The organism is Pseudomonas pudica, assembly GCF_015680405.1.
Taxonomy (GTDB): domain Bacteria; phylum Pseudomonadota; class Gammaproteobacteria; order Pseudomonadales; family Pseudomonadaceae; genus Aquipseudomonas; species Aquipseudomonas pudica.
This window is the reverse complement of record NZ_JADLJS010000005.1, coordinates 57282-171685: the sequence shown is the minus strand read 5'-3', so window position 1 is coordinate 171685 and position 114404 is coordinate 57282. Positions and strand designations below refer to the sequence as shown.

Annotated in this window: 102 protein-coding genes, 5 tRNA genes and 1 pseudogene (2 of these 108 cut by a window edge); 35 read left to right on the top strand and 73 right to left on the bottom strand. The window is 62.4% G+C overall.

Annotated elements, in window-relative coordinates; translation table 11 throughout:
* From fleQ to IRZ77_RS05965, 29 genes are all read right to left on the bottom strand, one after another.
* Nucleotides 1–272, bottom strand: partial view of a transcriptional regulator FleQ gene (fleQ, locus tag IRZ77_RS06105; RefSeq protein ID WP_046614590.1) — the start only. The gene continues 1204 nt to the left of window position 1, outside the view; only the first 272 of its 1476 coding nucleotides appear in the window; the start codon lies at nucleotides 270–272; its stop codon lies beyond the left edge, outside the window.
* A 166-nt stretch (nucleotides 273–438) separates the two neighbouring features.
* Nucleotides 439–735: a hypothetical protein gene (locus tag IRZ77_RS06100; RefSeq protein WP_003257286.1), complete on the bottom strand. Its 297-nt coding sequence runs from the start codon at nucleotides 733–735 to the stop codon at nucleotides 439–441.
* 14 nt (nucleotides 736–749) lie between these two features.
* Complete coding sequence (gene fliS, locus IRZ77_RS06095) at nucleotides 750–1145, bottom strand: flagellar export chaperone FliS (protein WP_085601617.1); 396 nt, start codon at nucleotides 1143–1145, stop codon at nucleotides 750–752.
* 134 nt (nucleotides 1146–1279) lie between these two features.
* On the bottom strand, nucleotides 1280–2698 hold the full coding sequence (gene fliD / locus IRZ77_RS06090; RefSeq protein ID WP_046614592.1) for a flagellar filament capping protein FliD: 1419 nt from the start codon (nucleotides 2696–2698) through the stop codon (nucleotides 1280–1282).
* Nucleotides 2699–2776: 78 nt separating this feature from the next.
* On the bottom strand, nucleotides 2777–3136 hold the full coding sequence (locus IRZ77_RS06085) for a flagellar protein FlaG (protein ID WP_015271224.1): 360 nt from the start codon (nucleotides 3134–3136) through the stop codon (nucleotides 2777–2779).
* Between the two features lie 69 nt (nucleotides 3137–3205).
* On the bottom strand, nucleotides 3206–4054 hold the full coding sequence (locus IRZ77_RS06080) for a flagellin domain-containing protein (protein ID WP_046614593.1): 849 nt from the start codon (nucleotides 4052–4054) through the stop codon (nucleotides 3206–3208).
* A gap of 252 nt (nucleotides 4055–4306) precedes the next feature.
* Nucleotides 4307–5242 (bottom strand): ketoacyl-ACP synthase III, encoded by a 936-nt coding sequence (locus tag IRZ77_RS06075; protein ID WP_108480451.1) that lies wholly within the window; start codon nucleotides 5240–5242, stop codon nucleotides 4307–4309.
* Between the two features lie 248 nt (nucleotides 5243–5490).
* A complete protein-coding gene (locus tag IRZ77_RS06070; protein WP_196173096.1) occupies nucleotides 5491–9033 on the bottom strand; it encodes a glycosyltransferase in 3543 nt (1180 codons plus the stop codon).
* 42 nt (nucleotides 9034–9075) lie between these two features.
* Nucleotides 9076–10230: a dTDP-4-amino-4,6-dideoxygalactose transaminase gene (gene rffA, locus IRZ77_RS06065; RefSeq protein WP_178081806.1), complete on the bottom strand. Its 1155-nt coding sequence runs from the start codon at nucleotides 10228–10230 to the stop codon at nucleotides 9076–9078.
* 23 nt (nucleotides 10231–10253) lie between these two features.
* Nucleotides 10254–11633, bottom strand: coding sequence for an NAD(P)/FAD-dependent oxidoreductase (locus tag IRZ77_RS06060; RefSeq protein ID WP_196173095.1), 1380 nt, complete (start codon nucleotides 11631–11633; stop codon nucleotides 10254–10256).
* A gap of 11 nt (nucleotides 11634–11644) precedes the next feature.
* Nucleotides 11645–12412 carry a class I SAM-dependent methyltransferase gene (locus tag IRZ77_RS06055; protein ID WP_046614598.1) on the bottom strand — a complete coding sequence of 256 codons (768 nt, stop codon included), beginning with the start codon at nucleotides 12410–12412 and terminating at the stop codon, nucleotides 11645–11647.
* A gap of 36 nt (nucleotides 12413–12448) precedes the next feature.
* Entirely contained in the window at nucleotides 12449–13084 is a 636-nt protein-coding gene (locus IRZ77_RS06050; protein WP_046614599.1) for a class I SAM-dependent methyltransferase, read from the bottom strand.
* A complete protein-coding gene (locus IRZ77_RS06045; protein WP_046614600.1) occupies nucleotides 13081–13779 on the bottom strand; it encodes a WbqC family protein in 699 nt (232 codons plus the stop codon). Before IRZ77_RS06045 ends, IRZ77_RS06050 begins: the two co-directional genes overlap by 4 nt.
* A gap of 109 nt (nucleotides 13780–13888) precedes the next feature.
* Nucleotides 13889–16636, bottom strand: a complete 2748-nt coding sequence (locus IRZ77_RS06040; RefSeq protein WP_230386475.1) for a glycosyltransferase — start codon at nucleotides 16634–16636, stop codon at nucleotides 13889–13891.
* Nucleotides 16637–16690: 54 nt separating this feature from the next.
* Nucleotides 16691–20266: a glycosyltransferase gene (locus tag IRZ77_RS06035; protein WP_196173093.1), complete on the bottom strand. Its 3576-nt coding sequence runs from the start codon at nucleotides 20264–20266 to the stop codon at nucleotides 16691–16693.
* Between the two features lie 76 nt (nucleotides 20267–20342).
* The gene (locus IRZ77_RS06030; RefSeq protein ID WP_046614603.1) at nucleotides 20343–21926 is read right to left on the bottom strand and encodes a flagellar hook-associated protein 3; all 1584 of its coding nucleotides are present in this window, start codon (nucleotides 21924–21926) and stop codon (nucleotides 20343–20345) included.
* A 13-nt stretch (nucleotides 21927–21939) separates the two neighbouring features.
* On the bottom strand, nucleotides 21940–23973 hold the full coding sequence (gene flgK, locus IRZ77_RS06025) for a flagellar hook-associated protein FlgK (RefSeq protein ID WP_085601610.1): 2034 nt from the start codon (nucleotides 23971–23973) through the stop codon (nucleotides 21940–21942).
* Between the two features lie 12 nt (nucleotides 23974–23985).
* Nucleotides 23986–25140 (bottom strand): flagellar assembly peptidoglycan hydrolase FlgJ, encoded by a 1155-nt coding sequence (gene flgJ, locus IRZ77_RS06020; RefSeq protein ID WP_046614605.1) that lies wholly within the window; start codon nucleotides 25138–25140, stop codon nucleotides 23986–23988.
* Between the two features lie 11 nt (nucleotides 25141–25151).
* The gene (locus IRZ77_RS06015) at nucleotides 25152–26261 is read right to left on the bottom strand and encodes a flagellar basal body P-ring protein FlgI (protein WP_015271237.1); all 1110 of its coding nucleotides are present in this window, start codon (nucleotides 26259–26261) and stop codon (nucleotides 25152–25154) included.
* A 12-nt stretch (nucleotides 26262–26273) separates the two neighbouring features.
* Nucleotides 26274–26969 carry a flagellar basal body L-ring protein FlgH gene (gene flgH / locus IRZ77_RS06010; RefSeq protein ID WP_015271238.1) on the bottom strand — a complete coding sequence of 232 codons (696 nt, stop codon included), beginning with the start codon at nucleotides 26967–26969 and terminating at the stop codon, nucleotides 26274–26276.
* 50 nt (nucleotides 26970–27019) lie between these two features.
* The gene (flgG, locus tag IRZ77_RS06005; RefSeq protein WP_015271239.1) at nucleotides 27020–27805 is read right to left on the bottom strand and encodes a flagellar basal-body rod protein FlgG; all 786 of its coding nucleotides are present in this window, start codon (nucleotides 27803–27805) and stop codon (nucleotides 27020–27022) included.
* 47 nt (nucleotides 27806–27852) lie between these two features.
* Nucleotides 27853–28593, bottom strand: coding sequence for a flagellar basal body rod protein FlgF (locus IRZ77_RS06000; protein WP_015271240.1), 741 nt, complete (start codon nucleotides 28591–28593; stop codon nucleotides 27853–27855).
* 230 nt (nucleotides 28594–28823) lie between these two features.
* Entirely contained in the window at nucleotides 28824–29009 is a 186-nt protein-coding gene (locus IRZ77_RS05995) for a hypothetical protein (protein WP_108480459.1), read from the bottom strand.
* A 72-nt stretch (nucleotides 29010–29081) separates the two neighbouring features.
* Complete coding sequence (gene flgE / locus IRZ77_RS05990; protein ID WP_046614607.1) at nucleotides 29082–30437, bottom strand: flagellar hook protein FlgE; 1356 nt, start codon at nucleotides 30435–30437, stop codon at nucleotides 29082–29084.
* 31 nt (nucleotides 30438–30468) lie between these two features.
* Nucleotides 30469–31173, bottom strand: a complete 705-nt coding sequence (gene flgD, locus IRZ77_RS05985) for a flagellar hook assembly protein FlgD (RefSeq protein ID WP_085601608.1) — start codon at nucleotides 31171–31173, stop codon at nucleotides 30469–30471.
* 15 nt (nucleotides 31174–31188) lie between these two features.
* Nucleotides 31189–31632 carry a flagellar basal body rod protein FlgC gene (flgC, locus tag IRZ77_RS05980; protein ID WP_003257260.1) on the bottom strand — a complete coding sequence of 148 codons (444 nt, stop codon included), beginning with the start codon at nucleotides 31630–31632 and terminating at the stop codon, nucleotides 31189–31191.
* 2 nt (nucleotides 31633–31634) lie between these two features.
* On the bottom strand, nucleotides 31635–32045 hold the full coding sequence (gene flgB, locus IRZ77_RS05975; protein WP_015271243.1) for a flagellar basal body rod protein FlgB: 411 nt from the start codon (nucleotides 32043–32045) through the stop codon (nucleotides 31635–31637).
* A gap of 368 nt (nucleotides 32046–32413) precedes the next feature.
* Nucleotides 32414–33241 (bottom strand): protein-glutamate O-methyltransferase CheR, encoded by an 828-nt coding sequence (gene cheR, locus IRZ77_RS05970; RefSeq protein WP_015271244.1) that lies wholly within the window; start codon nucleotides 33239–33241, stop codon nucleotides 32414–32416.
* Between the two features lie 51 nt (nucleotides 33242–33292).
* Complete coding sequence (locus IRZ77_RS05965; RefSeq protein WP_013973629.1) at nucleotides 33293–34222, bottom strand: chemotaxis protein CheV; 930 nt, start codon at nucleotides 34220–34222, stop codon at nucleotides 33293–33295.
* A 77-nt stretch (nucleotides 34223–34299) separates the two neighbouring features.
* Here IRZ77_RS05965 and flgA point away from each other — a divergent pair, with 77 nt between their 5' ends.
* The 5 genes from flgA (at nucleotide 34300) to IRZ77_RS05940 (ending at nucleotide 37612) form a co-directional block, all read left to right on the top strand.
* Entirely contained in the window at nucleotides 34300–35052 is a 753-nt protein-coding gene (gene flgA / locus IRZ77_RS05960) for a flagellar basal body P-ring formation chaperone FlgA (protein ID WP_046614610.1), read from the top strand.
* Nucleotides 35053–35216: 164 nt separating this feature from the next.
* Nucleotides 35217–35531 (top strand): flagellar biosynthesis anti-sigma factor FlgM, encoded by a 315-nt coding sequence (gene flgM, locus IRZ77_RS05955; RefSeq protein ID WP_015271247.1) that lies wholly within the window; start codon nucleotides 35217–35219, stop codon nucleotides 35529–35531.
* A 49-nt stretch (nucleotides 35532–35580) separates the two neighbouring features.
* Nucleotides 35581–36048: a flagella synthesis protein FlgN gene (locus IRZ77_RS05950; RefSeq protein WP_085601607.1), complete on the top strand. Its 468-nt coding sequence runs from the start codon at nucleotides 35581–35583 to the stop codon at nucleotides 36046–36048.
* Between the two features lie 80 nt (nucleotides 36049–36128).
* Nucleotides 36129–36872, top strand: a complete 744-nt coding sequence (locus IRZ77_RS05945) for a flagellar brake protein (RefSeq protein WP_046614612.1) — start codon at nucleotides 36129–36131, stop codon at nucleotides 36870–36872.
* Between the two features lie 170 nt (nucleotides 36873–37042).
* Complete coding sequence (locus IRZ77_RS05940) at nucleotides 37043–37612, top strand: hypothetical protein (RefSeq protein WP_108481245.1); 570 nt, start codon at nucleotides 37043–37045, stop codon at nucleotides 37610–37612.
* 96 nt (nucleotides 37613–37708) lie between these two features.
* On the opposite strand, the gene IRZ77_RS05935 is transcribed toward IRZ77_RS05940, so the two are convergent.
* Nucleotides 37709–39049: an MFS transporter gene (locus tag IRZ77_RS05935; RefSeq protein WP_108481246.1), complete on the bottom strand. Its 1341-nt coding sequence runs from the start codon at nucleotides 39047–39049 to the stop codon at nucleotides 37709–37711.
* Nucleotides 39050–39297: 248 nt separating this feature from the next.
* Between IRZ77_RS05935 and IRZ77_RS05930 the strand changes: the two genes are divergently transcribed.
* The gene (locus IRZ77_RS05930) at nucleotides 39298–39879 is read left to right on the top strand and encodes a hypothetical protein (protein WP_108481248.1); all 582 of its coding nucleotides are present in this window, start codon (nucleotides 39298–39300) and stop codon (nucleotides 39877–39879) included.
* A 96-nt stretch (nucleotides 39880–39975) separates the two neighbouring features.
* Here the strand turns inward: IRZ77_RS05930 and bkdR are convergent, their stop codons facing one another.
* On the bottom strand, nucleotides 39976–40461 hold the full coding sequence (gene bkdR / locus IRZ77_RS05925) for a Bkd operon transcriptional regulator BkdR (RefSeq protein WP_012273540.1): 486 nt from the start codon (nucleotides 40459–40461) through the stop codon (nucleotides 39976–39978).
* 198 nt (nucleotides 40462–40659) lie between these two features.
* On the opposite strand from bkdR, the gene IRZ77_RS05920 reads away from it, so the two are divergent.
* Genes IRZ77_RS05920 through lpdA form a run of 4 tightly spaced genes read left to right on the top strand, consistent with a single transcriptional unit; the run spans nucleotide 40660 to nucleotide 45621 of the window.
* A complete protein-coding gene (locus tag IRZ77_RS05920) occupies nucleotides 40660–41892 on the top strand; it encodes a 3-methyl-2-oxobutanoate dehydrogenase (2-methylpropanoyl-transferring) subunit alpha (RefSeq protein WP_013973636.1) in 1233 nt (410 codons plus the stop codon).
* Nucleotide 41893: 1 nt separating this feature from the next.
* Nucleotides 41894–42952: an alpha-ketoacid dehydrogenase subunit beta gene (locus tag IRZ77_RS05915; protein WP_108481249.1), complete on the top strand. Its 1059-nt coding sequence runs from the start codon at nucleotides 41894–41896 to the stop codon at nucleotides 42950–42952.
* The gene (locus tag IRZ77_RS05910; protein ID WP_046614615.1) at nucleotides 42953–44239 is read left to right on the top strand and encodes a dihydrolipoamide acetyltransferase family protein; all 1287 of its coding nucleotides are present in this window, start codon (nucleotides 42953–42955) and stop codon (nucleotides 44237–44239) included.
* Between the two features lie 2 nt (nucleotides 44240–44241).
* Nucleotides 44242–45621 carry a dihydrolipoyl dehydrogenase gene (lpdA, locus tag IRZ77_RS05905; protein WP_196173091.1) on the top strand — a complete coding sequence of 460 codons (1380 nt, stop codon included), beginning with the start codon at nucleotides 44242–44244 and terminating at the stop codon, nucleotides 45619–45621.
* A 129-nt stretch (nucleotides 45622–45750) separates the two neighbouring features.
* Here lpdA and IRZ77_RS05900 read toward each other — a convergent pair.
* Together IRZ77_RS05900 and IRZ77_RS05895 are read right to left on the bottom strand one after the other, a co-directional pair.
* Nucleotides 45751–46454 (bottom strand): annotated as a pseudogene (locus tag IRZ77_RS05900) (diguanylate cyclase).
* 90 nt (nucleotides 46455–46544) lie between these two features.
* Nucleotides 46545–47423, bottom strand: coding sequence for a LysR family transcriptional regulator (locus tag IRZ77_RS05895; protein ID WP_085601605.1), 879 nt, complete (start codon nucleotides 47421–47423; stop codon nucleotides 46545–46547).
* A 121-nt stretch (nucleotides 47424–47544) separates the two neighbouring features.
* Between IRZ77_RS05895 and IRZ77_RS05890 the strand changes: the two genes are divergently transcribed.
* Together IRZ77_RS05890 and IRZ77_RS05885 are read left to right on the top strand one after the other, a co-directional pair.
* Nucleotides 47545–48279 carry an AzlC family ABC transporter permease gene (locus IRZ77_RS05890; protein WP_196173089.1) on the top strand — a complete coding sequence of 245 codons (735 nt, stop codon included), beginning with the start codon at nucleotides 47545–47547 and terminating at the stop codon, nucleotides 48277–48279.
* Nucleotides 48276–48602 (top strand): AzlD domain-containing protein, encoded by a 327-nt coding sequence (locus IRZ77_RS05885; RefSeq protein WP_196173087.1) that lies wholly within the window; start codon nucleotides 48276–48278, stop codon nucleotides 48600–48602. Before IRZ77_RS05890 ends, IRZ77_RS05885 begins: the two co-directional genes overlap by 4 nt.
* A 74-nt stretch (nucleotides 48603–48676) precedes the next feature.
* Here the strand turns inward: IRZ77_RS05885 and IRZ77_RS05880 are convergent.
* Nucleotides 48677–48753: transfer RNA gene (locus IRZ77_RS05880), tRNA-Arg, on the bottom strand.
* A gap of 111 nt (nucleotides 48754–48864) precedes the next feature.
* Nucleotides 48865–49458, bottom strand: coding sequence for a phosphonate metabolism protein/1,5-bisphosphokinase (PRPP-forming) PhnN (gene phnN, locus IRZ77_RS05875; protein ID WP_046614620.1), 594 nt, complete (start codon nucleotides 49456–49458; stop codon nucleotides 48865–48867).
* 345 nt (nucleotides 49459–49803) lie between these two features.
* Between phnN and IRZ77_RS05870 the strand changes: the two genes are divergently transcribed.
* Entirely contained in the window at nucleotides 49804–50130 is a 327-nt protein-coding gene (locus tag IRZ77_RS05870) for an Arc family DNA-binding protein (RefSeq protein ID WP_012273554.1), read from the top strand.
* A gap of 208 nt (nucleotides 50131–50338) precedes the next feature.
* Here IRZ77_RS05870 and mgtE read toward each other — a convergent pair whose 3' ends face one another.
* The 8 genes from mgtE to alaS form a co-directional block, all read right to left on the bottom strand.
* Nucleotides 50339–51781, bottom strand: a complete 1443-nt coding sequence (mgtE, locus tag IRZ77_RS05865; RefSeq protein ID WP_046614621.1) for a magnesium transporter — start codon at nucleotides 51779–51781, stop codon at nucleotides 50339–50341.
* Nucleotides 51782–52311: 530 nt separating this feature from the next.
* Nucleotides 52312–52388, bottom strand: a tRNA-Arg gene (locus tag IRZ77_RS05860).
* A 73-nt stretch (nucleotides 52389–52461) separates the two neighbouring features.
* Nucleotides 52462–52538: transfer RNA gene (locus IRZ77_RS05855), tRNA-Arg, on the bottom strand.
* Nucleotides 52539–52609: 71 nt separating this feature from the next.
* Nucleotides 52610–52686, bottom strand: a tRNA-Arg gene (locus IRZ77_RS05850).
* 106 nt (nucleotides 52687–52792) lie between these two features.
* A tRNA-Ser gene (locus IRZ77_RS05845) sits at nucleotides 52793–52883 on the bottom strand.
* Between the two features lie 72 nt (nucleotides 52884–52955).
* Complete coding sequence (gene csrA / locus IRZ77_RS05840; RefSeq protein ID WP_003254503.1) at nucleotides 52956–53144, bottom strand: carbon storage regulator CsrA; 189 nt, start codon at nucleotides 53142–53144, stop codon at nucleotides 52956–52958.
* 165 nt (nucleotides 53145–53309) lie between these two features.
* Complete coding sequence (locus IRZ77_RS05835; RefSeq protein WP_013973645.1) at nucleotides 53310–54545, bottom strand: aspartate kinase; 1236 nt, start codon at nucleotides 54543–54545, stop codon at nucleotides 53310–53312.
* Nucleotides 54546–54628: 83 nt separating this feature from the next.
* Nucleotides 54629–57253: an alanine--tRNA ligase gene (gene alaS / locus IRZ77_RS05830; protein ID WP_046614622.1), complete on the bottom strand. Its 2625-nt coding sequence runs from the start codon at nucleotides 57251–57253 to the stop codon at nucleotides 54629–54631.
* Between the two features lie 265 nt (nucleotides 57254–57518).
* Here alaS and IRZ77_RS05825 point away from each other — a divergent pair, with 265 nt between their 5' ends.
* Entirely contained in the window at nucleotides 57519–58796 is a 1278-nt protein-coding gene (locus IRZ77_RS05825; protein WP_108481254.1) for a M91 family zinc metallopeptidase, read from the top strand.
* 21 nt (nucleotides 58797–58817) lie between these two features.
* Here IRZ77_RS05825 and astE read toward each other — a convergent pair whose 3' ends face one another.
* From astE to acs, 13 genes are all read right to left on the bottom strand, one after another.
* On the bottom strand, nucleotides 58818–59825 hold the full coding sequence (gene astE / locus IRZ77_RS05820) for a succinylglutamate desuccinylase (RefSeq protein ID WP_046614624.1): 1008 nt from the start codon (nucleotides 59823–59825) through the stop codon (nucleotides 58818–58820).
* 10 nt (nucleotides 59826–59835) lie between these two features.
* Entirely contained in the window at nucleotides 59836–60126 is a 291-nt protein-coding gene (locus tag IRZ77_RS05815; RefSeq protein ID WP_003256592.1) for a topoisomerase II, read from the bottom strand.
* 14 nt (nucleotides 60127–60140) lie between these two features.
* A complete protein-coding gene (astB, locus tag IRZ77_RS05810; RefSeq protein WP_046614625.1) occupies nucleotides 60141–61490 on the bottom strand; it encodes an N-succinylarginine dihydrolase in 1350 nt (449 codons plus the stop codon).
* A gap of 23 nt (nucleotides 61491–61513) precedes the next feature.
* Nucleotides 61514–62977: a succinylglutamate-semialdehyde dehydrogenase gene (gene astD / locus IRZ77_RS05805; protein ID WP_046614626.1), complete on the bottom strand. Its 1464-nt coding sequence runs from the start codon at nucleotides 62975–62977 to the stop codon at nucleotides 61514–61516.
* Nucleotides 62978–64006, bottom strand: coding sequence for an arginine N-succinyltransferase (gene astA / locus IRZ77_RS05800; protein ID WP_013973651.1), 1029 nt, complete (start codon nucleotides 64004–64006; stop codon nucleotides 62978–62980). It lies immediately after the preceding gene.
* Between the two features lie 78 nt (nucleotides 64007–64084).
* The gene (gene aruF, locus IRZ77_RS05795) at nucleotides 64085–65104 is read right to left on the bottom strand and encodes an arginine/ornithine succinyltransferase subunit alpha (RefSeq protein WP_085601600.1); all 1020 of its coding nucleotides are present in this window, start codon (nucleotides 65102–65104) and stop codon (nucleotides 64085–64087) included.
* Between the two features lie 147 nt (nucleotides 65105–65251).
* On the bottom strand, nucleotides 65252–66472 hold the full coding sequence (locus IRZ77_RS05790) for an aspartate aminotransferase family protein (protein ID WP_046614628.1): 1221 nt from the start codon (nucleotides 66470–66472) through the stop codon (nucleotides 65252–65254).
* Between the two features lie 342 nt (nucleotides 66473–66814).
* Nucleotides 66815–67795, bottom strand: coding sequence for a transcriptional regulator ArgR (gene argR / locus IRZ77_RS05785; RefSeq protein WP_108481255.1), 981 nt, complete (start codon nucleotides 67793–67795; stop codon nucleotides 66815–66817).
* Nucleotides 67796–67893: 98 nt separating this feature from the next.
* Nucleotides 67894–68658 carry an ABC transporter ATP-binding protein gene (locus IRZ77_RS05780; RefSeq protein ID WP_025340127.1) on the bottom strand — a complete coding sequence of 255 codons (765 nt, stop codon included), beginning with the start codon at nucleotides 68656–68658 and terminating at the stop codon, nucleotides 67894–67896.
* Nucleotides 68659–68680: 22 nt separating this feature from the next.
* Nucleotides 68681–69379: an ABC transporter permease gene (locus tag IRZ77_RS05775; RefSeq protein ID WP_046614630.1), complete on the bottom strand. Its 699-nt coding sequence runs from the start codon at nucleotides 69377–69379 to the stop codon at nucleotides 68681–68683.
* Entirely contained in the window at nucleotides 69376–70065 is a 690-nt protein-coding gene (locus IRZ77_RS05770) for an ABC transporter permease (RefSeq protein ID WP_003260113.1), read from the bottom strand. Before IRZ77_RS05770 ends, IRZ77_RS05775 begins: the two co-directional genes overlap by 4 nt.
* 88 nt (nucleotides 70066–70153) lie before the next feature.
* Nucleotides 70154–70939, bottom strand: a complete 786-nt coding sequence (locus tag IRZ77_RS05765; RefSeq protein WP_046614631.1) for an ABC transporter substrate-binding protein — start codon at nucleotides 70937–70939, stop codon at nucleotides 70154–70156.
* Nucleotides 70940–71551: 612 nt separating this feature from the next.
* Nucleotides 71552–73513, bottom strand: a complete 1962-nt coding sequence (acs, locus tag IRZ77_RS05760) for an acetate--CoA ligase (protein WP_015271271.1) — start codon at nucleotides 73511–73513, stop codon at nucleotides 71552–71554.
* 398 nt (nucleotides 73514–73911) lie between these two features.
* Here acs and IRZ77_RS05755 point away from each other — a divergent pair, with 398 nt between their 5' ends.
* Nucleotides 73912–74166, top strand: coding sequence for a DUF2790 domain-containing protein (locus IRZ77_RS05755; protein ID WP_003260110.1), 255 nt, complete (start codon nucleotides 73912–73914; stop codon nucleotides 74164–74166).
* 153 nt (nucleotides 74167–74319) lie between these two features.
* On the opposite strand, the gene IRZ77_RS05750 is transcribed toward IRZ77_RS05755, so the two are convergent.
* A complete protein-coding gene (locus IRZ77_RS05750) occupies nucleotides 74320–75879 on the bottom strand; it encodes a sigma-54-dependent phenylalanine hydroxylase transcriptional regulator PhhR (RefSeq protein WP_025340129.1) in 1560 nt (519 codons plus the stop codon).
* A 256-nt stretch (nucleotides 75880–76135) separates the two neighbouring features.
* Here IRZ77_RS05750 and phhA point away from each other — a divergent pair, with 256 nt between their 5' ends.
* The 4 genes from phhA (at nucleotide 76136) to IRZ77_RS05735 (ending at nucleotide 78927) form a co-directional block, all read left to right on the top strand.
* Nucleotides 76136–76924 carry a phenylalanine 4-monooxygenase gene (gene phhA / locus IRZ77_RS05745; protein ID WP_108481256.1) on the top strand — a complete coding sequence of 263 codons (789 nt, stop codon included), beginning with the start codon at nucleotides 76136–76138 and terminating at the stop codon, nucleotides 76922–76924.
* A gap of 39 nt (nucleotides 76925–76963) precedes the next feature.
* Nucleotides 76964–77320 (top strand): 4a-hydroxytetrahydrobiopterin dehydratase, encoded by a 357-nt coding sequence (locus IRZ77_RS05740; protein ID WP_008096719.1) that lies wholly within the window; start codon nucleotides 76964–76966, stop codon nucleotides 77318–77320.
* A gap of 190 nt (nucleotides 77321–77510) precedes the next feature.
* Nucleotides 77511–77639: a hypothetical protein gene (locus IRZ77_RS27075; RefSeq protein ID WP_015271274.1), complete on the top strand. Its 129-nt coding sequence runs from the start codon at nucleotides 77511–77513 to the stop codon at nucleotides 77637–77639.
* 91 nt (nucleotides 77640–77730) lie between these two features.
* On the top strand, nucleotides 77731–78927 hold the full coding sequence (locus tag IRZ77_RS05735) for an MFS transporter (RefSeq protein WP_196173085.1): 1197 nt from the start codon (nucleotides 77731–77733) through the stop codon (nucleotides 78925–78927).
* A 138-nt stretch (nucleotides 78928–79065) separates the two neighbouring features.
* On the opposite strand, the gene ydiJ is transcribed toward IRZ77_RS05735, so the two are convergent.
* Nucleotides 79066–82086 (bottom strand): D-2-hydroxyglutarate dehydrogenase YdiJ, encoded by a 3021-nt coding sequence (gene ydiJ / locus IRZ77_RS05730; RefSeq protein ID WP_108481258.1) that lies wholly within the window; start codon nucleotides 82084–82086, stop codon nucleotides 79066–79068.
* 152 nt (nucleotides 82087–82238) lie between these two features.
* Between ydiJ and IRZ77_RS05725 the strand changes: the two genes are divergently transcribed.
* Nucleotides 82239–83123 carry a LysR substrate-binding domain-containing protein gene (locus tag IRZ77_RS05725; protein ID WP_196173083.1) on the top strand — a complete coding sequence of 295 codons (885 nt, stop codon included), beginning with the start codon at nucleotides 82239–82241 and terminating at the stop codon, nucleotides 83121–83123.
* Between the two features lie 121 nt (nucleotides 83124–83244).
* On the opposite strand, the gene IRZ77_RS05720 is transcribed toward IRZ77_RS05725, so the two are convergent.
* The 6 genes from IRZ77_RS05720 to IRZ77_RS05695 all read right to left on the bottom strand — a co-directional run bounded on the left by IRZ77_RS05720 (nucleotide 83245) and on the right by IRZ77_RS05695 (nucleotide 89759).
* Nucleotides 83245–84663 carry an amino acid permease gene (locus IRZ77_RS05720; protein ID WP_178081825.1) on the bottom strand — a complete coding sequence of 473 codons (1419 nt, stop codon included), beginning with the start codon at nucleotides 84661–84663 and terminating at the stop codon, nucleotides 83245–83247.
* A 643-nt stretch (nucleotides 84664–85306) separates the two neighbouring features.
* A complete protein-coding gene (gene rluB / locus IRZ77_RS05715) occupies nucleotides 85307–86374 on the bottom strand; it encodes a 23S rRNA pseudouridine(2605) synthase RluB (RefSeq protein WP_108481259.1) in 1068 nt (355 codons plus the stop codon).
* A 273-nt stretch (nucleotides 86375–86647) separates the two neighbouring features.
* Nucleotides 86648–87418, bottom strand: a complete 771-nt coding sequence (gene scpB, locus IRZ77_RS05710) for an SMC-Scp complex subunit ScpB (RefSeq protein WP_085602238.1) — start codon at nucleotides 87416–87418, stop codon at nucleotides 86648–86650.
* A complete protein-coding gene (locus IRZ77_RS05705) occupies nucleotides 87405–88130 on the bottom strand; it encodes a segregation and condensation protein A (protein ID WP_178081826.1) in 726 nt (241 codons plus the stop codon). The genes scpB and IRZ77_RS05705 overlap by 14 nt, the downstream gene beginning before the upstream one ends.
* 125 nt (nucleotides 88131–88255) lie before the next feature.
* Nucleotides 88256–88885, bottom strand: a complete 630-nt coding sequence (locus IRZ77_RS05700; protein ID WP_046614702.1) for an L-threonylcarbamoyladenylate synthase — start codon at nucleotides 88883–88885, stop codon at nucleotides 88256–88258.
* 13 nt (nucleotides 88886–88898) lie between these two features.
* A complete protein-coding gene (locus tag IRZ77_RS05695; protein WP_046614642.1) occupies nucleotides 88899–89759 on the bottom strand; it encodes a PHP domain-containing protein in 861 nt (286 codons plus the stop codon).
* A 67-nt stretch (nucleotides 89760–89826) separates the two neighbouring features.
* Between IRZ77_RS05695 and IRZ77_RS05690 the strand changes: the two genes are divergently transcribed.
* The 5 genes from IRZ77_RS05690 to IRZ77_RS05670 all read left to right on the top strand — a co-directional run bounded on the left by IRZ77_RS05690 (nucleotide 89827) and on the right by IRZ77_RS05670 (nucleotide 93461).
* Entirely contained in the window at nucleotides 89827–90420 is a 594-nt protein-coding gene (locus IRZ77_RS05690) for a septation protein A (RefSeq protein WP_003259096.1), read from the top strand.
* Between the two features lies 1 nt (nucleotide 90421).
* Nucleotides 90422–90721, top strand: coding sequence for a YciI family protein (locus IRZ77_RS05685; RefSeq protein ID WP_015271283.1), 300 nt, complete (start codon nucleotides 90422–90424; stop codon nucleotides 90719–90721).
* Between the two features lie 143 nt (nucleotides 90722–90864).
* The gene (locus IRZ77_RS05680; protein ID WP_046614644.1) at nucleotides 90865–91542 is read left to right on the top strand and encodes a response regulator transcription factor; all 678 of its coding nucleotides are present in this window, start codon (nucleotides 90865–90867) and stop codon (nucleotides 91540–91542) included.
* Between the two features lie 101 nt (nucleotides 91543–91643).
* Nucleotides 91644–92060, top strand: a complete 417-nt coding sequence (locus tag IRZ77_RS05675) for a Spy/CpxP family protein refolding chaperone (RefSeq protein WP_025340137.1) — start codon at nucleotides 91644–91646, stop codon at nucleotides 92058–92060.
* A gap of 60 nt (nucleotides 92061–92120) precedes the next feature.
* Entirely contained in the window at nucleotides 92121–93461 is a 1341-nt protein-coding gene (locus tag IRZ77_RS05670) for a sensor histidine kinase (protein WP_108481261.1), read from the top strand.
* A 234-nt stretch (nucleotides 93462–93695) separates the two neighbouring features.
* On the opposite strand, the gene IRZ77_RS05665 is transcribed toward IRZ77_RS05670, so the two are convergent.
* Nucleotides 93696–94253 (bottom strand): nitroreductase family protein, encoded by a 558-nt coding sequence (locus IRZ77_RS05665; protein WP_085602242.1) that lies wholly within the window; start codon nucleotides 94251–94253, stop codon nucleotides 93696–93698.
* A 102-nt stretch (nucleotides 94254–94355) separates the two neighbouring features.
* On the opposite strand from IRZ77_RS05665, the gene IRZ77_RS05660 reads away from it, so the two are divergent.
* Nucleotides 94356–95810, top strand: coding sequence for a TrkH family potassium uptake protein (locus IRZ77_RS05660; RefSeq protein WP_046614647.1), 1455 nt, complete (start codon nucleotides 94356–94358; stop codon nucleotides 95808–95810).
* Here the strand turns inward: IRZ77_RS05660 and IRZ77_RS05655 are convergent.
* Nucleotides 95767–96828 carry an AraC family transcriptional regulator gene (locus IRZ77_RS05655; protein WP_108481263.1) on the bottom strand — a complete coding sequence of 354 codons (1062 nt, stop codon included), beginning with the start codon at nucleotides 96826–96828 and terminating at the stop codon, nucleotides 95767–95769. The two genes, IRZ77_RS05660 and IRZ77_RS05655, sit on opposite strands and share 44 nt — an antisense overlap.
* 153 nt (nucleotides 96829–96981) lie before the next feature.
* Between IRZ77_RS05655 and IRZ77_RS05650 the strand changes: the two genes are divergently transcribed.
* Complete coding sequence (locus IRZ77_RS05650) at nucleotides 96982–97293, top strand: DUF962 domain-containing protein (RefSeq protein WP_046614649.1); 312 nt, start codon at nucleotides 96982–96984, stop codon at nucleotides 97291–97293.
* A gap of 142 nt (nucleotides 97294–97435) precedes the next feature.
* On the opposite strand, the gene IRZ77_RS05645 is transcribed toward IRZ77_RS05650, so the two are convergent.
* Nucleotides 97436–98248, bottom strand: coding sequence for a UDP-2,3-diacylglucosamine diphosphatase (locus IRZ77_RS05645; RefSeq protein ID WP_085602243.1), 813 nt, complete (start codon nucleotides 98246–98248; stop codon nucleotides 97436–97438).
* A gap of 131 nt (nucleotides 98249–98379) precedes the next feature.
* On the opposite strand from IRZ77_RS05645, the gene IRZ77_RS05640 reads away from it, so the two are divergent.
* Nucleotides 98380–99147, top strand: a complete 768-nt coding sequence (locus IRZ77_RS05640) for a helix-turn-helix transcriptional regulator (RefSeq protein ID WP_046614651.1) — start codon at nucleotides 98380–98382, stop codon at nucleotides 99145–99147.
* A 184-nt stretch (nucleotides 99148–99331) separates the two neighbouring features.
* Nucleotides 99332–100222 (top strand): DMT family transporter, encoded by an 891-nt coding sequence (locus IRZ77_RS05635; RefSeq protein WP_108481266.1) that lies wholly within the window; start codon nucleotides 99332–99334, stop codon nucleotides 100220–100222.
* A 1-nt stretch (nucleotide 100223) separates the two neighbouring features.
* On the opposite strand, the gene IRZ77_RS05630 is transcribed toward IRZ77_RS05635, so the two are convergent.
* On the bottom strand, nucleotides 100224–100505 hold the full coding sequence (locus IRZ77_RS05630; protein WP_003259082.1) for a SelT/SelW/SelH family protein: 282 nt from the start codon (nucleotides 100503–100505) through the stop codon (nucleotides 100224–100226).
* Nucleotides 100506–100572: 67 nt separating this feature from the next.
* On the opposite strand from IRZ77_RS05630, the gene IRZ77_RS05625 reads away from it, so the two are divergent.
* Nucleotides 100573–102759 (top strand): patatin-like phospholipase family protein, encoded by a 2187-nt coding sequence (locus IRZ77_RS05625; RefSeq protein WP_108481267.1) that lies wholly within the window; start codon nucleotides 100573–100575, stop codon nucleotides 102757–102759.
* A 105-nt stretch (nucleotides 102760–102864) separates the two neighbouring features.
* Here IRZ77_RS05625 and IRZ77_RS05620 read toward each other — a convergent pair whose 3' ends face one another.
* Nucleotides 102865–103302, bottom strand: a complete 438-nt coding sequence (locus IRZ77_RS05620) for a MarR family transcriptional regulator (protein WP_046614656.1) — start codon at nucleotides 103300–103302, stop codon at nucleotides 102865–102867.
* 150 nt (nucleotides 103303–103452) lie between these two features.
* The gene (recQ, locus tag IRZ77_RS05615; RefSeq protein WP_108481268.1) at nucleotides 103453–105597 is read right to left on the bottom strand and encodes a DNA helicase RecQ; all 2145 of its coding nucleotides are present in this window, start codon (nucleotides 105595–105597) and stop codon (nucleotides 103453–103455) included.
* A gap of 246 nt (nucleotides 105598–105843) precedes the next feature.
* On the opposite strand from recQ, the gene IRZ77_RS05610 reads away from it, so the two are divergent.
* The 3 genes from IRZ77_RS05610 (at nucleotide 105844) to IRZ77_RS05600 (ending at nucleotide 108474) form a co-directional block, all read left to right on the top strand.
* Nucleotides 105844–106431: a YecA/YgfB family protein gene (locus tag IRZ77_RS05610; RefSeq protein ID WP_025340148.1), complete on the top strand. Its 588-nt coding sequence runs from the start codon at nucleotides 105844–105846 to the stop codon at nucleotides 106429–106431.
* 7 nt (nucleotides 106432–106438) lie between these two features.
* Nucleotides 106439–106804 (top strand): YbaN family protein, encoded by a 366-nt coding sequence (locus IRZ77_RS05605; protein ID WP_046614658.1) that lies wholly within the window; start codon nucleotides 106439–106441, stop codon nucleotides 106802–106804.
* Between the two features lie 311 nt (nucleotides 106805–107115).
* On the top strand, nucleotides 107116–108474 hold the full coding sequence (locus IRZ77_RS05600) for a TolC family outer membrane protein (RefSeq protein WP_046614659.1): 1359 nt from the start codon (nucleotides 107116–107118) through the stop codon (nucleotides 108472–108474).
* 42 nt (nucleotides 108475–108516) lie between these two features.
* Here IRZ77_RS05600 and IRZ77_RS05595 read toward each other — a convergent pair whose 3' ends face one another.
* The 3 genes from IRZ77_RS05595 to IRZ77_RS05585 all read right to left on the bottom strand — a co-directional run bounded on the left by IRZ77_RS05595 (nucleotide 108517) and on the right by IRZ77_RS05585 (nucleotide 111878).
* The gene (locus IRZ77_RS05595; protein WP_108481269.1) at nucleotides 108517–109116 is read right to left on the bottom strand and encodes a tRNA-uridine aminocarboxypropyltransferase; all 600 of its coding nucleotides are present in this window, start codon (nucleotides 109114–109116) and stop codon (nucleotides 108517–108519) included.
* Between the two features lie 162 nt (nucleotides 109117–109278).
* Nucleotides 109279–110844, bottom strand: a complete 1566-nt coding sequence (locus tag IRZ77_RS05590; protein WP_085602123.1) for a methyl-accepting chemotaxis protein — start codon at nucleotides 110842–110844, stop codon at nucleotides 109279–109281.
* Nucleotides 110845–110984: 140 nt separating this feature from the next.
* Entirely contained in the window at nucleotides 110985–111878 is an 894-nt protein-coding gene (locus tag IRZ77_RS05585; protein ID WP_046614662.1) for a LysR family transcriptional regulator, read from the bottom strand.
* A 225-nt stretch (nucleotides 111879–112103) separates the two neighbouring features.
* Here IRZ77_RS05585 and speB point away from each other — a divergent pair, with 225 nt between their 5' ends.
* Nucleotides 112104–113054, top strand: a complete 951-nt coding sequence (gene speB, locus IRZ77_RS05580) for an agmatinase (protein WP_025340154.1) — start codon at nucleotides 112104–112106, stop codon at nucleotides 113052–113054.
* Between the two features lie 133 nt (nucleotides 113055–113187).
* Nucleotides 113188–114404, top strand: partial view of a sodium:solute symporter gene (locus tag IRZ77_RS05575; RefSeq protein WP_046614663.1) — the 5' portion only. It continues 163 nt past the right edge of the window; the window shows 1217 of its 1380 coding nt (coding positions 1–1217); the start codon lies at nucleotides 113188–113190; its stop codon lies beyond the right edge, outside the window.

Below are 114404 nucleotides of genomic sequence, written 5' to 3'. Positions count from 1 at the left end.
GCAGAAGAAATTTCACCTAAAAGCAGAACCGGAAGGAACTCATCCCACCCAGCCACTGTCTTAACGAGCCCAAGCACACTGCCCGGGGCATTTACAGTGCCGATAAGCACGCACAGCACTTCGCGACTCGAAGACAACGGCTCGACCACCTGCTGCCAGTCCTGGCTGGAGCAAGCGAGGTTTTCTTCGCCGAGGAAGTTAAGCACCACCGCCAGGTCGCGGCGGCGTGCGCTGTCGTCGTCGATCAGCAGAATCTTGGTTTCACGCCACATGCAATAGCAACTTCCCTAGTCATATCGGCGCCCGAGGGCGTGCTCGACATCATTCCGACTGAATGGTCAGTGTTCGGACGTCTGAAATTCGAAAACAGCCACTAGTAAAGTCAAAAAAAACCAGCCAGTCAAATTAATGGCGCATGGCTTTTGGCAACGTCTGTGGTCAGGTGAACAAATGGTATACCTTTGCCGCGTTCTTCGCCTGACGGATTTTCGTCATTTCATCCACCAAGGATTGACGTTCACCACTTGCAACATCGATTAGTTGACGATATACGGCCAACAACTGCTCAAGGCTGGCACTGACATCGGCCTCGTTGCCTTTCGCCTCGCTCACCATGTCACCGATGCGCAAGCGGCATTCCAGGTCCAGCTCGCCGACAGCCTCCCAGTTACGCTCGGCCAGTGCCGCCAGCAGCATTTCCCGAGTCTGCTCGATCCGGGCGATTACTTCGCTCATGTCATCCTCCTTTATCAGGAAGCCGACGACTGATCGCCGATTGCGTCCCAACCTTCTTTCACAGTGATCAGCAGGCGCGCGACCTCGTCGATGATGGCCGGGTCACCCGTGACGTTGGCCTCGATCAGGCGGCGGCTCATGTACATGTACAAGCTGTCCAGCTCAGCCAGGCTGTCGGCATGGTTTTCCAGGTCCAGGCCTTCACGCAGGCCGCCGATGATGTCGATGGCCTTGCCAATGAGGATGCCCCTTTGCGCGATGTCGTTGCGGGCAATGGCACCCTTGGCCTGCGCCATGCGATCAAGGCCGCCCTGCATGAGCATCTGCACCAGGCGGTGCGGGCTGGCTTCGGACGTCTGCGCTGCGCCGTTGACTTTCTGGTACTGCCGAAGGGCCAACATCGGGTTCATGGATCTGCCTCGTTGCTGCGGTAAAAAGTTGCTTGTACCTGCTGTATCGCCTGTACGTCAAAAAACTTTAGGGAAAAAGCAAAAAGCCCGGGGCATCTTGGGGACGCCGCCGGGCTTTTGGCATGTTCAGCCGATCAGGATTTCTTGGCCTGGGCGTTGATCGCTTCGAAGATCGAGGTGATCTGGTCAGCCTGGGCCTTCATCTTGCCCAGGGCGGTGTCCAGGGCCACGTACTTCTTGGTCAGCGATTCGGTCAGGGACTCGGTGCGGCGATCGAGCGCGGCCTGCTGGTTGGCCAGTTCCGAGACCGCCTTGTCGAGGTTCGACTTGCGCGTTGCAAGGCTGCCATCGGTCTTGTTGTAAGGATCGATGGCCTTGTTCATGCGCTCGAAGATGCCGTCGGTGCCGGTGAACAGCTCCTGCACTTCCGGGCCGAGCTTCTTGTCGTTCATCGCCGAGGTGAACTTGCTGCTGTTGAATTCGAGCGTGCCATCCTTCTGGGTGTTGATACCCAACTGGCTCAGCGTGGTCAGCTGGTCGCCGGCCCCCACCTCACTCAGCACCTTGCGCACATCACCCAGCAGAGAGCGGGTGGTCGGGTCGTTGGTGAGCGGGCCGAGCACCAGCTTGTCATCGTCATCACGGCTGGTCGACGTGAGCGAAGTGATCGCCTTCTGCAGCGTATTGTAGGCATCGACGAAGCTCTGGACCGACTTCTTCAGGCCATCGTTGTCCGCCGCAACGGTGACCGCGGTCGGCGTACCAGTGGCGACGCCGCTGGCCTTGGGGCTGACCCCGGTCAGCTCGAGGGTCATGCCGCTGATCGCGCTATCGAGGGTATTGGAGGCACTCTTGACCTTCAGACCGTCGATGGTCAGCTCGGCGTCCTGCGCCTTGGCAGTGATGAAGCCGGCGCCAGTGCCGGACATCTGCGTGGTGCCATCGATGGTCAGCTCGGGAATACCGCTCAGGGAAATGTCACTGCCGGCACCGGTGGTGGTCGAGCTGAGCACCAGGCGCGAGCCGCCTTCTTCATTGACGATGTTGGCGGAAATACCGTTGGCGCTCATTTCCTTGTTGATCTGGTCACGCACGCTCTGCAGCGTGGCGCCGCTGGCCACATCCAGATCATAGGTCTTGCCACCCTGGCTGATGGTCAGCTTGCCAGCCGTGATCGCACTGCTGGCACCGCCGGCGAACTGCTGGCTGGCGACTTTCGAGCTGGTGGCCAGCTTGTCCACCACGATGTCGTAGCTACCCGGCACGGCCGTGTTGCTGGACTTGATCTTGACCACCGACTCGTTGGCCGAGGTCGCTGCATAGGCGTTGAACGACGGCGCATCCTTGTTGTTGAGCGCCTTCATGGCGTCCTGGAATGCCGTGAGGGCACTGCGCAGCGAGCCGATACCCGAAATCATCGCAGTATTGTTGCTGGTTTGCCGAGTGATCTGCGCCTGCTTGGCGGATGTATCGGCCTTGACCAGCGCGGTCACGATATCGGTAATGTTGAGACCAGAACCCAGGCCTGTACTGGAAGTAATCGGGCTTGCCATGCTGTAGTCCCTCTCATCAACGCGTCAACCCGCTCCTGCGGGACTGACATGCATCACTTCATTGGTGTTCGCCGCCAATCATACCTTGGCGTCGAACAGAACACTTTTGACATCGCTCAGGCTGTGAGCGATCCGCAGGGCCTCTTCCGAGGGCAACTGGCGAATCAGTTCACCACTGTCGGTAGCGATGACTTTGACCACGATCTTGCCGGATTCTTCATCCGTGGAAAATTCCAGATTGCGCTGCGATGCCTTCAGGAACTTTTCGATCTCCGAAACGGCATGTTTGACCTTGTCGGCATCCTGCACCGCCTTGGCGTCTTTCTTGTCGTCTTCGGGTTTTACGTTTTCCGTCGACCGGGCAACCGGTTTTTCGGCAACCTGCTCGGCCGGACGTGCGGCCGGATAAGACAGGTTCAGCTTGACGCTCATGTCCATGCCCACCACCTCGCAATGAAAAGGCGGGGAAGTGCCTTACCAGCACTTCCCCGCCAGCAACCAGGCAGATTAGCCCAGCAGCTTCAGTACTGCCGATGGCAGCTGGTTGGCCTGGGCCAGAACCGAGGTGGAAGCTTGCTGCAGGGTCTGCTGCTTGGTCAGCTGGGCAGTTTCAGCAGCGAAGTCGGTGTCCTGTACGCGGCCACGGGCAGCTTCGGCGTTTTCGTTGATGTTTTGCAGGTTGTTGATGGTGCTGGTCAGACGGTTCTGCGCGGCACCCAGGTCAGCACGGTTGCTGTTGATGGTTTGCAGAGCGGCGTCGATGGCCGAAACAGCAGCGCTGAAGTTGGCTTCGGCGGTGGTGGTGTCGGAACCCTGAATGTTGATCGAGGAAGTAACGCCCAGGTCCGAAGCGGTGAACTTGGCGCTCAGGTCGATGGTGATCTGGTTGGCCGAACCGGTGTTGGAACCAACCTGGAAGGTCATGACCGAAGCCGAACCGTCCAGCAGGTTCTTGCCGTTCAGCTGGGTGCTGTTGGCGATACGGGTCAGTTCCGAAGCCATCGACTGGAATTCTTTGTCCAGAGCGACACGGTCGTTGGTGCTGTTCGAGTCGTTTCGGGACTGAACGGCCAGTTCACGCATACGCTGCAGAATGTTGGTCTGCTCTTGCATCGCGCCTTCAGCGGTCTGGGCGATGGAGATACCGTCGTTGGCGTTTTTGATAGCCATGGTCTGACCACGGATCTGCGAAGTCATGCGGGTAGCGATCTGCAGGCCGGCGGCGTCGTCTTTGGCGCTGTTGATTTTCAGGCCGGAGGACAGACGGGTCATCGAGGTGCTCAGCGCTTCGGAAGCACGGTTCAGGTTTTTCTGAACGCCCAGAGAGGTGGTGTTGGTGTTAACAGTCAAAGCCATGACGAATTCCTCGTTGGATTGGGTACTACGGCTTCCGGCCTTGGCAATTCGCCGGGTGTGGCACAGAGAACCTTCGTAATGTTTATCGTCGTCAGGGCAGTTTGCTTTAGGGCGATTTCTCACTTTTTTTGCTGGCATCCGGCCATCCCAATGAAATCAAGGGTTTGACGCCAGATTACAGGCGCACTCACTGTGCAGGAGAAAAGAAAACGCCGCCTGAAAGCGGCGGCGTCTTGAAGTCGACAAAGGGGGTCAATCGCGGCGCTCGATGATTGCCGAACCCCAGGAAAGGCCTACGCCGAAACCGCTCAGGGCAACCCGCTGGTGCTGCGAACCCAGCACATGCTTTTCCAGCAGCAACGGAATGCTCGAAGAGACGGTATTGCCGGTCTCGACCATGTCCTTGACGAACCGCTGCCTGTACTCGCCCTCCACAAAGCGCGCCGAAACCGCATCCACGATTGCCGCGCTACCTTGGTGAAGGCAATAGAGGTCGATATCGCCCGCCTTGAGGCCGCTGGCATCGAGCAACTGCTGAAGGTGCGCAGGCACCTTGACCAAGGCGAAGTTGTAGACCTGACGACCATTCATGAAGAACTTGCCGTCGGTAGTACGCAAGTGCTCAGCCCCGGCTCCGTCGCTGCCGAACAGCGACTTGCCGAGCTGCCACGCAGCGCCCTCGCCCATCCAGGTCGCAGTGGCGGCATCACCAAACAGCATGGTGGTATTGCGATCTTCGGGATCGACGATCTTCGAGTAAGGATCTGCGGTGATCAGCAGGCCGTTTTTCAGCCCGGCCGCTTCCATGAAGCCCTTCATGGCATACAGGCCATAGACATAGCCCGAGCAGCCCAGAGAAATATCGAAAGCTGCAACGTGGGTGCTCAGGCCCAGCTTGTGCTGCACGATCGCAGCGGTATGCGGCAAGCCTTCGGCGTCGCCGTTCTGGGTCACAACGATCACGACATCGATGGACGCAGGATCAAGGCCAGGGTTGGCAGAAAACAGGTTTCTTGCTGCCTCCACGCAAAGATCAGAGGTTTCCTGGGTGGCCTCCTTGCGCGGCAGGAAGGTCGAACCGATCTTGCCGAAGATGAAATCCTGGTCCTTGCCGAATTTCGCGCCCTGCGCGTAATTGTCGACGCCCTCGACAGGTACGTAACTGGCGATGCTTTTGATGCCAATCATTGTGGCTTCCCGATAGATATGGCGAAAATTCGCGGGCTTTCGCGCCGGGTTCAGATACCTCGGGTGAAAAGACGACGAGACTGCCCGCAGACTCGATAGCTTAGAGATGCACGTTTCGACTGCCAAGTCACGATCGTTCATACGATCGGCCAATCGCCCGACAAGATCAATGCCCCTCGTACGCAACCACGGCCCTGTGTGCGCTACCGGACACCCGCCTCAAGCGGGTACCCGGCATGCATCGTGGCTCAGGAAAGCCAGGCCCGGCGCCAGGCCTCCAGGCGCTCCCCCTGAAGCAGCCAGTTCGACCGGACAGCATTCTGCAGGGCATCCCCCAACGCTGCCGACGCGTCGCGCTCCTCCAGATGCAGACGGATGGCCCGCAGCCAGTCAGCCGTCTGGTTCTCCACCCTCGACAACGGCAAGGTGTCTGCGCCGGCAAAACCGGCCACCCGGCTACAGATCACCGGATGCGCGCAAGCAGCGTGCTGAAGCACCCGCAGGTCGGCCGAGCAGGCATTGCCCAGGGTCTCGGCCATCGGCACCAGCGCCAGATCGAGATTCAGGGCTGCGAGGCTATTACCCAGGTTTTCATCAGAAACATGCGGGTGGTGCTCCCGGACGAACGGCCGCAGCGCTGGTGGGCAGTCGCCCAGAACGACCCAATCGACCTCATGCGCCATTGCCGGCACTACCTCGGCCAGCAAGACGGCATCCTTGTTACCGATCCAGCCCAGACGCGGCTTTTGCGCCATGCGCCGCAAGCCTTGCAACTGGCCCCAGGCGACAGGTAGCGCGCTTTCGAGCAGGTGCACGTCATCGTGCTGGCCTTGCAACAGCTCCGCCAACGCCGGGGCAGCGACGACCACCCTGTCTGCCTGCATCAACCCGTAGCGCATGCGCTGCAGTAATTCATCCGCACCCAGGCCGGCGGCGAACCCCATTTCCGGGATATAACCGTCCAACTCATACACCTTGAACGCTTGAGAGAAGGCACGTAGACGACGCAAGGTCTGCAACCCCCCATCCGCCAGCGGACGCTGCAAGACAATACTCGAAGGCGCATAGCGCTGTATGTCCACCAGGGTCAGAACCCCGATGGTCACCGAACCATCGATCACGCCAGCATTCCGCAATGCCATGAGAGGCTGTATTACACGGGTCTGTCCAGCCGCCTGCTGGTCAGCAGCGAAAGCCAGCACTGTCGGAGCGATGCCTTGCAATGGTCGCCAGCACAGCCCGTTATCCTGCCGCGCATGGCTGTGACCTACAAGCAATGACTGGTTGGCGTTGTAGGAGGGATCACTGACCAGTTGCGGCAACCAGCGAGCGTAAAGCGCATCTTCCTGTTCAGCACCGATTGCATCAGCGGGGGCTGCTTCCAGCAGCAGCCTGGCACGTGGAGTCCAGACATTCAGGTAGCCGGCCTGCTGCAAACGCAGGCACAGGTCGGCTTCAGCCCAGGGTTCCAATAACGGGTCGACGGAGAAACCACCCGATTCAAGGAAGGTTTCACGCCGCACCATCAGACAACGATCACCCACGACCACACCGTTGCGTTCGGTCACCAGCGCCGCCAGGTCGCCCTTATCGCCCAGGACCTGCCCGGCAAATGCAGGACCGACGCTGCCGCCCATTCCGAGTACCTGGCCTGCCTGTTGAATCACCCCATCGGGGCTCGCCAGCATGCACCCCACAGCACCGACCTCAGGGCGCTGCGCATGGTTGAGCAAGGCAAGTAGCCAATCACCATCATTGACCATGGCGGCAGCATCCAGCCATAGCAGAAACTCGCCCTGCGCCTCCTGAGCCGCTGCGTTGCACATGGCCGCACGAGACTGCCCCGGCATGAAACGCAGTACCTGGACACGTCCTGGTTCAACCTGGCTCAGCATGTCCAGCCACTGAAGCAACACAGGATCGTCATTGCCTGGCTCTACCAGCAGCACTTCATGCGTGACAGCTGCCGTGTTCTGCAACAACTGCTCAAGGCAGCGCTGCAACCGTGACAAGTCGCCTTCGATGTAGATGATCAAACTCACCGAGGCCGGCCGCGAATGCCCATAGTCGATCTGGTAGCAATTCGCCGCCTGCTCGATCGAATCAACCTGCGCCTCAGGATAACCGCGCTCCAGCAGGTGCTTCTGGATGACCGTTCGCTCATCGTCGCATACCGTGACGTCTGGCCGATTGGCGATCAACAGCGGCTCGCTGATATGACCCACCACCCCCAACCCATGCTCGACAATCAAGCGTAACTGGTAAGCCAGTTCGTAGGCGCCACCTGCAGCCGGGTCGAACCCACCCTGCTGCACGAGCGTGCACCTGTGGTACAACCAATGCCGCGACAATGCGGCCGGATGTGCCAGCAACATGTCCAGGTTGAGGTCGGGTCGCAGGCGAGCTTCAACGCTGTCATCGGCTCCACGCACAGCCTCGTCGGCAAACACCGCACCAAATGCCACCTGGGCCTGTGACAGGTCGAGGGCCGCCACCAGCAGGCCACTGGCAGTGAATTCCACTCCTGCGTCAACCACCATGCACCAATCACAAGGGCTGCTTTCCAGCAGGCCATTGATAGCGGCCAGCGGCGCTCGAGCATCAGCAGACACCCACTGCACGTTCGGACGACGCGGCTCCATCGCTCCCAGCACACAGACCTGGATGCGTTGATACAGCACGTCGTCCAGGCTCCCGAGGGTACGCGCCAAGGCTCCCGGATCGCCATGATCCAGCACCAGCACGGCAATCGAAGGCGCATCGGGTGCCGCCAGCCGGTCCTGCATCAACTGCAACTGCTGCGGCAGCGGGTAACGCTGGCGCAGCCATGTCAGCATCCCGCCGTTATTGCCGGCCGTCTCGCGACGGGCTGCAAACTGGGTCTTGGCGATGAACACCTCGAGTTGCTGCCAGAAGGGTGCCGTTCGCTCCACATAACGCTGCAGTGCACCTTCCAGCCCTGCACTGGCACGCTCGAACGCGTCGGGCCGATCGAGCATGGCGAAGCCGTGGCTGCCGATGAAGCTGGCTTCAAGAAACTGCTCGTCGATGCCGTGCCCAGGAATGAAGATCACCGGGCAGCCACAAAGGACCGCGATCACACAGGTCATCGACCATTCGTGGGTATAAAGCACCTCGGCCTTGCGCAGCAGCACTGCCAGCTCGGGTAATGTCAGGGCATTGGCCATGCTCAGCAGTTGGATATCGCCAGGCAACTGCGAATAGTCGATCTGCTCCAGCGGGTGGCGATTCTGGTAAAGGTACTTGCCTTCACGCAGCGTGCCCGGTGCCGGAGCACTGAACAGTTCGACATCGATCGTCGGCAGGCACAGCAAATCGCCATCGGGATAACCATGCCGCGCGGCGATCAGGGCACCGGAATAGAACAACAGGTCTCTGCCTGCGGCCTGCATGCTCTGACCGGTAAGAAAACCCTCGAAGTTCAACAGGAAGCGCGCTACCACATCGCAGCCAAGCGGGTTGCCCACCACCACTTCCGGATAGACAGCGATCGGTACCTTGCCTTCGGCCTGATGCCGCTTCTGGGTCAGCGGGTCCAGCAACGGCGTTTTCAGGTCCGGATTGACCACCTGACCACCACAGATATAAGCCTCCCGCCCGTTGAGGTTGAGCACGTGGCAAAGATAGTGCAGCGACGCGACGCCCGAGGAGGTTTCCCGGTAGTCTGGTGCCAGGATGTAATACGGATGCTCCGGTTTGGCGTACATCAACCTCAGGCGCGTCAGTGCCTGGTCGAGCGAATGGGCGTCAACCCGGGCAGAATTGGGCATCGCTTGGAAACTCCAGAATCAGGAAAATACAGGCAGCCGGCCTCAGACAGCACGTGGCTCGGCAAAGAACTGGGCGATTGCTGTACACACACGGGCAACCTGGCGAGCAGTCATGTCCGAGTAGAGTGGCAAGCGCACCAGACGCTGGGCAACATCGCAGGTTACCGGCAGTTCTCCGACGCTGCGGGAATACCGCAGGCCGGCAGGTGAATCGTGCAGCGGTACATAGTGGAACACCGCATGGATATCCCGCTCGCGCAAGAACTGGATCAGTTCGCTGCGCTCATGGTTGTTGCGCATCAACAGGTAGAAAATGTGCGCATTGGCTGGCCGTCCGCCCGGCGTACGGGGAAGCTGGAAGCAGCCATCGGCTTCCAGCGCCTGCAACTGATTGTAATAAGCTTCGTACAAAGCACGCCGATGGGCGTTGATGCTTTCCCCCTGCTCCAGCTGTGCATAGAGGAAGGCAGCCGTCAATTCACTGGGAAGGAACGAAGAGCCGACATCGACCCAAGTGTATTTGCTGACTTCGCCCCGGGCGAACGCCTTGCGGTTGGTACCCTTCTGCCAGATGATTTCTGCGCGCTCGATCAGTTTCGGGTCGTTGATCAGCAACGCCCCTCCCTCACCGCTGATGACGTTCTTGGTTTCATGGAAACTCAGGCAACCGAGGTGCCCGATGGTACCAAGCGCACGGGTCTTTTCCCTGGCGAGAATCGCCTGCGCAGCGTCTTCGATAAGCATCAGGCCGTGGTTGTTGCAGATGCGCAGCAGCGCCTCCATGTCACAAGGCTGCCCAGCATAATGAACTGCCACGACCGCCTTGGTTTTCTCGGTGATCGCGGCTTCGACCAGACGCTCGTCAAGGTTGAGGCTGTCCGGGCGTATATCCACGAATACCGGAACCGCACCACGCAGCACGAACGCATTGGCGGTAGATACAAACGTGAAAGACGGCATGATGACCTCATCCCCCGGACCGACATCGGCCAGGATCGCCGCCATCTCCAATGCAGCGGTACAGGAATGGGCCAGCAGCGCCTTCGGGCAACCCAGGTTGTCTTCCAGCCATTGCTGGCACGATTGAGTGAACTGTCCATCGCCAGCGATGCCGCCATTCATCACTGCCTGGGCGATATAGAACAATTCCTTGCCAACGACGAAAGGCTTGTTGAAAGGTATGACCTGATTGCTCACGTTCGTATTCTCCAGCGCGTGCGTCAGATGAAATCGCTCAGCGGCAGGTAGCCGCCGATGAGCGCATCGAGAAACTCGACCTGTACTGCCTTCTCCAGGCCGTTACGGGCAAAGAAACCCCTCGCACGCTGGTAGTAGTGGCCCTCAAGCGCCTGGTCGGCATCGGTATGCCCTGCGTCATAGCCATGCTGGGAAAGCGCCGAACATTTGACTGCCGCGTATTTGCGACAGCACGCTTCGACTGAATCATCAAGCATTGCGCGCCGATGTGGCCGGGTGTATTCGAAATACGCGCGAGCCTGGGGCGAGAGTTGCAGTCCCTGTAACAGCGCCGACAGGTTATCGGCCAGCCAAGGCGCAAAGTGATAACCATCCCGCCGCGTGCCGGTCGCAATGAAGGTGTTGTCATTGAGTTGGCCGATTACCGGATAGCCATCAAGGCTGACCGGTCGATAGCCGAAGTTGTACCGCACGAAACCGCTGGCACGGTGCATCTGGTTGACCTGGTTGATCGCTCCATTTATCAGGGCAGCCACGGACTCGGCGCGTGGCACCTGTTCGTCGACCGTGGTGATCAGGTTGGTCGCTCCAACCACGAACAGATCGTCCTGGTACGGCGCATGGTAGATACCACAGGCGCCACCACGATTTGGCGTACGAAGCACGTAACGTCCCTGGATCCCCGGGTTCTTCAAAACGACAGTAGCACCGACGCCGTTGATGACCCGAATGCAGTCGTCTTCGGCCCACAGCCGGGTCGCCTTGCTGCCGTTGGCCAGCACCAGACGTTCCGCAGCCAGCACTCGGCCATCGGTCAGGCGAGCACCACAGGTTCGGCCTCCGATCTTGTCGAGAGACTCCACCACGCCCTCGACGAAGCGCACACCGCGCCTTGCCAACGTCTGTTGCAGGGCCTGGATGACACCATCGGGATTGACCACGCCTTCGCGGGGCAGGAAAAGGGCGTTGCGGCTTCGGTAGGCCGAAGCCGGCGAATAGGCCGGCTCCAATGTCGGCTCGATCCGCTCGTACGGCTCGGCAAACTCCTCGAGATAATCGGCGATGGCGTCAAACGCCTGGTCCTCGAACCTGTTGGAGGCATTGTTGTTGACCAGCACGGTACCCAGCCGGTAGTGCTCTGCGGGAATCTCGAACTCTTCGACAAACGCCCCCCACAACCGCGCGGAAGCCTGGCTCAATTCGAACTTAAGGCGGTCGCGCGGTTTGTCCAACGCACCCGGCTCCAGCTCCGCGAACGAGTTGAGCATGGCTGCAGCAGCCATGGAGGCGCTGTAAGGCCGCGACATCGGGCCTACCACTGTAATGCGCTCGGCAGGAACCGAACGGGAAAGGCCGGCAGCGATCGCCAGGCCAACCATGCCGTTACCAATGATCAGGAACATGGCATGCCCTCTTACAGCACTTTGACGATGCACAGGGACGGGTAGGTCTGCGATCGCTTGATCTCGTGACGCACCTTGCCCAACACTTCAGCTACGTAGGCGTAACCCTCGCCTGGCAGAAAATCACGCTGCAACTGGAAGAACACCAACTGCGAACCGGGGACGCAGCGCGGCAGGATCTGTTCCAGGGCAAAGCGGGTCGGCCCCTCCAGGTTCATGTCGAAAAAGGCCAACGCCACCAGCAGGTTGCGATTCTCCTCGATGAAACGTGGCAAGGTATCCTTGATATCACCCTCGACCACCTGATGTCCGCTGGAAACCTGTGGCAGGGCATTGATGCTCTCGTGCAATGCCAGCAAGTGGCGCAGGTAATCGGCATACCCGCTACCGGTATCGTAGCAACCGTCCTGGAAGTGCTCGTTGGTCACCTTGCTGTCGCTAGCGTGCGATTTGTAGCCGGCGAAGGTATCAAATGCCGCGATGCGGCGCTGTTTGTTGAACGGTTCGAAAATGGCCCTCAGATTCTCGCAGAGCACGGCGTTCTGGCCACGCCATGTGCCAAAGTCCAGCACCGAGCCGGGCAGCGAGACGATCTCGCGGTACAGGTCGGAAATCGCCAGCATCCGCGCAAGGGAGGCCGAGCGGATGAACAGGCCGAGGTTGCGCTCTTTTTCGGCGTCATCGAGCGGCGCATTGGCAAATGACTGCCAGAGTCGCTCCCGCGCCTCGAGCTGGCTGTCGCTGGACTGGGTTACGGAAGTAGAGCCTTTCTTGAGCATGGATATCTCCAGGAAACAGGGAAGTCGAACGGCAGGTCACGGGGCCTTGCGCACGAGGAGGGTGAATTCGTACAAGCCATAGTCATGCAAGAGTGCCACCTGCCTGGAGTAGGTTCTTTTGCACAGATCAAAGTAGAAGCACGGGTCACCGTAATACAGGTAGTCGCGCATGAATGGCGCGTCGGAGTAGCTGGTGAGGCAGTTGAAGGCAAAGCCTTTGGTCGAGCAGGCATCCATGTTGCGAAGCACCTCGGCAATATATTGTTCCCAGGCTTCCCGCGGGGTTTGCTGTGACACATTGAAAATACCGCTGGCTACCGCGTAATCGGCAGTCCGGGTGGGCCGGTCGGCGACCTCGAAGCAGGTGAACTGATCCGCACCGTGTTTGGCGCGAGCCGACGCGATCATCTCGGGCGACAGGTCATAGCCGTGATAGTCCACTACGCCGCCGCGCTCGCGCAGCCAGTCGAGCAATGCCCCGTAGCCACAACCCACGTCGACCAGACTGAAGCCTCGCTGCCATTCTTCCTGCGACACCAGCTTGAGCAACTGTTCGAAGCGCAGGTGCTGCGAAGCGCTTCCGTTCCAGTCAACTCCTTCCGGAGTGGCGCCATGCTCACGAATGCGCGAGGAATAGTACTGTTCGACTTCTCGCAAAATGGTCGTGCTCATGGGCGCCGCTCCAGGAAGGCAGGCGCGTCGGCGCCGGTATTGAACAACAGGTCGATGACACTCACCGCATGCTGAAACTCGCCGTACAGCTGCGGGTACTCGAGATAGCCGTCATAACCCATATACGACAGGCCAAGACCGGCAGTGGCGAACGCGGCCTCGTCCAGGTAACAGCTGGCTGCCGGTCCCGACAGGTAGTGCGTACCACCTACCGCCTGGCACAACTGGATGAGGCGCTCGTTCTTGCCAGTTGCATGGCCCAGATTTTCGGAACGGTACAGCGGTGTGCGGATACCCAGCAGAGGGCACAGGCCGGCAATGAACAGGTGATTGATTTGCGAAAGATGAGTGAGCTCGGCGGCCTGCTCGTAAAGCGCCCTGACAGGCCCTTCCATCTGCTGGAAGCAGGCCGCGCGGCGGTAGCTCATTTCGATGGTCTTCCAGTGCGCAGCCGCCCAGCCAGGCTCACTGACCTCAACTTCGTTGATCAACTGCTCGTAGCGCCCCTTGTTCTTCACCGGGATGCTCAGCCAGTGCTCTCCGTGGGCAGTCTTGATCTTGTTGCGGTTACGCCAGTCGCGGCGCGTGTACTGGACATCATCGAAGAGGATGAACGCATCGACGCTGCCGATCAGGTCGAAGTACCCTTTCCAGGGAATGTAGTTGGACTGCAGCACAGCCACTTTCTTTTGCATTCACAACCTCGTCCACACCACGTGAAACCAGGCGCCACGCCTGTCAATTATTTGCCGCCAGGCACAAAAAAGCCGGGCTCCTGCCCGGCTTTTGCAATTCCCGCGCCAGCTACTTGAACGGCGCCAGCCAGCTTGCTTGGGCACTGGCCCGCCGACCATCGATCGCCACGTCACGGGCAAATGCGCCCGGCCACTTCGCCAGCAACGCCTGGGCCGCCTCCTCGGGTGCCGGGGAAACTGCACCATCAATCATCAGCTGCGCCTGAGGAGTCCATACCACCAGGCTGCCGGCAGCGGTGACGGCAAGGCACAGGTCGACATCGGCCGCCACATTCCCCTGCAACCCGTCGCATTGCTCGAACACACCGGCACGCACCATCAGGCAATTCCCCGACACCGCCGGGCAACCACGCACGACGCCAGACCAGTGATCCCGGCTGCCGGGCTCTTCCGGCGAGCTGGCCCAGGGTGCATGCACACGCGGCCCTGCGAGCAGATCGTAACCGGCATGCGCAAGGCTGCCATCCATGCCGACCAGGCGCGCGCCAACCACCCCAACCTCCGGTCGTTGTGCCTGGTTGAGCATTGCCTCGATCCAGGCCGGGGAGATCACCTGGCAACGCTCGCTAAGCAGCAGCAGGTATTCACCGCGCGCGTGTCGGGCAGCCTGGTTGAACAGGTTCTCTCCAACTTCGGCGGCGACCAGACGCAGACGGCCGGCGAACGATCGAAATGCGTCTGACAGCAGGCCATGTTGCTCCTGGGTACAGATCAGCACGATCTCGTAGCGAGGGTAGCGAGTACGCTGGAACAGACTGGTCAGGCTGCGCTCAAGCGCAGACCGGTCGCCCTCATGAACCATCAGGATGCTGACAAGCGGGGTCGAGTTGTGCCGGAAATCGATGGCCAACCCGGCAGCGCCCTGATCGCTGACCTGTGCCTGATAGCCCAGTCGTTTCAGGTGACGGTCGAGAATGTCCACCGCCTCGGAACGCATCGGCTCCGACGCCTGTCCGCCGATCACCAGATATTCGTCCATGTGCGCCATGCCGCCGAGCCCGCGCTCTTCGACAAGACGCAGCAACAGATCGTATTCAAGCGCGTGGCCGAAACGGCTATCGAAGCAACCCAGATCAAGTACAGCCTGGCGGCGAAGCAACCAGTGACGCGACATCAGGGCCGGCTGGCTACGCAGCAGGTCGAGGTCGCTACCAGGGCGCATGATACCCAGCAAACGCCCCTCTTCATCGCGTTGTATCTCATCGGCACAAATGGCATCGCAGGCCGGAGACTCTCCCAGTTCCAACTGCAGCCGCAGCAGGCCGCCGCCGGCAAGGATGTCACCCGCCTGCAGCAACATCACCCATTCACTCGGCAACTGGCGCAGCGCGTGATTCAGGTGTGAAACCCAGTTACCTGGTTCCACCTGGACGAAATGCAAGGTATCCCGCGCGGTGGTGATGGCCGGCGGTTTCCCGGCTTTTAGCACCACCAGCTTGAAATTGCGCAGCCCGGCCGCCAGCAGGCTGTCGAAGGTCGCCTGCAGGGCCAGGTCATCGTCCTGCAGGTCCGCGACCACGAAACCAATTTGCGGGCCGGGCCGCTTGGCCAGTTGTGCAAGCACGCGTTGACGCACCGCGGACGCTGGCGTTGCGTCCGCCAACACCTGCAACAGCCGTCCCGAGGCAGTAGTTGCCAGCCACCCAGGCACGTCCTGACAGGGAAGGCTGTCAAGGCGCTCAAGCCAGGCACTCAATTCGCGGACTTTTTCCGCCTGCACTTCGTCCTCCAGGGTCGCCAGCAGACGCTGGCAGACGTCGCGGCTGAACAAGCCCAAGGCCAGGGCCTGCCAGTAACGCTGCTGCAGACTTTCTTTGGTGTCATTGGGATGCACCTCGAGCAGTTCACGCTGACGCACCCAGGTGCCTTCAAGTGCATGACGGTGCTCTTGCCCGGTTGGCCAGCCATGGCAGAGGAACTCGAGCTGCGCCAGGCGCTGGAACAGGCCCCTCTGGTAGTACGGCATCTCAATGTACTGCCGGGGTTCGAACTGGCGGTCCGGGTCGGCGATCACACTGGTCCAGCGCGAGGTGAACAGCAACGGCGGCTCGCCTGCATCGTAGCTGCCACGCACCAACCGGTTGAGCACGACAAAGCCCGCATCGCCGGTACATGTACCATCACGTTCGGCGTCCCACGCACGCAACAGACGCACAGTCCGCACCAACTGCTCTTCCCGGGCTACCGGCGACAAAGTGCGCGGCGCCAATTCACAGATGACGTCGGTCTGATCAAGCTGAATGATGGCCCCGTCGGCCAGCAACGCCAACGACAGCGCAACCCGCCAGCTGGCGAAATCCAGATCCTCCGGCAAATCCTTCAGCACCGAACGCAGCCTCTCGACCCTGACCACGGCGCGCCAGGCTGGCTGGTTCGCCAACGCATGCGCCCGAATACGCGCCGAGGCCCCCTCCCCTTCCTGCGCGGGAAATGCGTGTCCCAGCTTGTAATAAGCCACTTGACCATTGCCCGGAACATATCCCAAGGCGTAACCCTGAGCCCCTAGCGCCAGTGGGTTGGCACTCAGGCAGTCGGCAGCACTGTCCAGTGCCGGAGCTTGCACGAAGTCGGCATCCAGGGCCAGATTGACCAGCGGCGTGGCAACCTGCTGCAGCGCCTGACTCAGACGCGCGCTGCACACAGCGCCCGGACTATGGGTTTCAAGGGCTTCCAGTGCCAGGCAGGCAATGCCCGCCTGGCGGTAGTAATGCAACGCTCGCTCACGATGAGCGGCCTGATCATGACCCAGCAGCACCACCGTTACATCACTGCGCGGTCCGTTTGCGATATCGACCATAAAGCACCTTCGAAGGGAGAGTTGGGCGCCCGCTCGCAACGAACGCGAAAAGAATCAATCCGCCAGCCAGGCATTCGACCATTGCTGCAAATGCTGCGGCATCAGCACATAGTCCCGCAGCACCGTTTCGCGCAGGGCATCACCCTGGCGGTAGCTGGCCTGAGGGTCGGCCAGGTGCATGCGGATCGCATCCAGCCACTGTTCCGAGGTGTTGTTGCGCACCCGTGTGCAAGGCAGGTAGCCGTCATAGGCCTTGGTGTCGGTGCAAATCACCGGGAAACCGCACGCACCATACTCAAGCAGGCGCAAGTTGCTCTTGCAGTCGTTGAACAGGTTCTGTTCGAGCGGTGCCAGCGCCAGGTCAAGGTTGAGGCTGGCCAGCTTCTGCGGGTACGACGCCAAGGGCACGCCTTTGTGGAATTCCTTCACATAAGGCCGCAGGATATCCGGGCACATGCCGAAGAATACCCAGTCGACCTCGTCGGCCAGGGCCTTGATGACGTCCAGCAACAGCTCCAGATCGCCCCGGTGGCTGGTGCCCCCCGCCCAGCCCACGCGTGGCCGCGCGCTAGTCTGGCGCTCGCTGGCCAGCCCGGCCCACAGCGGGGCGGCGAGCATGTTGGGGACTACCCGGATATCGTGGTGCATGCTCGACAGTGCATCAGCCAGCGGCTGGGTCGACACCACCACCCGGTCGCACAAGGCAATGCCTTGGCTGACCAGCTCGCGCATGTTGGCCGGTATGTTCCGGGCATGGGCGTTCTTTTCCGGCACCTCGATGATGTAGTCGTCGATCTCGTAGATGCGCCGGGCGTTCGACAGGCGCTTGAAGCGCGTCATTTCATCGATCGAATTGACCGTGTAGCGACACTGCAAGATCATCACATCGGGCTTCTCGCGTTCGATATCGATCATCTCCGGGGTACTGTAATCAAGCCGCCCCTGGATCCAGCCCGCACGCTCCAGCTCGGTGAACGGCTGTGCCACCCGGTAGTGACCGACCGCCGAGGTGTTGATCGGCAGCGCCAACACCGACGGCAGCACACGGCTGATGAACGGGTCCCAGCCACGACGCTGTCCGGCATCAAGGTTGAAGCTGGCCATCTTCAGGCTCAGGTTGCGGTTGTAGGCAGGGTCGCGGGCAACCTTGGCCAACCAGCGTTCATGGAAGATGTCCTTGTCCAGCACCTTGCGCTGGCTGTCGGTCCGCACGTCGCGGGTCGAGGCGAAGCGCACGAGCACCGCATGGGGTGTCCATACCGCCAGATAACCTTGCTCGCGGATGCGCAGACAGAGGTCAGCGTCCTGCAGGCCGCCCTTGAGTCCATGCACATCGAAACCGCCCAGCGTGGCGAACAGCTCGCGGCGCACCAGCAGGCAGTCCAGGCTAAGCGCGCTCCAGTTCTGCACTGCATTGAGCCGGAGCATGTAGCCGCCGCTGTCAGCCGGCATGCCAACGAACGGGCTGCTGACGCCACCATGCAGCCCCAGGACCAGCCCGGCGCCAAAGATCTCGCCGCTTTGGGTACATAGCTTGGGCGCCACCACGCCGACCTCCGGGCGCTGGGCTTGAACCATCAACTGCTCCAGCCAGGGCCGGTCGAAGGCGGCGCAGGCGCTGTCGAGCATCAGCAGGTAGTCGCCACGGGCAGCCTCGCTGGCCTGGTTCAACTGCGCCAGCTGGCTGCCGCTGACCACCTCGATCACCCGCAATTGGCTGCTGCCCAGCCCCTGCATGGCCTGCAGCCATTGACGCAGGTCGGCAGGCGTATCCGGCGAGGCGATCAGCAGTACCTCGAATTGGCCATACTGGGTGTGTTCGAACAGGGACTCGACACAACGCATTGCCGCGCTCAGGTCGTCACCGAGCGTCACCAGGATCGAGACCAGGGCTTGCTCCGGGTGCCGGTACGCCACCCGGCACAACGACATGCCTTCGGCACCGACAACCTCGGCATCGACACCCAGGCGCCGCAGATGGGCTCGCACCACGCGTGGCGCCTGCTGCACGCAACGCGGGTCGCGCAGCCACTGGCCAAAGTCATGCTGGCAATGCACCAGGAGTTCGTCGATGTGCTCGATGACTTGCAGGCCCTGGCTTTCCGCCAGACGCCAGAGCAGGTCGTGGGGTGCCAGGGCATCGAAGTCCGTGTCGAAGCCGCCGACCTCGCGCAGCGCCGCACAGTTGAATGCCAGTACGCGTCCTACATACGGCAGGCTGCGCATCAGGTCGAGGTTGAAGTCCGGCTTGAAGATGGGGGTTGTCGGGCGCAGCCCGTCATGGCTACCTTCGTCGACATAGATACAGGCCCGCTCGCGAAGTGCCATGCGCTCGCCCATGATCGCCAGGGCATGAGGCACGAGACGGTCGCCAGCGCGCAACAGCAATACCCAGTCGGCATCGCCGGCGCGTGTCAGGCGCGCCTGCAACTGGGCCAGGCCATTGCCTTGCACCAGCATGCGCTCAACCCCGACCGGGTGGCCTGCCAATTCCAGCGTCGCAGGCGCCAGCAGCCAGCAGCCAGCTGCGGAATAGGACTGCGCAGCAAGGCTGTCGAGGGTCGCGCGCAGGGCCAGTTCATCACCCGCCTCGGCCCAGATCACCGGGACGATACGCGGCTGCCGGGCCCACTGCTCGAAGCGCTTGGGCAGGGCCTTGAGCTGTGCAGCCGACAGGTCACGGCACTCCAGCCACTGGGCATACACCTCTTCAAACGACAGGCAGTCAGTGCCAACCTGCTGCGCCTGGCGGGCCTGCTGAGCACCGTAAAGGCGGTTGAGTTCGTACTCGTCCCACTGCGCGCCCTGCTCGCCCTGGTACCGCTCCAGTGACAGATAGCGCACCCAGCCACTGGCTGGTGCGGCCTCGCTTGCCCGCGCAGCCAGCATTGCCTTTATCCAGTCGGTCTCGATCGGGAAGGCCAGGGTCATGCTTGCCTGGTGACTCAAACGTGCAGGGTGCAGACGCTCCATGCTGAGAAAGCGTGACAGATGCCCCAGATTGCCTCGGCGCATGAGGCAAATGTACAGCGCCATGTCCAGGCGCGCGGCAAACCCGCTGCCCTCCTGCACCAGCGCCGGCAGGAACTCGGCCACCAGGTCACGGCGCATCAGTGCATGGCTGAGGCCGCCGAACAGGTTGGGTGCGTTCGTCTCCAACGCTTCGAGCAAGTCGCTGCCCTTGACTACCGCATCCTCCGGGCACATCACTGCATTGAGCATGCGCGGCGGTAGCAAGGCATCGTCGGCTGCGCACAGCATGCGCTGGCAGATGGTCATGCTGACATCGGCATGCTGTTCCATGACCGCGGCCTGCAGGCCGACACATTCAGGGAACAGTCGGTCGTCGTCACAGAGAAACTTGATCAGCGGCCCTTCAGCATGCTCCAGGCACGCCAGCAGGTTGCGGGCGAACCCAAGGGTCTGTGGGTTGCGCACGTAGCGTACCGGCTTGCCGGTCTGGCTCACTACCTCGTCGACGATACGCTGGATCTCCAGGCCACGGCTGTCATCGCAGACCAGCACCTCCAGTGTCGAGTAATCCTGGTTGAGCGCGCTGAGCAAGGTGGCGCGGAAAAACTCGGGGTTGAAGGCTGGGATGGCGATGCTGACGAGGGTCTGTTGATTCACGGCGAAGACCTTGAAGAGGTGGCGTGACCAGCACCGAATGGGCTGGCACACGCCGGATGACGCGAGAGAGGTGAAATCAGATGTAGTTGACCAACGACAGGCTGGCGACCTTGGCATAGGCCTGCAGCGACGCTTGCAGCATGTTGGTCTGCATCTGCAGGCGCAGCATCACTTCAGCCGGGTCGCTTTCGCGGATCGAGCTCTGGGTCTTGGTGTTCTCGGTGCTCAGCGCCTCGTTGGTTTCGGCCTGCACATCCAGCGCCTGGCCACGGCCGCCGATCGCACTGACCGACGACGACACCTGATTGGTCGCACTGGCGATGTTGCCAACCGCCGAATCCAGCGCGGCGAGGAAGTTCTGCCGCGCCACCGGGTCGTTGTCCACCGGGCTGGTCAGTGCGGTACGCAGCTTGCCGATGGTGTCGAGGATGTTCTGGGTCTGGTGGGTATCGACCTTGACCGCGAACGAGTCCCCGGCATTCGGCGCACCGGACAGCTCGAAGCTGACCCCTGCCGCGGTGGCGGTGGTGCCGTTCGGCCCGCCCAGTGCACCCGATGCCACCGGGCGGCTGTCAGCAGTGACCGGTGCGGCGTATAGCTCGAAGGTGCTGCTGCCGGTGAACTTGAGTACCGCACCACCGCCAGGGAAAGCGGCCTTGTAGGCAGCCTCATCGGTGATGGTCGCGCCCGTCACTTGCTCGGAAGAGGTATTGCCGGGGCTACGGGTGCCGGAAACCTCATCGGCCTTGGAACTCAGGCTGAACGTATGCCCTGCGATAGCGGCATCTTCATTACCCTTGTCGCCATCCTTGAAGGTGATGTCCAGGCGCAGATCGACACCGCGGAAGCTGATGCTGGTGTTGTCGCCATTGGGGTCGAACTTGCCGCCCTGGCTGGCCTCGAGCGTGACGTCATTGCCGTCGACGTCGGTGATCTTGTATTCGGTGCTGCTGAGGAATTCGATGGTGTACGGCTCGCCACTGCGGAAGCGATCGTTGTACAGGCTGTTGCCGGAGACCTGGCCGTTGGACAGGCTGACGCGGCCATCGTCGGTCGCCGGCGCGGTCAGGCTGGTCTGGCTGCGGCTGGTGTTCAGCGCCTGCTCGAAGGCATCGTAGCCGGTTTCATTGGCCGCCAGGCTGAGCATGTCACCCACCTGCAGGTTGAGCTTGCCCTGGTCGCCCTGGTAGCTGTAGGTGCCATCGGCATTGCGCGCGTAAGGCGGGGTATCGCCCTTGGAGCCAGAGAAGATGTACTTGCCGTTCTCGTCCTTGCTGTTCATCAAGGAGAACAGCTGGTCTTCCAGCGACGCCAGTTCGTCGGCGTTGGCCTTGCGGTCGGCATCGGTGAATGTACCGTTGCCAGAACTCACCGCCAGCTCGTTGACCCGCTGCAGGATGGTGCCGATGGAGTTGAGGGTGCTTTCGGCAGTGCCCAAGGCATTGCGCACGTTGACGATGTTGCTGCTGTACTGCTTCAGCATGTTCTGCTGCTGCTCCAGCTGCAGCAGGCGCGCCGCCCCCACCGGGTCATCCTTGGCCGAACGCACGCGAATGCCATCGCTTGCCTCCTGCTGGCTCTTCACCGTCTTGGCAAAGTTGCTCTGGTAGTTGGCCTGGTTGGTGTTGTAGAACTGCGAAGTAGAGATGCGTACGCTCACGATCTACGGCTCCTTAAAGACTGTTGATCAGGGTGGCGAAGGTTTCCTGGGCCGCCTTGATGATCTGCGACGACGCGGTGTAGTACTGCTGGAACTTGATCAGGTTGCCGGTCTCTTCATCGATCGACACACCCGACAGGCCGTTGCGGCTTTCCACAGCAGAGGTATGCAAGGCTGTGGTTGCATCGCTGTCCATCTGCGCCTGGCCGGCCTTGCCGCCAACGTTGGAGACCAGCTTGGCGTAGGCATCGGTGAAGCTGATGCCCTTGCCGTTGGCGCCAACCTCGACCGTGGACTTGGTCTGCAGGTCGATCACCGACAAGGCGTTGCGGTTGTCTGCCGAACCTGCGCCGGTCAGCGCCACGGTATAGCTGTCGCCGTTCTTCGGTGCGCCGGAAACGCTCATCTCGAAGGTGAAATTGCCGCCCAGCGAATTGCCGCTGCCATCGACCATCGGCACCGACAGCTGCAACTTGTTCTCCTGGCCAGGCACGATGGTGCCGCTGCCGATCTCGGTACCCTTGGCGTCGTACATCTTGTAGGCCTGAGGTGAACTGGTGTCATCGCCGAACACCAGCTTGACCGGGGTCGAATACTTCAGGCCAGTCTGCAATTGCGAACGTTGGGCGGCATCGTAGATGTCCATCTCCGAGGTCAGCGTCGGCTGAGTGATGACGCCGGTACCTTTGTTGCCCGATCCGCTGGTGGCGGTCAGCGGCGAAGCCAAGGCCAGGCGCTTTGGGTCGGTCAGGACAGTGTCGATGCCTGCGGCCGCATTGCGGGTCGGGGTGATCTTGAAGCTGTCGCCAGCACTCAGGCCGCCACCATTGAGCGACAGGGTGAACCCATCGATCACCGGGGGCGGGGTGTCGGTGAGGTCGAAACTGCCCATGTCGGTGCCTTCTGGCAACTTGCGCACGCTATAGCCAGTGGCGCTGGTGAAGGTCACCTGGTAATCGCTGGTGCTGAGCTTGCCAGTGTCCTTGATGGTCACATCGAGGTTGCCGGAACCTGCGCTGTTGCCGGTCTTGGCGACACTACGCTGGCTGATGGCCGCGGCGCTGTTTATATCGCCGAACAGAGTGGCACCGAAGTCACCGTTCTTGTCGATGCCCTGGGCCAGCTGGCTGTTGATCGCATCGGCTACTACCAAGGCCACGCGACCGAGCTCGTTGAGCGCCGGGTCGAGGGTATCCTTGCGGTAGCGGATCAGGCCGCCGAGCTCACCACCGGTAGTGCTGCTGGTGATGTCCATCTTGGTCGAGCCGCGATTGAGGATCAGGCTCATGCGAGTCGGGTCGGTGGCGCTCGGCTGCACACCGATGGTCTGGGTGGTGTTGCCCAGCACCAGGGCCTGGCCGTTCTTCAGGTAGATGTCGTAGTTGCCGTTCTTCTGCTCTACAACATCGGCACCGATCAGCGCCGACAACTCGCGCACCGCGCCGTCGCGCTGGTCGAGCAGGTCGTTGGGCTGGCCATTGACGGCCGTCATCTTGGAGATCTGGCCGTTGAGGTCGGCAATCGACTTGGTCAGCGCGTTGACCTTGTCAGCGATCGACGCCATGTTGGCATTGATGTCGCTATTCTGCTGGTTGAGCTGCGCCGACAGGGTGTTGAAGCGCTTGGCCAGGGACTGCGCGCTGGTCAGCAGCAGTTGGCGCGAGGCGTCCTCGGTCGGCTTGGCCGCAGCATCCTGCATGGCGCTGAAGAAGCTTTTCAATGCAGCGGTGATACCGGTGTCGCTGCTCGACAGGGCGGTATCCAGCGGCGTGATCTGGTTCAGGTACGATGTGGCATCGCTGCTCAGCGAGGTGGTGCTGCGCAGCTGGTTCTCGAGGAACGCGTTATAGACCCTGCGCACATCCGCCAAGGTAGTACCGCTGCCAATGAACACCTGGCCGACTTGCTGGCCGCCCTTGGTCTTCTGCACATTCTGCTGGCGCGAGTAGCTTTCGACATCGGCGTTGGCGATGTTGTTACCGAGGGTGTACATCCCCGATTGCGCGGCGCCAAGCCCCGACATACCAATGTTGATCAGACTCGCCATGGTTCCATGCCCTTAAAGTTTCGTTGCGGTACCGAGCATTGCGTAGTGCTCGTACGACTTCATCTGTCTTGCGATCTGCGAGATCTTGCTGGCGTAATTCGGGTCGGTGGCGTACCCGGCCTTTTGCAACTCTTGCACGAACTGCTCTGGTTTATCGGCGGCCTTCACCGCATCTTGATAGCGCGAATTGTTCTGCAGCAGGCTGACCAGGTCGTGGAAGCTGTCCTGGTAGGAATCGTAGGAGCGGAACGCCGCTGTCTCCTTGACGAACTGGCCATCGCGGAACTCGCTGGTGATCGCACGCGCCTCGCCACCCTCCCAGTTGCCGGTTGCCTTGATGCCGAACAGGTTGTGGCTGCTGCTGCCATCGGTGTTGCGCATGACCGACTTGCCCCAGCCGGTTTCCAGGGCGGCCTGCGCAACCAGGTAGCGTGGGTCGATACCGATGCGCTTGGCTGCCTGCTCGGCCATCGGCAGCATGGTGGCGACGAATTCGTCGCTGTCGGCAAAGGCCTTTTTCGGTGCCAGCGGTGGCTGGGCCACGGCGCGCCCGAGGATGCGCAAGCCGTTATCCGGCACGGCGAAGGCCTTGGCCACTTGCTGGCCGTCACGGGCCGGCACGGCTGCGGTATTGGTGCTGGCCGCCGACGGCACGATGCCGGCCATCAGGCGGTCGGTGAGCTTGCTCGGCAGCGCCAGGCGTCGTGAATTGAGCGCGGCGACGTCGTTGCGGGTGGCAGTCGACTGCACGGCATGCACGGGCTCGGCCACCTTGTTGCCCCACAACGTCGGTGCATTGCCCTCGATACGCGGAAACGGGCTGGTGTTGGCCGGCGTGCCCTTGTTCTTCGACAGCTGGCGCACCAGTACGTCCTGCAGCCCGATGCCGCCACCTTCGCGGGACATGCTCACGGCCAACTGCTGGTCGTACATGTCGCGGTACTGCTTCACCGTTTCGGTGTTCATCGGGTTGTCGTCGGCCAGCACGTCGCTGGCCTTGCGCGAGGCCTTGAGCATTTCGCTGATGAACAGCGACTCGAACTCCTGGGCCACCTTGCGCACGTTGGCATCGCTGTCGCGGTCGCCATGCTTGAGCGAGCTCAGGCGATTGAGGTCGGTGTAGGCGCCGCTGTCGGCACTGCCAGAAACCAGGCTTTTGCTGTTCATGCGCGCCGTCCTCAGATCACGATCAGGTCGGCCTGCAGGGCGCCGGCCTGTTTCAGGGCTTCGAGGATGGCCATCAGGTCGCTGGGCGCTGCGCCCACTTGGTTCACCGCGCGGACGATTTCATCCAGCGTGGTGCCCGGGCCGAACTTGAACATCGGCTTGGCTTCCTGCTCGGCGTTGACCCGCGAGCGCGGCACAACGGCGGTCTGGCCATTGGAGAACGGCCCCGGCTGGCTGACGATCGGGTCTTCGGTAATGGTCACGGTCAGGCTGCCGTGGGTCACTGCGGCCGGCGACACCTTGACGTTCTGCCCAATGACGATGGTGCCGGTGCGCGAGTTGATGATGACCTTGGCGACTGCCTGGCCAGGGTCGATCTCGAGGTTCTCGAGGATCGACAGGTAGTCCACGCGCTGGCTCGGGTCCATCGGCGCAGTGACACGCACCGAACCGCCGTCCACGGCCTGGGCCACGCCCGGGCCGAGCAGGTCGTTGACCTTGTCGACAATGCGCTTGGCGGTGGTGAAGTCGGGGCGATTGAGGTTCAGGGTCAGGCTGTTGCCCTGGTTGAAGCCGCTCGGCACTGCACGCTCGACGGTAGCACCGCCAGGGATACGACCGGCCGACGGAACGTTGACGGTGATCTTCGAACCGTCACGGCCCTCGGCATCGAAGCCACCCACCACCAGGTTGCCCTGGGCCACGGCATAGACGTTGCCATCGATACCCTTGAGCGGGGTCATCAGCAGGCTGCCGCCGCGCAGGCTCTTGGAGTTACCGATCGAGGACACGGTAATGTCCACCACCTGGCCTGGCTTGGCGAACGCCGGCAGGTCGGCATGCACCGACACTGCAGCAACGTTCTTCAGCTGCACGTTGCCGGAGCCGGCCGGCACCTTGATGCCGAACTGCGACAGCATGTTGTTGAAGGTCTGCAGGGTGAACGGCGTCTGGGTGGTCTGGTCACCCGTACCGTTGAGCCCCACCACCAGGCCGTAGCCGATCAGCTGGTTGGAGCGCACGCCAGAAATGCTGGCGATGTCCTTCAGGCGCTCGGCCTGGGCGCCAAAGGCACAGGACAGGAGCAGGGTTGCGGCAATCAGCTGCCTCACGTTGAACATGGTCATCCGTACTCAGAAAGGCCAAAGCGGGCTGATGAAGAAGCGGTCCAGCCACCCGGGCTGGCTGGCATCGGCGAACGAGCCGGTACCGGAATAGGTAATGCGCGCGTCGGCCACACGGGTGGACGGCACGGTGTTGTCGGTGGCGATGTCATCGGCGCGGATCATGCCGGCAATGCGCACCAGCTCTTCGCCGGTGTTCAGGGTCAGCCACTTCTCGCCGCGCACGGCGATGATGCCGTTGGGCAGCACTTCGGCCACGGTCACGGTGATCGAACCGGTCAGGGTGTTGCCCTGAGTGGCCTTGCTGTCACCCTTGGTGGCGCGCTCGCCGCTGTAGCCGGCCTCCAGCGACAGGTCACCACTGCCGAACGGGTTGTTGGTGTTCGGCGTGGTGCCGAACAACGATGTCAGGCCGATGTTGGCGTTGCTGTTTTTCTGGATCTGCGAGCCGGCGTTCTTGCTGGCCGATGTGCGCTCGTTGAGGGTGATGGTGATGATGTCACCCACCCGGAAAGCCTTGCGGTCGCTGTACAGGTTCTGCTCGAAGCCGGCCTGGTAGATCGAACCGTTGTTGGCCGCTGCCGGCAACGGGGTGCGCGGCAGTACCGGCGCGTAGTACGGGTCGTTGGGCTTGGGCGTCGGCGCGACGCAACCTGCCAGCAACACCGCCCCCCCCAGGGCGAAAACGGACAACAGACGATTCATGACGCTTACCTCACGGGTGCAACGGAGTGACGGGGTTAGAGCTGCCTGCTTCAGAGCTGTTGAGTAACGAACGACAGCATCTGGTCAGCGGTGGAAATGACCTTGGAGTTCATCTCGTAGGCACGCTGGGTGGTGATCATGTTCACCAGCTCTTCCACGGTGCTGACGTTGGAGTTTTCCAGGGTCTGCTGCAGGGTGGTGCCGAAACCGTTCAGGCCCGGGGTGCCGACTTGCGGCGCGCCACTGGCGGCGGTCTCGAGGAACAGGTTGTCGCCAATCGCCTGCAGGCCGGCCGGGTTGATGAAGTCGGCGGTCTGGATGTTCCCGATCACCTGCGCAGCCGGGTTGCCGGCGGTGGTGATCGACACGGTGCCGTCCTGGCCGACGGTGAAGGTCTGCGCGTCGTTCGGCACGACGATGGCAGGCTCCAGCGCGAAGCCGTTGGCGGTGACGATCTGGCCGTCGGAGTTCAGGTGGAAGGTACCGTCACGGGTGTACGAAACGGTGCCGTCCGGCTGCAATACCTGGAAGAAGCCACGACCGTTGACCGCCATGTCCAGCGGGTTTTCCGTGGTCTGCAGGCTACCGGTCTGGAAGTTCTTCTGGGTGCCGACAATGCGCACACCAGTACCGACCTGCAGGCCGGAAGGCAGCTCGCTGTCCTGGGTGGACTGCGCGCCTGGCTGGCGTTTGATCTGGTACAGCAGGTCCTGGAACTCGGCGCGATCCCGTTTGAAGCCGGTGGTCGAGACGTTGGCCAGGTTGTTGGAGATGACCGTCAGGTTGGTGTCCTGGGCGGACAGGCCGGTTTTAGCGACCCAAAGAGCCGGAAGCATGTAAGTTCTCCTCGTGCGCCTGTTTTACGGCACCCGTTCAAAAGTGATTAGCCGATTTGCAAAACACGCGCCATGGCTTCGTCGCCTTCCTTGGCCGCGTTCATCATCTTGACGTGCAGTTCGAATTGACGGGACAGCGCCAGTACCGAAGTCATTTCTTCCACGGCGTTGACATTGCTGCCTTCCAGGAAGCCCGACACCACCCGTACGTTGACGTCGGCGTCGGCCGGTTGGCCGTCGCGGGTATGGATCAGGCCATCCAGGCCCTTGGTCAGGCCTTTGGTATCGGGGTTGACCAGCTTGATCCGGTCGACTTCGGCCATCACTCGCGGGTCTTCCCCCATGGAGCGGATGCTGATGGTGCCATCGGCGCCGACTTCGACCTTCTGCTCTGGCGGAATCGCAATCGGGCCGCCGTTGCCGATTACCGGCATGCCGTTGCCGGCACGCAGCACACCGAGGGCATCGATGTTCAGGCTGCCGGTGCGTACGTAGGCTTCACTGCCATCGGGCGCCTGCACGGCGATGAAGCCCTTGCCGGTCACCGTCACATCCAGATCGCGGCCGGTTTCCACCATCGGACCTTCGCTGAAGTCGGTGGCCGGGCGCTCGGTCATGGCAAAGGCGCGCGACGGAAAGCTGTCGCCGAACACCGGCATCGAGCGAGCCTGCTCCAGGTCTCGCTGGAAACCGTTGGTGGAAATGTTCGCCAGGTTGTTGGCGTGCGCCTTCTGCGCCAGCGCATTCTGGCTGGCACCGGTCATGGCCACGTAAAGCATCTTGTCCACAGTCATCCTCCATTGCACTGGCGGTCGTTTGCCGCTCGCCGTTGCTATGCGAGCTAGAAAGCAAGTTCCGAACCAACTTTGCGAAATCATGAAAAAGCCCGTGGATACGGGCTTTCGAGGGGGCAGTCGGTGTGTTGGACGCCGGTTATCCGGCGCTTGGTGGCCGAGGGCGCCAAACCTGACCCGGCCCCTCCGCGGGTCACCCCGCGAAGAGGCCGGTACAGGTTTATTCAAGGCTCGCGGCAACCACCATTGCTGTAAGGCCCGGCGAATTTCTTCCAGCCCTCCCCCGGCGGCCATTGCGAGCAGACCAGGCGCCCATCCACCTGGCTTTCCCAGCGCCACCAGGGCGCCGTACCGGCCTGGGCCTGGTACAGGCAAAAAGCAGCGAACAATGTGACAACCAGCCTTTTCATGACCCCTCCGGCAAAGACGACGAACCCCTTCATGACAAAGGGGTTCGCCCACATGCACTCAGCCAGCGACCATCAGGCCATCTGGATGACGGTCTGCATGATGGTGCTTTCAGTGGAGATAGTCTTGGCGTTCGCCTGGTAGTTGCTCTGCGCCTTGATCAGCTCTACCAGCTCCTGCGTCAGGTTCACGTTCGAGCCTTCCAGCGCGTTGGACTCGACGCTGCCCAGGGTACCTGTCTTCGGCGCATCGATGCCCGGGATACCGGACGTGTAGGTTTCGGTCCAGCGGGTACCACCAATCTGCTGCAGGCCCTGCTCGTTGGCGAAGCTGGCCAGGGCCACCTGGCCAATGGCGCGGGATTGCTGGTTGCTGAAGCTGGCGAACAGCACACCCGTCGAGTCGATGCTCAGGCTCGACAGGATACCGGTCGCGTAGCCGTCCTGGGACTGCGACATGCGCGCGGTCTCGGTGTTGTAGGAGGTGGTGCTGTTCATCGCCAGGCGCATGCCATCGGCATTGCCCACCGCGCCGTTGGAGATCCAGTTACCCGCAGAATCTTCAACCGCCGGCACCCAGCCAGTCATGGTGAAGGTGTTGTTGGTCACGGTGAACGACGAGCCCGCCGGGTGGCCGGTATTGTCCGCAGTCATGCTCTTGACCGAACCATCGCTGTTGAAGCTGATGGTGCCAGTCAGCGGCGCGGTGGAGGATGGCGAAAACGGGTTGCGCCCATCGACCAGGGTGTACATGGTCCACTCATTGGTGCCAGTCTTGCGATAGAACTGCTCCATGGTGTGCTCGTTACCCTGGCTGTCGTACACCTTGGTCGGGAAAGACTTGGTGTAAGTCGTCTGATCGGAAGGATCGAACGGCAGGTTCGGCACCATCGCGCCAGTACCATCATCCACTTCCAACGGAATGTCGGCGGCCGAAGAGTTCAGGTTGATGCCCTGGTCGATCAGGGACGTTGCCTTTGGCTGCAGCGACGACGTATCGATCTGCAGATCGGTCAGCACACCCTTCTGGATCTTGCCAGTCGAGTCGGCGGCATAGCCCTGCAGGCGCAGGCCATCCGAGGTAACCACGAAGTTGTCCTTGCTGGCCTGGAAAGCACCGGCACGGGTGTACACGCGCGAGCCGTTATCAGACAGCACGAAGAAGCCCTGCCCCTGAATCCCCATGTCCAGCACGTTGCCGGTGGTATTGACGTCACCCTGGGTGAACTGCTGGGAAACAGCTGCCAGGCGCACGCCGTTACCTACCTGGTTCTTGCCCACGCCCAGGCGGTTGGAACCTGCATAGACATCGGCGAACTCGGCACGCGACGACTTGAAGCCGTTGGTGTTGACGTTGGCGATGTTGTTGCCAGTGACATCCAGTTGTTTGTTTGCTGCGTACAGACCGCTAAGGCCGATATTGAAAGACATGAATTCGCTCCTTTTGCCGCTCTAGCGGGCCTTAGATACCGATGGTTTGCACGTCGGAGAGGGACACTTTGCCGACACCGGCGAGGTTGAGCACCATTTCGCCGGCGGCGCTGAAACTGACGCTGGTCACCTTGGCTGGCAACAGCGTGTTCATCTGCACCGACTTGCCATCCACCGTGGTGGTGGCAGTGAAGGTGTAGGTACCAGGGTCGACTTTTTCGCCACTGTTGTTGGTACCGTCCCAGATGAAGTCGGCGTAACCGGCTTTCTGTTCACCCAGCTCGATGGTCTTGACGGTATTGCCGTCCTTGTCCTTGATGGTGATCTTCGCTTCACCGATGGCTTGTGGTACGACGAACTGCGCATTGAAGCTTTCTGCTGTGTCGACCACGGCCTTGTCGTTCTGCACCACCACCGAACGCCCGACCAGCGACGATGCCTGCAGGGCCTGGGACGAGGCCATGGCGCTGGTGATGGAGTTGACCGATTCGTTCAGCGAGGTAATGCCTTCCAGGCTGCTGAACTGCGCCAACTGGGCAACGAATTCACCGTTGTCCTGTGGGTCCAGCGGGTTCTGGTGCTGCATCTGGGTGACCAGCAATTGCAGGAACGCGTCCTTGCCGAGCGAGTCGTTGCCGGTCTTGGATGCGGTGTCCGTGGTCTTCTTCGTGCTGGTACCTACACCCGACGCCGCTAGCACGTCGTTGAGGTTCACACCGTTGGTATCGATTGCCATGGTCTGGTTTCCTTATCACTGACCGAGGGTCAGGACCTTCTGCATCATGGCCTTGGCCGTGTTCATCAGCTCGGCATTGGTCTGGAACGCGCGGCTGGCGGAGATCATGTCAGCCATCTCCTCAACCACGTTGACGTTCGGGTAGTAGACGTAGCCATCCTTGTTCGCCGCCGGGTGGTTGGGCTCGTAACGGGCCTCCAGGTTGCTCTGGTCCTCGACGATGCCTTTTACCTGCACGCCCTGCCCTGCCTCGCCTTGGTCTTCGAACAGCGACTGGCTGCCGCCGGCCTGCGCGTCCTGGAAGGTGGTGGCGAACACCGGGTGGCGGGCGCGGTAGGTCTGATCGATGCTCGAGGAAACGGTCTCGGCGTTGGCGATGTTGGACGCAACGGTGTTCAGGCGCGTGTTCTGCGCACTCATGCCGCTACCGGCAATATTGAAGACACTGGAAAGGGACATGGTCATTCTCCCCGCAGGGCCGAAACCAGCCCTTTGAATTTACTGTTGAGCAAGGTGAAGCTGGCCTGGAAGCCGACGGCGTTTTCGGTGTAGTTCGATTGCTCGATCTGCGCGTCCACGGTGTTCTGGTCGATCGACGGCTGCGTTGGCGTGCGGTACTTGAGGGTATCGTCAGCCATGGCCAGGCCCTCGGCCTCGATATGGCGGCTGTTGGTACGATCCAGGCTGAAACGGCCGCCGCTTTGCTGCTTGTCGCTTTCGGCAGCGAGCACCGAGGCGAAGTCCATGTCGCGCGCCTTGTAGTTGGGCGTGTCGGCGTTGGCGATGTTGTTGGCCAGCACTTCGGCACGCTGAGCGCGGAAGCCCAGGGCCTTTTCGTGAATACCAAGCGCCTTGTCGAAACTGATGCTCATGTCGGGGAAACCTTCGGAGGTTGACCGGAATATCGTTGGGCAAGGTATAGCAAGTGCTGTGCCAACCAACAGAAACCCCGGAAATACAGGCTTGCAGGGCGAGATGCTGTCAGAGTGATGCCAGAAAAGCGGCAAAGGCCTTCCGCCTTGGGCGGCGAAAGCGGCAATTGCCGGGCGGCAAAAGCGGCAAAACAAAAAATTGACGTCAGCATTTCTCCTGTGCCGGCCTCTTCGCGGGTAAACCCGCTCCCACAAGGTTCTGCACAGCTTTCAAGGTCGGCGCGGTACCTGTGGGAGCGGGCATGCCCGCGAAGAGGCCGGCACAGGCAAACAAAAAGGCCGGCAACTTTCGCTGCCGGCCTTTGTGCTTACTTCGCCTGGTAGATGATTCCCGGGCTGCACTGCACCATCTGGTAATGGTCCGGCAGCCCGTTCAGCGCCTCGGAAGCCCCGAGGAACAGATACCCGCCCGGCTTCAAGGTACTGTGGATACGCAACAGGATGTCCTTCTTCACCTGCGCCGAGAAGTAGATCAGCACGTTACGGCAGAACACCACATCGAACTTGCCCAGGCTGGCATAGCTGTCGAGCAGGTTGAACGAGCGGAACTCGACGCGGCTGCGAATCGCTGGCTTGACTGCCCAGCGCCCCGGCCCCTTGGTGTCGAAGTAGCGCTGCAGGCGCTCCTGGGACAAGCCACGGGCAATCGCCAGGCTGTCGTACTCGCCGGTCTTGCAGTTGGTCAACATCGTGCCGGACAGGTCGGTGGCAACGATCTGCGCGCCCATCTTCAACTGGCCGAGGTTGCTGCGCTCGAATTCGTCGATGGCCATCGAGATGGAATACGGCTCCTGCCCCGACGAACAGGCCGCCGACCACATGCGCAGGCGCTGGCCAGGGTTGTTGCGGATGAACTCGGGTATGACCTTGTTCTTCAGTACCTCGAACGGATAGGTATCGCGAAACCACAGGGTCTCGTTGGTGGTCATGGCATCGACCACCTGCTCACGCAAGCCGCCGCGCGGCTGGGCCTGGATCCGCTGAACCAGCTCGCCCAGACTCTTGATGCCCTGTTGCTCCATCAGCTTGTTGAGACGGCTGGAGACCAGGTACTGCTTATTCTCGCCCAGCAGGATGCCACAGGCTTTCTCCAGGAAGACCCGGAACTGTTCGAAATCCAAATTACCCGTAGACACTACTGCCGCCTCTTTTAAATCACTGGTGCCGGGGGCCTGCCCCCGGCTGCTTCAATGCGCTGCCTTGATCCGGTCGACTACCCGCTGGGCCAGGTCGTCCGGCTTGAACTTGGCCAGGAAGTCATCGGCACCGACCTTCTTGACCATCGCCTGGTTGAACACCCCGGAAAGCGAAGTATGCAGGCAGATGTGCAATTTTTGCATGCGCGGATCGCTGCGGATCTCCGCCGTCAGCGTATAACCGTCCATTTCCGGCATTTCAATGTCCGAGATCATCATCAGGAACTCTTCTTCCGGCTTCTTGCCCTCATCCACCAGCTGGCGCAGGTAGTTCAGGGCCTGACGGCCGTCGTTGAGCGCTACCACCTCGACCCCCACGGTCTGCAGGCAGCGGCTGACCTGCTTGCGCGCCACCGACGAATCGTCGACGGTGAGCACCCGCAACAGCACGGCCTTGTCCTGCACCTCGGCATCGATCACCCCGGCCGACACCGATTCGGACGACGGCGCCACTTCGGCCAGCACCTTCTCCACATCGATGATCTCGACCATGCGGTTGTCCACCCGGGTGACCGCCGTCAGGTAGTGGTCACGGCCGGTGCCCTTGGGTGGCGGATGGATTTCTTCCCAGTTCATGTTGACGATGCGCTCCACCGAGTGCACCAGGAAGCCCTGGGTCTTGGTGTTGTACTCGGTGATGATCACGAAACTGTTGCGCGTGTCTTCCTGCAGCGGCCGCAACCCGGTGGCCATCGACAGGTCGAGGATCGGGATGGTCGCCCCGCGAATATTGGCAACACCGCGCACCACCGGGTGCGCCTTGGGCAGCAGGGTCAGCGCAGGGCATTGCAGCACCTCCCTGACCTTGAATACGTTGATGCCGTAAAGCTGCTCGCCATTGAGGCGGAACAGCAGCAATTCCAGGCGATTCTGCCCCACCAGCTGCGTGCGCTGGTTGACCGAATCCATAACACCTGCCATGCCAGACTCCTTTATGTTTCAGCCTTTCGTTGCAACTCAGGTAGCGAGTCGGCACGGGCTTTGCTTTTTTGAGCGCCATGTACACGAAAACGACATTTTTCCGACGATTGACACGCCTGCTGACTGGCTCGCTGGCCATGCTGTGCCTGATGGTGCCCGGCGCTCGCACGGTAGCGGACGCGTTTACCTTGCCTGAACAGCTTATCGGTGTCACTCAAGGGTTTCTTGAATTCAGCGTCGAAGATTATCTGGCAACCACCCAGACCGCCGGCCGTTACGAGATCCAGGTCAACCCACTGGACCCGCGCCTGCGCATGCCGCTGTGCAGCCAGCAGCTGGACGCCTCACTGGAAAGCCCGGCCCAGCCGCTGGGCCGCGTCACGGTAAAGGTACGCTGCGAAGGCACTGCGCCATGGACCGTATTCGTGCCGGCCACCGTGCGGCTGTTCCGCGATGTGGTGGTGGTGACCCGGCCGCTCAAGCGCGACAATGTGGTGGGCGAAGGCGACGTGGCCCTGCGCGAGCGCGATGTCGGCACCCTGGGCCAAGGCTTTTTGACCGAACTGGAACAGGCGGTGGGCATGAAGATGCTGCGCCCCACGGTGATCGACCAGGTACTCACCCCGCAACACCTGGAACAGGCCGAGGTGGTGCGCAAGGGCGACCACGTGGTGATCATCGCCCGCAGTGGCAGCCTGAGTGTGCGCATGCCCGGAGAAGCCCTGAGCAAGGGCGGCCTGAGCGAACAGATCCGGGTGCGCAATCTCAATTCCAAACGGGTAATCAAAGCCAGGGTGACCGGCCCCGGCCAGGTCGAGGTAAGTATGTAGCCAGCCCATTGATTTGCGCTGGCGGTGAGGAACCGCTTTTCCTAAACTGTGTCAGAAAACGGGTTCGCGAGCTTGCTGACAGGCGGCTATGCATTTGTGCCTAAAGTTTCTTTCGGGTTGGCCGAAAACAAGGCAAGCGTCCAAATACCCAGAGGTTTCTGATCATGGTCATCGACTTCAGTCGTTTGAATAACTCTCCGTCCGTAACGGGCGGCGTGCGCGGCAACACCGCGAGCGGCAGCGCCGAAAAACCGGCAGCCAGCCAGGAAGCGGCAACCGCCACCAGCGCCAGCGGAGAAGCGGTACACCTCAGCCAAGAGGCCCAGCAGTTGCAGAAGATCAGCGACAAGCTGCGCGACGAGCCGGTGGTCAACAGTGCCCGTGTGGCCCAGTTGAAACAGGCGATCGCCGACGGCAGCTACCAGGTCGATGCCGGCCGGGTCGCCAGCAAACTGCTCGATTTCGAAGCCCAGCGCTGACCGTTCGGCGCGCTGACTTCATGGACGCTAGAAAAGCCAAGAGTTAGCCATGCACGACACCACCTTGCTGCAACTGATCGAAGATGACATTGCCCCCATGCAGGAACTGCTGGAGCTTCTGCAAAAAGAAGCGATCGCCCTGCATGGCCGCGACATGGCGCCACTGGAGAACATCCTGGCCCGCAAGCAGTCTTTGATCGTGCTGCTGGAGCAGCAAGGCCTGCGGCGCAACAACCTGCTTGCCAGCCTTGGCCTGAGCCCTGATCGCGCCGGAGTGGAAGCCGTGGCGGCACAATCGCCGAACGGTGAGCTGCTACTGCAACAACTCGATGTGATCAGCCAGCTGATGCAAGCCTGCCAGCAGCTCAACGAGACCAATGGCCGGATCATCCAGGTGCAGCAACACGTCACCAACAACCAGATCCGGATCCTCATGGGCGGCGAAGCCCCTTCGCTCTACGACAGCCGCGGCAGCACCTCGCCACTGGCCAAGCCACGGGCGCTCAGCCAAGTGTGATTTTTTCTATCAAGGCACGGAACATACTGGCAAAATGCCGTTAATTGCGTGTGTCGCTTTTGCCTGGAGAACGATAAGCCGTGTTCAATGAATCCGATGCCCCGCAGCCGCCAAAGGTGCTGAACACCCCTTTGGAGATTGCGGCCAACTTGCGGCAGCTGCAGGAAAGCCATGACCCTCTGATCATCACCTTCCACGACCGCAGCCAGCGCTTCCAGAGCTACGTGGTGCACGTGGACCGTGAAAGCAACACCTTGGCGCTGGACGAGATGATCCCGCGCGACGGTGAGAAGTTCATCGAGAACGGCGAACACTTTCGCGTCGAAGGCTTCCACGATGGCGTGCGTATCGCCTGGGACTGTAACCACGAGCTGAAGATCAGCGAAGTCGACGGCCACCGTTGCTACCGCGGCGCCATGCCCCAGGAAATGACCTACCACCAGCGCCGCAACGCCTTCCGTGCCGCGCTGAAGCTGTCGCAGCTGGTCGATATCATCCTTGATGGTACCCACCTCAAGGGCAACGGCGCCCTGCGTGGCAAGCTGCTGGACATCTCCGCCACCGGCTGCAAGCTGCGCTTCGAAGGCAATGTCGAAGATCGCCTGCAACTGGGCCAGGTGTACGAGCGATTCAAGGCGGGTAACCCGCTGGGCCTGGTCGACACCATGGTCGAGCTGCGTCACCTGCACTATGAAGAGCGGATCAACACCACCTTTGCCGGGGTGCGCTTCCACAACCTCAACGGGCAGGCGCAGCGCAAGGTCGAGAGCTTTGTTTACCAGCTGCAGCGTGAGGCGCGGCGGTTCGACAAGGACGATTATTGATACCGTCGCGGATGGGCGTCGTTCGCACGTCCATCCTACCTCCCCCGGACTTCACTTCTTCCTCCTGCCTTTTATCACCATGGCCAAGCTTCCCACTGCCTTGCGCACAGCCCTGAACTGATTGTACGGGCTCGCACTCACCATCGAGTGCCTCTTGCGCATGAGGTTTTATGAAAGCTACCAAATTCACCGCAGAACTGGCTTACGATCAAGGAACCATCGGGGTCGTTGACTCCACCCTGAATCCACGTCAGGACGGCTGGCTATGCCCCCGGAAACACAAACAATATTCACCCATGAGGTTTACGTTCACCTTGCAAGATGAACGTAACGGGAAAAGGTTCTATCACATCCACGCTGCAGAGGGTTGGGCCTATACCGGCGCAATGGTCCAGACAAGCCTTAACGGGTGGGTGGGCCTGTACGGGTTGGGTGTAGTCGGCAGGCTTGTAGATTATGTTACAGCCGTCAACCACCGTGGCGTGGATCCGCGCTGGCAAATTCAGGCACTGACCGACTGGGATGGTGATTTGAAGACGTTGGAGAACGTGGAGTTGCATCTACTGGACAGGTACGGCCAGGCGATGTCGATAGAATCCTACGTACACGAGTCCGTCACGCCGACCGGCATCGGCAAATTACCAACCACCAGCCATACACGTGCCTACTATGTGAGCGTGAACAAAGGAGCTCAGGACAGAAAGATACGTTTCAAGCTGCGTGACATCCGCGCCGCCTGACAACGGATGATTTACCGCAGCGTGAGTCGCTGCGGTTTTGTGTTTCTCCTATGCTGGCGCTTTCGCGGGTAAACCCGCTAAGAGGCCGGCACAGACCTACACCGGCTTGCTGACCTCACCTTCCGGCTCAGGCTCCTTGTCAGCCGCCTTCTCTTCCGCCTCGGTATCCTCCGCCGCCACCGGCGCCTGCATCACCTCCTGTACCGTCTGTTCATCCACCCGTGGGTCCAGCGCCGCCGACAACGGTGAACCTGCAGCCGGCATGGCAACGTGGCCCAAAGGTGCATCCTGCACCTGATGCAGCCCGGTAACCGCCTTCGGCCGGATGCGCCACACCAGCACCAGGGCAAAGAACACGAAGAAGGCATACAGCATCTGCGGGCCCAGCACCTTCATCAGCACACCTGCGGCCAGCGGCCCGATACACGCGCCCACGCCGTAGGTCACCAGCAGCATCGCGGTCAGCGACACCCGCCGTTCGCTTTCCACATGGTCGTTGGAAAACGCCACAGCCAGCGGGTACAGGCAGAATTGCAGCAACGAAATCACGAAGCCTATGCCGAACAGCAACTCCAGCGGCACGCTGGGCAACATCGCCAGCGGCGCCGAGGCCAGCGCCAACCCCACCGCCACGCTGCGGATCAGCACGGCCCGATCGTAGCGGTCAGACAACCAGCCCAACGGCCACTGCACCAACAGGCCGGCAAAAATGCAGCTACCCATGAACAGACCAACCTGCTCAGTAGTCATGCCCTGGCTGGAGGCATACAAAGGCGCCAGGCCATAGAACGAGCCGACGATCAGCCCCGAACCCAGCACCGTGCTGAGCGACTGCGGCACGCGCTTGATGAAGAACTTCGGCTCCATGGGTGCCGGGCGCAACGGCGCCGGGTGAATGCGCCGGGTCATCGCGACCGGTACCAGGCACAGGGTGAAACACATGGCGACCAGCATCAGCAACTCCAGGCCAAGCTGTGGGTGCACCACCAGGATCAGCTGGCCGAGCACCAGGCCCAGGTACGAGGCGATCATGTAGCCGCTGAATACCGCGCCGCGATGCTTCACATCAGCCTGCTCGTTCAGCCAGCTCTCGATGACCATGTACTGACACATCATCCCCAGGCCGACGATCATCCGCAGCCCGACCCAGGCCGGCAACCAGCTGGTCAGGCCATGGCCGAGCACAGCCGCGCCGACGATGCCGGCGCAAGTGGCATAGGCACGAATGTGGCCTACCCGGCCAATCAGCCGGTGGCCCACCTTGCCGCCTACCGCCAGGCCAAAGTAGTTGGCTGCCATCAAGGCACCCACCCACAGGCTGTCGACATGATCAGCTGCCAGGCGCAGGGCCAGGTAAGTACTGAGAAGGCCCGAGCCGATCAACATCATCAGCGCGGCGAAATACAACGACTGAAACGGCTTCCATATATTTCGCATAGGTCCCTTGCGGCTCCCGGGTCAGGTGGCGATGGGTTGCAGCCAAGCATAAAAGCAAAATTGCTGCGGCGCAGTCCCCTGCCTGACAAATCGCGTATCAAGGGCGCGTCCAGTGTCGGTCATGTCGTGATCATGCACTTGCCTCATGGGCCCAAGCTGCGCTCCAAGCGTTTCCATCTCATTGTTCAACAACCGAAGGGTTAGCTTGCCTCTACCCATCCCGGGATCAATTGAGACAGGAGGTTTACATGATCAAAGCTGATTTCACCGCCGAACTGCATACCCATGCAGGCCGAGTGGTAGTCGCAGAATCATCCATCGGGCAACACCCATTCACATGGCTGGATGAGGATGGCTGGTTGTGCGTCGATAATCACCGAAATAAGCATGCGCGGGACGAGATCGTACGTATCGCGTTTGATTTCACCTACATCAAATCGGAGAAGGGACGAGACCTCTACTACATCTCATGCAACAACCACTGGAAATTCGCGGGCGCGAGGCTTGAGCAAAATCCGAGAGGCTGGCTCGGCTTGTATGGAACAGGCGTCATAGGCAGAGTCACGGATGCCGTGGCGAACTTCAAGCCGCAACTGGCAGGCCTTGGCGACTACTGGAAGATCGATTCATTCGATGACTGGGACGGCGACCTGCGGAGCGCTGAAGAAATTCCGTTCTACCTGCGTGACAAACACGGCCATCGTGTTGCATCGACAAGGCCTGAAGATGCATCCACAGACCTGTCCCTTACCTTTGACAGTTTTTTGAATGCAAGCGCAACGCCGGGACAAATACTCACGTTCTACCTGAAGAACATCCGGCTAGCCTGACACCCAGCATCACACCTGCGAAGGCCCTGCCAGAAGGTGCCCTGCCTCTCAGAACCAAAGAGGCATTGCTACCGCCAATCATCAGCCAGGCTACACCTATTCCCGCAAGGTCATGCCATTGGCCGGCAACGGCAAAGCCGTCTTGTAGCGCACCTGCTTCAAGGCAAAGCTCGACCGAATGTTGGCCACCCCTGGCAGCCGCGTCAGGTAATCGAGAAACCGTTCCAGCGCCTGGATGCTGGGCAGCAGCACCCGCAACAGGTAGTCCGGATCACCGGTCATCAGGTAGCACTCCATCACCTCGGGCCGCTCGGCAATCTCTTCCTCGAAGCGGTGCAGCGACTGCTCCACCTGCTTCTCCAGGCTCACATGAATGAACACGTTCACATCCAGCCCCAGCGCTTCGGGCGACAGCAAGGTCACCTGCTGGCGGATCACCCCCAGTTCCTCCATTGCCCGCACTCGGTTGAAGCAGGGTGTGGGGGACAGGTTCACCGAGCGGGCCAGCTCGGCGTTGGTGATGCGGGCATTTTCCTGCAGGCTGTTGAGAATGCCGATATCGGTACGATCGAGTTTGCGCATGAGACAAAATCACCGGTTTTTTGTGTTTATGCGGAATGTTTATCTGCCCTGCTCGGCAAAGGCAATCAACTTGAGAGAAAAATTCTCCTGCTGGCCCACTAAGATGTAGGGGACGCTGACCTACCAGTCACAAGCCGGTACTCAGCGGCGGCCGCTTCAGAGCTCACAAAAACAAATACCCGAGCGAGCGTAAAAAGCATGAACGAGTACGCCCCCCTGCGTTTGCATGTGCCCGAGCCTACCGGCCGGCCAGGCTGCCAGACCGATTTCTCCTACCTGCGCCTGAACGATGCAGGTCAAGCCCGTAAACCGCCAGTCGATGTCGACGCTGCCGACACTGCGGACCTGTCCTACAGCCTGATCCGCGTGCTCGACGAGCAAGGCGACGCGCAAGGCCCGTGGGCCGAAGACATCGACCCGCAAGTTCTCCGCCAGGGCATGCGCGCCATGCTCAAGACGCGGATTTTCGACAGCCGCATGGTGGTCGCCCAGCGCCAGAAGAAGATGTCCTTCTACATGCAGAGCCTGGGTGAAGAGGCCATCGGCAGCGGCCAGGCCCTGGCCCTGAACCGCACCGACATGTGCTTCCCCACCTACCGCCAGCAAAGCATCCTGATGGCCCGCGACGTGTCGCTGGTCGAGATGATCTGCCAGCTGCTGTCCAACGAGCGCGACCCGCTCAAGGGCCGCCAGCTGCCGATCATGTATTCGGTACGCGAGGCCGGCTTCTTCACCATCAGCGGCAACCTGGCGACCCAGTTCGTGCAGGCGGTCGGCTGGGCCATGGCTTCGGCGATCAAGGGCGATACCAAGATCGCCTCGGCGTGGATCGGCGACGGCGCAACCGCCGAGTCGGACTTCCACACCGCCCTCACCTTCGCCCACGTGTACCGTGCCCCGGTGATCCTCAACGTGGTCAACAACCAGTGGGCGATCTCCACCTTCCAGGCCATCGCCGGTGGCGAGTCGACCACCTTCGCCGGCCGTGGCGTGGGTTGCGGCATTGCCTCGCTACGGGTTGACGGCAACGACTTCGTCGCCGTGTACGCCGCTTCGCGCTGGGCCGCAGAACGCGCCCGTCGCGGCCTGGGCCCGAGCCTGATCGAATGGGTCACCTACCGTGCCGGCCCGCATTCCACTTCGGACGACCCGTCCAAGTACCGCCCGGCCGATGACTGGAGCCACTTCCCGCTCGGCGACCCGATCGCCCGCCTGAAGCAGCACCTGATCAAGATCGGCCACTGGTCCGAGGAAGAGCACCAGGCCACCACTGCCGAGCTGGAAGCCGCGGTGATCGCCGCGCAGAAAGAAGCCGAGCAGTACGGCACCCTGGCCAATGGTCACATCCCGAGTGCCGCCTCGATGTTCGAGGACGTGTACAAGGAAATGCCCGACCACCTGCGCCGTCAACGCCAGGAACTGGGGGTTTGAGATGAACGACCACAACAACAGCATCAACCCGGAAACCGCCATGGCCACCACTACCATGACCATGATCCAGGCCCTGCGCTCGGCCATGGATGTCATGCTCGAGCGCGACGACAATGTGGTGATCTACGGCCAGGACGTCGGCTACTTCGGCGGCGTGTTCCGCTGCACCGAAGGCCTGCAGACCAAGTACGGCAAGTCCCGTGTGTTCGACGCGCCGATCTCCGAGAGCGGTATCGTCGGCACCGCCGTGGGCATGGGTGCCTACGGCCTGCGCCCGGTGGTGGAAATCCAGTTCGCCGACTATTTCTACCCGGCCTCCGACCAGATCGTTTCCGAGATGGCGCGCCTGCGTTACCGTTCGGCCGGCGAATTCATCGCCCCGCTGACCCTGCGCATGCCCTGCGGTGGCGGGATCTATGGCGGCCAGACACACAGCCAGAGCCCGGAAGCGATGTTCACCCAGGTGTGCGGCCTGCGGACTGTCATGCCGTCCAACCCCTATGACGCCAAGGGCCTGCTGATCGCCTCGATCGAATGCGATGACCCGGTGATCTTCCTGGAACCCAAGCGCCTGTACAACGGCCCGTTCGACGGCCACCACGACCGCCCTGTCACGCCGTGGTCGAAGCACCCGCAAAGCGCCGTGCCCGATGGCTACTACAGCGTGCCGCTGGACAAGGCGGCCATTACCCGCCCCGGCAATGACGTGACCGTGCTGACCTACGGCACCACGGTGTACGTGGCCCAGGTGGCCGCCGAAGAAACCGGCGTCGACGCCGAGGTGATCGACCTGCGCAGCCTGTGGCCGCTGGACCTGGACACCATCGTCGAGTCTGTGAAAAAGACTGGCCGCTGCGTGGTGGTACACGAGGCTACCCGCACCTGCGGTTTCGGCGCCGAACTGGTGTCGCTCGTGCAGGAACACTGCTTCCACCACCTGGAGGCGCCGATCGAGCGCGTCACCGGCTGGGACACCCCCTACCCACACGCACAGGAATGGGCTTATTTCCCAGGGCCTTCGCGGGTAGGTGCGGCATTGAAAAAGGTCATGGAGGTCTGAATGGGCACGCACGTCATCAAGATGCCGGACATTGGCGAAGGCATCGCGCAGGTCGAGTTGGTCGAGTGGTTCGTCAAGGTCGGTGACATGATCGCCGAAGACCAGGTAGTCGCCGACGTCATGACCGACAAGGCCACCGTGGAAATCCCTTCGCCGGTCAGCGGCAAGGTGCTGGCACTGGGTGGGCAACCAGGTGAAGTGATGGCGGTCGGCAGCGAGCTGATCCGCATCGAAGTGGAAGGCAGCGGCAACCATGTGGATGTGCCCACCAAGGATGTGCCCAAGCGCGAACAGGTCGAGGCCCCCGATGCCCCGGTAGCCGCCAAGCCAGAGCCGCAGAAGGAAGCAAGACCGGCCGCGTACCAGACGCCCGTCAACCACGAGGCAGCCCCGATCGTGCCACGCCAGCCAGGCGACAAGCCGCTGGCCTCGCCGGCGGTGCGCAAGCGTGCTCTGGATGCAGGTATCGAACTGCGTTACGTGCATGGCAGCGGCCCGGCCGGGCGCATCCTGCACGAAGACCTCGACGCCTTCATGAGCAAGCCGCACAGCGCCGGCGGACAAGCCCCGAGCGGCTATGCCAAGCGCACCGACAGCGAGCAGGTGCCGGTGATCGGCCTGCGCCGCAAGATCGCTCAGCGCATGCAGGACGCCAAGCGCCGGGTCGCGCACTTCAGCTATGTGGAAGAAATCGACGTCACCGCCCTGGAAGCCCTGCGCCAGCAACTCAACAGCAAGCATGGCGACAGCCGCGGCAAGCTGACCCTGCTGCCGTTCCTGGTGCGTGCCCTTGTCGTGGCACTGCGCGATTTCCCGCAGATCAACGCCACCTATGACGACGAAGCCCAGGTCATCACCCGCCATGGCGCGGTACATGTGGGTATCGCCACCCAGGGCGACAACGGCCTGATGGTACCGGTGCTGCGCCATGCCGAAGCTGGCAGCCTGTGGAGCAACGCAGGCGAGATCTCGCGACTGGCCAACGCTGCCCGCAACAACAAGGCCAGCCGCGACGAGCTGTCCGGTTCGACCATCACCCTGACCAGCCTGGGCGCCCTGGGCGGCATCGTCAGCACGCCGGTGGTCAACACCCCGGAAGTGGCGATCGTCGGCGTCAACCGCATGGTCGAGCGACCTGTGGTGATCGATGGCCAGATCGTCGTGCGCAAGATGATGAACCTGTCCAGCTCGTTCGACCACCGCGTGGTCGATGGCATGGACGCCGCGCTGTTCATCCAGGCCGTGCGCGGCCTGCTCGAACAACCCGCCTGCCTGTTCGTGGAGTGAGCATGCAACAGACTATCCAGACTACCCTGTTGATCATCGGCGGCGGCCCTGGCGGCTACGTGGCTGCCATCCGCGCCGGGCAACTGGGCATCCCCACCGTGCTGGTGGAAGGCCAGGCACTGGGCGGTACCTGCCTGAACATCGGCTGCATCCCGTCCAAGGCGCTGATCCACGTGGCCGAGCAGTTCCACCAGACTTCGCGCTTTGCCGGCCCGTCGGAGCTGGGCATCAGCGTCGCCTCGCCGCGCCTGGACATCGGCCAGAGCGTGGCCTGGAAGGACGGCATCGTCGACCGCCTGACCACCGGCGTCGCAGCCCTGCTGAAAAAGCACGGGGTCAAGGTGATCCATGGCTGGGCGAAAGTGCTCGACGGCAAGCAGGTCGAGGTCGATGGTCAGCGTATCCAGTGCGAGCACCTGTTGCTGGCCACTGGCTCCAGCAGTGTCGAACTGCCGATGCTGCCACTGGGCGGGCCGATCATTTCCTCGACCGAAGCCCTGGCGCCGAAAACCCTGCCGCAGCACCTGGTAGTGGTGGGCGGCGGCTACATCGGCCTGGAGCTGGGCATCGCCTACCGCAAGCTGGGCGCTCGGGTCAGCGTGGTGGAAGCGCGCGAGCGCATCCTGCCGACCTACGACAGCGAGCTGACCACCCCCGTGGCCGAATCGCTGAAGAAGCTGGGCATCACCCTGTACCTGGGCCATAGCGTCGAAGGTTACGAAGGTGGCTGCCTGCTGGCCCGTGATGGCCAGGGTGGCCAACTGCGCCTGGAAGCCGACCAAGTGCTGGTGGCCGTGGGCCGTAGGCCCCGCACACAAGGTTTCAACCTGGAGTGCCTGGACCTTAAGATGAACGGCGCTGCCGTCGCCATCGACGAGCGCTGCCAGACCAGCATGCGCAACGTCTGGGCCATCGGCGATGTGGCCGGCGAACCGATGCTGGCGCACCGGGCCATGGCCCAGGGCGAGATGGTCGCCGAGATCATCGCCGGCAAAGCACGCCGTTTCGAACCCAGTGCGATTGCCGCAGTGTGTTTCACCGACCCGGAAGTGGTGGTGGTCGGCAAGACCCCGGAGCAGGCCAGCCAGCAAGGGCTGGACTGCATCGTCGCGCAGTTCCCGTTCGCCGCCAACGGGCGAGCCATGAGCCTGGAATCGAAAAGCGGTTTCGTGCGCGTGGTGGCGCGCCGTGACAACCACCTGATCCTGGGTTGGCAGGCGGTTGGCGTAGCGGTTTCCGAGTTGTCGACGGCGTTTGCCCAGTCGCTGGAGATGGGCGCGTGCCTGGAGGATGTGGCCGGTACCATCCATGCCCACCCGACACTGGGTGAGGCGGTACAGGAAGCGGCACTGCGCGCCCTGGGGCACGCCCTGCATATCTGACACTGAAGCGGCCGAGGCCGATTTGGCCCGCAGCGCCCCAAGGCGTTGCGGGTCTTTTTTCGTTCAGGCCTTACGGCGGTCCAACACAAAACCTGAAACCACCGCGGCCGCTCCCACAATGATCGCGATCTATCGGGCTATCGCGTTCTTGCCGTTTCCCTTGGCCCGGTACAGCGCCGTGTCGGCACGCGCCAGCAGTGCATGCTGGTCCTCTCCTTCCTTCCATTGCACCACGCCGTAGCTCATGGTCAGCCGGCAATCGCCCACCGGCTCCACCTGCACCATCGCCTGACGCAAGCGTGCTGCCACCTCCAGCGCCTCGCCCAGCGAGGCCTGCGGCAATACGATGACGAACTCGTCTCCACCCCAGCGCGCCAGCAGGTCCTGCTGCCGCAGACAGGTACGCAGGACGTCGACCACCCGCACCAGCGCCGCATCGCCACGGGCATGGCCAAAGCGGTCATTGATCGGTTTGAAGTCGTCCAGGTCCATGGCAATGAGCGACAACGGCTGGCGAAAGCGCTGGGCACGCTCGCACTCCTGTTGCAGCGCCTTTTCCAGCCGATAGCGGTTGGCAATGCGGGTCAATGCATCGCGCTCGGCCAGCTCGCGGTTTTCGTCCAGCTGCCGCTGCAGTTGCTGGTTCACCCAGGACAGCTCGCGGGTGCGTTCGGCCACCTGGCTTTCCAGCGACTGGTTCCTTTGCTCCAGTTGCGCCACCAGGCGCTTGTTAGGGCATTCCAGTCCCAGATGCCATCGCTGATCAGATCGAACAACGTATGCAACTGGTGTTCACTGAAGCCGGTGGGTACCGGCCGGGTTTCCTGACTCAGGACGCTCCCCCTGGCTCCTGGCGCACCCGAACAGAATAGCCCCGACGCCCTGTTTTGGCGGTGCTGAGGACGGGCATGGATTGAGGACGCTCAAGCCAGATGCAACAGCGCCTCCTCCACTGCAGCAACCACCTGGTTGCCCTTGGCACCTGGCAGCCGCCATGCGGCGATGGTCACACCCAGTGGCACCGCGAGGTCGATGGGGGCGACCAGTTCGCCGCTGTCGAGGTAGCGCTGCACCAGGCTTCTGCGCCCTATCAGCACCCCGGCGGCCAGCAGCGCTTGCTGCAAGGCGATCGAGTACAGGGAAAAACCCGGCCCGCGGGCAACGAACTTGTGCCCGGGCATCACCGCTCCCGTCCACACTGCCCAGTCGTTCCAGCCCACGTCGGCAATGCAACGGGCGTCGGCAAGGTCCTCGGGCTTGGCGATGCTGGCGGCCAAGGCCGGCACACACACGGGCAGGATTTCTTCCGTGGCTATCCTGCGTTGCCAGCGCTCGGGTTTTTCGGTGTAGAACAGGCACAGGTCGAACGGGCTGCGCTTCAGGTTGGGCGGTTCATCCACCGCCGTCACCGAGATCTCGATGGGTGCCAGCAGTCGGGTCAGTTCCGGCAGGCGTGGCCCGATCCACAACTGCGCCAGGGCAGGCGATGTGACGATATGCACCCGCTGTGGTGCGGCCAGACGGCGCAGCGTGCGCGCAGCGGCCTCCACGGCGTCGAACGCCTCGGTGAACTGGCCTTTCACGCTTTCGCCCAAGGGCGTCAGGCGCACGCCTTTTGCGTGGCGCTCGAACAAGGCCGCGCCGTATTCGCTTTCCAGGGTCTTGACCAGGGCGGCGATGGCCCCCGGGGTCACCTTCAGTTCGAGTGCGGCACGGGCAAAACCGCCCAGGCGGGCTGAAGCTTCGAAGGCACGCAGGGCATTGAGCTGCAGCGAGTGCCGGGTAGGAGTATCGAGGTACACGCTTTCAGGCCTATTTTTTTTAGGCCTACTATTCCAGAAATCTGACGTTGAGGCCAACTGTCGCGCGCATTAACGTGGACGTGCCGCCCTTGCACCGTCTGCACACTTTCAAGGATTTCAAATGCCGTATCCAAGCGGGACCCAAGCGTTCAGGCAAGGTGCCCACAGCGCCCTGCCATTGACCTCCGGCATCGTGCCCTTCGGCCTGATCACCGGGGTGACGGCGATCGGCATAGGCCTGTCGCCAACCGATGCCATCGGCATGACCTTGCTGTTCTACTCCGGGTCCGCGCAAATGGTAGTGATGCAGCTGATGCAAAGCGCTGCCCTGCCGGTGACCATGGTAGTCACCGCGCTGGTGATCAATTTGCGCTTCCTGATGTACAGCGCCAGCCTGGCGCCACACCTGGGCCAGCTGCCGCGTCGCCACAAGTGGCCGATGGCGTACATGCTGTCAGACCAGTCCTTCGCCCTGTGCACGCTGAAGATGGGCTCGGGCGGGCTCGGGCAGTCTGCCTACCCCTACTATGCCGGTACGGCAATCACCATGTTCTTCGGCTGGAACCTCTCGGTGCTGGCGGGCATGTACCTGGGCGCGAGCATCCCTGAGGACTGGTCGCTGGGCTTTGCAATTCCATTGTCATTCCTGGCGCTGTTGATACCTGGCATTCGCAATGCGGCCACGCTTGGCGCAGCGTTGACCGGCGGCGTGCTCGCCGTGCTGGCCACCAACCTGCCCTACAACCTAGGCCTGCTGACTGGCGCGCTGGGCGGCATCATCGCCGGGCTGGCCATCGAGAACTGGCAAAAGCAGCAATCTGCGGCAGCAGCCGATACCGAACAGGAAGCATCATGAGCGAACCGACCCAATGGATAACCTTCATTCTGATCGGCCTGGGCACCTTCGCCATCCGCTTGTCGTTCATCGAGTTGCATACGGTATTGCGCATCCCCCCACTGTTTCGCCGCGCCCTGGCGTATGTGCCGGCCAGCGTGCTGGCCGCCTTGGTACTGCCGGCAGTGGTGTTGCCCGATCGGCAGGCGGGAATCGACTGGATGAACCCGCAGATACCGGCAGCGATACTGGCCGCGCTGGTGGCGTGGCGCACGCGCAGCACAATGCTGACGCTGATTGTGGGCATGGGAGTGCTGTGGGCCTTGAAGCATCTGGGGATGTAGAAATACGCAGGTTCAAGGCTTCCCGATTTCGCGTCATCAACACTGGGTGGACGCGGTAAGGGAACGAAAGGAAATGGCGTCCCAGGCAGGAATTGAACCTGCAACCTTCCCCTTAGGAGGGGGATGCTCTATCCAATTGAGCTACTGAGACGCAAGTGCCGACAGCGGACGCTGCACAGCAGGACGGCCAGCATGTTAACCAGCACGCTGGCGTTTGTCATGCCTCAAGCGGGCTTTTTCGCGTAATCCTTTTCTGCCAATGCTACACCTGTGGCAGCACGCCTTCATCACGCAGCAGCACGAACAGTCCCTCGACCGCGGTTTCCAGGGTGGTGGAGTTGTCCAGCACATGCAGCGACGGATCGGCCAGCGCCTGCAAGCGTGCATTTCGTGCCAGGCGCTGCTCGACTTCCTCTGCGCTTTCCCGGCCGCGGGCCACCAGGCGCTCGCGCAATACCTCGTGCCTGACCTCGACCAGCACTGCCAACAGGTTCGGGTAGCGCCGGCGTGCCTCGGCCAGATATGCCCGCGAACCATTCACCAGCACCGCCCTGCCCTCCGCCAGCCACCGGTCCACCTGTAGTGGGATACCGTAATCCAGACCATTGGCCCGCCAATGCATGGCAAACGCCCCTTGCTCGCGCAGTGCTTCGAACTGTTCGGACGTAACTCCATGGGCGGCTTCGCCCTTTGCTTCGGCCGACCGGGTAATGACGCGACGGGCGATTTCCACCCCCGCGGCTGCCAACCGCTCACGAGAAGCGTCGATCAGGGAATCTTTCCCGGAACCCGACGGTCCTACCAGATATATCAACCGGCCCGTCCCTGATTGGCGGTCGCTTGCGTCATGTTGCATAGCCACTATGCTCTATGGAGGGAAATCGGCACATTCTAGGGTGTTTACCGGCCTTTTGCTGCGTTTTACCAGTTTTTGACGGCAAAAGTCTGACGATCGAGTAAGCCTGAGCATGTAAAACTTTTCAAACCAGTACTCATTTCTGATAATTGGTACTGGCACAAAGCCTTTATTCGGCTCACTATTTGTCACAGAATTGACGCCAAGGAAACGGCGACCATGAGGCAAGATGAGCATCCATTTTTCACAGACGGTTGAACATTTCATCGTCGCTACGGTCGTACTACCACCCCGTGCGGCCAATTTGAGAACCGCTTCCCCTGAACCAAAATCCGGTCAATTTATATGCGCCCAATGAAACAGGCTATTTATTCGAGCCGCACCGCTGACAAGTTCGTCGTCCGCCTGCCAGACGGGATGCGTGAGCGCATTGCCGAGGTAGCGCGCAACCATCACCGCAGCATGAACTCCGAAATCATCGCGCGCCTGGAACAGAGCCTTATCCAGGAAGGTGCGCTGGGTGACGAGTTGAGCATGCGCCTGGACAGCCCCGAACTGTCCCTGCATGAACGCGAGTTGCTGCAACGCTTCCGTCAACTGTCGCACCGCCAGCAGAACGCGCTGGTCGCCCTCATCGCTCACGATGTGGAAATGGCTACCGACGCCTCCTGAGGTTTGCAGCCGAACACAAAAAAGCCAGCGAAAGCTGGCTTTTTTGTGGGCTCACCACGGCTGTGGGATCACTATTTCCGTGGGAGCGGCCTTGTGTCGCGAAAGGGCCGCAGAGCGGCCCCACGATGTCTGCAGTGCCGCACAAATTTCCGGGGCTGCTTCGCAGCCCTTTCGCGACACAAGGCCGCTCCCACAGAGACCTAATCGGTTACAGCAGGAACAGTGTGGCCAGCCCGAGGAAGATGAAGAAGCCACCGCTGTCGGTAACGGCAGTAATCATCACGCTCGACCCCATCGCCGGGTCGCGCCCCAGGCGTGTCAGGGTCATCGGGATCAACACCCCCATCAAGGCCGCCAACAGCAGGTTCAAGGTCATCGCCGCAGTCATCACCAAGCCCAACGACCAGCTGCCATACAACCAGAACGCCACCGCACCGATCACCCCGCCCCAGATCAGGCCGTTGAGCAGCGATACCGCCAGCTCCTTGCGCATCAGGCGGCTGGTATTGCCCGGCGACACCTGGTCCAGCGCCATGGCGCGCACGATCATGGTGATGGTCTGGTTACCGGAGTTGCCACCAATACCCGCCACGATCGGCATCAGCGCAGCCAGGGCGACCAGCTTCTCGATCGAACCTTCGAACAGGCCAATCACACGCGACGCAACGAAAGCGGTAATCAGGTTGATGGCCAACCAGGCCCAGCGGTTGCGCAGCGAACGCCAGACCGAGGCGAAGATGTCTTCTTCCTCGCGCAAACCGGCCATGTTCAGCACTTCGCTTTCACTTTCTTCACGAATCAGGTCGACCATTTCGTCGATGGTCAAGCGGCCGATCAGGCGTTCGTTCTTGTCCACGACCGGCGCAGATACCAGGTCATAACGCTCGAAGGCCTGCGCCGCGTCATAGGCATCTTCGTCGGGGTGGAAGGAAACCGGGTCGGTCGCCATGACCTCCGCCACCTTCTTCTCCGGGTCGTTGACCAGCAAGCGCTTGATCGGCAATACGCCCTTCAGAATACCGTCATAGTCCACCACGAACAGTTTGTCGGTGTGGTTCGGCAGTTCTTTCAAACGGCGCAGGTAGCGCAACACCACTTCGAGGCTGACGTCTTCGCGGATGGTGACCATCTCGAAGTCCATCAACGCACCAACCTGCTCCTCGTCGTAGCTCAGCGCCGAACGCACGCGCTCGCGTTGCTGCGCATCGAGGGTTTCCATCAGCTCGTGAACAACGTCTCGCGGCAGCTCAGGAGCCAGGTCGGCCAGTTCGTCGGCGTCCATTTCCTTGGCGGCGGCGAGCAGTTCGTGATCGTCCATGTCGGCGATCAGCGATTGCCGCACGGCGTCGGACACTTCCAGCAGGATGTCGCCATCGCGATCCGAGCGCACCAGCTGCCAGACCGTCAGGCGGTCTTCCAGTGGCAAGGCTTCAAGGATGTAGGCGATGTCGGCGGGGTGCAGGTCATCGAGCTTGCGCTGCAGCTCGACGAGGTTCTGGCGGTGGACCAGGTTTTCCACCAGGTCGTTGTGGGCGCCTTCCTGACGGTGGGTCAGGTCTTCGACCACGCGCTGGCGTTGCAGCAGTTCGACCACCTGGGCCAGGCGGTCCTGCAGGCTTTCCTGCGCTTTTTTTACTTCTACTTCAGTCATAGGCGAACTCCACTCCCAGCAGCGGAGCACGCCGGGAGAATCAATCGGTCAGATCTTTCTGTATGAATCTTGTTAGCGAGTAACTACTGGGTAAGTCCATGGTGGTTTTCCACAAGCCCCGGCGGGGCTGACGGGCGCAATCATACACTGCTAAAGCTGTCAGATCGCTTAAAATTTTGGCCAGAACAATCGTTTGCGTGATAAAGCTGGGACAACGCTCGAAGCTATCAGTGCGACGGTGGGTCTGGCGGTTAAAGCACATTTGTTGTGTGCCTGGATGTGTATGCGATACCTGATCGAATTCGGGGCTGCTTTGCAGCCCTTTCGCCGGCAAGCCAGCCCCCACAGGGACGACACAGTCCAGAGAGCAGCGCGAGTCCTGTGGGAGCTGGCTCGCCGGCGATGGGCCGCATGGCGGCCCCGAGCTACACCACAATCATTACAGAAGAGCGTAGATGGACATCAGCAACAATTCATTGGCGCAGAAAAACAAAAAGCCCGCTCTATTGAGCGGGCTTCTTGATTTTGTGTGGCGGACTCAGGAGGATTCGAACCTCCGACCGCTCGGTTCGTAGCCGAGTACTCTATCCAGCTGAGCTATGAGTCCGTGGTGGTACTTTTTAGACCAGGTTACCACTGGTTGACTGAAGTGCCTTTGCAAGCAGAGCCACTTCAAAAAGTGGCGGACTCAGCAGGATTCGAACCTGCGACCGCTCGGTTCGTAGCCGAGTACTCTATCCAGCTGAGCTATGAGTCCGCGATGGTATTTTTAGACCAGATTACCACTGGTTGATTGAAGTAGCCTTGCAAACAAAGCCACTTCAAAAGTGGCGGACTCAGGAGGATTCGAACCTCCGACCGCTCGGTTCGTAGCCGAGTACTCTATCCAGCTGAGCTATGAGTCCGTGTCTTGCCGCGCATTATAGGTCGCTGAAACATTTTTGCAAGAACTTTTTCGTTTAAAATCAACTACTTAGCGTTCTTACCGTTTACAGCGCCCTAAGCGAATAATGGCGGTGAAGGGGGGATTCGAACCCCCGATACCCTTATGAGGTATACTCCCTTAGCAGGGGAGCGCCTTCGGCCACTCGGCCACCTCACCGCAACACGAGGCGAATATTAAACAGGCTCTTCCTCGTTTGCAACCCTTTTTTTGAAAAAAACTTCAAAAAAATTAAAGGCTTGGCTCCTCGTCCTTCTCTTTCTTGATCCGCAGGTAGATTTCCTCGCGGTGCACAGCCACTTCCTTCGGGGCGCTGACGCCAATACGCACCTGGTTGCCTTTGACGCCGAGCACCGTCACGGTGATCTCGCCGTCTCCAATGATCAGGCTCTCGGCGCACCGACGAGTCAGAATCAACATAGCTTTCTCCTTACGCAAAACATTCAGGGGTAACAGTCTTGGGTGTCGCGGCCTGGTCGTGGACGACGACCAGGGCCCGGTTGCTCGTCACCCAGGGCAGGACAGGCCTGCGTGGCGAGCAGAAACGCGAAGGGCGCGGCAAGCCGCGCCCTTCCAGGCAGCGTATTACTCGCTCTGTCGTGCCGGAGCGTCGAGTTCGAACGCGGTGTGCAGCGCGCGCACGGCCAGCTCCAGGTACTTCTCTTCGATCACGACCGAAACCTTGATCTCGGAGGTGGAGATCATCTGGATGTTGATGCTCTCCTTGGCCAGGGCTTCGAACATGCGGCTGGCAACACCGGCGTGCGAACGCATGCCGACGCCAACGATCGAGACCTTGGCGATCTTGGTGTCACCGATCACTTCACGGGCACCGATTTCGCGGGCAGTGTTTTCCAGCACGCTCTGCGCCTTCTCGTACTCGTTGCGGTGCACGGTGAAGGTGAAGTCGGTGGTGTTATCGTGGGCAACGTTCTGCACGATCATGTCGACCTCGATGTTCGAGGCGCTGATCGGGCCGAGGATCTTGAAGGCCACGCCCGGAGTGTCCGGCACGCCGCGAATGGTCAGCTTGGCTTCATCACGGTTGAAGGCGATACCGGAAATGATCGGCTGTTCCATGGATTCCTCTTCATCAATGGTAATGAGGGTACCCGGACCCTCCTTGAAGCTGTGCAGCACGCGCAGCGGAACGTTGTACTTGCCGGCGAACTCCACCGAACGGATCTGCAGCACCTTGGAACCGAGGCTGGCCATTTCCAGCATCTCTTCGAAGGTGATCTTCTCCAGGCGCTGGGCCTGTGGCACAACGCGCGGGTCGGTGGTGTAGACGCCATCGACGTCGGTGTAGATCTGGCACTCATCAGCCTTCAGCGCAGCCGCCAGGGCCACACCCGTGGTGTCGGAGCCGCCACGGCCCAGGGTGGTGATGCTGCCGTGCTCGTCGACGCCCTGGAAGCCCGCTACCACGACCACGCGGCCTTCCTTGAGGTCGGCACGAATCTTCTGGTCGTCGATCTGCAGGATGCGCGCCTTGTTGTGCGCGCTGTCAGTGAGAATGCGCACCTGGTTGCCGGTGTAGGACACCGCTGGCACACCACGCTTGATCAAGGCCATGGTCAGCAGGGCAATGGTGACCTGCTCACCGGTCGACACGATCACATCCAGTTCACGCGGAACCGGCTGATCGGTGATCTGCTTGGCCAGGTCGATCAGGCGATTGGTTTCACCGCTCATTGCCGACAACACAACCACCAGGTCGTCGCCCGCCTCACGGTGTTTCTTGACCTTATCGGCTACCTGCTCGATCCGCTCGATGGAACCGACAGAGGTGCCGCCAAATTTCTGTACGATCAACGCCATTTCAATGGTGCCTCAGCCCATACAGGGCCCCAAAAAACAATCCAACATGAAGAGGCCGCGACTAGACCGCCGGCCCCTTCATCTCAAAGTCCCTGCTCTGCGAATGGCACGGCCAGCGCCAGGGCCTGGTCCAGTGCAGCGACGTCGACGCCGCCACCCTGGGCCATGTCCGGACGGCCACCGCCCTTGCCACCCACCGCCGCAGCGGCTTGTTTCATCAGATCGCCAGCCTTGAGTTGGCTGGAGAGGTCCTTGGTCACGCCGGCCACCAGCACGACTTTGCCCTCATGCTCGCTGCCCAGCAGGATCACTGCGTGGCCGAGCTTGTTCTTCAGCTGATCGACCAGCGCCAGCAGGGCCTTGCCGTCCTGCCCATCCAGGCGGGCGGCGAGCACCTTGGCGCCCTTGACCTCAACGGCCGCGTTGGAGAGATCATCCCCGGCGGCGCTGGCGGCCTTGGCCTGCAGCTGTTCCAGCTGCTTCTCCAGCTGGCGGTTGCGCTCGAGCACAGCCGACAGCTTGTCGATCAGGTTGTCGCGGTTACCCTTCACCAGCTGGGCGGCTTCCTTGACCTGCTCTTCGGCAGCGTTCAGGTAGGCCAGCGCAGCAGCGCCGGTGACCGCTTCGATGCGGCGCACGCCAGAGGCCACGCCGCCTTCGCTGATGATCTTGAACAGGCTGATGTCACCGGTGCGCTTGGCGTGGATACCGCCGCACAGCTCCACCGAGAAATCGCCGCCCATGCTCAGCACACGCACGGTGTCGCCGTACTTCTCGCCGAACAGCGCCATGGCACCCTTGGCCTTGGCGGTTTCGATGTCGGTCAATTCGGTTTCCACCGCAGTGTTCTTGCGCACTTCGCGGTTGACGATGTCTTCCAGGGCCTTGATCTGCTCCGGTTTCACCGCTTCGAAGTGGCTGAAGTCGAAACGCAGGCGCTGGCTGTCGACCAGCGAGCCTTTCTGCTGCACGTGCTCGCCCAGTACCTGGCGCAGCGCTTCGTGCAGCAGGTGGGTGGCAGAGTGGTTCAGCGAGGTGGCGTGCTGCACCTCGGCATCGACCTTGGCCTCGACCGGCGAACCGATCACCAGCGCGCCGCTGGCAACCACGCCATGGTGCAGGAAGGCACCACCGGTCTTGGTGGTGTCGCGCACATCGAAGCGCGCAGCGCCAGCCTGCAGGTAGCCGGTGTCGCCCACCTGGCCACCGGATTCGGCGTAGAACGGCGTGCGATCGAGCACGACCACGCCCTGCTCGCCTTCACCCAGCTGGTCGACGGCCTGGCCGTCCTTGTACAGGGCGATGATCTTGCCCTGGCCTTCGGTGGCCTCGTAGCCGAGGAACTCGGTGGCACTGTCGACCTTGACCAGGCTGTTGTAATCCATGCCGAAGGCGCTGGCGGAACGGGCACGCTCACGCTGGGCGTCCATCTCGCGCTCGAAACCGGCTTCGTCGATGGTCAGCTCGCGCTCGCGGGCAATGTCGGCGGTCAGGTCCATCGGGAAGCCGTAGGTGTCGTACAGCTTGAACACCACGTCGCCCGGCACCACGTCGCCCTTCAGCTGGGCCAGGTCCTGCTCGAGGATGCGCAGGCCCTGCTCCAGGGTCTTGGCGAACTGTTCTTCTTCAGCCTTGAGCACGCGCTCGATGTGCGCCTGCTGGCTGTTCAGTTCCGGGAAGGCCTCGCCCATTTCGGCGACCAGCGCGGCAACGATCTGGTAGAAGAAGCTGCCTTTGGCACCCAGCTTGTTACCGTGGCGGCAGGCGCGACGAATGATGCGGCGCAGCACGTAGCCACGGCCTTCGTTGGACGGCAGCACGCCGTCGGCGATCAGGAAGCCGCACGAACGGATGTGGTCGGCGACCACTTTCAGCGAGGCCTGCCCCTCATTGCTGCAACCGATGGCCTTGGCCGCGGCGGAAAGCAGGTTCTGGAACAGGTCGATCTCGTAGTTCGAGTGCACGTGCTGCAGCACGGCGCTGACGCGCTCCAGGCCCATGCCAGTGTCCACCGACGGCGCAGGCAGCGGGTGCAGCACGCCATCGGCGGTGCGGTTGAACTGCATGAAGACGTTGTTCCAGATCTCGATGTAGCGATCGCCGTCTTCTTCCGGCGAACCGGGTGGGCCGCCCCAGATGTCCGGGCCGTGGTCGTAGAAGATCTCGGTGCACGGGCCGCACGGGCCGGTGTCGCCCATGGTCCAGAAGTTGTCGGAGGCGTACGGGGCGCCCTTGTTGTCGCCGATGCGCACCATGCGCTCGGCCGGCACGCCGACCTCCTTGGTCCAGATATCGTAGGCTTCGTCGTCAGTGGCGTAGACGGTGACCCAGAGCTTTTCCTTTGGCAGGTTCAGCCATTTTTCCGAGGTCAGGAAGGTCCAGGCGAAGGTAATGGCATCGCGCTTGAAATAGTCGCCGAAGCTGAAGTTGCCCAGCATTTCGAAGAAGGTATGGTGGCGCGCGGTGTAACCGACGTTTTCCAGGTCGTTGTGCTTGCCGCCGGCGCGCACGCACTTCTGGCTGCTGACGGCACGCGTGTAGGCACGCTTCTCCGCACCGAGGAAGCAGTCCTTGAACTGGTTCATGCCGGCATTGGTGAACAACAGGGTCGGGTCGTTGTTCGGGATCAGCGAACTGGAGGCGACTCGGGTATGTCCCTGCTCTTCGAAGAAGCGAAGGAAGGCTTCACGGATTTCTGCGCTTTTCATAGGTTCTTCCACGGAAACGGCGGCCGTTTGGGCTAATACGTCGAATCGACGAAACGACGGCAAAGGGCGCCATTATAGCCAGCCTGAACGGGAGATACAGTGTGTTTGTACACCAGAACAGCAATCGGCGGATGAAAAGCCGTTCATGAGCACGCCCAAGGCGGCAAAGCGGACCTGCAGGCCTGCCCATGCGGTACATAAGCAACACCTGACCCGCGCAGCGGAACGGGATCCTGCTGGCCCACCTTCGCTGCCGGAGCACTCCATGCCTGAGCTGAACCTGTCCAAACTCCACTCGGATCCACACCCACTGCCTCACGAGGCTATCCTGGCCAATCCGAACCCGATCTACTACATAGATGCTCGCGAACCTGGTTACGCCCAGACCGCCTTTCCCAATGAAGACAACCCCCAGCAGCAGACCGAGGTCAAGTACATCCAGGCTGACCCCAACGTGCGAATCACCCTGGAACACACTTACCCGCTGGGGCGACGCTATCGCCGCAACACCCAGAACAGCGAGCTGCTGGTTTTCAACGTGGCCCCGCGTGCGCTGCGCGCGGATGGGCAGCAAAAGCGCGTACGTATCGCCCCTCGCGAATGCCTGCTGGAAGTGACCATCAACGATGCGGTATTCATGGTCGCCGCGCATACCGCCCAAGCCATCGCCATTCGCCTCACCGATGGCAATCACCACGTTGTCATCGCCCCGGAGGTGAAGAAGACGGTGCTGATCGACATGATAGGGAGCGGCAACAGGATCGACACCGGCGTAGGTATCGTCCACATCGACGCCCATACCGGCACGCACCAGATTGTGGTCGGTAGCGGCCCGGTACTCATCGACAAGGGCGACGCGGTTGTCAACGTCACGGGGCACCGCCTGCTTGGCCGCGAGTCCTCCAGGGTCGAGCTCTACCGTGATACCGAAAACGATGCACGACTGGCCCGGCCCGTGACGGTCGAACATCAGGCCCTGGGCAATATCGGTGTGCGAGTGACGGGTAGCGACCCGTTCAGGCAAGCAGCACAGGATGCGCTGGAGCTCCTGCGCAAACTACCCTGCGGCCAGGCGCTGCTGGCGGCCCTGGATAAAAAGGCCGGGCAGTCGGGGACACCGATCAGCCTGATCGAAGCATCCAGACACCAATTCACGACCTATACACCCAGCGACCACGAAGAAGATGAAGACGAAGGCCACTTCATCATCGACGAAAACCAGAGTAGCTGGGGCTACAGCGGCGGCACCCTGGCCTACAACCCTGGCTGGTCGACCGCTGCGCAACTGCCGCTACTCAACCTGTACCGCTGTCTGTGCCAAGGCTGGAACTCGATGACTGGCACCGTCTTTCCGGGCCAGACCGAGGTTCCAGGGAAAAACGGCACTTATCCGGTGGACAACCTGCTGCTGCAGAGCATCGGCTTGCCCACCGATTGCAAGTTCACATTTGGCGGCAGCACCGTCCTGAACACCAACCCACCCGCCTTCACTGAAAACGGGCTGCGCCAGGCGCTGCAACTGGAACTGCGCACACAGCCGTGAGCCCAGGGTACCGGGGCCAGCTCAGCCCAGTCGCTGGCCGGAGTCAGGAACGATCAGAATCCCCGCCCTGAGGCCATTCTTGACCTTGGGGTTGGGGAAAATGATGCGCGCGCCCTCCTCTTCGACCACCCAGCGCGTCTCGGCCAGGTCCTCGGCCAGCAGGTAGCCCTTGCTCAGCTCGGAGAAATTCTCGATGTCCGCCGGCAGATGCAGGTGGAAGCTGTCGCTGTGCTTGATGATCTCGCGGGACACGCTGAACAGCTGCAGGCCATCCAGCGAGCTTTCGCCCTGCGGCTCGGTGTCTTCGATGATGCGGATCAGCCTCGCTTCCAGCTTGTCGAGGTTGACCAGCTCGTTCTGCCCGAACGGTCGGGCCTTGCCCAGTTCCAGGGTAAAGGCCTCGGCCTCCAGCTGCTCGTAGGTGAAGGCGCTGAAGGTGATTGAAGACTTGCTCTGCAGCAACACTGCCTCCATGCCCGCCGCCGCCAGCCGTACCAGCTCGCGACGGGAATGCTTGCGCCCCTCTTTATAAGGGTACAAGGCAAATTGCTCGATCTTCGAGCCACGGATGGCGGTATGCAGGTCGTAGTGCAGGCGGCTGCGCCCCGGCTTGCTGAAGAACACCCGGGCGAACTGTTCAAGCTCGGCGGCACGCAATGCCTCGAAGCCACTGGACAGCTCGTGGCGCCCGTTGAACAGGCGGTTGATGTCCTGCTCGATGAAGCGCTCGCCCTTGCGGATAGCTGCCGGGTTGCCGAACAGGAACAGCACCCGGGCCTTGGGTATGATCTTGCCGTTGGCCACGCCATGCAGCAGCCGCTCGAGCAACTCGATCGGTGCCGTTTCGTTGCCGTGGATGCCGGCGGACAACAGCAAATCCAGCCCGCAATCCTCGTTTTCGGCCGGGCGCACTTCGAGCGCGCCCTCCCCCAGCCAGCGCAAACGCGCGCCCTTGGTTGTCACTTGGGTCTTCTCGGCCGGTTCGTGATCGGTGAGGGTCAGCTCAAGCAATTTGCCAAGGGCGAGCATAGGTACTTCCTTAGTGGTGGTGGCCGCAGTCGGGGCCATGGACGTGATCGTCGTCTTCGCCGACCTCCGCCGGTTCCATTTCCAGCTGCAGGCTGACCAGGTTGGTGGCCATCGGGCGCAGCAGCAGGTTGGCGTACTCGGTGTCGTCTTCCTCGACATCCACGCCGATCAACAGCTGGCCACGACCATCCTGCTGAATCCACACTTCCTTGCCTTGCCAGACCACGGCAAAGCGGGTGCAGGAAGTTTCCAGCTGGGTGCCGTCTTCATCTTCCAGGATAAGGCGCAGGGCGTCGGTCATTGCAAAGTCTCTCTTCAAGGTTGGCGTTGGAACGGATACACCGAGCCCAACTTCAGGATCTGGGTCAATTCGTCCAGTGCCGTACGGCATTCCACCAGCAACTGCGGGTCGGCCAGGTCCGCCTCGCCAAGGCGATCGCGGTAATGCTTGTCGACCCACAGCAGCAGGGTGTCGTACAGCGAGGCGGTCATGATAACGCCTTGGTTGACCGCTGCCAGTTCCGTTTCCTTCAACGCCACGCGCAAACGCAGGCAAGCCGGCCCACCGCCGTTCTGCATGCTCTGCTTGAGGTCGAATACCTTGACCTCTTTCACCGCGCCGCCCTGGCTGGTCAACTGGCCCAGGTAGGCCCAGACCCGCTCGTTGTTGCGGCACTCTTCCGGCACCACCAACAGCATGGAGCCGTCGTCGCGGCTGAGCAGCTGGCTGTTGAACAGATAGGAACGCACCGCGTCCTCCACCGTCACCGCTGCCCGTGGCACGCAGATGGCCTGGAAGTTGCCACCCTTGCTGGCCAGTTTAGCTCGCAGCTGGCCAAGTACCGCGTCGGTGTCGAGGAAAGCGTCCTCGTGATAGAACAGCACCTCGCCGTTGCCCACCGCAATCACATCGTTGTGGAACACGCCCTGGTCGATCACGGCCGGGTTCTGTTGAGCGTAGACCACGCCGTCATCGCGCAGGCCATGCAGCCGGGCCACGGCCTGGGAGGCTTCCAGGGTTTGCCGGGCCGGGTACTTCTGCGGCGCCGGGTAGCGGCTGTCGAAGGCGCTGCGGCCGTAGACGAAGAACTCCACGCCGGCCTCGCCATACGCACGGCAGAAGCGCGTGTGGTTGGCCGCACCCTCGTCACCGAACTGCGCCACGGCAGGCAGTGCCTCGTGGTGGGCAAAGTGCTTGTCATCGCTGAACATGGCACCCAGCACGCGGCTGGTGGTTGGGTGCTCGATGCTGCGGTGGTACTTGCAGTTGAGGTTGGCAGCGGTGAAGTGCACGCGGCCATCGGCGGTGTCGGCACTGGGGCTGACTGTGGCGGCGTTGGCCACCCACATGCTCGAGGCCGAGCAGCTGGCCACCAGCAATGGCATGGCCTCCCTGGCGGCGCGCTGGATCACTTCGGCGTCGCTGCCGCCGAAGCCCAGGCGGCGCAGTGCGGCCACGTCCGGGCGCTCCTGCGGCGCCAGCACGCCCTGCTTGAAGCCCATGTCGGCCAGCGCTTTCATCTTCGCCAGGCCCTGGCGCGCGGCTTCGCGCGGGTTGGACCCCTGCTGGCTGTTGCTCTGCGAAGCCACGTTGCCGTAGGACAGGCCGCCATAGTTGTGGGTAGGCCCCACCAGGCCATCAAAATTCACTTCGTAGGATTTCATCGGCTAGGCTCCGTGACCTGTTGTTATAGGGTGATGCCCGGCGTCAGGGTCGCCGGCAAGGCAAGGCTGGCGGTCTCCAGCGAAGCCACGGGGTAAGCGCAGTAGTCCGCCGCGTAATAGGCGCTGGCGCGGTGGTTGCCACTGGCGCCCACGCCGCCGAACGGTGCACTGCTGGCGGCACCGGTCAATTGCTTGTTCCAGTTGACGATGCCGGCGCGGCTGCGCAGCCAGAAGTACTGGTAACGGGCGCGGGAGTCGGACAGCAAGCCGGCGGCCAGGCCGTACTGGGTGTTGTTGGCCTCATCGATGGCGGCATCGAAGTCGGCATAGCGGATCACCTGCAACAGCGGGCCGAAGAACTCTTCGTCCGGGCGCTCGGCCACAGCGGTGACATCGACAATGCCCGGGGTCAGCAGTGCGGCATCGGCCTGTGGCTGGGTCATTTCCAGCAGCTTAACGGCACCCTTGGCGACCAGTTCGGCCTGGGCTGCAATCAACGCTCGCGCTGCCTGCAGTGAAATCACCGAGCCCATGAACGGCGCCGGCTGCTGATCGAACGCGCCGACCGTGATGGATCGGCTCACCTCGACCAGCCGCGCGATCAGCGCATCGCCCCAGGCGCCTTGCGGCACCAGCAGACGACGGGCGCAGGTGCAGCGCTGGCCGGCGGAAATGAACGCCGACTGGATAATGGTATACACCGCCGCATCCAGGTCCTTGACCTCATCCACCACCAGCGGGTTGTTGCCGCCCATTTCCAGGGCCAGGATCTTGTCCGGGCGGCCGGCGAACTGCTGGTGCAGCAGGTTGCCGGTGCGGCTGGAACCGGTGAAGAACAGGCCGTCGATCCCCGGGTTGGCGGCCAGCGCCACACCGGTTTCGCGCGCGCCCTGCACCAGGTTGAGCACCCCCGCCGGCAGCCCGGCGGCAATCCAGCAATTGACGGTCAGCTCAGCGACCTTGGGCGTCAGCTCGCTGGGTTTGAACACCACGCAGTTGCCCGCCAGCAGCGCCGGCACGATATGGCCGTTGGGCAGGTGGCCGGGGAAGTTGTACGGGCCGAACACCGCCACCACACCGTGGGGCTTGTGCCGCAGCACGGCCGTGGCATCGGCCAGCGGGCCACTCTTCTCGCCGGTGCGCTCGCGGTAGCTCTGCACCGAGATCGCGACCTTGTTGATCATGCTGGTGACTTCGGTCGCCGACTCCCACAGAGGCTTGCCGGTTTCCTCGCCGATGCACTGGGCCATGGCTTCGGCATGCGCTTTCAGTTGCGTGGCAAACTTCTCCAGCACATCGATACGCGCTTCCAGGCTCAATTGCGCCCAGGCCGGGAAGGCCTGTCGCGCAGCCTGCACGGCGGCATCCACCTGGCCGGCGTCAGCGCCCTGCCCCTCCCAGACGACGGCTTGCGTCACCGGGTTGAGCGACTGCAGGGTTTCACCCTGGCCAACCTGCCAATTGCCTGCGATGTAATGCGTGGTCATTTACTGGGCCTCCCGGCTTGCCGACAGCGGCACGGCGCGCACGTTGTCGCCGGCACCCATGCGCAGGCGCTTGGCGGTCAGAGGGTCGACCACCAGGGTACCGGCAGCCAGCCGCGCAGGTGCGGCCGTTATGCGGCAGTCGTCGCGTTTGCGGTTGTGGATGATGTAAGGCGTCGCGTCATCGCCCGGCGTGCCCACCGCCAGCACCAGGGTCTGGCTTTCGCGCACGGCGCGTATCCTGGAGGTGTCGCACTCGATGGCGGGGCCGGCATCGAAGATGTCGACGTAGCCCTGATAGTTGAAGCCTTCCTGCTTGAGCATGGCCAGCGCCGGCTCGGTGTCTTTGTGCACGCGGCCGATCACGTTGCGCGCCGCTTCGGAGAGGAAGCAGGTGTACAACGGGAACTTCGGCATCAGTTCGGCAATGAACGACTTGTTGCCCACGCCGGTGAGGTAGTCGGCCTGGCTGAACTCCATCTTGAAGAAGTGCCGGCCCAGGCTTTCCCAGAACGGCGAGCGGCCCTGCTCGTCGGACATGCCGCGCATTTCGGCGATGATCTTCTTGCCGAACAGCTCGGGGAACTCGGCGATGAACAGCATGCGCGCCCGCGACAGCAGGCGGCCGTTGAGGCCGGAGCGATAGTCGCTGCGCAGGAACAGCGAGCACAGCTCGGAGTTGCCGGTCAGGTCGTTGGCCAGGAACAGGGTGGGGATTTCGCGGTAGATCTTCAGCTCCTGCGAGGCGCTGACGGTCAGGCCGACCCGGTAGTTGTACCAAGGTTCGCGCAGGCCGACGGCACCGGCGATGGCACTGATGCCCACCACCATGCCTTCGTCGTTTTCCAGCACGAACAGGTAGTCGGTGTCGCCACGCTCGGCTTCGCCACGGAAGCTCTTTTCCGCCCAGCCAACACGATGCCCCAGGCGCTCTTCGTTGGCCGGCAGCGTGGTCAGCCCGGTGGTACCGGTGCTGCGTGCCAATTCGATCAACGCAGGCAAATCGCTGCTGCGTACAGGACGAACGATCATGCTATCTCCTTTTGCGGCGGCGGCGGCCGGCGCGAAACTCTTCTAACGCATCAATCCCGAAACGTCTGTCGCCAGACCTCAGACCGCAACCAGACGCACGCTGGCCCCCTCGCCCACCCCCAGCGCCTCGGCGGCTGCAGGGCTCAGGCTGACGGGTTTGCCCGGCACCCAGTCCAGGTCCAGCAGTACAGCGCGGTAGTCCTGCAACTGGCCGTTGCACACCAGGTACGGGCGCCCGCCCTTGACCGGGGTGTCCTCGAGCTTCACCGGCACCACCCGGCTCTGGGCGATCGAGCGGATGCCCGAGGTACGCGCATGCAAGGTCGGGCCGCCATCGAAGATGTCGATGTAGTGCTCGGTCTCGAAGCCTTCGCGCATGAGGATGTCGAAGGTAATCTGCGCCCTCGGATGCACCTGGCCCATGGCTTCCTGAGCCAGGTCAGGCAGCAGCGGCACGTATATCGGGTAGTGCGGCATCAGTTCGGCGAGGAAGGTGCGGCTTTTAAGGCCGCACAGGCGCTCGGCGTCGGCGTAATTGAGGTCGAAGAAGTTGCGGCCGATGGCATCCCAGAACGGCGACTCACCCTGCTCGTCGCTGTAGCCGACGATCTCGGTCACCACCGAGTCGGCGAAACGCTCCGGATGAGCGGCCATGAACAGCAGGCGGCCACGTGAATTGAGCTCGGCCCAGCCACTGTTCACCAGTTCCGGCAGCACATAGAAGCTGGTCAGCAGGCTGTTGCCGGTCAGGTCATGGCACAGCGACAACACGTGGATCTTGTTGTGGATCTTCAGCTCGCGCGAGGCGTGCACGAAGGTCTCGTTACGAAAGCTGTAGAACGGCTCGGAGTAGCCGGCCGAAGCTACGATGGCCGAGCAACCGGCCAGCTTGCCGGTTTCGCTGTCCTCGAGCACGAAGAAGTAGCTTTCTTCACCGTTGAAGCTGACCTCGGCGGCGAAGGAAGTCTCGGATGCGGCGATCTTGTCGCCCAGGCGAGCGGTGTCGTCCGGCAGCGAGGTGACACCAATGGGGCTGTCTGCAGCCATGCGCTGCACTTCGTTCAGATCAGCCATTTGCGCGGGGCGCATCACCAGCATGGTGTCACTCCTTTGGAATACGGGCCGCTCACGGCAGCACGGAAAAACGGCAGGTGCACCGGCACCTGCACTGGAATCGGGTATCACCGGCCCGGTGCAGACTCGGGTTGAGCCTGGGCCAGGGCCGGTGAAGGGACTGCAGGCGGATCAGCCCTTGGTCAGGGTGGCCACGGCGCGCTCGAAGCGGTCCAGGCCTTCGTCGATGTCGGCGTCTTCAACCACCAGGCTTGGCGCGAAGCGGACCACGTCCGGGCCGGCCTGCAGCACCATCACGCCTTCTTTCTCGGCGGCGTTGAGCACGTCCTTGGCCTTGCCTTTCCAGGCCTCGGTCAGCACGCAGCCCAGCAGCAGGCCAACGCCACGCACCTGGCTGAACAGGTTGTACTTCTGGCCGATCTGCTCCAGGCGGACCTTGAAGCGCTCATGCTTGGCCTTGATGCCGGCCAGGGTTTGCGGGGTGTTGACCACGTCCAGCACCGCGCAGGCGACAGCGCAACCCAGCGGGTTGCCGCCGTAGGTAGTGCCGTGGGTGCCGACGGCCAGGTGTTTGGCCAGCTCGGTGGTGGTCAGCATGGCACCGATAGGGAAACCGCCGCCCAGGCTCTTGGCGCTGGTGAGGATGTCCGGGGTAACGCCGTAGTGCTGGTAGGCATACAGCGAACCGGTACGGCCAACGCCGGTCTGCACTTCGTCGAAGATCAGCAGGGCGTTGTGTTCGTCACACAGTTTGCGCGCGCCCTCCAGGTAGGCCTTGTCGGCCGGCACCACGCCGCTCTCGCCCTGGATAGGCTCGATCACCACGGCGCAGGTCTTGTCGGAAATCTGTGCCTTCAGCGCTTCCAGGTCGTTGTACGGCACATGGCTGATGCCGGTGATCTTCGGGCCGAAGCCATCGGAGTACTTCGGCTGGCCACCGACGCTGACGGTAAACAGGGTACGGCCGTGGAAGCTGTTCACGGTGGCGATGATTTCGTGCTTTTCCGGGCCGAAGCGGTCATGGGCAACGCGACGGGCCAGCTTGAAGGCGGCCTCGTTGGACTCGGCGCCGGAGTTGCAGAAGAACGCTCGGTCGGCAAAGGTTGCGTCCACCAGCTTGTGGGCCAGGCGCAGGGCCGGCTCGTTGGTGAACACGTTGGATACATGCCAGAGGGTGTTGGCCTGCTCGGTCAGGGCCTTGACCAGTGCCGGGTGGCAGTGGCCCAGGGCGTTGACCGCGATACCACCGGCAAAGTCGATCAATTCGCGACCCGACTGGTCCCAGACGCGGGAACCCTCGCCTCGCACAGGAATGAAGGCCGCCGGAGAATAGTTGGGGACCATGACCTGGTCGAAATCGGCACGTTGCACCGGGGCTTGCTCAACGGACATCTGAGTCTCCTGAAGAGGAACGCTGGCCTGGAAGTGGCGAGCGATGGGGGGATTGTAAGGACTGATCCGCGCCTGTCCTTGCGGCCAAGCGACAACTTGTTACAGCGCAAAACCCAGTTTTGACAAGGCTTTCGGCAATGCGACAAACACTGTCGCAATCGCGCAGTGTACGGGAGAGAGGGGGCTGGGTGAACGGGTGTACACATATAGAAGCGTGGTTGCCTGTACCGGCCGATTCGCGGGCTCGCCCGCTCCCACAAGTGCCCCGTAACCATCAAGGCCTGTGGTGATTCTGTGGGAGCTGGCTTGCCAGCGATAGGGCCAGTACAGACTACAGGGCAATCAGCCTTTTTCGGCAGGCGCCGAGCTCAGTTCGAACGGGCTGCTGCTACGCCGCTGGTTGCGATCCTCCCGCGGCGTTGCGCCAAAGAAGTTGCGGTAGGCACTGGAAAAATGCGGCCCTGAGGAAAAGCCGCAGGACAGCCCGATCTGGATGATCGACTTGCTGGTCTGCATCAGCATCTGCCGCGCCTTGTTCAGGCGCAGCTCCAGGTAGTACTGGCTCGGCACGCGGTTGAGGTACTGTTTGAAGATACGCTCCAGTTGCCGGCGCGAAACGCACACGTGCTGGGCAATTTCGTCGGTGGTCAGTGGCTCTTCAATGTTGGCCTCCATCAACAGCACCGCCTGGGTCAGCTTGGGATGGCTGGAGCCCAGGCGGTTCTGCAACGGAATGCGCTGGCGCTCGCCACCCTCGCGGATGCGCTCGACCACCAGCTCCTCCGACACCGCTCCGGCCAACTCCGCTCCATGGTCACGAGCCAGCACCGCCAGCAGCAGGTCGGTCACGGCCATGCCGCCACAAGCGGTCAGGCGATCACGGTCCCAGTCGAACAGGTGGCTGGTGGCGATCACCTTGGGGAAGCGCTCGGCAAAATCATCCTGCCAGCGCCAGTGCACCGCAGCCCGGTAACCGTCGAGCAGGCCCAGCATCGCCAGGGGGTAGACCCCTGCCGACAGGCCACCGATCATGCAGCCACTGCGCGCCAACTGCTTGAGCGCCGCCGACAACGCCGCCCCCACCGCCGACGGCTGCTCGTCAGCCAAAAGGAACAGCTTGTGGCACCCCTCAAGGCGGCCGTTCCACGGTTCGCCCGGCAAGCGCCAGCTACCCTCTTGCGCCGGCTCCGCCTGCAGGAAGACCAGCTCGTAGGCCACCTCCGGGTGCACCCGCTGCGCCACCTGCAACACTTCCTCGGCCAGCGCCAGGGTCAAGGGCCTGGTGCTGGGCCAGATGAGAAAACCGATTCGCTGGGTGGTCATAGGGTGCGGTCCGAAACCTGAGGTCGTTCGAGTCTGTGCGCCGGGTCAGGCTGCGCTCGCCGCGCAGCATGCCCTATTCTGGTGCAAATTTGCAGTTTTTACTTCAGGCTGCCGGAGAGGAACTGCTTCAGGCGCTCCGACTGCGGGTTGGCAAGCACTTCGCGCGGGCAGCCGGTTTCCTCCACCAGGCCCTTGTGCAGGAACACCAGTTGGTTGGACACTTCACGGGCAAAGCCCATCTCGTGGGTAACCACCACCATGGTGCGGCCTTCCTGGGCCAGCGCCTGCATCACCTTGAGCACATCGCCCACCAATTCCGGATCCAGCGCCGAGGTCGGCTCGTCGAACAGCATGACCTCCGGCTCCATGGCCAGCGCCCGGGCAATTGCCACACGCTGCTGCTCGCCGCCGGACATGTGCCCCGGGAAGGCGTCCTTGCGATGAGCGACACCCACCTTGGCCAGGTAGTGCTCGGCCTTTTCCAGGGCTTCCTTGCGGTTCACGCCCAGCACGTGCACCGGCGCTTCGATGATGTTTTCCAGCGCTGTCATGTGCGACCACAGGTTGAAGTGCTGGAAAACCATCGACAGGCGCGAGCGCATGCGCTGCAGCTGACGCGGGTCGGCGGCCTTGAGCGCGCCGTCCTTGCCCGGTACCAGCTTCAACTCTTCGTTGTTGAGCAGGATCTTGCCGGCGTGCGGCTGCTCCAGCAGGTTGATGCAGCGCAGGAAGGTCGACTTGCCCGAACCGCTGGAGCCGATGATGCTGATGACATCGCCTGCCTTGGCCGACAGGGACACGCCCTTGAGCACTTCATGGCTGCCGTAGCGCTTGTGCAGGTCTTGGACTTCGAGTTTGTACATGCTGTCGATTCTCACAAAGCGGTCAGTGCTTGCGCGGCGCCAGGTAGCCGAGCCAGCGGCGTTCGGCCATCTTGAACAGGCGCACCAGGATGAAGGTCAGGCACAGGTAGAACACGCCCGCCGTGATATAGGCCTCGAAAGGCAGGTAGTACTGCGCATTGACCGTGCGCGCAGCGCCAGTGATGTCGATCAGGGTGACGATCGACGCCAGGCTGGTGGTCTGCAGCATCATGATCACTTCGTTGCTGTACTGCGGCAGCGCCCGGCGCAGGGCCGACGGCAGCAGAATGCGCCGGTACATCTTCATGCGCGACATGCCCATGGCCTTTGCCGCCTCGATTTCGCCATGGGGCGTGGCCTTGAGGCTGCCGGCGATGATTTCGGCGGTATAGGCACTGGTGTTGATACCGAACGCCAGGCAGGCACAGAAGGTAGCGCTGGACAGCAGCGGCCACAGGAAGCTTTCGCGCACCGCCTCGAACTGCGCCAGGCCGTAGTAGATCAGAAACAGCTGCACCAGCATCGGCGTGCCGCGGATCACGTAGGTGTACAGCCACGCCACGAGGTTGACCGCTGGCAGCCTGGACACCCGCATCAGGCCCAGCGGAATGGCCGCCAGCAGCCCGAAGAACAGCGAAATCGCCAGCAGCTTGAGGGTGGTCAGCAGGCCGCCGAAGTACATCGGCAGTGCCTCCCAGACGACGTTGTAGTCGAAGATCATAGTTCAGCCACCTTGACGCCCACCGAATAGCGGCGCTCGAGATACTTCAGGGCCAGCAGCGAGATGCTGGTCAGCACCAGGTACAGGGCCGCCACCGCCAGGAAGAAGGTGAAAGGCTCGCGGGTGGCGTCGGCCGCCTGCTTGGCCTTGAACATCATGTCCTGCAGGCCCACTACCGAAATCAGCGCGGTGGCCTTGGTCAGCACCAGCCAGTTGTTGGTGAAGCCCGGGATCGCCAGGCGAATCATTTGCGGCACCTGGATGCGGAAGAACACCTGGCGGTTGCTCATGCCATACGCCACGCCCGCTTCGGCCTGGCCTTTCGGGATACCGAGGAATGCACCGCGGAAGGTTTCCGAAAGATAAGCACCAAAGATGAAGCCCAGGGTACCGATACCCGCGATCAGCGGATTCAGGTCGATGTAGTCTTCATAACCGAGCAGCGGCGCAACCCGGTTGATGATGTCCTGCCCGCCGTAGAAGATCAGCAGGATCAGGACCAGGTCCGGAATACCACGAATCACCGTGGAATACAGATCGCCCAGCCAGGCCAGCCAGCGCACCGGCGACAAGCGCAGCGCCACACCGATCAGGCCGAGCACGATGGCCAGGGCCATCGACGACAGGGCGAGCTGAAGCGTCAGCCACGCCCCGTCGAGGATGACTGCCCCGTAGCCTTTCAACATGATGAGGTCCTCGACCTAGAGAATGAAAAATGGTGCAAACCTCAGAGCTTCTGCTGTTTGCACCATTGCACAGGTGAAACCCGACGTCTTAGTTCGAGTCTGGACCGTAGATGTCGAAGTTGAAGTACTTCTTCTCGATTTCTTTGTACTTGCCGTTGGCACGGATGGCATCGATCGCCGCGTTGATGCGGTCGACGTTGGCCTTGTCACCCTTGCGCACGGCGATACCGATGCCGTCACCGAAGTACTTGGCGTCGGTGAAGGACGGGCCTACGAAGGCGAAGCCCTTGCCGGCGTCGGTCTTGAGGAAGCCGTCTTCCAGCAGGGTGGCGTCAGCCACGGTGCCATCGAGGCGGCCAGCCGCCACGTCCAGGTAGATTTCGTTCTGGGTGCCGTAAGGGACCACGGTGGCACCTTTGGCGCCCAGCACTTCCTTGGCGAAGCGGTCGTGGATCGAGCCGCGCTGCACACCAATCTTCTTGCCCTTGAGCTCATCCAGGCTGTCGCTGACGGCGGTACCTTCCTTCATCACCAGGCGCGCCGGGGTCAGGTAGTAGCGCTTGGTGAAGTCGACCGATTTCTTGCGGTCGTCGGTGATCGACATGGACGACAGGATAGCGTCGATCTTGCGCACTTTCAGCGCCGGGATCAGGCCGTCGAACTCCTGCTCGACCCAAGTGCACTTGGCCTTCATCTCTTCGCACAGGGCGTTGCCGATGTCGTAGTCAAAACCGGCAATGCTGCCGTCTGGCTGCTTGAAGGCGAAGGGTGGATAGGCGGCTTCGATGCCGATTTTCAGCGGTTTTTCATCGGCCTGCGACACCAGGGAAAACACGGACAGCGCCAGGGCGCCAAGCAGTGCGAGCTTCTTCATCAGGTAACTCCATCGGTACTGGGCAATACAAGGCAGGTAACGGCTGCCCGATATGCGAATGGGTACAACGCGAGCCGCGCAGGGTTCGACCAAGGTCGCAGACCACGAGCGAGTGAGTGGCATTTTAACGACAGCCCGGTAGTCGATATTTCTTCAAAGCGACAACTACTTACAGAAGCGCTTGAAACCGAAGCGGGCGATGTTGACAGCCATTGCAAAATATGCAAGAGCGCAAGAAATAGAACCTATAGTACTAGCAATTCCCGGGCCTATTATTGGCAAAGCCTTGTATTACGGCAAGTGCAGCGTGCTGCGTTGCAAAAAAAGGCTGTGAAAACGCACCGAAACAGGCCGGAATTGTTTCCTGGCGCCCCGATCTTGTGCGGCGCCGGTGACAGAATAGTTACCGATGAATGTCGGGTAACAGTAAAGCAAAAACCCCGCCGGTTTCCCGGGCGGGGTTTTATTGGTACAGCACACGCCTTACCCTGTGGGAGCGGCTTCAGCCGCGAACACCGGCAACGCCGGTGCCATCCACCGCGCTGGGCTCTCCGCGGCTAAAGCCGCTCCCACAGGGATCGCACAAAGCCTTCAGCGTGCACCAGCCCTCTATCAGGCCGAAGCCAGGCTCATGGCCTTGTGCGTATCGATCAGGTGCTGCACCACGCCCGGGTCGGCCAGGGTCGAGATATCACCCAGGGCATCGTACTCACCCGTGGCAATCTTGCGCAGGATGCGGCGCATGATCTTGCCCGACCGTGTCTTCGGCAGCCCCGGCGCCCACTGGATCACATCCGGCGAGGCGATCGGGCCGATTTCCTTGCGCACCCAGTTCTTCAGCTCCAGGCGCAGCTGCTCGCTGGCCTCGATACCGGCGTTGAGGGTGACATACACATAGATGCCCTGCCCCTTGATGTCGTGCGGTACACCCACCACCGCGGCCTCGGCAACTTTCGCATGCGCCACCATGGCACTTTCGATCTCGGCAGTACCCATGCGGTGACCGGACACGTTCAGCACGTCATCCACGCGGCCGGTGATCCAGTAGTAGCCATCCTCGTCGCGGCGCGCACCGTCACCAGTGAAGTACATGCCACGGAAGGTCTTGAAGTAGGTATCGACGAAACGGTCGTGGTCGCCGTACAGCGAACGCGACTGGCCCGGCCAGGAATCGAGGATCACCAGGTTGCCTTCGGCAGCGCCCTCGATCAGGTTGCCCAGGTTGTCCACCAGCGCCGGCACAACGCCGAAGAACGGGCGGGTTGCCGAGCCCGGCTTGAGGCCGGTAGCGCCCGGCAGCGGGCTGATCAGGATGCCGCCGGTCTCGGTCTGCCACCAGGTGTCGACGATCGGGCAACGCTCCTTGCCCACGGTCTTGTAGTACCAGTTCCAGGCTTCGGGGTTGATCGGCTCACCCACCGAGCCCAGCAGGCGCAAGCTGGAGCCATCGGCACCTTCAACAGCAGCCTGCCCTTCGGCCATCATCGCGCGGATGGCGGTTGGCGCGGTGTAAAGGATGTTGACCTTGTGCTTGTCGACGATCTTCGACACACGGGTGATGTCGGGATAGTTCGGCACGCCTTCGAACAGCAGGGTGGTGGCACCGTTGGCCAGCGGGCCGTAGACGATGTAGCTGTGGCCAGTGACCCAACCCACGTCGGCGGTGCACCAGTACACCTCGCCCGGGCGATAGTCGAACACGCGCTCATGGGTCAGCGCGGCGTATACCAGGTAGCCGCCAGTGGTGTGCAGCACGCCCTTCGGCTTGCCGGTGGAGCCGGAGGTATAAAGGATGAACAGCGCTTCCTCGGCACCCATCTCTTTCGGTGCACAGTGGCTGGAGGCGACCTTCATCAGGTCTTCGTACCAGATATCGCGGTGCTGGTGCCAGGCAATGTCGCCGCCGGTGCGCTTGCACACGATGATCTTCTGCACGCTGTTGGTTTCAGGGTTGGTCAGCGCCAGGTCGACGTTGGCCTTGAGCGGGGTACGCCGGCCACCGCGCACACCTTCGTCGGCGGTAATCACGACCTTGGACTTGCAGTCGATGATACGGCCGGCAAGCGCCTCGGGCGAGAAGCCGCCGAACACCACCGAATGGATCGCACCGATACGGGCACAGGCCAGCATGGCGACCACGGCCTCGGGGATCATTGGCATATAGATGGTGACCACGTCACCACGGTGCACGTCCTGGCCACGCAGGGCGTTGGCGAACTTGCAGACCTGCTCGTGCAGTTCGCGGTAGGTGATGTTGCGGTGCTCGGAAGGGTCGTCGCCTTCCCAGATGATGGCCAGCTGGTCGCCGCGCTCTTCAAGGTGGCGGTCCAGGCAATTGGAGGAAACGTTCAGAGTGCCGTCGGCGAACCATTTGATATCGACGTGGTGGTCGTCGAAGGAGGTCTGCTTGACCTTGGTGAACGGCTTGATCCAGTCGATGCGCTGGGCCTGCTCGCGCCAGAAGCCGTCCGGGTTGATCACCGATTGCTGGTACATGGCCTTGTAAGTGGCCTCGTCGGTCAGGGTGGTGGCCGCAACCTCGGGACGAACGGGATACAGTGGAGCCGCACTCATCTGTGTTACCTCGGTGTAATAGTTGTTTTTGTATGGAACCGTTTGTAACTGTACCAGAGCGACAAAAGCCATTCGACGTTGGTAGTAATTTGGTACGCCCGTCCCGACAAAGCGCTCTGGCACGCACCTTACAGCCCAGACGAGAAAATACGGGGGCGGTTTATCAGAGGATTGTTACAGATTCTGTCAAAACACTTTATCAAAAGACCCACTGTTTCAGTCTTGGCGGCAGCCATAAAATTCACTTCGCCAGCAACGGCAAGGCGATTAACAACTGGTAACAGCCCCCACGAAGGCAAGCGTTAATCCCCATCCAAACCCGATAGTTGAAACTAGCAATACTCGCGGCGCCATAAGCGCCGCGTGCCCCCTCACGACCTTAGACAGGTAAATTGAAAATGAAAGCTTTACTGGTATTGGTACTTGGCAGTCTTTGCGGCGCGGCGATGGCCGGCGAAGCCAAAGATGCCGAGCAGATTCCGGTTGAACAGTACAGTTACTCGCAGCACCTGGACATTGCCCGCGTCATTTCCATGAGCGAAGTGCCCAATGTGTGCGAAGTCGTGCCAGCCCGCATGACCTACGAGGACTCCAAGGGCCAGAAGCACATTCTCGAATACCGCGTGATGGGGAACGGCTGCTCGAACGGCTGACACCTTGTGAATTGGGGGCCCTGCGGGCCCCTTTCGCGACACAAGGCCGCTCCTACAGGTACTGCGCAGGCTTCAAACATTGCGCAGTACCTGTAGGAGCGGCCTTGTGTCGCGAAAGGACTGCGCAGCAGTCCCGCCTTTTATATAGGCGGATTAATCTGCAGACTTGCCAAGTGAATAATCCCTCAACTTGTTGGCAATAGTCGTATGCGAAACACCCAGTCTTTTACCTAAAGCCCGACTACTGGGGAATTCCCCCATCAAACTTTCCAGCACCGCTTTTTCAAAGCGCCCGACAATCTGCGAAAGATCCCCGTCCAGCGAAAACTCACCCAGCGGTTGGCGCACACCGTAATCCGGCAAACGTATATGTTCACTTTTGACCACGCCGCCTTCGCATAACGATACCGCCTGGAACAACACGTTTTCCAACTGCCTTACATTACCCGGCCAATGATACTGCCCGAGTTTGTCCATTGCCGCCGGCGCCAGGCGCGGCATGGCGCAGCCGATCTGTCGGCTGGCCTGGTCAAGAAAGTGCTGCACCAGCCCTTCCAGGCCATCCATGCATTCGCGCAATGGCGGAATGTGCAGTGACAACACATTGAGCCGGTGATACAGGTCCTGGCGAAACTCGCCACGGGCACACAATTCGGACAAATCCACCTGGGTCGCGCAGATCACCCGCACATCCAGGTACACCTCTTCATCGCTGCCGACACGACGGAAGCAGCCATCCTGCAGAAAACGCAGCAGCTTCACCTGCAGACGCGGGCTCATCTCCCCTACCCCGTCAAGGAACAGCGTGCCGCCGGCGGTCAGCTCCAGCAGCCCCAGCTTGCCCTCGGCCCGCGCCCCTTCGAATGCCCCGGGGCCGTAACCGAACAGCTCGGTCTCGGCCATCGATTCGGGCAACCCGGCGCAGTTGAGCGCCATCAGCGGCGACTGGCCGCGCGGGCTGGCCAAATGGCAGGCACGCGCCAGCAACTCCTTGCCGGTGCCGGTCTCGCCCTCGATCAGCAATGGCGCATCCAGCGGCGCCATGCGCCGCGCCTCGCGTACCACCGCAGCCATCACCCGCGAACTCTGGAAGATACTGTCGAAACCGCGCAGCTCCTGCTTGCGTACGTTATAGATGCGCTCACCGATACGGTCGGCGCGGTGCAGGGTCAACACCGCGCCAGCCAGCGCCTCGCTGTCGTCGTGCTCGGACTGCAGCGGCGCGATATCGGCCAGGAACACATCGCCCTTGACCTTGATACGCAAGCCATTGATGCGCGACTTGTTGGCGCGCACCAGCTCTGGCAGGTCGAAGTCCTCCACATAGCGCGCCAGCGGCATGCCCGGCACTTCGTCCACACGCACCCCCAGCAGCTGCGCAGCAGCACGGTTGGCGGCAACGATGCTGCCGCCCATGTCGATCGACAGCACCGGGAAGTCCAGCGCCCCCAGCAGCGCATTCAGCTCCATGTGCCGGCGCTCGCTGGGCATCAGCCCCACGCGCTTGACACCGAATACTCCGGCAATCGCCTCGAACTTCGGCCGCAGCGCCTGGAACTGCAAATTGATCAGGTTCGGACAATGCAGGTAGATGGCGTTGCCATGGTCTCCACCCACCTCGCCGCGCAGCACGTTGATGCCGTACTCCACCAGCAGGTTGAGGATGTCGCGCAGGATGCCAATACGGTTCTGGCAATGCACTTTGATACGCATGAGGGCTCTCGAAGCGCCAATGTTTTTCAACACCGCGCGGAAAAGTCGTAAAGATAAGCTGACAAAACCAGCCGAAGCTTCGGCCAGATGCCTCGGATTTTCCGACACTTGCGCCTTTTTGTAAAATTATCGTTACGAAAACATTGCCCAAAGCCAGCCCAACCCACTGGTCCACCTCGTGCAAAGCGGCCGGTGAAGGGATATTCCTAAGGCATGTCCTGCACATAACAAGAAAAGCCCTCACCAGGAGAGCCACATGAAACAGACGCAATACGTGGCACGCGAGCCCGATGCGCATGGTTTTATCGATTACCCGCAGCAAGAGCATGCGGTATGGAACACCCTGATCACCCGTCAGCTGAAAGTGATCGAAGGCCGCGCGTGCCAGGAATACCTGGACGGCATCGACCAGCTCAAGCTGCCTCATGACCGTATTCCGCAACTGGGCGAGATCAACAAGGTGCTGGGCGCCACCACCGGTTGGCAGGTTGCCCGAGTCCCGGCGCTGATCCCCTTCCAGACCTTCTTCGAACTGCTGGCGAGCAAGCGCTTCCCGGTGGCCACCTTCATCCGTACCCCGGAAGAGCTCGACTACCTGCAAGAGCCCGATATCTTCCACGAGATCTTCGGCCACTGCCCGCTGCTGACCAACCCCTGGTTCGCCGAATTCACCCATACCTACGGCAAGCTCGGCCTGGCCGCGACCAAGGAACAACGCGTGTACCTGGCGCGCCTGTACTGGATGACCATCGAGTTCGGCCTGATGGAAACCGCGCAGGGCCGCAAGATCTATGGCGGCGGCATCCTCTCGTCACCAAAGGAGACCGTCTACAGTCTGTCTGGCGAACCCGAGCACCAGGCCTTCGACCCGATCGAAGCCATGCGCACACCGTACCGTATCGACATACTGCAGCCGTTGTATTTCGTACTGCCGAACATGAAGCACCTGTTCGACCTGGCCCACGAAGACATCATGGGCATGGTTCACAAAGCCATGCAGCTGGGCCTGCACGCACCGAAGTTTCCACCCAAGGTCGCTGCCTGAGCGACCTTGCCGATAACAACTCGAACCGGAAAACACCACATGAATGCCTTGAACCAAGCCCATTGCGAAGCCTGCCGCGCCGACGCACCGAAGGTCACCGACGACGAGCTGGCCGAGCTGATTCGCGAAATCCCGGACTGGAACATCGAAGTACGTGACGGCCACATGGAGCTGGAGCGCGTGTTCCTGTTCAAGAACTTCAAGCACGCCCTGGCGTTCACCAATGCCGTGGGCGAGATCGCCGAAGCCGAAGGCCACCATCCGGGCCTGCTGACCGAGTGGGGCAAGGTCACCGTGACCTGGTGGAGCCACTCGATCAAAGGCCTGCACCGCAATGACTTCATCATGTGCGCACGCACCGACAAGGTGGCGGAGACGGCTGAAGGCCGCAAGTAAGCACTGAAAGAATGGGGCCCGATGGCCCCATTTTTTATGGAAAACATGTCCGCTGTTCGCCCGCAAAACCGACAAGCGACCGCTAAAAAATCCAAACTGTCATCCAGACTTGTGTATCCTGCCCCAGCTTTGCAAAGCTTCAAACGCGCCTGGCGCAGACTTTTCACTCACACTTGCGAGGAACGACGAGATGCATGAAATCCCGAATCTTCCCTTCCCAAGCCTGAACCCAGAAGAGCCAACCGTGACCGTTCACGCCGAACCGGCAGCTGCCGTCGAGCAGGATGGTGACGATCAATCCAGCGCTGACCAGGAATAACCGCGCATCCCCCGACTGTGTGAAAACGGCTGACCTGCGGGCTACCCCCGTCATCACGTTTTCACACCGTCCAGAACCCACGTAGGCCCTCATGCCCCACTCACCGCACTTCCTTGCGGTCACCCTGCAAGTCGTCTCCATCGTCCTCTTCACCTTCATCGGCTACCTGAACATCGGCATCCCGCTGGCCGTATTGCCCGGCCATGTGCACAACGATCTGGGCTTCAGTGCCGTGGTCGCGGGGCTGGTGATCAGCGTGCAGTACCTGGCCACCCTGCTCAGCCGCCCCACCGCCAGCCGCATCATCGACAATCACGGTAGCAAGAAGGCGGTCATGTATGGCCTGGCCGGCTGCGGGCTCAGCGGGGTGTTCATGCTGGCCTGCGCCTTCCTCATCCACCTGCCCTGGCTGAGCCTGGCCTGCCTGCTGGTCGGCCGCCTGGTGCTCGGCAGCGCCGAAAGCCTGGTGGGCTCTGGCGCCATTGGCTGGGGCATTGGCCGTGTAGGTGCCGAAAACACGGCCAAGGTCATTTCCTGGAACGGCATCGCCAGCTATGGCGCGCTGGCCATCGGCGCTCCGCTGGGTGTGCTGATGGTCAGGAACCTGGGGCTGTGGAGCATGGGCGCGAGCATCATCCTGCTATGTGCGCTCGGGTTGCTGCTGGCCTGGCCCAAACAGGCCGCGCCGATCGTCAGTGGCGTGCGCCTGCCGTTCCTGCGGGTGCTGGGCAAGGTGTTCCCGCACGGCTCGGGGCTTGCCCTGGGCTCGATCGGCTTTGGCACCATCGCCACCTTCATCACCTTGTATTACGCCAGCCGCGGCTGGGCCAATGCGGCACTGACCCTGAGCCTGTTCGGCGCCAGCTTCATCAGCGCTCGGCTGCTGTTCGGCAACCTGATCAACCGGCTTGGCGGGTTCCGGGTGGCGATTGCCTGCCTGTCGGTGGAAACGCTTGGGCTGCTGATGCTGTGGCTGGCGCCCAGCGCCGAACTGGCGTTGGCAGGGGCCGCGCTGAGCGGGTTCGGCTTCTCGCTGGTGTTCCCGGCACTGGGGGTGGAGGCGGTGAACCAAGTGTCGGCGGCCAACCGCGGGGCGGCGGTGGGGGCTTATTCGCTATTCATCGATTTGTCGTTGGGGGTGACCGGGCCGCTGGTTGGCGCGGTGGCGGCGGGGTTCGGGTTTGCTTCGATGTTTCTGTTTGCGGCAGCGGCGGCGGCTTGCGGGCTGGTGTTGAGCCTGTATCTGTATCGGCAGGCATCATCTTCAAGGCATGCACGGGACTTGTAGGAGCAGCCTTGTGCTGCGAAGAGGCCATTACTGCCGAAGAAAACCTATTGGCTCTACCGGCCTCTTCGCAGCGCAAGGCTGCTCCTACAGGGACGGCGTAAACCAGGGGGCTGCAAGGCAGCCCCGAGGCCCTGATAGTCAGCGCTTGGCGTACTGCAGCACCACTTCCAGCGGGTGACGCATCTGCCTCTCGGTCATGCGCTTGACCTGGCTGCGGCACGAGTAACCTGTCGCCAACGGCTCGCCTTCCTTGTCCAGCTTGGTCGCCCACGACTGCTCGAAGATGGTCCGCGAGGTGTCCTGGTTGCGGGCCTCGTGCCCGTAGGTACCGGACATGCCGCAGCAGCCAGTCGCCTCGGTCACCAGCTTCAGGCCAAGGCGGGCGAACACCTGCTCCCACTGCCTGGTGCTGGCCGGTACGTTGGTCTTTTCGGTGCAGTGCGCCATCAGGCGGAAATTGCCCGGCGCGGTCGGTGCCTGCTCCGGCAGCACATCCATCAACCACTCCTGCGGCAACAGCACCTGCGGGCAGCCATCCAGGCCCGGCACTTTCTGGTACTCCTGGCGATACACCAGGGTCATCGCCGGGTCCAGGCCCACCAGCGGCACGCCGCACTCGGCCAGGGCCTTGAGCTGGGTGGCATTGCGGATCGCCGCCTTGGCGAACGCACCGAGGAAGCCCTGAACGTGCAGTGGCTTGCCGTTGGCACTGTACGGTGCCAGGAACACCCGGTGGCCCAGGCGGTGCGCCAGGTCGATGAAGGCCGACAGCAGCGGCGTCTCGAAGTAACGGGTAAAGGCATCTTGCACCAGCACGATGCTGCGTTCGCGCTGGGCCGGGGTCAGTTCACGCAGGGCCGGCACGCTGGCCACGCCGACGCGGCAGCGAGTCAGGGTGGCCTGGAAGTTGAAGCGGCTGATCAGTGGGCTGTCGACCATGCCAACCTTGTCGGCCAGCAGCTTGCTCACCCACTTCGAGCCCATCACCGCGTTGTACAGCCTGGGCGCGTGAGCCAGATACGGGATGGTGAACTCCAGCGAACCGATCAGGTAGTCACGCAACGGGCGCTGGTAACGGCCGTGGTACAGCTCGAGGAAGCGCGAGCGGAAGTCCGGCACGTTGACCTTGATCGGGCACTGCCCGGCGCACGACTTGCACGCCAGGCAGCCGGCCATGGCGTCGTACACCTCATGAGAGAAGTCTTCCTGGCCCTGGCTGCGCGCACGGTTGTTGCGCAGACGTGCCGGCAGGCCCTTGAGCCACGACACCTTGTTGCGCGCCGCCGCCAGCACGTCGATGTTGGCCTCGCCCTGCAGGCGCAGCCATTCGCGCATCAGCGAGGCACGGCCCTTGGGCGAATGCTGGCGTTCACGGGTGGCCTTCCACGACGGGCACATGGCGTCGTTGGGGTCGTAGTTGTAGCAGGCGCCGTTGCCGTTGCAGTGCACGGCGCTAGGGAAGTCCTGCCACACGCGTTCGTCGATAGTACGGTCGAGGTCACCGCGCAGCGTCACACCATCGACCTTGGTCAGGCCCTCGGCGCTGCCTGGCGGGGTGCAGATCTTGCCCGGGTTGAGCTGGTTGTGCGGGTCAAAAGCACCCTTCAGGCGCTGCAGCGCCGGGTACAGCTCGCCGAAGTACTCCGGCACATATTCCGAACGCAGGCCCTTGCCGTGCTCGCCCCACAGCAAGCCACCATAGCTTTTGGTCAGCGCCGCCACTGCGTCGGAAATCGGCTTGACCAGTGCGGCCTGGGCCGGGTCCTTCATGTCCAGTGCCGGGCGCACGTGCAGCACACCGGCATCGACGTGGCCGAACATGCCGTAGGCCAGGCCGTAGCCATCGAGCAGTGCACGGAAGTCGGCGATGTAGTCGGCCAGTTGCTCCGGCGGCACCGCGGTGTCTTCCACGAACGGTTGCGGGCGCACTTCGCCCTCGACGTTGCCCAGCAGGCCCACCGAACGTTTACGCATGGTGTAGACGCGGGTCACCGCCTCGGCGCCCTCGGCCAGGGTGTGGCCCAGGCGCTCGACGCTGGTGTCGTTCTGCAGGTGCTGGATGAACGCTTGCACCTTGGCATTGACCTCGGCCGGCTCGTCGCCACAGAACTCCACCAGGTTGATGCCCAGGGTCGGGCGCTCGGGGTCGGCCGGGAAGTATTCAGCGACGCTGTGCCAGACGATGTCCTTCATCGCCAGCATCAGCACCTTGGAGTCGACGGTCTCGATCGACAGCGGCTTGTGCGCCATCAGCGCGTTGGCATCACGCAGGGCATCCATGAAGCTGGTGTAACGCACGTTGACCAGCACGGCGTACTTGGGAATCGGCAGCACATTGAGCTTGGCTTCGACCACATAACCCAGCGAGCCCTCGGCACCGCACAGCACGCTGTTGAGGTTGAAGCGGCCCTGCTCGTCGCGCAGGTGCGCCAGGTCGTAGCCGGTCAGGCAACGGTTGAGCTTGGGGAAGGTGGTTTCGATGAGGTCGGCCTGTGTTTCCTGAATCTCCCGGGCCATGCGGTACACCTCGCCGACCCGGCCGGGCGCGGCACAGGCCTGTTCCAGCGCGGCATCGTCGATCGGCAGGCTGTGCAGGCGCTCGCCACCGAGCAGCACACTGTGCAGCTCCAGTACGTGATCGCGGGTCTTGCCATAGGTACAGCTCCCCTGGCCACTGGCATCGGTGTTGATCATGCCGCCGACAGTGGCACGGTTGGAGGTGGACAGCTCGGGGGCGAAGAACAGCCCGTGCGGCTTGAGCGCGGCGTTGAGCTGGTCCTTGACGGTACCGGCCTGCACCCGCACCCAGCGTTCCTCGACGTTGATTTCGAGAATCTTGTTCATGTGCCGCGACAGGTCGACGACGATGCCGTCGGTCAGCGACTGCCCGTTGGTGCCGGTACCACCGCCGCGCGGGGTCAGCTTGACCTGCTGGAAGCGCTCCTCGGCCATCAGCGTGGCGACCCGCGCCACATCGTCGGCGTCCAGCGGGAACACCGCCGCCTGTGGCAAGCGCTGGTAGATCGAGTTGTCGGTGGCCAGCACCGTGCGGGTACCGTAGTCGGCACTGATCTGGCCACGGAAGCCGCTGTTGCGCAGGGCTTCGAGGAATTCGGGGTAGTTGGCGCTCGGGGCAACGGTCGGCAGCTGGGCGATCATCGAAGGATGGCCTCTTGATATTGGCTAATTCACGGGATTCCTGTCGTTCCGGCATGAGTGTTGGCATGCGGAGGTGACGTGCAGGCCAATGTTCCTGTAGTTTTGCTTCAGGGGCAAACGGATAATCCTGCCGCTATCAATGACTTTCATGAATGAATTACCGCCATCTGACCCCATCCATGTCGCTGCTACTGGCTTTCGAGGCTGCCGCCCGGCATGAAAGCTACACCCGCGCCGCCGCCGAGCTGTCGCTGACCCAGAGCGCGGTCAGCCGCCAGGTGCAGGCGCTGGAGCAGCAACTGGGTCTGACCCTGTTCCGCCGCGATGGGCGCCAGGTGCAGCTGACCGATGTCGGCCGCCTGTACCAGCGCGAGCTCAGCGAGGCACTGGGGCGCATCCGCAGTGCCACCTTGCAGGCATTGGCCTACCAGTCGGGGGTGGGCACCCTGCGCCTGGCCACACTGCCCACCTTCGGCTCGAAATGGCTGCTGCCACGGCTGCACGCCTTCTACAGCGCTCACCCGGGCATGCTGGTGCACATACATTCACGCATCGAAGCCATCAACTTCGACACCAGCGAGATCGATGCCGCCATCGGCGTGGCCAGCCACGACTTGCCGGGGTTGATCTGCCATCGCCTGCATGCCGAGGAACTGGTGGTGATATTGCCGCCGGAGGCTGGCGCGGACAGCCAGGGCTGGAGCCCTGCACGCATCAGTGAAGAGGTGCTGCTGAATGTGGCCAACAATCCGCATGCCTGGGGCGAGTGGTTCTCGCACCATGGCCTGGCGCACCGGGCGATGCGCCTGGGGCCGAGCTTCGAGTTGACCTCGCACCTGATCCAGGCGGTACGGGCCGGGATCGGCATCGGCCTGGTGCCGCGCATACTGGTGGAGGAAGAACTGGCCAAGGGTGAGCTGCACAGCCCCGGGGTGGCATTTGCCAGCCAGCGCAGTTATTACCTGATCTACCCACCGCGCAATGAGGCGTTGCCGTCGCTGCGGGCGTTTCGCAGTTGGTTGCTGGAGCAGATCTGATTTTTGCCTGTACCGGCCCCTTCGCGGGTAAACCCGCTCCCCGCGAAGGGGCCGGTACAGGCAATAAAAAACCCGAAGCCAGTTCCTGACTTCGGGTTATTTGTACGCTACCTGCAGCGCCTTACTTGGCGACGCTACCAGCAGCCCCAAGGGCCTGCGCCCTGCGACGCGGCTTGACCATGTAGACCACGAACATGGCGAACAGCCACACCGGTATCGCATACACGGAAACCTGGATACCCGGGATCATCAGCATGATGCCCAGGATCAGCACCACGAACGCCAGGCAGATGTAGTTGCCGTAGGGGTACCACAGCGCCTTGAACAGCGGCTTCTGGCCAGTGCGGTCCAGGTGCTGGCGGAACTTCAGGTGCGAGTAGCTGATCATCGCCCAGTTGATCACCAGGGTGGCCACCACCAGCGACATCAGCAGCTCCAGCGCGTTTTGCGGCATCAGGTAGTTGAGCAGCACCGCGATCAGCGTCACGCCTGCCGACACCAGGATCGAGCGCACCGGCACACCACGGCTGTCGACCTTGGCCAGCGACGCCGGGGCATCGCCCTGCTCGGCCATGCCCAGCAGCATGCGGGCGTTGCAGTAGGTGCCGCTGTTGTACACCGAAAGCGCTGCAGTCAGGACCACGAAGTTCAGCAGGTGCGCAGCCACGTCACTGCCCAGCAGCGAGAACACCTGCACGAACGGGCTGCTGCCATAGCTGCCGCCAGACGCATCGATGCTGGCGACCAGGTTGTCCCATGGGGTCAGCGACAGCAGCACCACCAGGGCACCGACATAGAAGATCAGGATACGGTAGATGACCTGGTTGATCGCCTTGGGGATCACGGTCTTCGGCTTGTCGGCCTCGGCGGCGGTGAAACCGAGCATTTCCAGGCCACCGAAGGAGAACATGATGAAGGCCAGGGCCATTACCAGCCCGCTGACACCGTTCGGGAAGAAGCCGCCGTGAGACCACAGGTTGGCCACGGTGGCTTCAGGGCCGCCGCTGCCGCTGGTCAGCAGGTAGGCACCCAGGCCGATCATGCTGACGATGGCCACCACCTTGATGATGGCAAACCAGAATTCGGCCTCACCGAAGAACTTCACGTTCATCAGGTTGATGGCGTTGATCAGCACGAAGAACGCTGCCGCCGTGACCCAGGTGGGGATCTCCGGCCACCAGTAGTGGACATACTTGCCGACCGCCGAAAGCTCCGACATGCCCACCAGGATGTACAGCACCCAGCAGTTCCAGCCCGACAGGAAGCCGGCGAAACCACCCCAGTAGGTGTGGGCGAAATGGCTGAACGAGCCGGCCACTGGCTCTTCGACGATCATTTCGCCGAGTTGGCGCATGATCATGAAGGCGATGAAGCCGCAGATGGCGTAACCAAGGATCATCGACGGGCCAGCGGATTTCATCACGCCTGCCGAGCCGAGGAACAGGCCGGTACCAATCGCACCGCCGAGGGCGATCAACTGGATATGGCGGTTCTTCAGGCCCCGCTTGAGCTCGCCTGAATGCATGTTTTGTCCACTCATGAACGAAGTCACCTGCATTGTTTTTATCTGTGACGGAATCGGACCCACCGCGCTCGTGGCGCAGCGGAATGGGCAAGGTGGTTACCTTGGGTTTCCTGATCTCAGGTGCCGCCGGGGCGGGTCAACCAGGCGTGATCAAGAGTGCGCGGTACGCAAAGGAGTCACAGGTAAAACGCGGCGCACTGTATACCCCTGCAAACGCGCAGGCGTCAACGCGTTGCATCGTTTCCTCGGGAAAAAACGCAGCGATCCTGTGGTGTGGGCCTTGAAAGGCGGAGTGATCGGCGTACATGGCGCCTCCATTTGTTGTTTTATCAGCCTGGCTCTGTGGACCGGCTTTTGCACACGGCAATGGCGGCTATAACACCGTGGGGCGGGGCTTTGGGCAAGGGTGGGTGGGGCGTGGCTGGCTGTTTTGACGAGGTGTCGGCGGCAAGGTTTGTTTACACGATTCGACCTAATCTGAAATCCGGGCTGAAACCGCCCACATTCGTACAGTTTTCTTTACGGAGTGGTTCGGGAACTTGCCAGTCGTCCGAAAATTCTTTTTGTTCAATATCTTGGGGCTGCTGCGCAGCCCCAAATTCTCACAGGCATAAAAAAACCAGCCCGAAGGCTGGTTCTGTTTCAACGCAAAGGCCAATCAGCCACGCGGTTTGCCGCGGCCACGCCCTGCCGGCTTGTCACCGTCAGGCTTGGCCGGACGCTTGCGCATCTCGCTCGGGCGCTCGGCCACGGTGCTGCCACGGCCGGTCTTGCGCGGGGCCTCTTCACGCGGCTGGCGCGCCGGGCGTTCGCCGGCAGCAGCACCTTCGTGAGCCGGGCGCAGGTTGCGCACGCGCTCGCCACGGCCCAGCGGGCGGGTCGACTTGCGCTGCAGGCGCTCCATCTTGTCCTTGGCCTTGAGCTTCATGGCTGGCAGCGCCACCGGCTGCAGGCCCACTTCAGCAGCAAGGATGTCGATTTCGCCCTGGGTCATTTCACGCCAGCGGCCCATCGGCAGGTCGGAGTTGAGGAACACCGGGCCGAAACGCACGCGCTTCAGGCGGCTGACCACCATGCCCTGGGACTCCCACAGGCGACGCACTTCACGGTTGCGGCCTTCCATCACCACGCAGTGGTACCAGTGGTTGAAGCCTTCGCCACCGGGTGCCTTCTGGATGTCGGTGAACTTGGCCGGGCCGTCTTCCAGCATAACGCCGGCCTTCAGGCGCTCGATCATCTCGTCATCGACCTCACCACGCACACGTACCGCGTACTCACGGTCCATCTCGTAGGACGGGTGCATCAGGCGGTTGGCCAGTTCACCGTCGGTGGTGAACAGCAGCAGGCCGGTGGTGTTGATGTCAAGGCGGCCGATGTTGATCCAGCGGCCTTCTTTCGGCCGTGGCAGGCGGTCGAACACGGTCGGGCGACCTTCCGGGTCGTCACGGGTGCAGATTTCGCCATCGGGCTTGTTGTACATGATCACCCGGCGGGTGGCCTCGGCGGCCTCTTCGCGCTTGATCAGCTTGCCATCCACGGCAATGGCGTCGTGCAGGTCGACGCGCTGGCCGAGGGTGGCCTCGACGCCGTTGACCTTGATGCGGCCCTGGCTGATCCAGGCCTCGACGTCACGGCGCGAGCCAACGCCAATGCGCGCCAGCACTTTCTGCAGCTTTTCGCCGGATGGAGGGGTGATTTCGGTATCTTGCAGGTCTTGCTCACTCATCTGGGCACCTCCCGGTGTAGGAATGAAATATGGGTTCTGGCGACGAACACGCCAAAAGGCCGCGCATCATACGCGGTTCGGCGGGGGAACGCACTGGAGGGTAGAGGGTTTTGTGGGCTTTGCGAGGGGTTTCTGCCTAATGGTGGTGTATTGGCAATGCAGGCCCTTTCGCGGGTAAACCCGCTCCCACAGGTACAGCACCACATTCAGAAGCTGTGGTATCCCTGTGGGAGCGGGTTCACCCGCGAAGAGGCCGGTACAGGCAACTGCAGATCAGGGCTGCAACTTGCCCTCTTCCTCCACCGAGGCCTCAGTCTCTTCCTCGCGCAAATCATCAAAATCGGTCTTCAGCCCTTCTTCCATCGCATCGAGCTCCACCAGCAGGCTTCGGAAGCTGGTCTCCTCCTTCGGCTCGGCAACCTCCTCCTCTTCCGCAAGGCTGGCATCAGCCAAAGCCTGCAGGTGCGCTGGCACAGGCGCATCGTCCGGGTCGAGCAGCGGCTCGGGCTCCATCTCCCGCAGCTCGGCCAAGGCTGGCAGCTCATCCAGGCTCTTGAGGTTGAAATGGTCGAGAAACGCCTTGGTAGTGGCGAACATCGCCGGCCGCCCGGGCACTTCGCGGTAGCCGACCACACGGATCCACTCGCGCTCCATCAAGGTCTTGATGATATTGCTGTTCACCGCCACGCCACGCACATCCTCGATTTCGCCACGGGTAATGGGCTGGCGGTAGGCGATCAAGGCCAAGGTTTCCAGCAGCGCGCGCGAGTAGCGCTGCGGGCGTTCTTCCCACAGGCGCCCGACCCACGGCGCAAAGTCTTCGCGAATCTGCAGGCGGTAACCGCTGGCCACCTCCTTGAGTTCGAAGGCGCGGCCATTGCACGACTCGCCCAGCAGCTCCAGAGCGTGCCTGAAGGCCTTGGGTTCCGGTCGTTCGGCTTCCTCGAACAGCTCGTACAGGCGCTCCAGGGATTGTGGCTTGCCCGAGGCCAGCAGGAAGGCTTCGATCAGCGACGCCAGGTCGCGGGGTTCATTCAGGTTCATCAGGTTCTTCAACAAGCGCCGGGCGTAGCCGCACGTGGATGGCGGCGAAGGGTTCATTCTGCACCAGTTCGATCAGCGATTCCTTCACCAACTCGAGAATCGCCATGAAGGTCACCACCACGCCCAGCTTGCCCTCCTCGGCAGCAAAGAGGTCGACGAACGGCACGAAACCGCCGCCCTTCAGGCGTTCCAGCACCTGGCTCATGCGCTCGCGGGTGGACAACGTCTCGCGGGTGATCTGATGGCTTTCGAACAGGTCGTTGCGGCGCATCACCTCGGCCATCGACACCAGCAGCTCTTCCAGGCTGACCTGGGGCAAAAGCTTGCGCACCTTGGCCTGCGGTGCCTCCAGGCGCGGCACCACTACCTCGCGGCCAACCCGTGGCAATTCATCGATACCTTCGGCGGCGGCCTTGAAGCGCTCGTACTCCTGCAGCCGGCGGATCAGTTCGGCGCGCGGGTCACCCTCCTCCTCTTCGACGTCGGCCGAGCGCGGCAGCAACATGCGCGACTTGATCTCGGCGAGCATGGCAGCCATCACCAGGTATTCAGCGGCCAGTTCCAGGCGCACGCTCTTCATCAGTTCCACGTAGCCCATGTACTGGCGAGTGATTTCCGCCACCGGGATGTCGAGGATGTCGATGTTCTGCTTGCGGATCAGGTACAGCAACAGGTCCAGCGGGCCTTCAAAGGCTTCGAGGATGACTTCCAGGGCGTCCGGCGGGATGTACAGGTCCAGGGGCAGCTCGGTCAGGGCCTCGCCATAGACCAGGGCCAACTGCAGCTGTCGAGGTACCTCGGCCTGCTCGGCCGGCGCCTCGGGTGCTTCCGCCTGACTCACGCGTTGACCAGGAACGGCGTGGGGTCGCCGCAGCCTTCACGGACCAGCTCCGGCTCATCGCCGGACAGGTCGATGATGGTCGATGCCTTGAGGTCACCGAAACCGCCGTCGATTACCAGGTCCACATGATGCTCCAGGCGCTCGCGGATCTCGTAAGGGTCGGTCATCGGCTCGTCGTCACCCGGCAGGATCAGGCTCACGCTCATCAGCGGCTCGCCCAGTTCGGCCAGCAGGGCCAGGGTGATGGCATGGTCCGGCACGCGCAAGCCGATGGTGCGGCGCTTTTCGTGCAGCAGCAGGCGCGGCACCTCGCGGGTGCCATTGAGGATGAAGGTGTAAGGCCCGGGCACATGGGCCTTGAGCAGGCGGAAGGTGCCGGTGTCGACCTTGGCGTACAACCCCAGCTGCGACATGTCGCAGCACATAAGGGTGAAGTTGTGGGTCTTGTCCAGGCCACGCAGGCGCCGCACCCGCTCGATCGCTGCCTTGTTGCCGATCTGGCACCCCAGGGCATAGGCCGAGTCGGTCGGATACACCACCACGCCGCCCTTGCGAATGATCTCGACGGCCTGTTTGATCAGGCGCGCCTGCGGATTCTCCGCATGAATCTGGAAAAATTGGCTCACGTAGTCATCCTGTTCATACCGCCAAAGGCTGTTCATGACTGAATCGGCGCCACAGAGGTGGCAGGTCCTCGGGCAAAGGCCGGTAGGCACCGATCTCGCCCCAGGTGCCGGGGCCGTGGAAGTCACTGCCGGCGCTTGCCAGCAGGCCGAACTCACGGGTGAGGATGGACATGGTGCCCACCTGCTCGGCAGGCATCATCCCGTTGACCACTTCAAGCGCCTGCCCGCCTGCCTGAATATAGTCGGCAATCAGCCTTCTGCGCTTGCTGCGGGTCAGATCGTAGTGCATGGGATGCGCCAGGCTCACCCAAGCGTTGGACTGCCGCAGGGTGGCAACGGTTTCGTCAAGGGTCGGCCAGTGCTGTTTGACGTCCCCCAGCTTGCCGGCCCCCAGCCATTTGCGAAACGCCTCGCCGCGGTCCTTGACGTGCCCGGCACGCACCAGGTACTCCGCAAAATGCGGCCGCGCCGGGGCGTTGCCGCTATCGCCCAGTTCGTGCTGCACGGCGCGGGCGCCGTCGAGGGTACCAGGCATGCCCTTGGCCGCCAGCCGTTTGTCGATTTCTTCGGCGCGCAGCCAGCGGCCATGGTGCAGCGCTTCGATCGCCGCCAGCAGGGGTGGCGCGTCGAGCGGGAAGTCATAGCCCAGCACATGGATGGTCGCGCCACCCCAGGTGCACGACAGCTCTACCCCGCTGACCCAGTGCATGCCCCTGTCGCGGCACGCCTGGCGCGCCTCGGGCAGGCCTTCGATGGTGTCATGGTCGGTCAGTGCCAGCGTTTGCACCCCGTGCTCATGGGCCCGGGCGACCAGTGTCGAGGGCGACAGGGCGCCGTCGGAGGCCGTGCTGTGACAGTGCAGATCAACATTCATGGAGGAGCGCTTTCGCTGGAATCGATGTTTGTTATTATGCCGTCACATCCCGATTCTGGCTGCCATTGTGAAACAATTCATCGATTTCATCCCGCTGCTGCTGTTCTTCATCGTCTACAAGCTCGACCCGCGTCCCATGGAAGTCGCCGGCCACAGCTTCGAATTCGGCGGCATCTACAGTGCAACGGCCATGCTGATCATCAGCTCGCTGGTAGTCTATGGCGCGCTGTTCCTGCGCCAGCGCAAGCTGGAAAAGGGCCAGTGGCTGACTCTGGTGGCCTGCCTGGTGTTCGGCGGCCTGACCCTGACCTTCCACAGCGAAACCTTCCTGAAATGGAAGGCGCCGGTGGTGAACTGGCTGTTCGCACTGGGCTTCGCAGGCAGCCACTTCATCGGCGACCGGGTGCTGATCAAGCGCATCATGGGCCACGCCCTGAGCCTGCCCGATGCCATCTGGACCCGCCTGAACCTGGCCTGGATCGGCTTCTTCCTGTTCTGCGGCGCGGCCAACCTGTTCGTTGCCTTCACCTTCCAGGACTTCTGGGTCGACTTCAAGGTATTCGGCAGCCTGGGCATGACCGTGATGTTCCTCGTGGCGCAGGGCGTGTACCTGTCACGCCACCTGCACGACGACCCTTCTACCTCCAAACCCAAGGATTGACATGCTCTACGCCATCATCGCCAGCGACGTCGCAAACTCCCTGGAAAAACGCCTGGCCGCCCGCCCGGCGCACATCGAACGCCTGCAGCAGCTGAAGGCGGAGGGCCGCGTGGTACTGGCCGGCCCGCACCCGGCCATCGACAGCAACGACCCGGGCGAAGCGGGTTTCAGCGGTAGCCTGATCGTTGCCGAGTTCGACTCCCTGGCCGCGGCGCAGGCCTGGGCCGATGCCGACCCTTACATTGCCGCGGGCGTGTACGACAAGGTAGTGGTCAAGCCGTTCAAGCAAGTGCTGCCTTGACCTGAGACCGCGCGGCCTTCTTCGCGGCTAAACCCGCGAAGAAGGCCGCGCGGTACCGGCAGTTATACTGTTGCCATCAGTCTGCGGTATCTTTGCCACTGGCGGGCCGAATAGCCGCCGTCAATGGTTGAATTGAGTGAGTCATGAGCGAGCTGTTACTGATAGATGATGACCAGGAGCTGTGCGAGCTGCTCGGCAGCTGGCTGACCCAGGAAGGGTTTACCGTGCGCGCCTGCCACGATGGCCAGAGCGCACGCCATGCCTTGGCCACGCATGCCCCGGCGGCCGTGGTGCTGGACGTGATGCTGCCCGACGGCAGTGGCCTGGAACTGCTCAAGCAGTTGCGCAGCGAGCATGCCGAACTGCCGGTGCTGATGCTCTCGGCCCGCGGCGAGCCGCTGGACCGCATCCTCGGCCTGGAACTAGGCGCTGACGACTACCTGGCCAAACCCTGCGACCCGCGTGAACTCACCGCTCGCCTGCGTGCCGTGCTGCGCCGCAGCCACCCCACCGCCACCACCAGCCAGGTGGAACTGGGCGACCTGGTCTACAGCCCTGCCCGTGGCGTGGCCAGTATCGATGGCCGCGAAATGACCCTGACCCTGTCCGAAAGCCGCATTCTCGAAGCGCTGCTGCGCCAACCCGGCGAGCCGCTGGACAAGCAGGAACTGGCGCAGATCGGCCTGGGCCGCAAGCTGACCCTGTACGACCGCAGCCTGGACATGCACGTCAGCAACCTGCGCAAGAAGATCGGCCCCCACGCCGATGGCCGGCCGCGCATCGTCGCCCTGCGCAGCCGTGGCTATTACTACTGCCTCTGAACATCTTTACCGAGCCTTTACCATCCACTGACCGCGCTTGACGGTGATCTCCCTAGACTGTGCTCATCCGGTAACCACCGGCCCATGAAAGGAGAGACACCATGCGCAAGACCCTTATCGCCCTGATGTTCGCCGCCGCCCTGCCGACCGTGGCCATGGCCATGCCTGAAGGCGGCCCGCGCCACGACGGCCCACATCATCGCGGTGATGCGCCTTTCCACCAGCTGGACCTGAGCCGTGACCAGCGCCAGCAGATCGGCAAGCTGATGGGCGAACAGATGAAACAGCGCCGCGACATTACCGAGCGCTACCTGTCCAAACTGCCGGCCGCTGACCAGAAGGCGATGAAGGACGAACTGCAGGCCAACCGCGACAAGACTGACAGCGCGGTCCGTGCCCTGCTCAAGCCTGAGCAGCAGAAGAAGTTCGACGAACTGCAGAAGGAACGCGCCGCACAGAAAGCCGAGTGGCAGGAGTTCCAGGCCTGGAAAGCTGAAAAAGGCAACAAGGCCCAGTAAGCTGTCCGCCCGATGCCCGGCCCGCCTCAGAGCGAGCCGGGCTTTTCTTGTTTGCAGGAGGTGCACTTGCGTTCACTGTTCTGGCGCATCCTGGCCAGTTTCTGGCTGGCCATCACCCTGGTTGCGGGCCTGTCGATCCTGCTGGGCCATATGCTCAACCAGGACGCCTGGATCCTCAGCCGCCACCCGGGCCTGAATACCCTGGCCAGCAAGTGGGCCAAGCACTACGAGCAGGAAGGCCTGGCTTCGGCACAGCACTTCCTGGAACGGCGCAAGGACCGCTACAAGATTGACGTGCAGGTGCTCGACGACAGTGGCGAAGCCGTGGTGCCCGGCACCTTCCCGCGCCGTGCGGCGGCCTTCGAGGCACGCCAGCACAATGACCAGCGGCGCCTGCCGTGGCGCCGGTTGACCGAGGAATACACCAGCCCCGACACCGGCGAAACGTACCTGCTGATCTACCGCATCCCTCACCCGGCGCTGGATGCCTGGCACCGCGAAAGCCTGTTGTGGCCGCTCAGTGCGCTGGGCATTGCCCTGGTGGTGCTGACACTGTTCAGCCTGCTGGTCACCCTGTCCATCACCCGCCCGCTCAGTCGCCTGCGCAGCGCCGTGCATGACCTGGGCCAGACCACTTACCAGCAGAACAGCCTGGCGCAGCTGGCGGCGCGGCGTGACGAGTTCGGCGTGTTGGCCAAGGACTTCAACAAGATGGGCTCGCGCCTGCAAAGCACCATCGGCAGCCAGCGCCAGTTGCTGCGCGATGTGTCCCATGAACTGCGCTCACCGCTGGCCAGGCTGCGTATCGCCCTGGCCCTGGCCGAGCGCGCCGAGCCCGAGAAGCGTGAGGCGTTGTGGCCACGCCTGACCCGCGAATGCGACCGCCTGGAAGACCTGATCAGCGAAATTCTCGCCCTGGCGCGGGTCGATGCCGAACAGGCCCATGCCGAGCCGGTCGACCTCAACGCCCTGCTCGGCAGCGTGCGCAAGGACGCCCAGCTCAGCGCACCAGAGCAGGACGTGCGCCTGGAGGCTCAGCCGGGGTTGACCTTGCAAGGTTGGCCAACCCTGATCGAGCGTGCCGTCGACAACCTGCTGCGTAACGCCCTGCGCTTCAACCCGCAGGGGCAGCCGATTGAAATCAGCGCCGTGCGCGAACAGGACCGTATCGTGATCAGCGTGCGTGACCATGGGCCGGGGGCGGCGGCGGAACACTTGGCGCAGCTGGGGGAACCGTTCTTCCGTGCGCCAGGGCAGGAAGCGCCGGGGCATGGCCTGGGGCTGGCGATTGCACGCAAGGCGGCGGAGCGCCATGGTGGCAGCCTGGTGCTGGAGAACCATCCGCAGGGGGGCTTTGTGGCTCGACTGGAGTTGCCTGTGACTGAAGCGACAGGCAGTTGATGTGATGTAAATGCCCCCGGCCTCTTCGCGGGTAAACCCGCTCCCACAGGTACTTGTGCAAGGCCTGAAATTTGCGCCACACCTGTGGAAGCAGCGGGCGGCTGAAGCGCTGTAAAGGCACCCGCCCTTTCCACAAGTACTGTACAAGGCCTGAAATTTGCGCCACACCTGTGGGAGCGGGTTTACCCGCGAAAGGGCCGGATGCCTTGATACTGCAATCAGCCCAAGGCTGCGTTACTCGCCCCAGGCACTGACAAAACCAGCGGTTTCCAGAATAGGCGCCGTACGCGGCTCGGTCAGCGGCGTACCCACATACAGATACCCGATCAGCTCCTCGTTCGCGGCCAGCCCCAGGCCCTTGTGCACATGGGCATCGAAAGCCATGTCCCCGGTGCGCCACACTGCACCGATACCTTGGGCATGCGCCGCGATCAGGATGCCGTGTGCCGCGCAGCCCGCCGCCAGCCGCTGCTCGGACTTGGGCACTTTGAAGTGGTCCTGCAACTTGGCAATCACCACGATCAGCAACGGCGCCCGCAGGGGCATGGCGCGGGCCTTGTCCAGGGCAGCCTGGCTGGCGTCCCCCTTGTGCTGCAGCGCTTCGGCGAACAATTCACCCAGCTTCTCGCGGCCCTGGCCTTCGATGGTGAGGAAGCGCCAAGGCCGCAGCTGGCCGTGGTCCGGGGCGCGCAGAGCGGCCTGGAACAGCGCCTCGCGCTGGGCGGCATTGGGCGCCGGGTCGGTCAGGCGTGGCACGGAAACACGGTTGAGCAATGCGTCGAGAGCCTCCATCGGCTACCCTCCTGGCAGGTAAATGTGCCGCCATTCTAGCGTTTACATCACCAGACCCATAGGTAGAATGGCGCCCTTCCGTTTCGAGTCAGAGCAGATCACATGGCGTTGCCGACCTTAAGGATCATTGGTTTCATCATCGGCATCTTCCTGATTACCCTCGCCGTCAGCATGGCCGTCCCCATGGTGACCCTGGTGATCTTCGAACGCACCCGTGACATGCCGTCGTTCCTCTGGTCGAGCCTGATCACCTTCATCGCCGGCCTGGCCCTGGTGCTCCAGGGCCGCCCCGAGCATGTGCACCTGCGCCCACGCGACATGTACCTGCTGACCGTCAGCAGCTGGCTGGTGGTATGCGTGTTTGCTGCCCTGCCGTTCCTGCTGACCCAGCACATCAGCTACACCGATGCCTTCTTCGAAAGCATGTCGGGCATCACCGCCACCGGCGCCACCGTGCTCAGCGGGCTGGATAACATGTCACCGGGCATCCTGATGTGGCGTTCGATGCTGCACTGGCTCGGCGGCATCGGCTTCATCGGCATGGCGGTCGCGATCCTGCCGCTGCTGCGCATCGGTGGCATGCGCCTGTTCCAGACCGAGTCCTCCGACCGCTCGGAAAAGGTCATGCCGCGCTCGCACATGGTCGCCAAGTCGATCGTTGGGGTGTACGTCGGTTTCTCGATCCTCGGCGCGCTGGGCTTCTGGTGGGCAGGCATGAGCCCGTTCGATGCGATCAACCACGCCATGTCGGCGATTTCCACCGGCGGGTTTTCCACCTCCGACCAGTCGTTGGCCAAGTGGGATATTCCAGCCGTGCACTGGGTCGCGGTGGTGGTGATGATCCTCGGCAGCCTGCCCTTCACCCTTTACGTGGCGACCCTGCGCGGCAACCGCAAGGCACTGATCCGCGACCAGCAGGTGCAGGGTTTGCTGGGCATGCTGGTGGTCACCTGGCTGGTGCTAGGCACCTGGTACTGGGCCACCACCAACCTGCACTGGCTCGACGCCCTGCGCCACGTGGCGCTGAACGTGACTTCGGTGGTCACCACCACCGGCTTCGCCCTGGGTGACTACAGCCTGTGGGGCAACTTCTCGCTCATGCTGTTCTTCTACCTGGGTTTCGTCGGCGGCTGCTCCGGCTCGACGGCAGGTGGCATCAAGATCTTCCGCTTCCAGGTCGCCTACATCCTGCTGAAGGCCAGCCTCAACCAGCTGATCCACCCGCGCGCGGTGATCAAGCAGAAGTACAACGGTCACCGCCTCGACGAAGAAATCGTGCGCTCGATCCTGACCTTCTCGTTCTTCTTCGCCATCACCATCTGCGTCATGGCGCTGCTGCTGTCGTTGCTTGGCGTGGACTGGATGACCGCCCTGACCGGCGCTGCCGGCACGGTCTCGGGCGTGGGCCCGGGCCTGGGTGAAGTGATCGGCCCGTCGGGCAACTACGCCACACTGCCGGACGCTGCGAAGTGGATTCTCGCCAGCGGCATGCTGCTCGGCCGATTGGAAATCATCACCGTGCTAGTGTTGTGCATGCCGGCGTTCTGGCGTCACTGACCACCTCGGGCTCCGCACACAGGCGGGCGCGGTATTCACCAGGCGTGGCATGGAACCAGCGGCGGAACGCCCGATAGAAATTGCTGGGGTCGGCAAAACCCAGCAGGTAGGCGGTTTCCAGCAGGGTCATGCCTGGCTGCGCCAGGTACTGTTCGGCCAGTTCACGGCGGGTATCGTCGAGCAGGGTCTGGAAGCTGGTGCCCTCTTCCTGCAACCGCCTCTGCAAGGTGCGCTGTGACAGATGCAGGGCCTGGGCCAGGGTTTCGCGCTTGGGTTCGCCCTGCGGCAGGATGCGGCACAGTACCTGGCGCACGCGGTGGGTGACCCGGCTTTCCGAGAAGCGCGCCAGGTATTCGCCGGCAAAGCGGTCATGCAGGATGGCCATGGCTTCGTTGGCGGTAGGCAGTGGCGCCTCCATGTCGGCGCGCTCGAACACCAGCGCATCGTGCGGTGCACCGAACACCAGCGGTGCATGGAACGCCACCTTGTACGGTTCGATGTCCTTTGGCTGCGGCCCCTGCACCAGCACCCGGCGCGGTTGCACCGGCCGGCCGCTGAGCCAGCTGCACAGCGCCAGTGCGCAGGCCAGCGATGCCTCGGCACTGTGCCGGGTCGGTGGCAGATGGTCGCCGTGTACGGTCAGGATCAGCGAATAGCCCTCGGGGCCCAGGACGAAGCTGAGGTCGGAGCTCTCGGCGATGATGCGCTGGTAACGCACCAGGCGCTCGAAGCCTTCGGCCAGGGTGCGGCTGGACATCAACGCATAGCCCACCACATGGAACGACGCCGGGCGCACCACCCGTGCCATGTTCAGGCCTATGGCCTCGTTGCCCGACAGTTCCACCGCCAGTTGCCACAGCCGGGTCATGGAGTCCTGGGGGAAGCGCGCATCGGGGTCGTCGAGAGCAGCGAAATCCAGCCCCAGCTGCTTGAACATGGCCCGGCAGTCCAGCCCTTCCAGTTCGAGTGCCTTCACGATCCCTGATGCCCAGCTGGCTGACGTGGTTCTTTCGCTCATGACAGGCATTTTATGCTGACCGCTCCTGCGGTGAACCCCAAGGATATTCAATTGGCGCCTATTGTCACTGATAGGCCTCGCCAGTCACTCTAGACTCGATTCAGGCTCCACGCCGTGCATCTTGTCCAGAAGTATTAATCCCGGAGCACTGCCATGAACCGCACAGCGCATTTTCGCAGTTTTGCCGAGTTCTACCCTTACTACCTTGGCGAGCACAGCAACCCCACCTGCCGCCGCCTGCACTTCGTCGGCACCAGCCTGGTGATTGCCCTGCTGGCCTACACCATCGGCAGTGGCAAATGGTTGCTGCTGCTGGCCTTGCCTGTGTTCGGCTATGGCTTTGCCTGGGTCGGGCATTTCTTTTTCGAAAAGAACCGGCCTGCGACCTTTACCCATCCGCTGTATAGCCTGTTCGGGGATTTCGTGATGTTCAGGGATATTCTGTTGGGCAAGATCAGCCTGTAGATTTTTTGGGGCCGCTTTGCGGCCCATCGCGACGCAAGGCCGCTCCTACAAGGTCCGCATAAATTCCGGGTTCACGCGGTCGTTGTAGGAGCGGCCTTGTGTCGCGAAAGGGCTGCAACGCAGCCCTCAGGGCTCTCAAACCCTACGCCGGTTCGCGCATCGCCGCCGCGGCCTGCGCTTCACGCGCCTGCGCCTCCGCCAGCCGATAAAGCTCGATCGTGCCATCCCAATGCTCGATCAGCGCCGTGCACGACTCCACCCAATCCCCGCAATTGAGGTACTCCACCTCCCCTACCTGGCGAATCTCGGCATGGTGGATATGCCCACACACCACCCCATGAAAACCGCGGCGGGTACACTCGTGGGCAATGGCATCCTCGAAGTCGCTGATGAAGTTCACCGCGCCTTTGACCTTGTGCTTCAGGTACGCCGACAGTGACCAATAGCCGTATCCATAGCGGGCACGCCAGTGGTTGAGCCAGCGGTTGAGCACCAGGGTGAACTCGTAGGCACGGTCACCGAGGAACGCCAGCCAGCGGTGGTAACGGGTAATCACGTCGAACTGGTCGCCATGGATCACCAGCAGGCGGCGGCCATCGGCGGTCAGGTGCTCGGCTTCGTCCACCAGCTGGATGTTGCCGAGGACCAGTTTGGAGTATCGGCGCAGGAATTCGTCATGGTTGCCGGTGACATAGATCACCTCGGTGCCGCGCTTGCTCATGGTCAGCAGGCGGCGGATCACGTTGGTGTGGGCTTGAGGCCAGTAGATTCCGCCGCGCAGCTTCCAGCCATCGATGATATCGCCCACCAGGTAGATGCGGTCGGCCTGGTAGCCTTTCAGGAACCGCGACAGGTGTTCGGCCTGGCAATCGCGGGTGCCCAGATGCACATCGGAAATCCACAGGGTACGCACGCGTTGCTTGCGCGAGGCACGTGACAGTTCAGCATGGGTCATGGGCAGGCTCCGGCGCAGTTTGCTGGAGACTGGCAGCCGCGGATGACAGCGCGGTGGCAAAACCGTTACGAGTGATGGACTGCAGGGAATGAGGCACAATGCGGTTCTGCCCTGCGAGGACGACTCTCCCCATGACCGCCGGCCCGATCCTCTCGCTGCGCCATTACCGCGACAGCCTGATCGCCCACAGCCACGAACACCCGCAACTGGTGTTCGGCCTGCGCGGTCGCCTGGAGTTCGAGGTGCAGGGGCATGGCGCCGGGATCGATCGACAGGGGCTGATCGTGGTACCGGCGGGCGCCCATCACACCTGCGCCAGCGATGGCGGCAGCGATTGCCTGGTGCTGGATGTACCAGGGGACCACTGGTTGCGCGAGCAACTGGGCGAACATGCCGATGCCAGCCGCCGCCTGCTCGACCGCCCCGCCGCACTGGGTCTGGACGAGCGTCAGCAGCAATTGGTGGACTGGCTGGCGACCAGCCCCATGCACGACCCGCTGATTGCCCGGCAAGGGGCAGCGCTGCTGCTGGCCAGCCTCAACCCCACGGTGGCAGCCAGCGTCGCAGCCAGCCAGCGCCTGCCCTATGCCGCCTTCGATGCGCATATCGAGCGGCATGCCGCCTACCCGCTGCAAGTGGCTGACCTGGCGCGCATCGCCGGGTTGTCCAGTGCCCGCCTGCATGCACGCTTTACGGCGGAATGCGGGATGACGCCGATGGACTACATTCGCCAGCGGCGCTTGCTCAAGGCGCGGCGCCTGGTGGTGCAGACCTTGCTGCCGATGGGGGAGATTGCGGCGCAGGTGGGGTACAGCTCGCAGAGTGCGTTTTCGGCGGCGATGTTGCGGGCGTTCGGGTGTACGCCGTTGGCATTGCGGCGAGAGTCTGGCGACAACTGACAGCAGTCTTGCGACAGAATGCGTTCTCCTGAGCCTATACACTGAGCCTGTACCGGCCCTTTCGCGGGCACGCCCGCTCCCACAGGTACCTCACTGCTTTCGAGACTTGTGCAAAACCTGTGGGAGCGGGCGTGCCCGCGAAGAGGCCAGTACTGTCAGTAGAGATCTTGAGCAAGGACCACCCATGAACCACCGCACCGCCCTCGGGGCCCTGCACATCGGCGCGCTGTTCTTCGGCCTCACCGGCGTCTTCGGCAAACTGGCTACCAGCGCCAGCCCGGCGATAATCGTCTTCGGCCGCGCCGCCTTTGCCGTGCTCGCCCTGGCCCTGTTCGCCAGCCTGGCCGGGCCGGGCTGGCAACGCCTGAACGGCCAGGACGCCCGCCGCCTGCTGCTCGGCGGCGTGCTGCTGGCCGGGCACTGGGTCAGTTTCTTCATCGCGGTAAAGGTCGCCGGCGTGGCCATCGCCACCCTCGGCTTCGCCAGCTTCCCGGCCTTTACCGTGATCCTCGAAGGCCTGCTGTTCCGCGAACGCATCCGCCGCAACGAGGCTTTGCTGGTGTTGCTGGTAAGCATCGGCCTGGTACTGGTCACACCGGCATTCGACCTGGCCAGTGAAGCCACCGGTGGTTTGCTCTGGTCATTGCTGTCGGGGCTACTGTTCTCCCTGTTGTCACTCACCAACCGCGCCGGTTCCGGCCGCCTGCCCGCGGTGCAGGCGGCGCTCTGGCAGAATCTGGTGGTGGGCTTGTGCCTGCTGCCTTTCGCGGCGCCGGACCTGGCCGGCGTAGCCACCATGGACTGGCTGTGGATCGCCTTGCTCGGCATCTTCTGCACCGGCGTGGCGCACAGCCTGTTCGTCGCCAGCCTGTCGGTGATCAAGGCGCGCACCGCCGCCGTGGTGTTCGGCATGGAACCGGTCTACGGCATAGCCGTGGCCTGGGTGGTGTTCGCCGAAACTCCGACACTGCGCATGCTGCTGGGCGGCGCACTGATCATCTTCGCCATCGTGCTGTCCAGCCGCCTGGCGGCCGAACAACCGCCCAGGCAGCGACCATTGGCCGAGGGCGCCTGATTCAGCGGTCGTTATGGCCCAGGTCACGCTGCGGGTCGATCTGGTCGCGCACCCGCTGCTTCAGCACCTTGGCCTCGGGGAAGCCACCGTCGGCCTTGCGCTCCCAGATCTGCACGCCATTGCAGGTAATGCGGAAGATACCGCCGGTGCCGGGCTCCAGGGCCACTCGGCCAAGGTCGTCGGCAAATGTGCTGAGTAGCTCCTGGGCCAGCCAGGCGGCACGCAGCAGCCATTGGCACTGTGTGCAATACGTGATGACGATTTCCGGTTTGCTGTCGGCCATGGTGACGCATCTCCAGGTGAGGGGCCGCTTATACTAGCGGTCTTTAGCCCACGGTTTGAGACTCACGATGCGCCGTTTGCTGTTCTGTTTCCTGCTTGCCCTCACCACCCTGACGGTATTCGCCGCCGAACCGGCCAGGCCCAAGGTTGGCCTGGTGCTGTCGGGGGGCGCGGCCCGCGGCCTGGCCCACATCGGTGTGCTCAAGGCCCTGGAGGAACAGGGCGTGCGCATCGACGCCATCGCCGGCACCAGCATGGGGGCGGTGGTCGGCGGCCTGTATGCCTCTGGCTACAGTGTCGAGGAGCTGGAAAAGCTCGCCACCACCCTCGATTGGCAGCAGGCGCTGTCCGACGCTCCACCGCGCAAGGACGTGCCGTTCCGACGCAAGCAGGATGATCGCGACTTCCTGGTCAAGCAGAAGCTCAGCTTTCGCGACGACGGCAGCCTGGGCCTGCCGCTGGGGGTGATCCAGGGCCAGAACCTGGCGCTGTTGCTGGAAAGCAAGCTGGCGCACACCGCCGACACCCGCGACTTCGACAAGCTGCCTATCCCGTTCCGCGCCGTGGCCACCGACATCGCCAGTGGCGAAAAGGTGGTGTTCCGCCGCGGCCACCTGCCCCAGGTGATCCGCGCCAGCATGTCGATCCCGGCGGTGTTCGCCCCGGTCGAGCTGGACGGCCGGCTGTTGGTGGACGGCGGCATGGTCGACAACATCCCGGTGGACGTCGCCCGCGAAATGGGGGTGGACCTGGCCATCGTGGTCGACATCGGCACCCCGCTGCGTGACCGCAAGCAGCTGGCCACCGTGGTCGACGTGCTCAACCAGTCGATCACTTTGATGACCCGCCGCAACTCGGAAGAACAACTGGCCAGCCTGCACCGCGACGACATCCTCATCCAGCCACCGCTGGCTGCCTTTGGCGTTACCGATTTTGGCCGCGCCCGGGAAATGATCGAGGCTGGCTACCGCGCCACCCGCCTGCTCGACCCGCGCCTTGCCGCCCTGCGTCAGCCCGAAGGTGACAGCAGCCTGGCGGTGGCCCGTTCGCCGCGCCAGCGCACGCCGACGATCACCGCGATCAGGATCGAGAACGACTCCAAGGTCAGCGACGAGGTCATCCGCTCGTACATTCGCCAACCCATCGACGCACCGCTGGAGCTCGGCCGCCTGCAGACCGACATGGGCACGCTGTACGGCCTGGACTACTTCGACCGGGTGCAGTACCGCGTGGTGCACAAGGGCGACGACAACACTTTGGTAATCAACGCCCGTGGCCGACGCGGTGGCACCGACTACCTGCGTCTGGGCCTGAACCTGTCGGACGACCTGCGCGGCGACAGCGCCTTCAACCTGGGCGCCAGCTACCGGGTCAACGGCATCAACAGCCTCGGCGCCGAATGGCTGACCCGTGGCCAGATCGGCGACCAGCAAGAGCTCTACAGCGAGTTCTACCAGCCGCTGGACGTGGGTTCGCGCTATTTCATCGCGCCATACCTGGACTTCGGTTCGCAGAACATCGAAGCCACCCTGGACAACGACCCGGTGGCCGAGTACCGACTGGAGCGATACGGTTTTGGTCTGAACGTGGGGCGGCAGATCGGCAACAGTGGTGAGGTGCGCCTGGGCGTGGGCAAGGCCTGGGGCGAAGCCGAGGTGCGCATCGGCGACCAGGACCTGCCCAAGGTCAGTTTCAACGAAGGTTTCTACGAACTGAAGTATTCGTTCGACACCCTCGACAATGTGTACTTCCCGCACCGCGGCGAGGATATCGGCCTGACCTTGCGCAAATATGACCAGTCGCTGGATTCCGACCAGGATTACCGGCAGTGGATGTTCAACCTGGACAAGGCTATCAGCAGCGGGCCGAACACCTTCGTGCTGGGCGGGCGCTACGGGCGCACGCTGGATAATACCGAAGTGGTGACGTCGAGCTTCGTGCTGGGTGGCGCGCGGGAGCTGTCAGGCTTCCGTCAGGACTCGGTGTCGGGGCAGAACGTGAGCCTGATGCGCATGGTGTACTACCGCCGCCTGACGCCACGGGCCTACGTGCCGCTGGACTTCCCGCTGTACATCGGCGGGTCGCTGGAGCGAGGGCGTGCGTGGAACAACGACAACGAGTTCGACAGCGGGTACATCAACGCGGCGAGCATCTTCCTGGGGCTGGAGACGCCGCTGGGGCCGTTGAACTTCACTTATGGTGCCAACAGTGCACATGAGCAGGCGGTATACCTGAACCTGGGGCATACCTTCTAGGTGCCGGACACATTGTGGGAGGGGCTTTAGCCGCGAACACCGACGAAGCCGGTGCCATGCACCCCGTTGCATTGTTCGCGGGTAAACCCGCTCTCACAGGCCCTCTCAGGACTTCTCCAGGTTGGCCAGGATCTTGGCATGCACCCGCATGCACACCTGCAGCTCCGCCTCGTCCACGCCGGTGAACAGTTCAACCCGCAGTTGATTGGCAATGGTCTCGATCTGGTCGATCAGCGGCTTGGCCGGCGGGCACAGCACAATTTTCTTCGCCCGCCGGTCTTCCAGTACCGCCTGCCGGCGTACCAGCCCCTGCGCCTCCAGGCTGTCGAGCAGGCGCGCCAAGGTCGGGCCTTCTACGCCCACGCTCTGGGCCAGCTCACGCTGGGTCGGGGCATCTTCGAAACGGGCCAGGTGCAGCAACACCAGCCAGCGCGCCTGGGACAGGTTGAGCCCGGCCAGGCGGCGGTCCAACTCGGCACGCCAACCTCGGGACATCTGGGCCAGCTGCATGCCGAAGCGGTGTTGGTTGTCGGTCAGGGGCATAAGCAACTCATTGAACAGATCTAATTATTAGGCAGCTAACCATGGCCCGTCCCACGAGGCAAGGCTCGGGCCCTCTGGAATGCTCGATAATCGTCAAAAAACATGACCAAGGTCAGCAGTTGGCAGTTCTGCCTTCGACCCTGTCACCACTCACAGTTCGAACTCTGCCGCCAGTGCTGCACGCACGCAGTAAAGCACGCCCTCTGGCACCCGCCCCCCGAACTGCGGCGCTATCGTCGACACCGCTGGCAGCTCGCCCTCGCCATCGAGGAAGGCATCCTGCACTTCCATCAACAGGTCTTCCGGCAGGTCCAAGGCTTGTTCCAAGCTCAGTTCCTGTCGGCCCAGCGCCTCGGCCAACAGGCTGTAGACGTTCTTCTCGCTGCAGTTGAGCTGCCCGGCGATCTGTGCCGGGGTCATGCCAGCGCGGGCAAGGCTGACCAGTTCGTGACGCAGGTCGAGCACCACTTTCGGTGCTTCTTCGGTGCCGCCGCTGTTGTTCAGCACCTCGAGGAAGGCCTGGCCATAGCGCTCCAGCTTGCGCGCGCCCACGCCGCTGACCTGGGCCATGTCGCTGAGGCTGACCGGCTGGCTGCGCAACATCTCCAGCAGCGTCGAGTCGGGGAAGATGACGTAGGGCGGCACACTGTGCTCCTCGGCCAGCTTGCGGCGCAGGGTACGCAGTGCTTCCCACAGTTCGCGCTCTTCGGCACGCACCAGCTGGCTGGCCGGGCTGCCGCCACTGGACGACGTTCTGGCGGTGGTCTGCGGCTTGAGGTCACGGCGCAACTGCAAGGTCACCTCGCCACGCAGCAGCGGCCGGCAGTTGTCGGACAGGCGCAGGCCGCCGTAGCCTTCCAGGTCGATGTCGACCAGGCCGCGCGCCACCAACTGACGGAACAGCGAACGCCACTCGACTTCGGCCAGCCCCTTGCCGACGCCAAACACCGAGAGTTTCTCGTGGCCGAAATTGCGCACCTTCTCGGTGTCCTTGCCCAGAAGCACATCAACCAGGTGACCGACACCATAGCGCTGGCCGGTGCGGAACACCGCCGACAGCGCCTGGCGGGCCGGCTCGGTGGCGTCCCAGGTCTGCACCTGGTCGACACAGTTGTCACAGTGCCCGCAGGGTTGCTCGAGGATTTCGTCGAAATAGGCCAGCAGCGACTGACGGCGGCAGCGTGTCTCTTCGCACAGGGCCAGCATGGCGTCGAGCTTGTGCTGTTCGATGCGCTTGTGACGCTCGTCACCTTCAGAGTTCTGCAGCATCTGCTTGAGCATCACCATGTCCTGCAGCCCGTAGGCCATCCAGGCATCGGACGGCAGCCCGTCGCGGCCGGCACGGCCGGTCTCCTGGTAATACGCCTCTAGCGACTTGGGCAGGTCAAGGTGGGCGACAAAGCGCACGTTGGGCTTGTCGATACCCATGCCGAAGGCGATGGTGGCGACCATGATCAGCCCTTCCTCGTTGAGGAAGCGGTGCTGGTTGGCCGCACGCGTCTCGGCAGCCAGGCCGGCGTGATACGGCAGCGCCGGGAAACCCTGGTCACAGAGGAAGGCGGCGGTTTCGTCAACCTTCTTGCGTGACAGGCAATAGACGATGCCGGCGTTGCCGCGGCGCTCGCCGAGGAAGGCCATCAGCTGCTTGCGTGGCGCCTCCTTGGGTACGATGCGGTAGAAGATATTGGGCCGGTCGAAACTCGACAGGAAGCGCTCGGCGCCCTGCAGGTGCAGGCGCTGGACGATCTCTTCGCGGGTGCGCATGTCGGCGGTGGCGGTCAGCGCGATGCGCGGCACATGCGGGAACAGCTCGGCCAACTGGCCCAGTTGCAGGTATTCGGGACGGAAATCGTGGCCCCATTGCGACACGCAGTGGGCCTCGTCGATGGCGAACAGCGAGATATCCAGGTCACGCAGGAAGTCGAGCATGCGCGGCTGCACCAGGCGCTCCGGTGCCAGGTACAGCATCTTCACTTCGCCACGGCGCAGGCGCCCGGCCAGGTCACGCTGCTGTTCCGGGGTCAGCGTGGAGTTCAGCGCGGCGGCCGGCACCCCCAGTTCGTCGAGCGTGGCGACCTGGTCGTCCATCAGCGCGATCAATGGCGAAACCACCACCGTCAGGCCCGGGCGCAGCAACCCCGGCACCTGGAAACACAACGACTTGCCGCCACCGGTGGGCATCAGAACCAAGGCATCGCCGCCATTGGCCACGCAGTCGATGATCGCTGCCTGGCGCCCGCGGAAACTGTCGTAGCCGAAGACGTCCTTGAGAACGCGCTGAGCCTGTTCGAGCATGTGCAACTCCACAAATCGCCGTACCATCCCGGATACAGGCTGGACGAAAAACCCGCCCCGCACACGCCGAATGCGTAAGCGGTTTTTGCCAGGCAGCCAGTAATACCTGCCCCTGGATGAAAAATCGCGGAGTATACCGCAGCACTGCCTCGCGCAGGGCACCACGGCGATAGACGTTCCCTTTGCCCCGCTGCCGTCGCAAGGTGCTAGAATTCGTTATCGTTTATTCCCCAAGGTAGCCCTGTAATGTCCTTCGCCGAGCAACTGACCCGCCTGCAAGCCTTCCTCGACGCCGACGAGCTGCACGAGGAAGCGCTGGACTATGTCGCCGCCCACGGCTACCTCACCGCCCTTTCGATCAATGCCGAGGAAGTGCCCGAGCGCGAGTGGATCGATGCCCTGTTCGCTGAAGAGCCGCACTACGCCAGCGACGCTCAGCGCACCGAGATCGAGGCTACCCTGGTGGCGCTGAAAGCGCACATCGCCCGCCAGCTGGCCAGCGACGACGAGTTCGAGCTGCCATGCGACCTCGACCTGACCGACGAGCCGGACGATTCCGACCTGCGCGGCTGGTGCATCGGCTTCATGGAAGGCGTATTCCTGCGTGAAGAGGCCTGGTTCGAGAACGCCGAGGAAGAAGTCAGCGAAATGTTGCTGCCGATCATGGTCGGCTCGGGCCTGTTCGACGAGCAGCCGGAGTTCGCCGACATTGCCAGCAACGCCAACTTGCAGGACGACATGATCGTACAGATCCCCGAAGCGCTGACGGCGCTGTTCCTGCTGCTGCATGCCCCTGACGAAAAGCCGGCGCTGCTCAAGCCACGCCACCACTAAGTCGCCTGTGCGCTACCTGCTGCTGGCCATTGGCTGGCTCAGCGTTGCATTGGGGGTGTTGGGGATATTCCTGCCGGTATTGCCCACCACCCCGTTCCTGCTATTGGCGGCCGCCTGCTTTGCCCGCAGCTCGCCGCGCTTTCATCACTGGCTGGTCCATCACCCGAAGCTCGGGCCATGGATCCGTGACTACCTAAGTGGTGAAGGCATCCCCCTCAAGGGCAAGGTCTACGCCATCGGCCTGATGTGGGCCAGCATCGGCCTGTCCTGCTATCTGGTGCCCCTGTTCTGGGCGCGCACCTTCATGCTGATCAGCGCCGTCCTGGTAAGCCTGTACATCCTCAGCCAGAAAACCCTGCACAAGCCAAAGTGACAATATTCTGTCGCCAAATATCAATTTTGCCTAACGTTCATTCTCCTTATTTGGAATGATTCTGGAACTCCTTGAAGCCCGCGCATTCATTGGCTTTCATGGATTTTTCCGCTGCCATTCCCTGGATACTTCTGTTCGCCAATTAGACAATTTATATATTATATGGCGATTTGATATGAATAAATCTTCTTATATATCGCGTTGAATGTACTTAGCTGTGTTATTAAAAACCTGCAACACTATATGCAATAACTTTATCGTCATTTTTTTGGCGAGCAGCAGGATCAATTTCAGGATCAGGGAGATGTACCATGCGCGTTTTGAACCCCATCACCAGTGCATTACTGTTGGCCCTGGCGAGTGCCAACGTACAGGCGATGTCGATCACCGAGGCTGTCCAGAGCGCCGTGGACTACCACCCACAGGTCAGCTCCAACCGCAACAGCAAGCTGTCGGCCGATGAGGATGTGAAGTTCGCGCGTGGTGGCTACTACCCTTCCGTGGATCTGGTTGCCGGCTATGGCCGCCAGCGTTCGGACAACACCTCGACTCGTGCCGAGGGCAACCACAACAAGGAAACCCTCAACTACACCCAGTCCGAGCTGCGCCTGCGGCAGATGATCTTCGACGGCTTCAACACCTCGAATGAAGTGGGCCGCACCGAAGCGGTCTCCACCTCCCGCGCCTACTACACCCAGGCCGTTGCCCAGGATGTCGCCCTGCGTGCAGTCGAGGTGTACCTGGAAGTGCTCAAGCGCCGTGAACTGGTGACCCTGGCCAGGAACAACCTGCAAGCCCACCTGCGAGTCAACGACCAGATCGGCCTGCGCAACGAGCGCGGCGTCGGCAGCACCGCCGACCTTGACCAGTCCCGCGCACGTCGCGCCCTGGCAGAAAACAACCTGGACACCGCCGAAGTCGACCTGGCCGATGCCGAGGCCAACTTCTTCAGCGTCGTCGGCCGCATGCCGGACGAGCTGGAAAGCCCGCAGTCGATCAAGGTGGAAATGCCGGCCGACCTCGAACAGGCGCGTGAAGGCATGCGCCAGAACAACCCTTATATCAAGTCGGCCCAGGCCGATGTGAATGCCGCCGAGAAGCAGTACGAAGTGGCCAAGTCCACCTTCTATCCTCGCTTCGATGCCATTCTGGCCACAGGTGCCAACAACAACACCGGCGGCGAGAAAGGTCATAACAACAACGACTGGCAAGCCGGCGTCGAAATGAACTACAACCTGTTCCGCGGCGGCAGTGACAAAGCTCGCCTGAACTCCGACGCGCACAAGGTCAACCAGGCCCTGGACATCCGCAACAACGCCCTGCGTGAACTGACCGAAAACCTGAGCCTGGCGTGGAACGCCATGAACAACGCCAGCAAGCAGCTGCCGACTGCGCGTGAATACGCCGAGACCACCAAGCGCGTGCGTGCCGCCTACCAGGACCAGTTCGGCCTGGGCCAACGTACCCTGCTCGACGTGCTCGACAGTGAAAACGAGCTGTACAACGCCGACCGCCGCTACACCGAGGTGCGTTATACAGAGGAGTTCTCGCGCTACCGCGTGCTGGCAACCATGGGCGAGCTGCTGAGCAAGCAGCGTATTTCGCTGCCGCCGGAAGCGCTGGCTACCACCGAAGTACGCACCGAGGCGCGTTTGCCTGATATGCGTTGATCGGGTTCGAGATAGCCGGGGCCGCTTTGCGGCCCCCTGCCCTCACTCGCTACCATGGTTACGCTGGAACGTCTCCAAACCCATGGCCCTGATCTGCCCCTCGATCAACGCCTCGAACGGTGCCAGCAGCGCATCGAAACAGGCAGGCTGCTCCAACGCGTTCAGCGCTCCCACCACCGCCTCGATAGTCGATAACGCACCCGCCTCCGGCGCCTTGCGCAAGCGGTAGCGTGAAGGCGCGACAGCCCCCAGCGTCACCCGCGGCAACGCCTCCAGCAATGGGTTCAGGTACAGCAGTTTGCGCGCCTTGCGCCAAGTGCCGTCAGGCACGATCAACAGCAATGGTTGGACTTCCGTTTCTCCATAGGCCACCAACTCCTGCGCGTCGTCACCCGGGAACAGCAGGGCTGGCCGGTAACCGGGGGTCGCCAGCAATTCGTTGAGGTCATCGAATACCTCACCTACCCGCAACTCGGCGTTGTTCAGGCCAAGGGCGGCCAGGCGGGCGGTATTAAGGGCATGGGCAGTTTCACTGGGGTGCTGCAGCAGGATGACGCGGGTGCGGCTGTCGAGCGCGGGGATCAGTGGGCAGAGGCAATGGTCGAGCGGGCGCTGGCAGCGCTCGCAGCGGGGTCTGGGCATGGGGTTCTCCTTGGCGGGAACAGTTTGCCACAGAACCGGGGCCCGCTTTGCGGGCCTTTCGCCGGCAAGCCAGCTCCCACAGGATCACCACAGGCCTGGGCCTTGTGCAATACCTGGGAGCTGGCTTGCCGGCGAAAGGGCCGCAAAGCGGCCCCGGCAATCTCAACGATTGAACCGCTCCGCCAGGCTATGCAGGTACTCCGCCATGCGCTCCAGGTCCTGACTGATTTCCGCGCCCTGCCTGGCCTGCCCGGCACTCTGGTCACACAGGTGGGCTATCCGCACGATCTGCTGGTTGATGTCCTCGGCCACATGGCTCTGCTGCTCCGACGCCGTCGCCATCTGCTGGCTCATGCCGGTGATACGGCTGACCGCCTGGGCAATCCCGCTCAACGCTGCCTGCACCGCCTCGACACTGTGCACGCTGTCCCGCGAGATCTGCTCGCCGCGGCTGGCGGTGCTCACCGCACGCTCTGCCCCGGCGCGCAACGAGGCGATGATCTGATGAATCTCTTCGGTCGAGGCACGGGTGCGCTGGGCCAGCGAACGCACCTCATCCGCCACCACGGCAAACCCGCGCCCCTGTTCGCCGGCACGCGCCGCCTCGATGGCCGCGTTGAGCGCCAGCAGGTTGGTCTGCTCGGCGATCGAGGAAATCACATCGACCACGCTGCCGATCGACTGGGTCTGCTCGGCCAGGGCATTGACGGCCTGGCCGATGTCGCTGACCGCATTGCTCATGCTGCCCATGGCTTGCAGGCTCTGCATCGCCAGTTCGCTACCCTGTTGCGCCAGCTGGTCGGCATCGCCCGCTGCGTGCGCCGTGCTCTGCACGTTATGGGTAACCTGCTGGATGGTCGCCGCCATCTGCGCGATCGCGGCGGCGGACTGGTCGGTCTCGTTGCGCTGGCGGTCGAGCATCTGTGCCTGGGCACCGGACAAGTCGGACGACTGCGCCGCCCGAGACTTCACCCCGACCCCGGCATCCACCAGGCGGGTCAAGGCCGTTTGCAGGCGTGCTTCCTCGCTGATGATGGCAAGGTCCAACTGGCCTTGCAGGCCTGGGTTATCGCTGTAGGTCAGTGCCACCAGCGGGCTGGTGAAGGCCTTGGGATGCTCGGCCAGCGTGCGGCGGATGGCTTGGTTCTGCCGGTGCTCGACCAGATACCAGGCCAGCAGCAGGCTGGCCATCAGCACCCCGAGCGCCGCGTAAGGCGGTAGCCACAGGTAGGCCGCCGCCGACAGCAGGCCCGCACCGATCAATGGCCAACCATGGCCCAGGCCATGCCCCAACCGGGCCGCCCACGGCACCGGCGCGCGGCCGGCCCGCAAGCGCGCGTACAACACCTCGGCGCGGCGGATCTGCTCGCGGGTGGGCACCGAGCGCACCGACTCGTAGCCACTGATGCGGCCCTGTTCGTAGACGGCCGTGACATAGGCGCTGACCCAATAGTAATCGCCGTTCTTTGCTCGGTTCTTGACTACGCCCATCCACGGTTTGCCTTGCTTGATGGTTTCCCACATGTGGCCGAACACGGCCGGCGGCATGTCCGGATGGCGCACCAGGTTGTGGGGTTGGCCGACCAGCTCGTCATAGGTGAACCCGCTGATCGCCACGAAAGCGTCGTTGCAATAGGTGATGCGGCTGTTGAGATCGGTGGTGGAAATCAGGCGTTGATCGTTGGGAAAGGTTCTTTCGTGCTCAGTGACGGGCAAATTCATGCGCATCTTGGGCAATCCTTGCAGGATGAAAGGGAGGTAGACAGCAGCACACGCTGATTTGATATATAGCAGGACGCCATTATGTTGTCGGTCAGCGGCACCAACAAATTTGACGGGTGCCGACGAAATACAGCATGTACCGCGCTTCAGCCCACGTTGAGCTGGCTTTTCAGCAGGTCGCGGAAGGTCTGGATCAGCGGTTCGCGGCTGCGCCCGCGGCGAATGATCAGCGAAAACGGTGCCTGATAGCCGAAAGTGGACGGCGACAGCACGCGCAGGTCGCCCTTGTCGACCCAGGCTTGGGCATAGTGCTCGGGCAGGTAGCCGATGTAGGCCCCGGAGAGAATCAGGATCAACTGCGCCTCCATGCTCTCCACCGTCGCCGCGCTGTGCTTGAAGCCATGCCGGGCCAGTTCGGCCTGGCTCCAGTAGCCACGCCCGACCATGCGCTGCTGGGTCACCACCTGCTCGGGGATGCGCCGTTCGGCATACAAGGGGTGGCGGCTGCTGCAGTACAGCCAGTGCTGCTCACGGTACAGCGGCTGGTAGAGCAGCCCGCTCATGCGCGAGGAAAACGCCCCGATCGCCAAGTCCAGGCGGTTGTCCTGCACGCCCAGTTGCAGCTCGTAAGGGCTGGACACCGACAAGTGCAGATGCACCGCCGGGTGTTCCTGGCTATAGGCGCCGATGGCTTCGGCCAGCGGCAAGGCCCGATCACCTACCGTGGAGTCGATCACCCCCAGATTGAGCGTGCCGCGCAACTCGCCCTTGAGGGCAGCGGCGTACTGCTCGAAACCGTCCAGCTCGGCCAGCAGACGCAGGGTTTCCTGGTGAAACAGCTCGCCCTTGCTGGTCAGGCTGAACCCGCCACGGCCGCGGTGGCACAGCACGATCCCCAGGGCGCCTTCCAGCTGGCTCATGTAGGTGCTGATGGCCGAAGTCGACAGGTTGAGGTCGCGCTGGGCATTGGCAAAGCCCTGGTGGCGCACAACGCTGACAAAGATGCGCAGCAGTTTCAGGTCAGGCAAGGTCGAGGCCATGGTGCAACGGTTCCGCAAGGGTATTTGCGCGCAGTCTAACCGCTCTGCCGCCTTTAGTTCAGAAATTCCTGAAGTAAGTATTTGCCGGTAGCGATTTTTCCCCGGCACTACCTTCAGCAGACTTGGCCGAAATGTCCCTGCCCGCCAGCAAGACCACACCTGGAAGGCGCGCGGCGGCAACAGGTTCGAACAAACAGAACAATCGACCGACTGATGAGGCCCACCGTGGACAAGATCCTCCACCAACCACTGGGCGGCAACGAAATGCCGCGTTTCGGCGGCATCGCCACCATGCTCCGTCTCCCCCACCTGCAAAGTGCCCAAGGCCTGGACGCCGCCTTCATCGGCGTGCCGCTGGACATTGGTACCTCGCTGCGCTCCGGCACCCGCTTCGGCCCGCGGCAGATCCGCGCCGAATCGGTGATGATCCGCCCGTACAACATGGCCACCGGGGCTGCACCGTTCGACTCGCTGTCGGTGGCCGACATCGGTGACGTGGCGATCAACACCTTCAATCTGCTGGACGCCGTGCGCATCATCGAAGAAGCGTACGACGAGGTCCTAGAGCACAACATCATCCCGCTGACCCTGGGTGGGGACCACACCATCACCCTGCCGATCCTGCGCGCGCTGCACAAGAAACACGGCAAGATCGGCCTGGTGCACATCGATGCCCATGCCGACGTCAACGACCACATGTTCGGCGAGAAGATCGCCCACGGCACCACCTTCCGCCGCGCCGTGGAAGAAGGCCTGCTCGATTGCGAGCGCGTGGTGCAGATCGGCCTGCGCGCCCAAGGCTACACCGCCGATGACTTCAACTGGAGCCGCCGCCAGGGCTTCCGTGTGGTCCAGGCCGAAGAGTGCTGGCACAAGTCGCTGGAACCGCTGATGGCCGAGGTGCGCGAAAAGGTCGGCGGTGGCCCGGTATACCTGTCGTTCGACATCGACGGCATCGACCCGGCCTGGGCGCCTGGCACCGGCACCCCGGAAATCGGCGGCTTGACCACCATCCAGGCGATGGAGATCATTCGCGGCTGCCACGGCCTGGACCTGATCGGCTGTGACCTCGTCGAAGTCTCCCCGCCTTACGACACCACCGGCAACACCTCGCTGCTCGGTGCCAACCTGCTGTTCGAGATGCTCTGCGTGCTACCGGGCGTAGTGCGTCGTTAATACCGCTACACCCCGGCAGGAGCCATGAGGGAGGGCCACAGAGGCCCGCCAACAACACGACAAGACCGCCGGGCGCCTTGAACCCGCCCGCGTGGTCGATCTCGCCATAATAAAGATAATCGGGAGACCCCCAATGGCCTTGGACATCATTGTTGTAATGATCTACACCGCCGGCATGCTCGGGCTTGGCTGGTATGGCATGCGGCGCGCGAAAACCCATGAGGACTACCTGGTGGCCGGGCGCAATCTCGGCCCGGTCCTGTACATGGGCACCATGGCCACCACCGTGCTCGGTGGCGCGTCCACCGTCGGCACAGTACGCCTGGGCTACGTCCACGGCATCTCCGGCTTCTGGCTGTGCGCAGCCCTGGGCCTGGGCATCATCGCCCTCAACCTGTTCCTCGCCAAACCTTTGCTGCGCCTGCGCATCTTCACCGTGACCCAGGTGCTGGAGCAGCGCTACAACCCCGCTGCACGCCAGGCCAGCGCCGTGATCATGCTGGCCTATGCATTGATGATCGGCGTCACCTCGACCCTGGCCATGGCCACCGTACTGCAGGTGCTGCTCGACCTTCCGTTCTGGGCTTCGCTGCTGTTGGGTGGTGGCGTGGTGGTGCTGTACTCGACCATTGGCGGCATGTGGTCGCTGACCCTGACCGACATCGTCCAGTTCGTGATCAAGACTGTCGGCCTGATGTTCATCCTGCTGCCAGTGTGCCTGTACAAAGCCGGTGGCTGGGACACCCTGGTGGCCAAGCTGCCATCGGCCAGCTTCCAGCTGACCACCATTGGCTGGGACACCATCATCACCTACTTCCTGATCTACTTCTTCGGCATCCTCATCGGCCAGGACATCTGGCAGCGGGTATTCACTGCCCGTGACGAGAAGGTCTGCCAGCGCGCTGGCACCACCGCTGGTGTGTACTGCGTACTGTACGGTCTGGCCTGCGCCACGATCGGCATGGCTGCGCACGTGCTGATGCCCGACCTGGCCAACCCGAACAATGCCTTTGCCGAGATGATCAAGACCACCCTGCCCGACGGCATCCGTGGCCTGCTGATGGCAGCGGCGCTGGCCGCCATGATGTCCACCGCCAGCGCCGGCCTGCTGGCTGCGTCGACCACCCTGACCGAAGACTTGCTGCCCAAGCTGCGTGGCGGCAAGGCGTCGAGCCTGGGCGTAAGCCGCCTGTTCACCCTGCTCACCGGTCTGGTGGTGCTGGGCATCGCCCTGGTGGTGAACGATGTGATCAATGCCCTGACCCTGGCCTACAACCTGCTGGTCGGTGGCATGCTGATCCCGCTGATCGGGGCGATCTTCTGGAAGCGCGCTACCACCGCCGGGGCCAT

Excerpts from the sequence above, each read along its gene's own strand:
- flgB (WP_015271243.1), bottom strand. The coding sequence starts at position 32,045 with ATGAGCATCAGTTTCGACAAGGCGCTTGGTATTCACGAAAAGGCCCTG.
- IRZ77_RS06075 (WP_108480451.1), bottom strand. The coding sequence starts at position 5,242 with ATGATTGGCATCAAAAGCATCGCCAGTTACGTACCTGTCGAGGGCGTC.
- fliD (WP_046614592.1), bottom strand. The coding sequence starts at position 2,698 with ATGGCAAGCCCGATTACTTCCAGTACAGGCCTGGGTTCTGGTCTCAAC.
- IRZ77_RS05765 (WP_046614631.1), bottom strand. The coding sequence starts at position 70,939 with ATGAAGAAGCTCGCACTGCTTGGCGCCCTGGCGCTGTCCGTGTTTTCC.
- IRZ77_RS05585 (WP_046614662.1), bottom strand. The coding sequence starts at position 111,878 with ATGGCCTCGACCTTGCCTGACCTGAAACTGCTGCGCATCTTTGTCAGC.
- IRZ77_RS06040 (WP_230386475.1), bottom strand. The coding sequence starts at position 16,636 with ATGGTCGATATCGCAAACGGACCGCGCAGTGATGTAACGGTGGTGCTG.
- IRZ77_RS06050 (WP_046614599.1), bottom strand. The coding sequence starts at position 13,084 with ATGAGCACGACCATTTTGCGAGAAGTCGAACAGTACTATTCCTCGCGC.
- IRZ77_RS05645 (WP_085602243.1), bottom strand. The coding sequence starts at position 98,248 with ATGACCCATGCTGAACTGTCACGTGCCTCGCGCAAGCAACGCGTGCGT.
- IRZ77_RS05675 (WP_025340137.1), top strand. The coding sequence starts at position 91,644 with ATGCGCAAGACCCTTATCGCCCTGATGTTCGCCGCCGCCCTGCCGACC.
- IRZ77_RS05995 (WP_108480459.1), bottom strand. The coding sequence starts at position 29,009 with ATGAAAAGGCTGGTTGTCACATTGTTCGCTGCTTTTTGCCTGTACCAG.
- astD (WP_046614626.1), bottom strand. The coding sequence starts at position 62,977 with ATGACCACGCATTACATCGCAGGCAATTGGCAGGTTGGCCAGGGTGAA.
- flgD (WP_085601608.1), bottom strand. The coding sequence starts at position 31,173 with ATGGCAATCGATACCAACGGTGTGAACCTCAACGACGTGCTAGCGGCG.
- IRZ77_RS05825 (WP_108481254.1), top strand. The coding sequence starts at position 57,519 with ATGCCTGAGCTGAACCTGTCCAAACTCCACTCGGATCCACACCCACTG.
- IRZ77_RS27075 (WP_015271274.1), top strand. The coding sequence starts at position 77,511 with ATGCATGAAATCCCGAATCTTCCCTTCCCAAGCCTGAACCCAGAAGAG.
- IRZ77_RS05740 (WP_008096719.1), top strand. The coding sequence starts at position 76,964 with ATGAATGCCTTGAACCAAGCCCATTGCGAAGCCTGCCGCGCCGACGCA.
- IRZ77_RS05755 (WP_003260110.1), top strand. The coding sequence starts at position 73,912 with ATGAAAGCTTTACTGGTATTGGTACTTGGCAGTCTTTGCGGCGCGGCG.
- IRZ77_RS06070 (WP_196173096.1), bottom strand. The coding sequence starts at position 9,033 with ATGCCCAATTCTGCCCGGGTTGACGCCCATTCGCTCGACCAGGCACTG.
- IRZ77_RS05655 (WP_108481263.1), bottom strand. The coding sequence starts at position 96,828 with ATGAGCGAAAGAACCACGTCAGCCAGCTGGGCATCAGGGATCGTGAAG.
- lpdA (WP_196173091.1), top strand. The coding sequence starts at position 44,242 with ATGCAACAGACTATCCAGACTACCCTGTTGATCATCGGCGGCGGCCCT.
- mgtE (WP_046614621.1), bottom strand. The coding sequence starts at position 51,781 with ATGACTGAAGTAGAAGTAAAAAAAGCGCAGGAAAGCCTGCAGGACCGC.
- IRZ77_RS05590 (WP_085602123.1), bottom strand. The coding sequence starts at position 110,844 with ATGCGCATGAATTTGCCCGTCACTGAGCACGAAAGAACCTTTCCCAAC.
- IRZ77_RS05635 (WP_108481266.1), top strand. The coding sequence starts at position 99,332 with ATGAACCACCGCACCGCCCTCGGGGCCCTGCACATCGGCGCGCTGTTC.
- IRZ77_RS05735 (WP_196173085.1), top strand. The coding sequence starts at position 77,731 with ATGCCCCACTCACCGCACTTCCTTGCGGTCACCCTGCAAGTCGTCTCC.
- acs (WP_015271271.1), bottom strand. The coding sequence starts at position 73,513 with ATGAGTGCGGCTCCACTGTATCCCGTTCGTCCCGAGGTTGCGGCCACC.
- astB (WP_046614625.1), bottom strand. The coding sequence starts at position 61,490 with ATGAAATCCTACGAAGTGAATTTTGATGGCCTGGTGGGGCCTACCCAC.
- IRZ77_RS05885 (WP_196173087.1), top strand. The coding sequence starts at position 48,276 with ATGAGCGAACCGACCCAATGGATAACCTTCATTCTGATCGGCCTGGGC.
- aruF (WP_085601600.1), bottom strand. The coding sequence starts at position 65,104 with ATGCTGGTGATGCGCCCCGCGCAAATGGCTGATCTGAACGAAGTGCAG.
- IRZ77_RS05660 (WP_046614647.1), top strand. The coding sequence starts at position 94,356 with ATGGCGTTGCCGACCTTAAGGATCATTGGTTTCATCATCGGCATCTTC.
- IRZ77_RS06045 (WP_046614600.1), bottom strand. The coding sequence starts at position 13,779 with ATGCAAAAGAAAGTGGCTGTGCTGCAGTCCAACTACATTCCCTGGAAA.
- IRZ77_RS05775 (WP_046614630.1), bottom strand. The coding sequence starts at position 69,379 with ATGATCTTCGACTACAACGTCGTCTGGGAGGCACTGCCGATGTACTTC.
- IRZ77_RS05665 (WP_085602242.1), bottom strand. The coding sequence starts at position 94,253 with ATGGAGGCTCTCGACGCATTGCTCAACCGTGTTTCCGTGCCACGCCTG.
- flgK (WP_085601610.1), bottom strand. The coding sequence starts at position 23,973 with ATGGCGAGTCTGATCAACATTGGTATGTCGGGGCTTGGCGCCGCGCAA.
- IRZ77_RS05610 (WP_025340148.1), top strand. The coding sequence starts at position 105,844 with ATGTCCTTCGCCGAGCAACTGACCCGCCTGCAAGCCTTCCTCGACGCC.
- flgH (WP_015271238.1), bottom strand. The coding sequence starts at position 26,969 with ATGAATCGTCTGTTGTCCGTTTTCGCCCTGGGGGGGGCGGTGTTGCTG.
- IRZ77_RS05680 (WP_046614644.1), top strand. The coding sequence starts at position 90,865 with ATGAGCGAGCTGTTACTGATAGATGATGACCAGGAGCTGTGCGAGCTG.
- IRZ77_RS05815 (WP_003256592.1), bottom strand. The coding sequence starts at position 60,126 with ATGACCGACGCCCTGCGCCTTATCCTGGAAGATGAAGACGGCACCCAG.
- IRZ77_RS05620 (WP_046614656.1), bottom strand. The coding sequence starts at position 103,302 with ATGCCCCTGACCGACAACCAACACCGCTTCGGCATGCAGCTGGCCCAG.
- rluB (WP_108481259.1), bottom strand. The coding sequence starts at position 86,374 with ATGAGTGAGCAAGACCTGCAAGATACCGAAATCACCCCTCCATCCGGC.
- astA (WP_013973651.1), bottom strand. The coding sequence starts at position 64,006 with ATGATCGTTCGTCCTGTACGCAGCAGCGATTTGCCTGCGTTGATCGAA.
- IRZ77_RS05725 (WP_196173083.1), top strand. The coding sequence starts at position 82,239 with ATGAATTACCGCCATCTGACCCCATCCATGTCGCTGCTACTGGCTTTC.
- IRZ77_RS06100 (WP_003257286.1), bottom strand. The coding sequence starts at position 735 with ATGAGCGAAGTAATCGCCCGGATCGAGCAGACTCGGGAAATGCTGCTG.
- IRZ77_RS05720 (WP_178081825.1), bottom strand. The coding sequence starts at position 84,663 with ATGAGTGGACAAAACATGCATTCAGGCGAGCTCAAGCGGGGCCTGAAG.
- IRZ77_RS05630 (WP_003259082.1), bottom strand. The coding sequence starts at position 100,505 with ATGGCCGACAGCAAACCGGAAATCGTCATCACGTATTGCACACAGTGC.
- IRZ77_RS06015 (WP_015271237.1), bottom strand. The coding sequence starts at position 26,261 with ATGTTCAACGTGAGGCAGCTGATTGCCGCAACCCTGCTCCTGTCCTGT.
- IRZ77_RS05950 (WP_085601607.1), top strand. The coding sequence starts at position 35,581 with ATGCACGACACCACCTTGCTGCAACTGATCGAAGATGACATTGCCCCC.
- IRZ77_RS05940 (WP_108481245.1), top strand. The coding sequence starts at position 37,043 with ATGAAAGCTACCAAATTCACCGCAGAACTGGCTTACGATCAAGGAACC.
- IRZ77_RS05910 (WP_046614615.1), top strand. The coding sequence starts at position 42,953 with ATGGGCACGCACGTCATCAAGATGCCGGACATTGGCGAAGGCATCGCG.
- alaS (WP_046614622.1), bottom strand. The coding sequence starts at position 57,253 with ATGAAAAGCGCAGAAATCCGTGAAGCCTTCCTTCGCTTCTTCGAAGAG.
- flgC (WP_003257260.1), bottom strand. The coding sequence starts at position 31,632 with ATGTCCCTTTCCAGTGTCTTCAATATTGCCGGTAGCGGCATGAGTGCG.
- IRZ77_RS05935 (WP_108481246.1), bottom strand. The coding sequence starts at position 39,049 with ATGCGAAATATATGGAAGCCGTTTCAGTCGTTGTATTTCGCCGCGCTG.
- csrA (WP_003254503.1), bottom strand. The coding sequence starts at position 53,144 with ATGTTGATTCTGACTCGTCGGTGCGCCGAGAGCCTGATCATTGGAGAC.
- bkdR (WP_012273540.1), bottom strand. The coding sequence starts at position 40,461 with ATGCGCAAACTCGATCGTACCGATATCGGCATTCTCAACAGCCTGCAG.
- ydiJ (WP_108481258.1), bottom strand. The coding sequence starts at position 82,086 with ATGATCGCCCAGCTGCCGACCGTTGCCCCGAGCGCCAACTACCCCGAA.
- IRZ77_RS05695 (WP_046614642.1), bottom strand. The coding sequence starts at position 89,759 with ATGAATGTTGATCTGCACTGTCACAGCACGGCCTCCGACGGCGCCCTG.
- flgE (WP_046614607.1), bottom strand. The coding sequence starts at position 30,437 with ATGTCTTTCAATATCGGCCTTAGCGGTCTGTACGCAGCAAACAAACAA.
- IRZ77_RS05595 (WP_108481269.1), bottom strand. The coding sequence starts at position 109,116 with ATGCCCAGACCCCGCTGCGAGCGCTGCCAGCGCCCGCTCGACCATTGC.
- flgG (WP_015271239.1), bottom strand. The coding sequence starts at position 27,805 with ATGCTTCCGGCTCTTTGGGTCGCTAAAACCGGCCTGTCCGCCCAGGAC.
- flgA (WP_046614610.1), top strand. The coding sequence starts at position 34,300 with ATGTACACGAAAACGACATTTTTCCGACGATTGACACGCCTGCTGACT.
- flgJ (WP_046614605.1), bottom strand. The coding sequence starts at position 25,140 with ATGAACAGCAAAAGCCTGGTTTCTGGCAGTGCCGACAGCGGCGCCTAC.
- IRZ77_RS05625 (WP_108481267.1), top strand. The coding sequence starts at position 100,573 with ATGCGCCGTTTGCTGTTCTGTTTCCTGCTTGCCCTCACCACCCTGACG.
- IRZ77_RS06060 (WP_196173095.1), bottom strand. The coding sequence starts at position 11,633 with ATGTTCCTGATCATTGGTAACGGCATGGTTGGCCTGGCGATCGCTGCC.
- IRZ77_RS05790 (WP_046614628.1), bottom strand. The coding sequence starts at position 66,472 with ATGTCCGTTGAGCAAGCCCCGGTGCAACGTGCCGATTTCGACCAGGTC.
- scpB (WP_085602238.1), bottom strand. The coding sequence starts at position 87,418 with ATGAACCTGAATGAACCCCGCGACCTGGCGTCGCTGATCGAAGCCTTC.
- IRZ77_RS05685 (WP_015271283.1), top strand. The coding sequence starts at position 90,422 with ATGCTCTACGCCATCATCGCCAGCGACGTCGCAAACTCCCTGGAAAAA.
- IRZ77_RS05965 (WP_013973629.1), bottom strand. The coding sequence starts at position 34,222 with ATGGCAGGTGTTATGGATTCGGTCAACCAGCGCACGCAGCTGGTGGGG.
- recQ (WP_108481268.1), bottom strand. The coding sequence starts at position 105,597 with ATGCTCGAACAGGCTCAGCGCGTTCTCAAGGACGTCTTCGGCTACGAC.
- IRZ77_RS06055 (WP_046614598.1), bottom strand. The coding sequence starts at position 12,412 with ATGCTCAAGAAAGGCTCTACTTCCGTAACCCAGTCCAGCGACAGCCAG.
- fliS (WP_085601617.1), bottom strand. The coding sequence starts at position 1,145 with ATGAACCCGATGTTGGCCCTTCGGCAGTACCAGAAAGTCAACGGCGCA.
- IRZ77_RS05780 (WP_025340127.1), bottom strand. The coding sequence starts at position 68,658 with ATGTACAAACTCGAAGTCCAAGACCTGCACAAGCGCTACGGCAGCCAT.
- phhA (WP_108481256.1), top strand. The coding sequence starts at position 76,136 with ATGAAACAGACGCAATACGTGGCACGCGAGCCCGATGCGCATGGTTTT.
- IRZ77_RS05920 (WP_013973636.1), top strand. The coding sequence starts at position 40,660 with ATGAACGAGTACGCCCCCCTGCGTTTGCATGTGCCCGAGCCTACCGGC.
- IRZ77_RS05650 (WP_046614649.1), top strand. The coding sequence starts at position 96,982 with ATGAACCGCACAGCGCATTTTCGCAGTTTTGCCGAGTTCTACCCTTAC.
- IRZ77_RS05640 (WP_046614651.1), top strand. The coding sequence starts at position 98,380 with ATGACCGCCGGCCCGATCCTCTCGCTGCGCCATTACCGCGACAGCCTG.
- astE (WP_046614624.1), bottom strand. The coding sequence starts at position 59,825 with ATGCTCGCCCTTGGCAAATTGCTTGAGCTGACCCTCACCGATCACGAA.
- argR (WP_108481255.1), bottom strand. The coding sequence starts at position 67,795 with ATGACCACCCAGCGAATCGGTTTTCTCATCTGGCCCAGCACCAGGCCC.
- IRZ77_RS06080 (WP_046614593.1), bottom strand. The coding sequence starts at position 4,054 with ATGGCTTTGACTGTTAACACCAACACCACCTCTCTGGGCGTTCAGAAA.
- IRZ77_RS05750 (WP_025340129.1), bottom strand. The coding sequence starts at position 75,879 with ATGCGTATCAAAGTGCATTGCCAGAACCGTATTGGCATCCTGCGCGAC.
- IRZ77_RS05770 (WP_003260113.1), bottom strand. The coding sequence starts at position 70,065 with ATGTTGAAAGGCTACGGGGCAGTCATCCTCGACGGGGCGTGGCTGACG.
- IRZ77_RS05835 (WP_013973645.1), bottom strand. The coding sequence starts at position 54,545 with ATGGCGTTGATCGTACAGAAATTTGGCGGCACCTCTGTCGGTTCCATC.
- IRZ77_RS06085 (WP_015271224.1), bottom strand. The coding sequence starts at position 3,136 with ATGGACATGAGCGTCAAGCTGAACCTGTCTTATCCGGCCGCACGTCCG.
- flgM (WP_015271247.1), top strand. The coding sequence starts at position 35,217 with ATGGTCATCGACTTCAGTCGTTTGAATAACTCTCCGTCCGTAACGGGC.
- IRZ77_RS05915 (WP_108481249.1), top strand. The coding sequence starts at position 41,894 with ATGAACGACCACAACAACAGCATCAACCCGGAAACCGCCATGGCCACC.
- phnN (WP_046614620.1), bottom strand. The coding sequence starts at position 49,458 with ATGCAACATGACGCAAGCGACCGCCAATCAGGGACGGGCCGGTTGATA.
- IRZ77_RS05600 (WP_046614659.1), top strand. The coding sequence starts at position 107,116 with ATGCGCGTTTTGAACCCCATCACCAGTGCATTACTGTTGGCCCTGGCG.
- IRZ77_RS05870 (WP_012273554.1), top strand. The coding sequence starts at position 49,804 with ATGCGCCCAATGAAACAGGCTATTTATTCGAGCCGCACCGCTGACAAG.
- IRZ77_RS05890 (WP_196173089.1), top strand. The coding sequence starts at position 47,545 with ATGCCGTATCCAAGCGGGACCCAAGCGTTCAGGCAAGGTGCCCACAGC.
- IRZ77_RS05930 (WP_108481248.1), top strand. The coding sequence starts at position 39,298 with ATGATCAAAGCTGATTTCACCGCCGAACTGCATACCCATGCAGGCCGA.